The sequence below is a fragment of the Nostoc sp. DedVER02 genome, assembly GCF_034530675.2.
Classification (GTDB): Bacteria; Cyanobacteriota; Cyanobacteriia; order Cyanobacteriales; family Nostocaceae; genus Nostoc.
In genome coordinates, this window is the sequence record NZ_JAVRCP020000012.1 from 1 (window position 1) to 115,343 (window position 115,343).

Sequence of the window (115,343 nt, forward strand, 5' to 3'; positions counted from 1 at the left end):
AAACTTGACAGACTATTAACACAGACAAACAATAATTCGAGCAATTAATGTACCTTATAACTTCGGGAAGTGCTGTATTCAAATTGAAAATCAATGTTGTTCAAAGATAAATATAATTGAGACTGGTTTTTTAGTCTTTGGGTGACAGGGTTCTATTAACTTCACCAATCGGTAATTTCTCAGATGAAACTCAAGAATCCATGATTCGATTGTTCTGAAGTACCAGGGAGCAGGAGCAAACGCCTCCAATTGTATTCCTTGCCAGGAAGTTTCCCGCCACCCATCAGAGTATGGAGAGTCCCCACAAGCCATCAGAGGATGGAGTGTTTGAATGATTATTTTCCCCTTATCCTCTAACAAACTCTTACCTGCTTGAGCTATTTCTTCAACCTTGATCGCTTACTCTCATAATGGCAGGAGTTCTTTCCTAACAAACTCTTACCTGCTTGAGCTATTTCTTCAACAGCGTGTTCTCCCAGCAATGAAAAATTGCAGATGAAGCAGTCAAACTTGTTAATGCTGCCAAATTTTTGTGACGAAAGATCCGAGTATGAAGATACAACAAAGCGGACATCACCAAAGCACCGTGCTGATTCGACAAGCTCCGCAATGCCATCAACTCCCCATCCATCAAACCCGCGACAGAACAGTTCACGGCATAACCACCCTTCACCACACCCGATGTCTAAAAACGTTCGCGGTTCAAGTTGAACTACGGCTTCTACAATCGCTCTGTCTGTAACTAAAGCGCGGCTCTCAAGAAGTTGGTCACGAATTACACGAGTCCACAGTTTGGCGTTCACTGCCCATGAATGGAGAATTTGTTGTTCATTTTTTTCCATAGCTCAACTGATAAAATTATTTTCAACAAATATTTGTACAAACAAAGTTAATGACATCTGCAAGTCCCGACTGAATTTTTAAGTTAGTAAAAATAAAAGGTTTATCACCGCGCATTTTTTTAGCATCCCGTTCCATCACACTTAAATCTGCGCCTACATAAGGTGCTAAATCTGTTTTGTTAATCACCAACAAATCAGACTTGGTAATACCGGGGCCACCCTTGCGAGGAATTTTATCACCAGCCGCAACATCAATGACGTAAATTGTTAAATCCACCAATTCTGGACTAAAGGTAGCAGCTAAGTTATCACCGCCACTTTCTAAAAATACCAAATCCAAATCGATAAAACGTTCCTCTAACTGTTCAATTGCTGCCAAATTCATTGAAGCATCTTCGCGGATAGCAGTATGAGGACAACCGCCAGTCTCTACACCCAAAATGCGATCGCTAGCCAAAGCTTGAGAACGCACTAAAAATTGGGCATCCTCCTGAGTATAGATATCATTTGTCACCACCGCAATTTGATACTGTTCACGTAATCCCTTACACAAAGCATCCACCAAAGCCGTCTTCCCCGAACCCACCGGGCCAGCAACTCCTACTCTAAATGCATTCATTGTTATTTGTCCTTTGTCATTTGTCATTTGTCATTTGTCATTTACCTTTGGTACATAGTTATTAGTCCTTAGTTTTTGACCAATTCCCAATTCCCAATGCCAAATTCCCAATTCCCAATTCCCTAATTCCTAAACAACCTTGTATACTGCGTTTCATGCTGCATACTTGCCAGTGATAAACCCCAACTACAACAGGCAAGTTCATCATCCTCCAAGGCTAAAATTTCTAGGGATGCAGTGCTAAATAATGGTTGCAAATCTAGCAATAACTGCTGTCCTGCTGTTTGACCAAGGGGAATAAGTTTTACGCCAGCAGTAATCAAATTACTTGCCCAACTATGCAGATATGCAAGCAATGCAGCTTTGATGTTGATTTGCCAATGGGCAATGGCAATACCAAAAGCGATCGCATAATTGCAAGGATTACCGACAGCATTGGCAATAGGTATAATCTCCGGTTCTAATTTACCAAGTAATTGGATGAGCGATCGCCCCATCTGCCAACTAGAGGCGCGTAACTCTTCTGTTTCCCTAGCTGCGGATAACCACAGATTCCAACGGCATAGCGACTCGACATCATTCATTTTTGCCGATTGCTGCGATCGTACCATCACCGCCGCCTCTAACCGAATTGCCCCGTAGAGTAACTCTGCTTTTAACCAATCTTTGAGTTGTGTGTGGTTAGCGATCGTACCATTTTCTACCAGCATTTCTAAGCCTTCAGAATAACTATACGCTCCCACAGGCAAGGCGGGGCTAGCCAACTGCAAAATACTCAAAAGATGGCTATCAGTGAGCATGATGGTGTTGTCCATAAGCCCCTAATTCTGGCTGAAATGGTAAATTTTCTTCTTTAACTTCTAATCCTAGTTGTTCCAACATCGCTTGTAAAACCGAATCGGAGGAGAAGCGTAAATAAGTCGGGGTAATTTCTACAGGTACATGGCGATTTCCCAGATGGTATGCCGCCTTCAATAATAAAAGTGGTGTTTGGGCAAAAGCAGTTATTACTAGTTCTGGTTTGGCAGTAATTCTAATTAAACTGTTATGGGTTTCTTCTAGTAGAATATCGCCATCGTGTAAAACAGTTCCTCTGGGTAAATGTAAAAACACAATACCATCTTCCGTTTCAAAGCGATGACGGCTACGGGTACGTTCTTCTGCTGTTAGCGCCAGAGTAAAGATTACTGCTGCATCGCCATTAGGTGGTTTAAGCTGGGTAAATGTCAGCATACATTTCGTGTTAACTTCCGTTTTTCAGGTTCTTGCGTTGGTTTTATGCTAAAGCATTAAAACCACAGTTTTATAGAAAGGCTCAAAAACTTAAAACCCAGTCACAGCAATAAAACAGGAGTCAGAATACAGAATTCAGAATTCAGAATACTCTACCCATAAAGGGATAGAGTTTTAAGGCGAGAATATTTTAATTCTTTTCGCTTGACTTCGGGCGAAAGCGTGTAGTGGGGCGTTCGCGGTAGCGTCTTGTAGAGTTGCCAGGTTTTAACCTCTATTCGTTACCCACTCGTACAGAATTTATACCTGTAATTCTGAATCTTCTTATAAATATATAATTCATACTTGTTTTCTGACTCCTGACTCCTGAGTTCTGCTTTGATAAAATATCTGAAAATCTGGGAGTTGATTATGACTAATCCTACAGAACTACTGCGATCGCGCTACGGTGAAATCCCCTTCAATCCTGAACAATGGAATGATTCTCTAAGGGCACTATTATCTCACCGTTCCATCCGGTCTTATCTATCCGATCCTCTACCGCCAGGAACTCTGGAGTTGCTAATTGCAGCCGCCCAATCTGCGTCTACTTCCTCTAATTTACAAACCTGGAGTGTGGTAGCAGTTGAAAATCAAGAACGCAAAGACGAGTTATCTAAATTAGCGGGGAACCAAGCACATATTAAACAGGCTCCTTTATTCTTGGTTTGGTTAGCAGACTTAGCGCGTCTAAGTTACGTTGCTGAGAGTCGCAGCATATCTCATGATGCCCTAGAATACTTGGAAATGTTTGTGATGGCAACAATTGATGCAGCTTTGGCGGCACAAAACGCAACAGCCGCAGCCGAGTCGCTTGGTTTAGGAACAGTATATATCGGCGGAATCCGCAACCAACCGCAAGAGGTAGCAGAGATATTAAATTTACCTTCCTCTGTGTATGCTGTATTTGGGTTGTGTGTAGGCTATCCAAATCCAGAGGTAGAAGCAGCGATTAAGCCAAGGTTGCCACAATCAGCTGTGCTGCACCGCGAAACTTATAAATTGGCAGAACAAGAAGAAGCGATCGCTCACTACAACGACATCATCAAAGAATTCTATACTGAACAACAGATGAATGTCGCTGGTGATTGGTCAGAACACTCAGCCCAAAGGATCGCCACTGTTGAATCATTGAGAGGACGCGATCGCTTGCGGGAAGTTCTCAATCATCTTGGCTTCAAGTTACTGTAAACAACAAAAATCAAGCAACAGGACTTTTCAAACATTCTCTAAAGCTTGAGGAATTTTACCAAATTTTTCTCAAGTTTTACAACCCAAGTGCTTTTCGAGTTCCAGAACCAACAATTCCATCGGCGATTAAGTTTTCGCTTTTCTGAAATGCTGTTACAGCAACATCAGTAGCCGAACCAAATATACCGTCTATCTTAACGTTAAAACCCTTCTTGGAAAGTGCTTTTTGGAGAGCAAGTACGTCATCTCCTTGCATAAATGGTTGACTGAGAAATAGAAGTCTTGGCTGCCCTGAAACGGTATTAGGCTGTGATAAAGCAATCATTTCAGACTGGATAATTGGATATTTTGCATCCCAAGTGCTAGGTTCTCTCAAATTTAAACTATCATCAATATGAACCGGATCTTCAGGGTTGAAATCTCCACCCCATCGCAGAATAGGATCTTGACGGATACTTTTAATAAAATTCTGAATTACTTGTGGAAGGTTGTTTAAGTTTTTCTTATCCAAAGCTTCACTATTAAATAACCGTTGTCCTAACATAATATTCATATCGATACCATGACCTACCAAGTGATTCGACCGACTTGCAGGACGTACAATTGCTCCAAATACACTACCTCCCTGTATCCGAGTTGAACTTGTTACAAAAATTTGTATGCCGGCATCAGCAGCAAATTGATCAATTTTTTCCAAAGAGTCAAAAAAATCTACATCTGCTAAAATTGGTTTTCCGATAAATCGAGGTGATTTAAATGCTTCGAGTTTAGTTACCATAATTCCCTTGATTCGATGCTGCACTTATTAATCAGTAATTTAAGTAATTATTAGCGTCAGTTTTCTGAACTAACAATAATTTTGAGAACTCTATACCTATGGTGCAAGTCTTGGTAGAAAAAAAGCCATAATCCCTCATAACCATGACAATGACATCCACTATAAGCTGCCTTTTGGTATAGTCCAAAGCGCCAATTACAACTGCTGTCAGAAGTTGCGGGTAGACGCAATGCTATCAAATACTTAAAACAAGGGGACAGTTCGTATTTACAGATTTCTAAATAAATCTTAACAACTTATGAACACTCAAATTCTTTGTAGATACTCAGGTGGCACATGATCCACTAACCAAACACCATTAGCAGAACAATAAAAAATATAACCCGCCTGATGCATTGCCACAGTATTTACAGCAAAAACTACTGCTTTTCCATGCCTTGCACCAACAGTTTGCGCTGTTGCAATATCCTTTGATAAATGAACATGATGCCGTGACATTTTGCAAAGTCCTGTTTGCAGAATTGACTCTACAGATTTGTGTCCTGTACCGTGATAAAGCTCATTTGGAGGAGTAACAGGCTCTAATTGTAAATCGACTTTTACACTATGTCCTTGGTTAGCCCGAATCAGAGTACCTGTAGAATCAAAAGAAAAGCGTTGTTTATCGCTGGATTCAACTACCGCCTCTAACTCTTGACGGGTAATGGGAAACTTGTTTTTAGCACAAGCTGTAAGTAGTTCATCAACAGCAATCCAACCACCGGGAGCAAGTTTAATTCCAATTGCGTCCGGTGTGTGTCGCAGATATTTGCTGAGATATTTGCTGATTTTGACGAGGCGAGTATCACTCATAAGATTGTGGTTGGCAGAATATATACTACAAGTATATATTTACAATATTACATTAAGCTTTTTAGTAAATCGACAGAATTTGTCTTCCTATCATCGCTAATGCCACTCCAATCATCACAATTAGCGTCACCTTCCCACCAGGAACGAGTGATTGATTTATGCTATCTAAATTTTTTTGTTCTTGACGTTGCTTCCAACTCATTAACGCTGGAATAATTCCACCGAGAACTGAGATACTGAATGTTCCGGTGTAATCTAGGGCAGTAAAAAAGATGCTAGGATTGAGCGTTCCGAGAGTCATTGGAGGGAAAAGAACCAGGGAATATAAGGGGAGGCGACTAGAAAATTTACTTTGTGTAACGAAGAAAATATCTTTCAATAAATCCAGCAAACCGTAGACAAATCCAATGAATGATGTAGCGATCGCAAACTCTGAGAAAATGGATACTAGCACCCCTAACCATTCCCCTGCCCCACCTGCTCTTAAAATTTGTAGTGGATCGAGAACAGTCTTACTGTCAGATGCACCATGTACTATATCAGAACTGACGCTTCCTAAAATTACAGCATTCCACGCCAAAAACATAATTAGAGGAATCACAGAACCAATAAAGATAGACTGACGAATTTTGCGGGCATCCCCTTCGAGTTGGGTTACAACCACAGGCACAACGTTTTGGAAAAATAGTGCCACAGACATTACTGAAATAGCGCTACCAAGGGCACTCCAATTCTGAAATAACAGTAGGGTACTCTGAATGTGCCTACTCGCCAAAAACAATAATCCTAAGAAGGAAACGATGACAATTCCGACAAAGGCGCTGTTTAATTTTTCAATAAACTTTTCTCGCCCAAGATACATAATGCCACCAAATAAAAGCGTGAAAGTCGTTGTACCCACCCACGTAGGCAACATTTGCAAACCCCCAATTTTTGCCGCCGCAGAAGCTAAAATCTCTCCGCCTTGGGTGATGTATGCCACTAAAAGAGCATAGTGCATGAATAAATATGCACCGCCAGCCATTCGCGCTCCCAGTTTACCAAGGATTTTCTCAACAACTCCCAAAAAACCGATACTCGCACGCCCTTCTGTTCGCATCGTGTTTAAGGTAACATCTGCAACTAATAACCCGGAAACTAAAGCGTAGAGCCAAACAGCAATCAGTCCAGATGTGGATGGTACAATCCCAGATGGCATGGTGACGGCTGGTAGGGCAAGAATCCCCGCCCCAACAGTAGTTCCTGCAATCAATGCAGTACTTCCCAATACGCTACCCGGTTGATGATTGAGCTTTTTTCCATCAAATTCGAGATGAGAAAACAACCGAGTTACTTGCTCAGAATTGTTGAGAACAGTCTTTATGGAAACCATACCGAATATCCGTACCTAAACCAAGCAATATTAACATACGTAAACATTGTTCGCAAAAATCCTGATTTTATGTAGTGTTAGGATTTCAAGCGATCGCTTTCTAGGCTATTAACCTATGAGGGTAATCAAATGTTTTATACCAGTTGTAGCAACTGCATATATGTAGATATTCACAAATGCGATCGCGCTCTCTCCTCCAATACCATAGCCAATCAGCCCTCCTGACAGTGGCTATTGGATAAATAGCGATCGCTTTAGTGATAAACCTTGTACAAGATTTACTGTTTGAGCAATTTGTTAGAAAAGTCAGTGTAAAGGGAACACTTCAAACAAGGCCCTGTGCTGAACAACGATTGTCATATATTTTACAGATTATTGGGGTTTTCTTCTCAGCTAGTAGCCCAAAGCAACATGAAAATACTACCGTAGTATATCGATTTTGATACCTAAACCACTAGTTATAGTTACACAACAGCTAAATGCAAAAGTTGAACCTACCAAAATACTTACATTCTCTATGGAGTCAAATTTATAAACATAACCATGATTACTCAAAGCTTATCTACGCCATCTAAAAGCTTAAAACGCACTTATATAGGCATTTTTTCAAAATTTTTAATTTTATTAGGGACAAATGAAAACTCCTTTGACACAATAGGACAGAAACAGAGAGGTATCTAATATTCTCATCTCTCTGTATATATAATTAGGCAACTCAACTGGTATAAAAACAACCAAGTCAATTAGTCAAAACCCTATGAACACCGACAATCCTTTGCAAGCAAGTTTCCATACAGCTTTAGGCGCTGTTAGTGAATTTACTGCCCTACTTCAAGAACCCCAAAAGCTGACAAATTACTTTACTCAATTGCAACAGAAGCCAGATCGATTGTTCCAAGATTTAGCGGTAAAAGGCAAAAATATGGAACAAGACATGACTAGTTTTTTCAAAAATTACTTTTGCGGAAGTGGTAACACATTACCATATCCCAAATATATAGAAAGGGCAGATGGACAGGCGTTTAATCAACCCTACGAAATCAAAGGGACAAAAATGTACGGCTTTGTCGTTGAGGGTTCAATGGCGAAGTTACAAGAGGTGTGTGATAAATATCTCAACGATCCCAATAACGGAGAGATTGAATATCGTCCAGCGATGAACTATCTCGTCTTGACGTTCAACAAGATAGATTCTTTAAGTTCTATCTATCCTCCCGACTATGACAAAGGAACTGTGCATGAAGAAGAAGCCATTTTTTGGATGTTGACAGTGGTAGGTAAAAGAGTCGGGCCTTTATTCATAGCCGAACGCCTAGCTTGGTTTATGCCTTACGTGTACGTAAATAATTCTCCCATCCTAGTTTCTGGTAGAGAAGTCTACGGCTTCTTTAAAGAACTTGGCCTATTTCAGATCCCTGAATTAAATCAAGAACCGGATTTATTCACTGTAGACACCTTAGTATTTAAAGAATTTTCTCCTACAAGCCAATCTATAGATGCTCGCCTGCTGGAAGTTCAACGCATCAGTAGAGGAGAGAAACATCAAGCTATCAAAACATGGGACAATTTTGAAGAAGCAGTAAGAGCGATCGCTAGCTTATTATTTGATAATGACGAAATTCTAATTCCCGGCTTACAGTTACCCTTCAACCTCCTCGAATATCTCCTAGAAAGAATCGTTCCCCTTGTTACCCTCAAACAAATCCGCGACGTAGAAAATAGCAAAAAAGCTTGCTATCAAGCACTGATTGAATCCCCCATGCAACTACAAACCTTCTATGGCGGAAAACTCTTTGGCTTCAATGATTTTGGCGATCAATTTCAATTAAAAATCAATAAATTCGCTAGCCAACCAATCGTCCAAGATTTAGGACTAGACAAAGGTTATCCCGCAGGTAGTGAATCAGTAAATATCGCCGTAAAGCTTGGTTTCGTGCTGCATTTCGACTTCACTCTCAAAGACGGGAAAGCCGTTTGGCAAGCACCACAGAAAAATTAGTATTGGACGAATATATAATTCGCTACTACACAAGTTATCGTCCACTGACATGGGCTAATAAATCAAGGGTTTACTAACCTTCTAAGAAATCTAAAGTCTCGTGTAGTCGTGACTGATAGTTGCCCAGACTTTTCTAACACCCTCTGAGTTTTGAGTAAAAATTACTACCTTATTGACAAAGAAAAACAACCATGTCTAAAACCTTCAAGCCCAAAAAAATCGCTATCTTAGGCGGTGGAATGTCATCACTAACCACCGCTTATGAATTAACCAGTCAACCAGGATGGGATAGTCTCTACGACATTACTATTTATCAGACAGGTTGGCGCTTGGGTGGTAAATGTGCAACTGGACGCAACATCAAACCCGATGCACCTAATCGTGAACCAGACTATCGCATCGAAGAACATGGACTGCACATTTTTTTTGGATTCTACGAAAATGCCTTTCGTCTACTCAAGCAATGTTATGACGAATTAGGTGGTAACGGGCCTTTCAGCACTATAGAAGACGCATTCAAACCCCATAGTCTCATTGTCCTAGAAGAATACATTAATAAAAATTGGGTAACTCTGCCTTTTGATTTTCCTACCAATTCTCTAGTTCCTTGGAAAGGCGGCGGTATTTCTTCCCTTTGGGATCATATCTGCACAACCATTGAATTCGTCATTCAGACTTACACAGTAATTGATAATTATAGTCAGTCCAAGTTTACTAAAGGTTCTTCAGCATCTCTTGCCAAACAAATGGCATTAGGCAAAGAGGTAATGGAATATTTATCAGATAGTAGTCTCTTGCAGTTTCCTAGCCAGTTGATTCAGTTATTTCTTCAAAAACCGATGTTTTGGGGAGGATGGCTGAACAATATCAATCAATTCATTGGTACTATCCTTCAAAATCTAGACTTGACTTCTGAAAAAGTATTCTTAAATCTTGCTTACAACCTAGCTAAATCACTGCCCAAAAATCCCAAAACTCATAGACGCGAACATCACCAGTTGATTCTTAAGCTCATAGACCGATTTCAAGAAGAGTTGATTGGTCAGATAGAATCTAAAATCGGACAAAACCCTGAGATGTGTTGGCGTTTAACACTCATCGACTTAGCATTAGCAAACATCCGGGGTTTATTTTTAGACGAGATAATTGATTTTCGTTCCCTAGATAGTTTAGATGAGTATAACTACAAAGACTGGCTACGAAAACACGGAGCTAGGGAATCAAGCGTTAAATCAGCATTTATTCGCGTTTTATACGATTTAGTCTATGGTTTTCCAGAAGGTAATACCGATAAACCGCAACTAGCAGCCGGAACAGCTATTCGTGTCCTCACCACGATTTTGTTCAAATACAATGGCGCAATCATGTGGAAAATGCAATCAGGGATGGCGGAGGTAGTCGTCACTCCACTATATAAAGTGCTAAAGCGTCGCGGTGTAAAATTTAAGTTTTTTCATGTTATTAAGCAGTTGCACTTGGATAAAGATCAACAATCAATTGCTAGTATCACTTTGGCTCGTCAGGTAAATTTAAAAAACCCAAAGCAAGAATATCAACCACTCATCACAGTTAAAGACATTGATTGTTGGCCTAGTGAACCTCTTTACGATCAGATTGTCGATGAAGAAGCTCAAAAACTCCAAGACAAAGAAATTAACCTTGAGTCATATTGGACACCTTGGCAGAATGTAGACAAAATTACTCTCACCAAAGGCAATGATTTTGATATTGCCTTACTAGGAATTTCTATAGCTGCCTTACCCTCTATTTGCAGTGAATTGCTCCATGCTAAAAAAAATCCGGCTCACCAAAAATGGAGCGAGATGTTAACGCAAGTCAAGACAGTAACTACTCAAGGTGGACAAATATGGCTTAAGCCTACGTTATCGCAATTAGGATGGCAAAAATCTAGCCCCGTGCTTGGAGCTTACGTTGAACCGCTCGATGTCTATGCAGATATGAGCGAGTTAGTACAACGAGAAAATTGGCCTTCTGAACATTATCCTTACAATGCAGCTTATTTCACTGGTGTAATTGCAGATCCAGGGATTCCTCCTCACACAGCTTATGATTTTCCAGCTAAAGCCCAACAAAAAGTTGAGCAAGAAGCAATTAACTTCCTCAACAATCACGTCGGACACCTATGGCCTAATGCTACTCAGCCCAAAAATCCCCAAGGTTTGAATTGGGATTTACTAGTAGATTTTCAAAACCGTCAGGGCGTAGAACGCTTTAAAGCTCAATACTGGCGAGTTAACATTAACCCATCAGAACGGTATGTACTTTCTGTACCTGGAAGTAGCAAATATCGACTCAAAACTGATGAATCTGGGTTTGATAACCTTTATCTAACTGGCGACTGGATTAACAACGGTTATAATTCCGGTTGTGTGGAAGCCACAGTAATGTCTGCAATGCAAGCAACACGAGCTATTCTGAACCAATGCTTTCATATAAAATACACCAAAGAAATTATTGGTGAGTGGGATTCTTGGTTATAAGGGTACATTCAAATTAACAAGATGCATTTTGACAAAATCAACAAAAGTTAGCATTATTCAGGTCGTTAAAACCTATATTATTCGGTAGATAGATGCATTTTTAAAGTTTGTTCTATAACCGACTTTAAAAATGTATTTATTATTTTCTGAAAATAGAACCTTCATTTCAAAATTTTATTTAAATATTACAAATGGTTACATTATTAAATTACCAAATTATAGAGCTAATTGATGAAGGAATAAAAACTTCCGTTTATCGAGCCAAGAGAAATCAAGATGGTCAAATAGTAGTTATTAAACTTTTAAAAACAGAATATCCCGAGTTAAGAGATATAGCAGGCTGCAAACATGAATATGAGCTAATCAAAAATTTGGATATCCCAGGAGTTATTCAAGCTCACAGTCTAGAAACATACAACAATGGCTTTGCCATTATTTTAGAAAACTTTGATGGAACTTCTCTTTATAAAAGTATTCATACAGAAAACTTTGAATTAAAAAAATTTCTCAATATTGGGATTCAAATTACCCAAGCTTTAGGTGAATTACACAAAAATCATATTATTCATAAAGATATTAAACCACAAAATATTCTTGTTAATTTAACAAACTGTCAAATTAAAATCATTGATTTTTCTATCTCATCATTGCTTTTTCAAGAAAAACCCAAACTCAGTAATCCTGATTTGCTTGAAGGAACTCTAGCTTATATGTCTCCAGAGCAAACTGGAAGAATGAATCGCTCAGTTGATTACCGGACAGACTTTTACTCTTTGGGTATAACATTTTATGAAATGCTCACAGGTCAGTTACCGTTTTCAGCAACTGATCCAATGGAGTTAGTTCATTGTCATATTGCTAGACAACCCATAACAGTAGAACAGTTAAAGCCACAAATCCCTCAAGTGATTTCTACAATTGTTATGAAATTACTCAGCAAAACTGCTGAGGAAAGATATCAAAGTGCTTTTGGGATTAAAGCGGACTTAGAAACCTGTCTCAATCAGTTAGAGCAAACTAATTCCATAACCAACTTTTCTATTGGTCAGCAGGATCATTCTAGCCAACTGCAAATTCCCGAAAAGTTGTACGGACGAGAGGCAGAAATAGATATCTTAATGACTGCTTTTGAAAAAGTTAACCAAGGAAATAAAGAATTAATATTAGTTACAGGTTACTCAGGTATTGGTAAATCAGCATTAGTTAACGAAATTCATAAACCTGTTATCAAGAACAGAGGTTATTTTATTACTGGGAAGTTTGAGCAATTTCAACGTAATATTCCTTATGCTTGTCTGATTCAGGCATTTCAAGAGTTAATGCAGCAATTACTGACAGAAAGCGAAGCACAATTAGCCACTTGGAAAGAAAAACTTTTAGAGGCTTTAGTCCCAAATGCTCAAATTATTATTGATGTTATTCCTGAATTGGAACTGATCGTCAGTAAACAACCAGAAGTACCACAATTATCTTCAGCAGAAGCCCAAAATCGCTTTAACTTAGTTTTTCAAAAGTTTATCAATGTATTTGCTCAAAAAGAGCATCCATTAGTTATATTTTTAGATGATTTACAATGGGCAGATTTAGCTTCATTAAAATTAATTCAGTTATTGGCTACAGATACTGATATTCAATATTTATTGCTCATCGGAGCTTATCGAGATAATGAAGTTGATACCAGTCATCCTTTAATGTTAGCTTTGCGAGAAATTGAAAAAAATAGTAGTTCTATCAAGATTGTTCACTGTCAAAATCTAGAAATTACTCATATTTACCAATTAGTTAGCGACACCCTAAAATCTGGTTTAGATGATTCTAAAGAATTAGCAAAATTAATTTTTAATAAAACTGCTGGTAATCCGTTCTTTATTAATCAATTACTCAAGTTTATTCATCAAGAAAAACTGCTTTGGTTTAATTTTAGCATTTGCAAATGGCAATGTGAAATTCAACAAATTCAAATGCTAGAAATTACTGATAATGTTGTTGAATTAATGATAGGTAAAATTCAAAAGCTCAAAAATACTACACAAAATATTTTAAAAATAGCTGCATGTATTGGTAATCGCTTTAATTTAAATATACTTTCTTGTGTTAACAAAAAATCTCAACATGACACAGCTTTAGATATTTGGGAAGCATTACAAGCTGGGTTAATTATACCTTTAAGTGATAGTTACAAGCTACCACATCTATTAGATGATGTTGAAATTTTTGCAATTGATTATAAATTTCTGCACGATCGCGTGCAACAAGCGGCTTATGGATTGATACCTGATGAGGAAAAAAAAGAGATTCATCTAAATATTGGGAGACTGCTATTAAACAATATAGACCAAAGTTTATTAGAAGAGAGAATCTTCGATGTTGTTAACCAGTTAAATATCGGTATTGAACTAATTAATTTTCCAGAAGAAAAATATAGAATAGCTGAGTTAAATCTTATTTCCGGGTGTAAGGCTAAGGATTCTGCTGCTTACGAATCTGCTGTAAAGTTTCTGAGGCAAGGTCTAAGTTTGCTTGCAGATGATTGTTGGCAAACCCATTATGAATTAACTCTCAAACTTCATGTAGAAACTGTGGAGACAGAGTACTTAAATACAAATTTTGAGCAAGCAGAATCATTATTTGTTAGCGTTATAAGTAATAGTAAAACTATTCTTGATGCTGTGAAAGTATATGAGAAAAAAATTCAGTTCTATGTTGCTCAAAATCGAATGCGAGAAGCATTAGATTTAGATTTGTATGTGCTAGAGATGCTGGGAGTTTCTTTATCTCAAACTCCACCAGCAGAGTTAACAATTGAAGAATTAGTCAATCTGCCAGAAATGACTGATGCTCATAAGCTAGCTGCCATGAGAATACTAATGACAGCTATGCCTCCCGCTTATTTAGCCGATCCTGCACTTTTACCACTGATTGCTTTTACAATGGTTGATTTGTGCATGCAGTATGGTAATTCATCTTTTGCAGCTTATGCCTATGGTTTTTATGGGCTAATTTTATGTGGGCCTCTTAAGGATATTGAATCAGGATATCGATTTGGTAAATTATCTTTGCTGATTTTAGATAAATTCAACGCTAGAGAAATTAAATCTAAAGTGTATGCATTATTTAATATTTTTGTTAGACATTGGAAAGAACATATTAAAGCAACTATAGAACCTTTACAAGATGGTGTTCAAAGTGGTTTAGAGACAGGGGATATTGAGTATGTAGGTTACAATGGATTGTTAGTTTGTTGGCATCCTTTCTGGGCTGGAGAAAATTTAGAGATTATTGAACAAAGACTAGAACAATATATTAATTTAGCATCTAAGATTCAACAAGAACATTTTACTATTTGTTTGCTAATTTTGCAACAAATGGTAATTGAACTAGTTCAAGGTCAGGATAATGAATTTTACTTAGAAGGTGATAGTTTTAATGAATCAGTAATGCAGAGAATGGCAGGGAATATTACAGCTATTTTTTATGCTTATCTTGCCAAAAGTATTTTGAGTTATTTCTTTAAAAATTATAGTCAGTCTGTTGAAAATTCTCAATTAGCACAACAGTATGAAGTTGCAGTTAGCGGGACTGTTTATCTATCTCAATATAAGTTTTATTATTCTCTAGCATTGTTGAAATTATGTTTAAATACTTCTTCCCGAACAGATAGAAAGTCTGCGATGGAGATAGTAGAAGAAAATCAAAAACAATTAAAAGAATGGGCTGATTATGCACCCGTAAATAATCAGCATAAATATGACTTGGTAGAGGCAGAAAAAGCACGATTTTTAGGACAAGCCTTAGTAGCGATGGAATACTACGATCGCGCAATTCAAGGCGCTCATAATTCTGGATATATTCATGAAGAAGCACTTGCTTATGAATGTGCAGCAGAATTCTATCTTAGTCTAGGAAGAAATGAATTTGCTTCGCTATACATGACAAAGGCATATTATGGTTATCGTCGTTGGGGAGCAAGTGCTAAATTTAAGGATCTGGAATTAAAATACCCAAAATTAATTGTTAAAGTTTCTCCTTCTACTCACTCAGAAGTAGGCTTGACAAGTAATACTATTACTACTTCTACTGCTAACGAAAAGTCAAGTAAACTAGATTTTATTACAGTTATTAAAGCATCACAAACTTTATCAGAAGTAATTTTATTGGAAAATTTGCTAGAAAAGTTGATGACAATTGTAATTGAGAATGCTGGCGCTCAAACTGGTATCTTGCTCCTAGATAAAGGAGGAAAGTTATTTATTGAAGCTCAAGCAACTGTCGATCAGGATGATTTAACTGTTGGTCAATCAATACCATTTGAAAATACTGACAAATTGCCTTTGTCTGTAATTAATTATATTACAAGAACAAAGAAAGATGTGGTTTTATCTGATGCCAGTAACGAAGGAAATTTTACGATAGATCCGTATATTATTGAGCATAAAATCAAATCACTTATGTGTACTTCTATTGTTAATCAAGGTAAGTTAATTGGTTTACTTTACTTAGAAAATAATTTAACAGTAGGAGCATTTACTTCGGATAGGATACAATTATTAAAAATACTATTTTCACAAGCAGCGATTTCCTTAGAAAATGCCCGACTCTACGCCAACCTAGAAGATAAGATAGAGGAAAGAACTAGGGAATTAAATGAAAAAAATGCCCGATTAAAGCAAACACTGCGTGAATTAAAATTAACTCAAACCCAACTTATTCAAACAGAAAAAATGTCAAGTTTGGGGCAAATGATTGCTGGGATTGCTCATGAAATCAATAACCCTGTAAGTTTTATTCATGGTAACTTAGATCATATTGAGCGATACACACAGGATTTACTGAGCTTAATTAATTTTTATCAAAATCTATATCCAAATTTAACTCCAGAGATCGAAGATTTTTTAGAAAATATTGATGTTGATTTTATTAAAGAAGATATACCTAAAACTTTATCTTCTATGAAAATTGGTACGGAACGTATTCGAGAAATTGTGCTGACATTGCGTAATTTCTCTCGGTTAGATGAGGCCGACATGAAAGCTGTTAACATTCATGAAGGAATTGAGAGTACGTTACTAATTTTGCAAAGCCGTCTCCAAGTAAAACCACATAAGTTGCCAATTGAGATTATCAAAAATTACGGTGATTTGCCAAATGTAGAATGTTATGCCGGGCAATTAAATCAGGTATTTATGAATGTTCTTAATAATGCAATTGATGCTTTGGAAAGGTCAAATCAAGGAAAAACAACGGAGGGGATTAAGAGTAATTATAGTGCGATCGCTATTCGTACCCAAGTAGTCAATCCTGATTTAGTTGCCATTTCCATTAAGGACAATGGGGTAGGGATGAGTGATAGTGTTAGACAAAGAATATTTGATCCTTTTTTTACTACTAAACCTGTAGGACAAGGTACTGGTTTAGGATTATCGATCACTTATCAAATCGTAGTAGACAAACATCAGGGTACAATTGAGTGCATTTCTACACCTGGAGAGGGTACAGAGTTGATCATTCAAATTCCTTGTCGGCAAAAACGGGTAATCTAGCATAAAGTGTACCTACTTGGGCCAAATCTACATTTCCACCACTGATGATGACACCAATCTTTGATTCTGGTGCTGTCACCACGCCTTCGAGTAAGGCTGCTGCTGCTAGGGCTCCGGTGGGTTCAACGACAATTTTTAGACGTTCCCATAAGAAAAACATGGTGCGAAGAATCGCTTCTTCAGATACCGTCACCATATCATCGACATAATGCAGCACTAAGGGAAAAGTAATTTTACCAAGGCTAGGAGTCCGCGCACCATCGGCGATGGTATGAGGATTTTTGACAGTTTGTAGGGTTTTGGTGTGAAAGGATCTAGTAGCATCGTCGGCAAGTATTGGTTCTACGCCGATTACTTTACAATTGGGTAAAAGTGCTTTGGCTGCGATCGCACTTCCTGATAGTAATCCACCACCGCCACAACAAACTAACAATAAATCCAATTCACCAACTTCTTGGATCAGTTCTAAAGCAGTTGTCCCCTGTCCAGCGACTACATGAGGATGATCGTAAGGGGGAATCAGAGTGAGAGAACGATTATCTGCTAAACTTTGGGCTAATTCTTCCCGGTTTGTGTCTTGGCGATTGTATAAAATTATCTCTGCACCATAACCACGAGTAGCAGTTTGTTTGACAATGGGTGCATCATCAGGCATGACAATAGTGGTGGGAATATTCAGGAGTCTACCAGCTAGAGCGATCGCTTGGGCATGATTTCCCGATGAATATGTGATAACACCTGTTTGTTTTTGAGCTTGCGATAGTTGCGTTAAGGCGTTGTATGCGCCTCTAAATTTAAATGCCCCTGTGCGTTGAAAGTTTTCGCACTTAAAGAATACTTGGCTATTGGTGCGATCGTTAACCGTTCTAGAAGTTAGCACAGGGGTGCGGTGGGCAATTCCCAAAATTCGCTCTTGTGCTGCTTGCACATCAGTTATATCAACAGAATTATGTTGTGGCATTAATGACAATATGTAAGAATTCAGGAGTCAGAATTCAGGAGTCAGAATAGTTAAAGAATCAAGAGAATATTTGAGTATACATATACCAAGCATACTGGATTTTTGCTAAATTCTGACTCCTGGGTGCTGAATTCTGATAACGATAGTAAATATTTTTGCTCTTGTTTATATAGATACAGATTTTTATATTTGCGTCTCTTATGCTTAATTAAAGCATACTCGTTTCAGGTGGATAGCATCATTTATTGTCTGCATAAAAGTAGCTACAGCAAACATTATATATTGCTGTAGTTAAATTTATAAAACTTAAATTAATTAACTCACCTTCGCCATTTTTCTAGCATGAATAAAACATCTGAAAGTCGGCAAAAAAAAACTGCTCTAATTACAGGAGCGGCTAGTGGGATTGGCTATCAATTAACCCAGATTTTTGCTCGTCATGGTTACAATCTGGTGTTAGTGGATAAAAATGAACAAAAACTTACTGAAATTATAAGTGAATTTCCGCAAAAATTTGGGATTTTTGTGAAAATTTTGGTTAAGGATTTATCTATTCCAACATCCCCAAAAGAAATTTTTACCGAACTCCAGCAAGAATCTATCAAAATTGATGTGCTAGTTAATAATGCTGGCTTTGGTACTTATGGAGCATTTAGCGAAACAGACCTCAGTGTTGAACTGCAAATGCTTCAGGTAAATATGGTGACTTTGACTCATTTAACAAAGTTATTTCTCAAGGATATGATTGAGCAAGACTATGGAAAAATCTTAAATGTCGCCTCAGCAGCAGCTTTTCAACCAGGGCCTTTAATGGCAGTGTATTTTGCTACTAAAGCCTATGTATTATCATTTTCAGAAGCGATCGCTAATGAATTAGAGGGTACGGGTGTTAGCGTGACTGTTCTTTGTCCGGGGCCGACAGCATCGGAATTTCAACAAACTGCTGCAATGGAAGATTCAAAGATTGCTAGCGTTAACAGAATGATGGACACGGAAACCGTTGCTAATATTGGTTATCGGGGTTTAATGAAAAATAAAACTGTTGTTGTTCCTGGGATGAGAAATAAGTTATTGACCGAAAGTGTCAGATTTACACCCAGAAATCTAGTTACAAAGGTTGTGAGAAGTATGCACGAACTCAAAAAAAATAGGTAGTTCGATATCCTATACTATTTTCAACTAAATCGCGGGAGTTACTTTTCTCTGACAACGAAGTGGATAAGGGCATCTACCTAAAACCAGATGGATTAGCCTAAAGACGGAGAATTTTGAAAGTATTGCTATATATAGGATTACTATTTGATTTTTGAACGAAATTAGGTATTGTAGAGGAGCCAGTGCGTTGCGGAGGTTCCCTCCGTTGTAGCAACTGGCGTTGTGTTAGAACGGAGTTCGTAACGCACTATTATCACGGGTTTGATGCCGGACTCTTTGCGCTCACATCCTACGGATATTTTCTCCAAATCAAACCGGATTCCTATATTTGTTTCTTTTAACAAAATTATTAAAATTTCCAGTACTCTTTTTCAAGAACGGATTAACATGGGGTCATAAACTTGACATTCATGAACTCCATAATTGCCAACAATTAAGCTAGCCTGTTCAAGCTCGTTGTCTGTGCCGCTAACAATAAGTATGTAATTACCGAGATTAATTTGCTCGTTGTAAAAGCGTGCCCAATCATCTGGTATTCCTAGCCTCATAGCGTCAAAACGCTCACTTAAATTAATATCAGTGGAGCCAACCAATTGAGAAAAATCTTTGCAAATTAAGGAAATCTGATTTGCTGAAAAACCTGCGACATACATATTGTTAATTGCGGCTTCAGCATTATCTATATTATCAAAACAACTAATAGCATACTTACTCAGAATCCCATTTTTATTAGGAATGGTAGTAGTAGAATTTGTTGTGCCCAGATAATTTGTAGGTAATTGCTCACTACTTAGAGGCTCGTAAATACCAAACTCTTCAATACCCCAACGCTGTAGAATTGCTTCTACTTTAGCAATTTCAAAAGATGTACAATCCACAATTATGAAATAGTGTCCATGCTCTACTCGCTCGTTGTATGATCTAGCTTGTTCTTCTGATATTCCCCAACCAACTAGCGCACCAGCAAAAGTGCCAGTAGCAGCACCAATACTTGCACCAACAAGGGTTGTAACCAAAGCAGTTGCAGCTGCGCCAGCGAGCATTATTGGCCCAACTCCAGGGATTGCTAAAGTCCCAAGACCTACTAATAAACCGGTTAAGCCTCCAACAGCGCCCCCTGAAAGTCCTCCTACAGTTGCACCTTCGTCGGCTTTATCAGCAGTGCGTTCTTTAATTTCATCATCGGCAATCTGATGATTGCGGTCTGCATTTTGGACAATTACAGATACTTTTTCCATCGTCAAGCCAGAATCTCTCAACTCATGTAGCGCCTGCTCTGCATCTCGACGATGAGTAAATACACCTACAACACGTTGATTTTGACTTAAAAGCATTATTACTCCTCGATCGCAGGGGAAATTAGTTTTCTACAAATGTAGTTTTTAATTACTTGTAATTTTAAACACAACTTTATTTAACTCGAAACTATCCTAAGTAATAAAAATCATTACGGTTAAGGCAGGAGACGCGATGAATCGCCGAATAATTAGACGCGATGAATCGTCGAATAATTAGACGCGATGAATCGCCGTCTCTACAATAATTAGACACTATGAAAACCCGACTAACAGATTCTTTTGTTTAGAAAATCTGTTGATCGGGTTTAGCCATTCATAAAAAATCAGCTTAGATTACGCTTTGTCTACTTTGATAGTTTTGAGGTGAAGAGAATGCGGTTGTCATTAATGCTATTAAATGCAGGTGTAGGCCAGCGATCAACTACTTTGCCCAGAATTGACATTTCTTGAACTAAACGGTCAAATTTATCAGGGGTGAGAGATTGCGGCCCATCAGATAAAGCTTTTGCGGGATTGGGGTGAACTTCAATCATCAAGGAATCTGTACCAGCTGCGATCGCAGCCATTGCCATCGATGGCACATATTCTGACCTACCAGTACCATGACTAGGATCGATCATAATCGGTAAATGGGTCAGCGATCGCAATACCGGAAGCACTGATAAATCTAAAGTATTGCGGGCATATTTGCCATCAAAGGTTCTGATTCCTCGTTCACAAAGAATTACATTTGGGTTTCCAGATGCCAAAATGTATTCTGCTGCCATTAACCACTCGTCAATTGTGGCAGACATTCCCCGCTTCAGCAGCACGGGTTTATCTTGAGCGCCTACCTTTTTCAGCAGCGAGAAGTTGTGCATATTTCGCGCCCCGATTTGGATTATGTCAGCTGTTTTCGCCACTGCTGATAAATCCGCAGCATCCATCAGTTCTGTGACGATACCTAAACCAGTAGCTTCCCGCGCTGCTGCTAATAAATCTAAAGCGCTTTCACCATAACCTTGAAAAGCATAAGGTGAAGTGCGGGGTTTGTAAGCTCCACCACGGAGAAATTGCGCTCCTGCTGCTTTAACGCGCTTTGCCGTTTCGACAATCATCGCTTCATTTTCAACGGAACAAGGCCCAGCTACGATTACGATCGGGTGATGTTCGCCAAAATAAACATTACCGTTAGGTGTAGATACAACAACCTCGCTGGCTTCTCCATCTCTGAATTCTCGGCTTACCCGCTTAAAAGGTTGTTGCACTCGTAATACTTGCTCAATCCAAGGGCTAAATTCCTGAACCTGCAATTTATCGATGCTAGTAGTATCGCCAATTAGCCCCAGCACAACTTTATGAGTGCCAATGCTTTTTTCTACTGTGACTTTCCAAGTTTCATTCAGTTCTTGGCTGATGCGAGTAATTTCTTCAGCAGGTGTACCGTTCTTAAGTATGATAATCATCTGTTTTTCCTTGTGTATAGTTTGTGGACGTAAAGGCTAATCATTGCAGGTCGATGCATTGGCATTGCAGGTTAATGCATTGGCATTGCAGGTTGGTGTATTGGCATTGCAGGTCGATGCATTGGCATTGCAGGTCGATGCATTGGCATTGCAGGTCGATGCATTAACATTGCAGGTCGATGCATTGGCATTGCAGATCAACGCATTGGCATTGCAGGTCAACGCATTGGCATTGCAGGTTAATTGCATTGGCATTGCAGGTTAATGTATTGGCAGCTTTAGAAAATTTGTCTGTACATCGTAGCCTCGTAAAAGAGGAAGGCTGGGTAGAGGAGAGATTCGTCTAGCGCAAAAATTCAGCAAGTTGTTCTAGTTTTGTCCAAGCCGCGCCGCTTTGCAGAATTTCCTTCGCCAGGACAATACCTTTAACACAACCAACTAAAATATCCGTTTCTCCATGAATGGCTTCACCAACTTGGAGTGCTAGGGCTGTATTTAAAGCAACAACATCTTGCTGCGCTTGCGTGCCTTTACCTTGAAGAACTGCCTTCAAAATTTCGGCATTTTCTTGGACATCTCCACCGCACAATGCCGTTGTGGGTGCAAAACTTAAACCAAGTTCTTGAGGGTTCAGCGTTAGAGAACGCACCTTTTTATCTTGGAGTACAGCTAAGTCAGTCACATCTGCTAAACCAGCTTCATCTAAACGTTCGCGTCCATGAAGTGCGATCGCTTGTTGACATCCCAATTGTGATAAAGCTTGAACAATTTCCTCTAGTAAAAGCGGATCGTTCACACCAATAATTTGCCCTGTCGGTCGCATGGGATTTACTAGCGGGCCGAGTAAGTTAAAAACAGTCCGCACTTTCAAAGTTTTTCGCAAAGTTGCGATCGCTTTGAGTGCAGGATGCCAACCGGGAGCAAACAAAAAGGTGATTCCAACTTCACCCACTGCGGCTTGTACTTTTTCAGGAGTGGCGTTGAGATTTATCCCCAAAGCTTCCAGCACATCAGCTGAACCAGTCTTGCTAGATGCTGAACGATTGCCATGTTTGGCAACTTTTACCCCGGCGGCAGCAGCAACAAAGGCGACAGCCGTGGAGATATTAAAGGTGGAAGCACCATCTCCGCCAGTTCCGCAAGTGTCAATTAGGGGAGACGCGATTAATCGCGTCTCTACAGGAGGGGATTGGGATTGTAAGACGCTGGCCATGCCTACTAATTCTTCGGCTGATACGCCTTTGGCTTGAATTGCGGTTAAAATCGCTCCTGATAAAACATGAGGGATAGAATCTGTGAGCCAACCTTGCATCAAATCGGCAGCTTGGGAAACCGTCAACGATTGCCGATTTAGCAACTGCTGCAATAAAGCTGGCCAGTTGTAGAACTCAGAAGGGATGGCGATGTTTTCGGGTGGAGTTTGAGTTACAGCTATCATAATTGGGCATGGGGCATGGGGCATTGGGCATGGGACATAGGTCATTCACCAAGGACAAATGACAAATGACAAATAACAAATTAAGGAATCAAAACTTTTGCGACGGTTTGCACGTCTTTATCACCTCTGCCGGAACAATTGATGACAATGCGGGGACTGCCTTCTAACTCAGGGCAAAGGGTTTCGAGATATGCGATCGCATGAGCAGTTTCCAAAGCTGGGATAATTCCCTCTAGTTGCGAGAGTCTTTGAAATGCATCTAAGGCTTGTTTATCAGTCACACTGTAATATTCGGCGCGGCCAAGATCCTTTAAATAACTATGTTCTGGGCCAACACCGGGATAATCTAATCCGGCACTAATTGAATGAGCTTCGATAATTTGACCGTCATCATCTTGCAGTAAATAGCTCATTGCACCATGCAATACACCTATTTTCCCCTTTGTCAAGGTGGCTGCGTGTTTTTCTGTATTTACACCTTCACCCGCTGCTTCGATTCCAATTAGACGCATTGAAGGTTCATCGAGAAATTCATAGAACAAGCCGATGGCATTGGAACCTCCACCCACACAAGCCAGTAAAATATTTGGTAATCCTCCCCATTTTTCCTGCGATTGAGCGCGAGTTTCAATACCAATTACCGCGTGGAAGTCACGGACAATCATCGGGTAAGGATGAGGCCCGGCAACCGAACCAAGGATGTAATGGGTTGTTTCTACATTCGTCACCCAATCCCGAATTGCTTCGGAAGTTGCATCTTTGAGAGTTCCCGTACCTGCCTCTACTGGATGAACTTCTGCCCCCATTAATTTCATCCGAAACACGTTCAGGGCTTGGCGTTCCATATCGTGGACACCCATGTAAATCACACATCTCAAACCAAACCGCGCACATACAGTTGCAGTTGCAACCCCGTGTTGTCCTGCACCTGTCTCGGCAATAACCCGTTGCTTACCCATGCGTTTAGCGAGCAACACTTGAGCTAAAGCATTATTAATTTTGTGAGCGCCTGTATGATTTAAATCCTCACGCTTTAAATAAATTTGTGGCCCTGTGCCATCTGGTCGAGCGTAGTTTTTTGTCAAGCGTTCAGCAAAATATAGTGGGCTGGGTCGTCCGACATAATCACGCAGTAAGTTTTGCAGTTCTGCTTGGAAACTCGGCTCGTTGCGATATTTTTGAAACGCTGCTTCTAATTCACTTAATGCAGGCATTAAGGTTTCTGGAACGTACTTACCGCCAAATCTTCCGAATCTGCCCAAAGAATCTGGTTGAATAGTTGCAGTCTTGATGTCTTGGATGCTTACCATTGTTTAAAATCCTTTTATGTTCGAGTATTTTTGACTTTCGTTCTAATTTTTTGGGGAATTCCAGAAAAGAAATTATCCAATTCTGAACTTCACTACGACTTTCCCTCCCCCTGCTCCCTGCTCCCTGCCCTTTTCCTTTCCCAGGTTTCGTAGGTATAACCCAGTTCCTTGTGATTCAAAACGTCTATAGGGCGTACCAAATCTTTAGGGTTAAATTTTGGTAATAGGGATAGTAAATTTCCTAATGCCGTAGCTTTGGGGGTAGACATTCCGCCGTCCCAAGGCCACATTAGGTCTTTAAGATTGTGACCGTAAGGCTGACCATCGGCAGGATAAAAATCGCTACCTTTATGACCGTTTTCTTGCCATTGGGCCCAGAGGCGGTCTACGTTGGCATGATGCAACCAAAACACTGGATCGTAAGGGGAACTTGGTATATTGCTCATAGTTCCCAAACCTTTAAATGTTATGGGTGTTGTACTCACGTCTATCTGCGCCCCACCCACTAAACCATGAATGTAATTGTGAATGAATCCTCCGGGGGTGACATTACCCTGCTCATCTACAGAGATAAATCCTTCCAATGCAGGGCGAAATAGAGAATAGTCATTAAGACTCAGCGCACGCTCAACATCTTTTTTGGGCACTGGATAATCAGTAGCAGGAGGTACTTTCAGAAAGCGTACAAGTGATGTCCCTAATGATGTTCCGGTATCTGGGTCAAGATTTAATTCTGGATTCAGAATCCAGCCATAAGCAGCAGCAAAAGCCCCTGTTTGTACAGGCCCGCCTGTAAAATCTCCCTGATTTGGAATTTTGATGGTTTCTCCTTGACCGTTAGAACCAAGAAAGTCATCGTTAAAAACTACATCAAGTGATTTGGGGTCTGTCCAATCCCAGTATGGCAGAGTTACAGTTCGGTCTACTGCTTGCAAAGCTTGTTCAAATCTGCGGATATATTCTCGATGCCAAGGGAAAAATGCAGCATTTTCATGAGCAAGTTCTTGAACGGAACCATTGGAATGTCCTTGATGATTATGAATCAAGCGTGTTGCCCCAAGATGTATAGCAACGAATTGGTCGTAAATACTGACCTTGCTACCTGGGGGAATTATAGTTTTTAAGGTTTTGATAGCCTTGACGAAGGCTGTTTTCTCTGCTGGTGTCAGGTCAGTTACGTTCTTTCTTACAGCTAATTGAGCGTATTGCCCCCGAAGATTTTCATACCTATAGTCTTTGTCTTGTCTGTAGTCAATGCGATCGTGGGCGAAGACTGCAAGGGCACAGGTGGTAACTATAAGTAAGCTATAAATGAATATTTTGACAGATTTCAGCAGAAATTTCATGGTCTTAATGGAGCAGGGAGCAGGGCTTTGTTGGGTTTCACTCCGTTCAACCCAACCTACGAATCTTTCTTTGCGACCTTTGCGCCCTTTGCGGTTCGTTATTCTTTATCGAACCACAGAGGCAAGGCAGCGCGGTCTTGGGGGTTTCCCCATGAGCGACTGCCGCGCAGAGAACGCAGAGACAGGAAAGAGAGCTTTTTTACTTTGCGGAAACAACTTGTTGCAGGGATACTGGGGTAATTGCTGTTTTAAGTTCCTGACAAAGCTTTTCTACTGCTTGTAATCTTTCGGTTGGGCTACCTTCGGCTAACCGTTTGACAAAGGCACTACCAACAATCACGGCATCTGCTCCCCATTCCATTACTTGATGCGCTTGTTCTGGCCCGGAAATACCAAAACCAACGCCGATGGGTTTGTCGGTGACGCTTCGCAAATCTGTAATTAAATCTTTTACGCGGTCTTGGATTTGAGCGCGGATACCTGTAACGCCTGTAACACTTACCAGGTAGATAAAACCCTGAGATTGACGAGCGATCGCTAAAATCCTATCTTTAGAACTAGTAGGTGCTACAAGCAAAATTACCTCAATCTCAAAAGAGGCAGCAGTTTGGATTAATTCTTCTGCTTCTTCTAAGGGCAAGTCTGGCACTACCAAGCCTTGCACCCCAGCAGTGGCAATTTGCGCCAAAAATGTCTTAATACCCCGGTGCAAAATGGGATTGTAATAAGTAAATAGAATGATTGGCGCTTTCAAGGTAGGAGTTACACCTTCCAACATCTCTAATACTTGCTCTAATTTCGTGCCTTTTTGTAAAGCGCGAGTTGCGGCTGCTTGAATTACAGGCCCATCTGCGAGAGGATCGGAGTAGGGAATGCCCAACTCGATGAAGTCAGCGCCGTTGCGATCTAAGATACGTAAAGCTTGGGCAGTGGTTTCTAAGTTAGGATCGCCTGCTGTGATAAAGGGGATTAAAGCACACTGTTGGCGATCGCGTAAACTTTGAAAAGAATCAGAGATAGAAGTCATTTTGAAAAATAGTTAATGATTAGTTAATAATTTTGAAAGAATCAACATTTAGGAATTAGCGATGTTCACGCTATATTTTTTGTCATTGAGGCTTTTAGCTCCTTTAATGAGGCTTTTAGCTCCTTTAATGAGGCTTTTAGCTCCTTTAATGAGCCTTTTATCTCCGTTAATGAGGCTTTTATCTCCTTTAATGAGGCTTTTATCTCCTTTAATGAGCCTTTTATCTCCGTTAATGAGGCTTTTAGCTCCTTTAATGAGCCTTTTATCTCCTTTAATGAGTATCAAAGCTTCATTATTTAAGGTTGGAGATTCTAGTAATAGGTAATGGTTTACAGAAAGGCGCAAATTAACCATGAGCGATAAACCATAAACATTAATTTATACAACCTGTACAACAATCTTGCCGCGTACAGCCTCGCCGCCTTCTTCAAGCGTTTGATGTGCTTGGGCTAGCTGATGAAATCCAAAAGTCTTCTCAACAACGGGTTTGATTTGACCTCGTTCAATTAAGGTTCTTAGAGCATCAAGCTTGGGGCGGGTTTTATCTAAGTGGACAAAATGGATAGTAATATTTTTGAAGATAGCGATATTAAAGTCACCTGCAACTCCTGTGACAGTAACAGCGCGACCTTCAGCCTTTGTAACAACCAAACTTTTGGCTAAAATTTCACCGCCAACAGTAGTAAAGGTTACATCAACTCCTTTACCATTGGTTTCCTGCATAATAATGTTGATAAAGTCTTCTTTGCGGTAATCTATCGCTCTATCTGCACCTATGGACTTGACAAAATCGGCATCATAACCGCCGCAGGTTGTATAAACGTAAGCGCCTGCCGCTTTAGCTATTTGAATGGCGAATGTGCCGACACCACCAGCACCACCATGAATCAACACGGTTTCACCAACTTTGATATTTGCTCTAGTGATGAGTGCAGCCCAGGCTGTACCCCCTGCCACAGGTACGCTAGCAGCTTCTAAATGAGATACATTTGTGGGCTTTTTGGCAATAGTTGATTCATTTGCGACATGATACTCCGCATTAGCACCGCCGCCTTCATCATGTGCGATGGAATAATAAACTTCGTCACCTACCTGAAAATCTTTAACATTTTCGCCAACTGCCTCAACGACACCGGAAACGTCAAAGCCCAGAATTGCAGGTAGTTTAACCCTTGGGCCGAAAATTCCTTGGCGCATCCCGCAGTCTGCGGGGTTGACTGAGGTGGCATAAACCTTAACTAAAACTTCGTTGTTCTTTGGTGTCGGTTTATCAACTTCGGTTTCTGTAAAGACTTCTGGGTTTCCGAAGTTTGTCATTACCATCGCTTTCATACAATTGCCTCAAAGCAAAATAAATAGGGAAAGGGTTAATGGGGAAGGGAAAAGGGAAGAAGTATTTTTTTACCTTTAAATTTCCCCTTAACCCGTCTTCTGCATGAAGCCTGTTTTGGCAAAGATCCTTCCAGGGGTCTTAGAAAGCGATACGATTCAGTTAAGGTTTAACTCTTTATCAAAGTAATTTTTTTAACGAACCGCGAAGGCGCAAAGAACGCGAAGGAAGAGAAGAAAGAAATACTCGTATTGTTTTAGAGAGGATCGAGTGTTAGTAAAGTACGCACAGCTTGTTCTACATCGCTTTGTTTGACTAAAGACTCTCCGACTAAAACCGCACGCACACCAGCTTCAGCAACAAGAGATAAATCAGCAGGTGTATACAGTCCTGATTCACTGACGACGGTGATATCTAAGCTTTGCAAATATTGCTGGCGCTGTGCTAAAAGTTGCTGGGTTATTCCTAAATCAACCGTAAAATCTTCTAGGTTGCGATTGTTGATTCCTACTAAATGTAAGTCGTCAAGCTTAAGAACTCTATTTAATTCAGCCAAGGTATGGACTTCTACCAGTGCAGTCATGCCCAAATCATGAATTACTTGCAGAAAGTTTTGTAATTCTTGGTCTGATAAAATAGCGGCAATCAACAAAACTGCATCTGCACCTGCTGTCCGTGCTAGATAGATTTGATAGGGGTCGATGATAAATTCTTTGCAGAGTAGGGGTAATGCAATCTGCGATCGCACACGCCGCAGATTGTCAAAACTGCCCTGAAAGAACTTATGATCGGTGAGGACTGATAGACAAGCTGCACCGCCTCGTTCATAAGCTAGAGCGATCGCAATTGGATCAAAATCTGCCCGAATAATCCCACGGCTAGGTGATGCCTTTTTTACCTCGGCAATTAAGCTAGGTTGGCTAGGATTTTGTTGTAAAGCAGCTAAGAAATTTCGGACAGGTGGAGCCGTAATTAACTGCTGCTGCAAAGAAGCTAAAGGAAATTCCTCCTGCATCTGTGCAACTTCTTGCCTTTTATGCAACACAATCTCTTCAAGAATATGACGGGAAGCGGTGACTTGGTTAGTCATAATTTGTTAGTAGGGGAGCAGGGAGAATAACTAATGACCAATGACTAATGACCAATGACTAATGACTCTTTAGTTGTATATGCACGCACCACGTTTTTAATGATTTCCAGACCGACTTCCCCCGCTAGAGTCATGATTGATTCTGGATGAAATTGAACGGCGGCGATGGGAAGTGTCTGATGTTCAATAGCCATAATTACGTTGTCATCAGAAATCGCTGTCACCTTCAGTTCTTTGGGTAAATATTCGGGGAGAGCAAATAATGAGTGATATCTACCCACGGTAAAGGATTCTGGTAAATTCTTGAAGGTAACGGAATCGGAATCAGTAACGAAAATCCGTGAAGATTTCCCATGTTGAGGATAGTTGAGAACTCCCAATTGTCCATCAAAAGCTTCAACGATGCCTTGCAGCCCTAGACAAACTCCGAAAATGGGAATTTTGCGATGAAGGATAGCACCGACAGTTTGAGGAACCCGAAAATCACTTGGTCTACCAGGCCCGGGAGATAAAACAACTAAGTCTGGGCGTTCTGTATCGAATAATGATTCCGAGAAACCATGACGGAGTGTGGTGACGCTTGCACCAGTTTGGCGAATGTAATTAGCTAATGTATGAACAAAAGAATCTTCATAGTCTATTAGTAAGATGCGTTTGCCACCTTCTGCACAAGGTAGGATTTTAGTTGATTTTTTAGAACTGGATTCATCAATTTTCTGACTGCTTTGCTTAACACGGCGAATTGTTTCAAATAAAGCAGCCGCTTTGGTGATTGTTTCTTGTTCTTCTGCTTGGGGTATGGAGTCATAAAGAACAGTAGCACCGACTCGCACCTCAGCAATGCAATCTTTTAATCGGATTGTCCGCAGAATTAAGCCAGTATTTAAATTCCCATTGAAGTTTAAATAACCGACTGCGCCACCATACCAACGGCGGGCGCTACGTTCATGCTGTTCAATAAAATCTATTGCGGCTTTTTTAGGTGCGCCGGTGACTGTAACCGCCCAAGTGTGGGAAAGAAAGGCATCTAAGGCATCAAATTGCGATCGCAGTGTTCCTTCAACATGATCGACTGTATGAATCAGGTGGCTGTATAATTCAATTTGGCGACGACCAATGACTTGTACTGAACCAGGTTCGCAGATTCGGGATTTGTCATTGCGATCAACATCAGTACACATGGTCAACTCAGCTTCATCTTTGTGAGAGTTGAGTAACTGACGAATTTGCACCGCATCATCAAGAGCATCTAGTCCCCGGCTAATAGTGCCACTAATAGGACAAGTTTCTACCCGCTTCCCTTCAACTCGTACAAACATTTCTGGAGATGCGCCAATCAGATATTCTCCACCTAAATTAAAAATAAACCCATAAGGACTAGGATTTATATCCTTTAAAGTTTCAAATAATTTACTGGGTTCATCTTCATAGCCTTCAAAAAAGTTTTGGCTAGGAACAACTTCAAATAAATCGCCTCTGCGGAAATAATCGAGTGCAGACTCAACTTTTTTCCCATATTCGCCTACTTTATGGTCAGCAGTTTGATTTGGGAGAAGATGTTTTCCACGATAATCAACAGACTCACCTGTTCGAGGTAAATTCTTTGTACTACCGTGCGGTGTTTCAAAATCATATTGCAAGCGAAATGCGCTTTGTTGATAGTAATCAACAACTATCAATTCATCAGGCAGATAAAGCACCAAATCGCGCTGATCTGTAGGACGTTCTAGACGTTGGGTAATTGGTTCAAACTGAAAAACTAAGTCATAACCAAAAGCCCCATACAATCCTAAATGCTCATCTTCTTGGCTAGAAAAAGTGTGGAGAATTTCACGGACGACTGTAAATGCTGAAGGTTGCTTACTGCGTTCTTCTTCAGTAAATAATCTCTTACTAGTACTAGCTTTAATAAAACCGACAATACTATTATTGTCTAGAATAACTTTCTCAAGTTGAATTGAGTTGGATAAACACTCAAATAGTAATGGTAGAAGTACTTGACCGCGTTCATTCAACGCTATCAAATTGAAAGCATTTTCTTGTGTACTTAATTCCAATGGTGGATTGACAAATCCGATAGCCCATCTTTTATATCTGCCTGGATATTCGTAGCTGCTTCTTAGCAAGCCGCCACGTTGAGAATTTAAGTGAAACAGAATATCTTCGAGAGCGGTGTCCATCTTCACTTCGGTGATGGAGCGATAAACACTTACGCCACCAAGGGTTTTGTAAGAACGGGAATTAAAAATCATAGGTAATTCCTTTGTAAAATTTATTAGTCATTGATCAAAAGCTATTAATGGTTATTAGTAATTGTTTATAGAAAAATAACAAATTAAATATTTGATATCAATCTAAAGCAGCCTATTTAAATTTACGGATTATTTGTGAAAAAGGTAATTAAAAACTTTTTACTTCTTATTTAAGAGTACTAGAGATCAAGCAAATAATACATTGAATAATTTTTCGATTAAATGTCAATTTATTCGTTTTTTTTATACTAATTTTTTATTGCTTCTTTTGATAATGTACTTAAAACTATTTACCTCTCTCAAAAGTAGTAATTTATCTCAAGACTTAGTATTAAGTCTCTACTTTTAACGAACCGCAAAGGACACAAAGGAAGAAAAAGAATAAATGCTTAACTGAACTGTATTGATCTAGCCTTTCAATATGCCTCGTCAAATCTGTTGTTATTTCTCAGTGTTCTCTGTGCCTCTGCGGTTTAAAAGTTTATTGAACGACAAAGGCGCAGAGGGCACAGAGTAAAGATGAATATTATGAACCCTAATTTTTACCCACTTTGAAAGGGATAATTTTACGATCCTAAAATTCCCGCAACAGTGATATCGCTTGCCTATACAACAACAAATTCACCTCATGAACCTCAATGCCCTTCCCAATACTTTTTAGCAACATTAAAGTCAACTCTCCCCCCAAATGTTCGCGGAACTCAGTTAAACCCCGGAACAAACAATCAGGATGTTCTAGTTGTGATAAATTTTCAACCATTTCTGGCACATACAGCGTGAAACCCAACGCCGATAAAGTATTTAATATCCGTTGCCATTCTGAACAATCAAGCAATCCTGCTAAATAAGAATAAGTGCTATCCAAAGCGATACCGATCGCAACGGCTTCACCATGACGCAAGCGATAATTTGTCAAATGCTCCAATTTATGAGCCGCCCAATGTCCAAAATCCAGGGGGCGAGAGGAACCCATTTCAAAAGGATCGCCGCTATTAGCAATATGTTCTAAATGCAACTGGGCGCAACGATAGATAACTTGTTGCATAGCATCCATGTCTCGCCGCCCCAAGGCTTTGCTGTGAGAATGGATATAATCAAAAAACTTAGCATCCTTAATCAGCGCCACTTTCACGGCTTCTGCAATCCCGGAACGCCAATCGCGATCGTCTAGGCTTGTCAAGAACGCAGAGTCATTTATAACTGCATAAGGTGGCGCAAATGTGCCGAGAAAGTTCTTTTTACCAAAGGCATTGATGCCGTTTTTTACTCCAACCCCAGAATCATTTTGCGCTAACACCGTTGTCGGAACCCGAATCAGACGAATTCCCCGGTGAGCAGTTGCAGCAGCGTATCCTACCAAATCCAATACCGCCCCGCCCCCGATCGCTAACACATAAGAATGGCGACATAATCCGGCTGTTTCAATGAGTTGCTGGATTTGCTCTACTAAAGTGCGATCGTTTTTGGCAGCTTCTCCGCCCGAAATTATCATGGGTTCGGCTGCGATCGCTAGTACCTCTCCATAAAACTTGGTATACGCAACTAATTGCTTCACCAATTCCGGTTGATACTTTAATATTCCTGCATCTACCACCGCAACTACTTTCTTCGGCTTGGCCTCCTCATCTGCCGTTACCACTTGCGCTAGTGTGGGGTTTTTCAACTCAAATAAGTTTTGGGTAAAGTAAACCTCATAGTTAAAAGTAACCGAAACACGTTGATGAATTAATCTACTTTTTTGCTTGATGTCAACAATCATTTTCTTGCGGGTATATCTAAAAGTGCAGCACTATTCAAAGCTTCAAGGAAAACCTCTACCGAGCGAGAACCATTTACCTTGACTTGATTATTCATGATAAAAAACGGCACACTGTTGAAGCCATTTAACCGAGCAAATTCCGATTCAGTAACAACTGCATCAGCTACATCAGGATCGCTTAATTGCAACTTCAATTCGGTACTATCCATCTGGTATGCTGTACCGATTGCAACAATAACGTTAATATCTCCAATATTCAAACCCTCTTCAAAGTAAGCTCTATAAATTGCTTCTACGATATCATTTTTTACGTTTGCGGGTGTTAGTGCAATCAGTTGATGAGAAAGCTTAGTATTGACAGCCAAACGGATTTTTTCAAAATCTAGCTTAACTCCAGCCGCCTCACCTGCGCGTTGCGTATAATCAAACAGATATTGCAGATATTCCGCTTTAATCCCCTTTCTATCTTGCATAAAACTACGAAATTCGTACCCCTCAACAGGAACAGTATTATCCAGAAGAAAAGGATGCCATCGGATATTTACCTCTTGTTCTTGCCATTGTACCAATGCATCAAACAGATGCTTTTTCCCAATTCTGCACCAAGGACAAACAGTATCATGAAAGATATCTATCAGCATACTTTTCCTTATTCATCTATTTCTTAATGAAGCTGCCTTAAATTTTATTGCCTCTCTCTCTCTTTCTTCCTTCGTGCCCTTTGCGCCCTTCGCGGTTCGTTCCTCATAAAAAATTATTATTCAAATGCCAATATTCTGCGCTTTAAAATCTCTTTGGATACCAGTTGTATTTAAAGGCTGGAGAAAACTATTAATTTTACCTTCAAAAAAACTTTGAGTATTCTCAAATTCTTTAATTAATGCCTCCCTATCCTTCCTAGCCACCAGTCTAGCCAACCGACTGTAAGTATTAGCCAAAAAGCTAATAGCATTACATCTTTCTTCAGTAGCTAGCATAATATCAACACATAAATTAGGATTTTGAGAAAACAAACGTTTCACAATATCAATTTCTTGACGATAATTAGGAGTTGACATTGTTAAACTTTGTTCTATCTCAACTCTTGCTTGTGCTAAGAAAACACCAAGACTAAATCTACAGAAATGCTGCGTAGCTTGAATAACCACCATCATTTGATCGTGTTCTTCAGGCGTGCAAACAATTAACTCACCGCCTTTACTTTTGAGAAAATCTAATAACCATTGAAATGAATCATCGTTTCGACCGGGACACACTACCACCTTTTGTCCTAAAAACGATTTGATATTTGGCCCAAACATGGGATGTAAACCCATAACAGGGCCACAATGGTGTTCGAGCATTGCTTGAGTAGGCTGCGTTTTAATACTTGTGATATCACACAAAGCTGTAGTCGGGGTGAGATATTTTGCTGCCCGCTTGATAACATCAACCGTATATTCAATAGGAACGCTTACTAATACTAATTCTGCCTGACTTAACAATTGCTCTGCATATTCCCAATCATCATGTTCGAGAACGCTAACATTGTGACCTACTATTGAAAGCTGCTCTTTAAATAATCTTCCCATCCTGCCGTGTCCACCGATGATGGTAACTTGTCGGGGAATGACATGATTTGTGGCAGATTTAGGGATACTGGCATGACAACTCTTAACTACACCCGCCCAAACAGACTCAGGAATACCAGCTTGAGCGAGTAGGGGAGCGACATCAGCCAATTGTTCATCTAAAGAAGGCTGTTCTGATGCTGCTAATAATGATATGCGATCGCTAAGTAAGGCGATCAAGCTCTGGTCAGTTTTTTTAAGCTGATCTGAATAAGAGGATTTCAGAGGCATTTTTCGCGTCCCCAATTTTCAAATATCAACAAGTGATTCTTTAGAACTTATTTCTGGTAAGATATCCAAGTTTGTTGCTTTTTTAGCGATCGCATCAGCAAATAACTCTTCATATCGGTCTAGCGCTTGCTCAAAGGAATAGTTTTCTACCGCAAACTTTCTTCCCTTACGTCCTAATTGCGCTGCTAATTCCGGTTGATGATATAAATTCAGCACCGCCGCAGCCAAAGCATCTGCTGACTCAGGCTCAACGATAACACCACCGCCACTTTTTCTGATAGCTCTTGCAGCAGTTCCGGCGGCCGGAACTGAACCCACAATTGGGCGACCACTAGCTAACAACAGTGGTATTTTAGAAGGCATATTGAAGGAAATCACATTCCGCTTTTGCACAATCAGCCCCACATCTGCGGCTGCTAACATTTGTGGTAGTTTTTCTCGCACTTCCAACGGTAAAAGCAAAACGTTATCTGCACCACAAGCAAGACAATGCTTTTGCAACCTTTCCAGGGCTTTGGATTCACCAGCTACGACAAAGACAATTTCTTTTAGATGACGTAAACGGGCTGCTGCTTCTATTACTGTCTCCAAACCTTGTGTGAGAGCAATATTACCTGAATAAAGTACTACAAATTTACCATCAAGTTGATGGGTAGCTCTCCAAGAGTTATTTTCTTTCGGTAAAGGACGGATAAAATTTAGATTTACCCAATTGGGAATGCAGGCTATTTTATTAGCAGGTACACCTTTATTTTTTAAATTATCTACAAAGCCATCGGCTATTACGCTAATAGTATGTGCAGTTCGATAAGCAAATTTTTCTAAAGCTTCCAGAGCTTGAATCATCAACTTATTCTTAATTAGTCCAACACGCACACCAGCTTCCGGGAGGATATCTTGCACGTTTAGCACTAATGGGCAGTTGTATAGCCAACTTATCAAAGTTGCAGGTAAACAAACTAATAACGGCGGTACTGTTAAAAGAATTACATCAGGTCGTTTACCCTTGAGTGCTTGTGGCAAACTTGTAAACACAAAACTCAACTCTAGCAATAACCGATCTATAAGGTTAGGTTTAGACTTAATCCGCAGGTAACTACGCTGAATTTTGACACCATTTTTTTGTTCAGTAACATATAACTTACCTTGATAACCGTCATAAATTTGACGCTGAGGATAATTAGGCATACCTGTGATTACCCGCACTTGATGCCCACGCTTCACCAGCCCTTCTGCTAGTTCAGTCATCAAAGGTGCAATACCAATTGGTTCTGGATGATAGTTGTATGAATAAATCAGAATGTGCATGAGTTGTTAATTTCCTGGAAGCACCTTGATTTTTAATTCGTAATTCGTAGTAGAGCCTCCGGCACGCTACGCGAACGTAATTCGTAATTACAAGTAGGGTGTGTTACCGCGAAGCATTACCTAATTTAGTTCAAAAATCAAATATGATTCCTATATTAGTAGTCTGTCAAGCTAGTAATGAAAAGTTTGTAGTAAGCACTTTAGTGCTTAGAAAATAAGGACTGAAGTCCTTACTACGAACTCTGAATTGATTTATGGAAAAGGTAAAAAATATAAGCCAAGATACGAAGTACGAGGCTTATAGCGTCCAAGTTTTCAAACCCCTAAATTTATTTATGGGGATTGTAATTTTGAATTTTGAATTTTGAATTTTGAATTCGAACGAAGCGAGTGACCACGTTTTTGCAATGTCATGGTAGCAGCCCCAAGTCCAAGCAATGCTAAACCCAATGCTGAACTAGGTTCAGGTACTTTAGTTGTGCCTTCTACGTTTATCACTTGGACGCGACCTTGGAAGAAATCGCCCACATAAAGCTTGCCATCTTTATAGCTTGTGCCACCCGTCCAGTTAAATCTGCCGGGAGTAAGGTCGAGGGGGTCGCCAAAAGGAGGGCCAGTTAATGCTGGAGGCGCTACAGGATTACCTGATGCATCGCGTGCATTTTCACCGTAGGAAGTCAAGAAGTTACCGTTTTTATCAAATACTTGAACACGGCTGTTGATAGAATCAGCTACATAAACATTATCTTGTTCGTCCAGTTCGATGCCAATTGGCTGAAGAAGTTGTCCAGGTTCGCTACCTGCTGAACCAAATGAGTACAGAGGATTACCATTTGGATCGAGTACTTGAACGCGGTTGTTATACTGGTCAGCTACAAAGATATTTCCACTAACTGGGGAAATTCTTATACCTGCTACACCTTGGAATTGCCCAAGTGCAGTACCAACATTGCCACCAATGACACCAATTTGCTGTCCGTCTGATGTGAATTTAAGGATTCTTTCGCCATTAAAATCACCGATGTACACGTTGCCAGTTTTGTCAAAGGTTACACCAGATGGCCCAAAGAACAATCTACCTTCTATCAGACCAGTAAATTGTCCATTTGCAAAGGATCTAATAAAGTTACCCTGAGAATCGTATTGATTTATGCGGTTGTTGTAGACATCACCTGCATACAAATCCCCTGTTACTGGATTAAAGTCTACAGTTGTTGGCTCGTCAAACTGCCCAGGCCCTGTGCCGCCGGAGCCAATTGCTCCAATATACTCACCGCTTGGACTAAATTTTTCAATTTTGTTACCGACGTTGTAGTTAGGAGTACCATCCGGGTTAACACCGCGTCCGTTAGCTACGAGAGTATTTCCTTGGCTATCTACTGCTATACCTTGGGGAACAAATAGCTGACCAGGGCCGAAGCCAGGACTGCCGATACTTCTATCGTAAGTTAATGTTACAGCCTTGGCTTGGGCTACTGTTGCCAACACGGTGAATCCCGTACTAAGAATAGCAAGTGACAAATTTTTGACTAATCCCATAAGTTTTAAGTCCTGGTTCTATGAGGTATACTCGTTCCTAGACTAATTTCGTTCCCAGTCCCAGTTAGGGAACTCTAAAATTTGGGCTGCTGCCTCTTGTTTGAAATGCAACTTTCTCTATGAGGCAGCAGCCTATTCTGTAAGCTTTACCAGGAATTAGACAGTCTCTGCGTTCACTAATTCTTTGCTGCGTTTGCGCTTCACCATTGAAGTTGCACCTAAAGCACCAGCAATTATCAGACCGATTGCAGAGGTGGGTTCGGGGACTTTGGCTACTCTCGGATCGATCTTGATAACTTGTCCTGTGCCTGCTAATCTGGCTCGGTTAGCGATATACAAATTACCATCAGGGCCATAAGTGATACCAGAAGCAGCTTCTAGTCCATCACCACTCCAAATAGTTTCACGAGTTCCATCGGTGGCTATTTTGATCAAAGAACCACTAATATCACCAGTGATAATACCGCCCTGTTGAATTTCTTTCCATTCGGAACTATTGATGTGTTGCAAGGCGTATAAGTTGCCGTCGGGGTCATAAGCTACGCCAGTCAGCTGTGTAAAGCCATCTTCGATAACTTTTGATTGCAAGGTATTGGGATCGACACTAAAGATCCGCGCTTCTCCTTCTGGATAAGGAAAATAAGTGTATTCGCTAACTGTTAAACTGCCATCTGGAGCGATCGCAATTCCAGTCGGTACTGATTGCTGTGTTATGGGAAGCGCAGATGGATCTACATCCGGCCCAAGATCGGGATATTCGAGTTTACTTTTATCTATCGTTTTCTGAGGGAATGCAGCTACATTTTTAATCCCACTGCCATCGAGTCCCACAGAATATATACTGTTTCCGCCCCCATCAACTACGTAAGCAGTATTGCCTTCAATGGCAAAAGAATAGGGGTTAGAAATTATATCAGTACCATCAGGATTATAAGCAGTTTCATAACTTCCAAAATCTGCAAGAGTTGTCAACCCACCAGTATTTAAGTCTACCTTGTATAATTTACCAAGGTCAGGCGATTTCAAAACGGTATCACGATTAGTTGGATCGCCTGCAAGACCTGTCAAAAGATAAGCGTTACCTGAAGAATCAAATTTGATATCCGCAGGGCCGGCTGCTTGTTCCCCAGAAGGTGATAGTGCTAAAGAAGTTAGATCGGAAATTATACTTGTTTTTGTACCGTCCTGAGCAATTTTGATCAGGGAGCCATTCTGACCAGCGCATAGAGGAATATACCCTGCGCTAGGTGATGCAATACATCTTCCGTCTTGTCCATCACCGCCAGAACCACTTTCTGTAACATAAATATTACCGCCAGAATCAAAGCTGATTCCCCGTGGATTACTAAGACCATCGGCAACTACTGTTAAGCTTGCAGCTTCGGCTGCTTTAGGTGCAGATACCGCAGCAATACAAACAGTCAATAGTGTAAGAGTAAATGATTTGAGTTTCATACCTTTGGAGATTGAGAATTAAGTAAGTGGTAAACTTTATGGTTTTGAAGACAACGAATCTCAGCCTTAGAGAAACGCACAATAGGTTTGAAACTCTTTACTTGAGATTTATGGGAGGTGTGGCAATACGGTTCGGATAAGCATTTTTAACTTTCCTTGTGGTCTGGGTAAAGGGTAAGGGGTAAAGGTGAAAAGATGTATTCAAAACCTTTTCCCTTTCCCCTTTACCCTTTAACCGAACCGTATTAGGAGGTGTGGGGCTTCTCTTCTTGTGTAACCAACCAACGCCCAAGGCTGCGATCGCTAATACGCCGAAAGTAGAACTAGGTTCAGGTATAGATTTGGTATTCTCAATTCTGATAACTTGTCCAAGTCCGGGGCGATCGCCTCGGTTGGTGACGTATATTGCACCATCGGAACCAATAGTCAGGGCGCTAGGTGACTCTAATCCATCGCCACTCAAGAGAGTTGTGCGAGTGCCATCAGCAGCTATTTTGATCACAGAACCATCAAAATTACCCTTCCAGGCTGACTGATTGGCGTACTGCAAAGCATATAAGTTGCCCTCAGCATCAAATTCCAAGTCTGTAAGTTGGGTAAAACCATCGGCGAAAACTGTTGATGTCCCATCAGCGCCGACTCGATAGATTTTTGCCCCACCTTCGGGGAAGGGAAAACCAGTAAATTGGCTGACGTAATAAGCGCCATCAGGGCCTTTTGCCACACTTGAGGGTACTGCTTGGGTTGCAAACTGCGACGATCGCACCTGTTCACCTTGAGATGGCACTTGCGCCGGTTCATTGGATGGAGTACCAGAGGATGGAAAGATGGGATTAGCTAATATGTCTTCAGGGAATGTAGCGATCGCTTGTAAATCACTGCCATTAGCATTAAAGCTGAGTAAATCATTTGCACCTGCATCTGATGCAACTAACTTATTGCCATCTATTACAAAACCCAAGGGATTGCTACCGACATCACTACCATCGGGATTGTTGGCGAGTTCATAGTTAGCTAAATCGGCAACACTCGTCCAGGAGTTGGTATTAAAATCGGGAGCGATGATTTTACCAAGATCAGTGTCACCTAAATTGCGATCGCGAAATGTTGGATTAGCCCCATACCCAATCAGAACATAAGGTTTACCTGTAGCATCAAATTTGATATCACGAGGGCCTGCGGCTCCAGTGCCATCTGGCAGTGCTAAGGAAGGAAGTCCTGTAAGTATACGTTCGGTTTTACCATTCTCTATTTTGGTAACTGCCCCACTTGTGCCATAACATAAAGAATCGCCTTGACCACTTGCTGGTGGAACACAAGCCCCACTTCCCCCTATTCCCGCCTCTGTAACATAGAGACTACCATCAGGGCTAAAACTCAGTCCGCCGGCATTATATAGACCGTCGGCGATTACTGAAAATGATGCAGCTGAGGCAGCTTTCATTCCAGAAAAAGCGGCAACACAAAAAGTAAGGATAGTAATAGTAAGTGGCTTCAGTTTCATATTTTGTTCTTTGTCATTTGTCATTGGTCATTTGTTATTTGACCAATGACCAATGACTAATGACTAATGGCTAGATCCTCTTGAACTTTTGGCAGATAACTCATGCCTCGGTCGAATGATTTGAGATTGCCGGCTTTGGCTTCGAGTAAACGTTTGATGTTCATGCTTTCTGCACCAAAATCTTCAAGTTGAAGCTTGCCGTGACCTACAGTTCCATCTGTTTTCCAGAATGTGATTCGATGCAAAATAAAACCGGAAGCTTCGGGGTCAGCGAAAGCATAAGCGGTTGGGATAAGTAACGCTACAGAACGCTGATAATATTCGTACTCTGGATAAAAGTGTTCTTGTTCAAGTAAGTAGTATTTACTCAAACTATGAACTCGTACAGACACTTTTACCTTTTGGTCATATTCATCTTTGAATTCACCTGATTCAGAAGTAATATCACCATTTGGACGGAGTAAATGTGCCCACTCATCAACATTCCGTAAGTCTTTTAAGTATTCAATACCGATTTCAATTGGGGCATCAACATAAATTGTATCAGTATCGATAAAATAGCGACCTTTAGCTGCTGAGGTCAGACCGGCTTTGCGTTCTAAATTACCTTTGAGAGAACGACATTCAGAAGTGTGGACTGTATGAATCCCCTGCATAATCATCTGAGTCTGTCGTTTGGGATCGACAAAACTCAGCCAATGGAAGTACACACCTTTTTCATCTGTTCCCGGCTCGATGTAATCAGTGGGAAATAATAAAACAGGGTAAACTTGAAAATATTTTTGATACTCTAATCCGCAGTGCCACTCAATGCCGTAGAAAAGCGGATTTTCTAGTTTTTTAACGTGATAATAGAGATTTTTGTGATAACCAGATGCAGTTCCGAGCCAAGTATCTTCGTCAATTTGCTCTTTCATCCGGCTATAAAGTGTCCATTCATCCAAGTTCTTTAAACTACAAAGATAGTTAAAGGCGCTCTCTGGTGAAGTCGCAATGTAAGCTGATGTTGCAAAAGTATTTTTTTCCACTTCCCACTCCTGAAGATAATAAAAATTAAGCTGCGATCGCTTTAGATTTGCTGCGCTTAATATTGTTGATGCGGTCTTCTGCTAACCGTTTAGCAGCATCGTTGGTAGTAACTCCCTGCTCTTTCGCAATTTCAAAAATTGCTAATAGAGTGTCATAAATGTTATGCACTTGCTTGAAAGCTTTTTCTTCGTCATAACCAATCATTTCGTTGTAAACGTTGATTAGCCCTCCAGCATTAATTACATAATCAGGGCTGTAGAGAATCCCTTTTTTGGTAAGCATTTGACCATGTAATTGCTCATTCTCCAATTGATTATTAGCTGCACCGGCAATAATCTTAGCTTGCAGGAAAGGAATTGTATGACTGTTAAGAATTCCTCCTAAAGCGCAAGGAGAAAAAATATCTACATCAAGAGAGTAAATTTCGCTTGGTTCTACAATAGTTGCACCAAAAAGCCGTTTTGCTTCTTCTGCTTTTGCTGGATCTACGTCGCTCACAAAAAGCTTGACATCATGCTCATGTAAGTGACGACAAAGATTTTTACCAACATTTCCCAAGCCTTGAACTGCAACTTTCATGCCATCAAGTCTTTTGCTCTGCCAACGAGACTCTACAGCAGCTTTGATTCCTAGAAAAACCCCTAATGATGTTATCGGAGCAGGCCCACCAGATTTTTCTGAGACTCCAACAACATGTTTAGTTTCTTGACTGATTGTTCTGACGTTATCAGGGGTAATATTGACATCTTGCCCGGTAATAAAACGTCCGTTGAGGCTGTTAACAAAACGTCCGTAAGCTCTCAAAAGTTCATCTGTTTTATTTTCAGGATTAGCGATAATAACTGCTTTGCCGCCACCAGCCGGAATGTTTGCACAGGCAGCTTTATATGTCATCCCCCTACTAAGACGAAGCGCATCTTTTAAAGCAGCTTCTTCGTTGACATAAGGCATCAGTCTTGTAGCTCCCATCGCTGGGCCCAAGGTTGTGTCATGGATAGCAATAATTGCTTTAATTTCGGGATTTTTACCATGACAAAATAGAACTTGTTCATGGCCCATTTCTCTAACAGTTTCAAATAGCAGCATCTTGACCTCAAAGTAATAAGAATTACGAAATGTAAAGATATAGACACAAAGGCAGTCTCGAATATTAAGATAGGATGAAGCAAGAATAAAGTAAGGTTCAAAAACCAAAAGTTTGGAGTTCCAGTTTTGTAAGATTTTTGTTGGCTGGAAAAGAGTTTTTATTGCTTTTAAACTTGTACTTTATCCTTATCCTTTGGTGAGCAAACTAAGACTGCGGATGTACCAATCAGACATATCTTAAAAAGTCTGTTTGATTGAGAGTTTTAGTGTCTATAGCAATGGAATGAGATTGCCAGCTTTTAAAATCAAACCATTGGAAATGAAATTTGCTTGACGGCATTTTTCGCCGGACTTGATTTAACTCCTTGTGCCGCTAAACTCTTATTACGTCCACCAGAAGGTGCTGGGCGATCGGCATCAATGACGACATCAATCAGAAAAGGAACAGATGATGCGATCGCTTGTTCTAATGCCGCCTCAATATCCGACTCTCTAACAACCACAAGCGCTTCTGCTCCCATCCCCCGCGCAATCATGGCGAAGTTTGTCGGTGGAAGCGTTGCATCTGCGCCTTTTAATCCCAAGATTTTCATCCCTTGATGGCACATGTTGTAACGCGCATCGTTAAGGACAATCCAAATCGCCGGAATTTTGTATTTCACGGCTGTGCTGATTTCGTTATTCATCAGCATTGCTCCATCGCCGACAATGCCTACAGCCTTAGTATTGCTTGCCAGCGCTGCACCCAATATTCCGGTAACGGCGTGACCCATTGCGCCGACTCCGGTGCTGACTCGGTAACGATTGGTTTCGGTAAATTGGAGTAGATGGGTTGACCAAGTAAATGAGTTACCACACTCCGCCATTACTATCGCATCACTACCTTCAACAATTATCTTTTGAATTGCTGCCATTAATACTTCTGGCCGCACTGGATAATCTACCTCTGGTGCAGGTTCAATTGCTTTGCGTTCTGGACGAGGTAGCGACAAAGTTGTGGAATGAGGAGCATCTGGTAATTGCTCCAATAACTCTTCCACAAAAGCTTTGATATCAGACCGAACCCCGAATGTTTCAACCTGTGGATAGGCTACACCTGGCACTTCTGGGTCAATATCTACATGAATAAAGCCTCCTTTGGGAACTAGTGCCGAACTCCAGAAGGAAGTCGGTTCACCAAGGCGGGTTCCTAACACGAGTGTGTGTAGTGGAGGTTGTTCTTCCATATAAGTTAAGACGGAAGCATGACCACCTAAACCTGTGACACCCACAAATTGAGGATGATCTTCAGGGAAAATACCTTTAGCACGAGGTGAACAGATGACGGCTGCTCCAGTTTTTTCAGCGAGTTCGAGAATTTCTTCTGCTGCATCACGCGCACCGAAACCAACCCAGATGGCAAAGGGGCCAGATGATAATAACTCTACAGATTTAGCGATCGCTTCTTTGCAAGGAGTCATCGGAAATGGCGAAACATCTAGTTGGGGTAAGGCTACATCCTCAACTAAACTTGTCTGCACAGCCGTGGGAATGCTCAAATGAGCGACAAATCCGCCTGGTTGCGCCAAAGCCATCGCCAGTTTGCGGAAAATCTGCGGTAGTTGAGCCGCCGATTCGATGGTGATTGCATAGTTGAATAGCGCTCCTGGGGTAAAAATTCCCCCACTGGGCAATGTATAAGTGCTGGTTTCTTGAATTGCCCAGCGTCCACGCTGCGGTGCTGAAGTGCAAGCCGATAGCAAAATCACCTTTGCACCTTCACCACGAGCCGCAAATAATCCGGTCAGTGCGTTGGTGATCCCCGGCCCGGCTGTAGTAAAAACTACAGTGGGGCGATTATTGGCAAAGTATGCCTCTGTTGCTGCAAAGGCTGCTCCGGCTTCATGGCGGAAGTTCAACACCTCTATGCTGCTATTGGATAGCGCCCCCCAAAGGCTGGCCATTGCGCCACCAGCAACACCAAAAGCGTAGTTTACTCCCAAATTTTCCAACATCTGAGCGATCGCATCGGCAACTGAAAGCGTTGGAGGTGTTTGGTCATTTAAAAAAGGCTGAATTCCCCCGTTCTTCTCCGATTCATCAACCTGATGAGAAGTCTCTACATATCTGTTTGCTGGAAGTTCTTTGTATGGCTCTGTGGTGATGAGAGGAGAGTTTGAACCAGTATAGTTTTGACTCATTGGTTTCACGCAATTACATAAAGTTACACAAAGGCTTTTTAGTTTACAATCACAGCGCTAGCAATATTTAATACGAACAACTCTGTTGTTTATCACAGGTATAACCGAGTTTGCTCGATAGTAGAAACGGTTGATTGCTACTGATTGATGGTTGTGAGCGCACTACCAAAAAATTTTTGCAAAGCATACAGCAAGTAAGGCTGTGCTTCTAGAAACCAGAATAGAGGAGATGATAACTCTTGTGCAATCAAAAATCCTTTGATAGAGGTGTCAAATTTTTCGCTTTAACTGTGATAATTACAGTGCTAAGTCGGTTGGTGGGGAAAAACTTAATCATTTAAAAGTATGCAAAGGAGCAACTAATGCTTAACTCAAACGCTTCTCATAAATTTTACAAAACTTTATATAGTTAAGTTTAATAACGCTGACCTACTTATTTAACTTCTTAAAGAGGTTCTTAATTGGTGATATTTACTATGAGATAAGGATATCTGCAATGAAAAATATTTTGATAAAAGTGTCAATTCTTTCGCTTTTATGATAATTTCGATATTTTCAACTTTGTCATTTTGAAAAATTGAAATCTTGCAATCGCACTCAATACAGATGACCAAATTTACAATAGAAAATCTTTTGAGAAAAATGTCAATTCTTTTGCTTTTTTCCTAAACGGTTCCCCAATGAGTGATTGGCTGACTTCTTTACCAACTCTTGAACTCGCCTTGTAGCATAAGCCAAACTACAACAGTTTAGTGGTCTTTATATTGCCACTAAAAACTTATTGAGTCAATTATTTGTAACGATAAAGACATATTTACTTAAATTTTTATATATCCTTTGAGAGATGACTCAGTGGGGAGTAAGTCAATTTCTAAGAAAAACGATTATAGATTAGGGATTGATATATTTTACACAAACCCTTATATAAATAAATTTCTCCTAAAAGTACAGCAATGGTGTATCCTTACCAACATATTTGTAGCATTATGTCTAGTCAAAAATCTTTGACTGGGAATGACTGATGTAAGACTGCACCTTAAGATTTGCGATCGCATTCCAATAATGAGTATTTTCAGACAGAGGCTAAAAGCTAGGCTATATACAGGTTTGGGCTGAATTTTACAGCTAGACTCAATGTTCCTTAGCAACTCATCTGCTTGATAAACAATATGAAGACTAAGAAAATTTTGGTACAAGCCCCGCTCATGGTGGGCAGATTTCTTCGTTAATACCCTCGATAAAATCCATTTTTCATGTTGCATGATTTATCAACACTTACGTAGCCTTTACGGGAAAATCCTACTTGATGAAAAAATAAAAACAATAATATACGCGAAATGATACGTATTTTTTTCGCAAAATTGCCCTTCTGACGACGAATAAAGTACGATTATGACAATTTAAGTATAAATACATACTTTACATAACAGTACTTTTGTGATACATATGTATTTCTTACGGCGGATGACTAAGCATATTCTTCTATAGTTAAATCCCTGAAAGAGTAAGTTAAGATAAATTAAGAAAATGAATTAACGAAGACAGATTTGCACATCTAAACCAATCCAAGCCCAGTAGAATCATTTATGTTGATAATCAGACGGCTCTACACGAGTAGTTCGCCAAGGACTTTGGCGAGGGGAAGGATAAGGGACAAAAATTTTTCTCCTTTAACCTTTTGCCAGTTAAAAGAAACCTAACAACTTAAAGTTGGTGAACCATTCCTTCACTCTGGTGCAGGGATAACATCTTAATAAAAACAAAAGACGAAGACAGAATCCAGTTGTTGAAGGTAGGCAAATTTCCAACAAGCGTGCTATTGAAATTTAAATATCTTTTCTGCTTATAGACTGAGAGTTTTGAACTTTTGTCTGATAAGGTTTATCGACTAATCTGAATCTGATTTGTCTATTTTTTGCAACCATAAAAAACTGTTTAAGTCAATAATAAATTTCCCATTAAATATTTATTTAGATTTTTTAGGAAATTTTGGTTAGATTATTCGCTTTTTATTGGTATGATAAGTTTTGTTAAATTCGGTAGTAAGATTTTTTTAATCTACTAACTAATTGCATTATTTAACTGCCTAACAATGCACCAAATATTTTAGCCAGTTATGATTAGCAACTTATTGATGGCTATAGTGCTGATTAATTACCAGGAGCAAGTAGGGATATGAATTCTGGCGATTATAGATTAGCTAGATCAAAGACTCAATGGCCACTACAGGCAGAAGTAGAAATGAAGTTTGCTCACTTCTTAATAAATCAAGCTACAGATGCTGCTTTTTGTTTAGGAGAAAATGCACAGCTTCTCTACGTTAATGATGCCACTTGCCGCATGACTGAGTATTCCCGTGAGGAATTACTTACTATGAGGTTGCATGATATAGATATAGATTTTTCTCTACATAATTGGTCAAAGATTAACTCCCAAGGTTCTCTTACCTTTAAATCTCGCTACCGGACAAAAGGAGGTCGGATCTTTCTAGTAGAAATATCTATTAACTATGTCAAACAACAAGATATAGAATTTGGCTGTGCTTTTGCGCGGGAAATCAGTGATGAAATAGTAGAATTGAGCGTGCAAAAGTGGACTGATGAGTTAAAGGATGCCAAAGACAATTTACAACAAGAATTTTCTCAACTCAAATTAAAGGAAGTAGAACTAAAAACATCTCTTTCTTTACTTCGTTCTACTCTCGAATCTACTGCTATTGGGATTGTGGCAGTTAATTCTGAAGGGGATATTCTGAGCTTGAATCAGAGATTTGTAGATATGTGGCAGATCCCAGAGTCTCTAATATTATCTAAAAAATGTCCTCGATGCAAAGCCTTTTTTGAGAGCCAACTTAAAGATCCGCAAGCCTTTAGTCGGTTGATTTGGGAAGTGTCTAGCCAATCGGATTTTGAGAGTTATGATATTTTAGAATTGAATGATGGGAGAGTTTTTGCACACTACTCTAAGCCTCAATGGTTGGAGGGTAAAATTATTGGAAGAGTGTGGAGTATTTGGGACATTACTGAGTCGAAACAGACTGAAGAAGCATTGCGGCTAAATGCAGTTAGATTTCGGACTTTAGCAGAAAGGACAGATACTAGCACTTTTTTGATTCAAGGCACACGGCTTTGCTATATAAATCCAGCAGTAGAACAACTAACGGGCTACACAAAAGAGGAACTCTTGACAGGTTTTGATGTTCGTCGGCTGATTAAGAGCAAAAAACGTAGACAGATACGTAAGCAGGAAGAAGCAGCTAAGTTTGAATATCAGGAGATGAGTATTCTGACAAAAAGCGGCACGGAACGTTGGCTAGCTTGTGCGGTTGTAATGCTGGATGGAGTGCTAGATTTTGGTGGAAAACCAGTAGAAATGATTGCAGGCATTGATATTACAGATTACAAATATGCAGAATTAGGTCTTAACCAAGCTTTAGAACAAGCAAAACAACTTAGCGAACTGAGAGCGCGTTTTCTTTCTATGGTTTGCCATCAATTCCGAACTCCACTAAATATTGTTTCATTTTCTAATAGTTTATTAAAGGAAGAAGTAGATCAACATACGCAGAAGAAAATCCAACCACTACTAGATCACATTCAAAAAGCTACCGAACAACTCAGTCAGATGTTGGATGACATTTTGTTCTTCTCTAAGGCAGAATCAGCAAAAATAAACTATGAACCAAAACCACTGGAGTTAGTTGATTTTTGTCATGACTTAGTTGCACAAATGCAGATGAGTATTAGGCAAATTCCCATTAATTTTGTAAGTAAACAAAATTCAGTAATAGCCTCTATAGATAAAAAACTGTTAGAGCCGATCTTGAAAAATTTACTTGATAATGCAATCAAATATTCTCGCTCTGGTATGACAGTTGATTTAGAACTTTATTGTGAAAATGAGCAAGTAATTTTCCAGATTAAAGATAGGGGGATCGGTATTTCAACACAAGATCAACAGCGAATATTTGAGCCATTTTACCGTGGTAGCAATATCGATCATATACCTGGTACTGGACTAGGATTGTCAATTCTTAAAACCCTTGTAGACTTACATCACGGTGAAGTTTCTGTAGAAAGTCATATTGGTGTTGGCAGTACATTTACTGTTATGTTGCCATTAACCAAATCAGAATTTACTAGTTCCGAGTTATGAATGTTCAATTTAAGATAGTTTGAATTAACGACTTAACAATCATAACTCTCGGAACGAAGTAATTAAGCTCATGCCTATCTATATACTCATAAATTAGTAGTAGAACACGGCATAATCCGACTAAACCAGACTGAAGATAGGCAGACTCCCGCCACAGCGTAATAGTAAACAGCTTCTGCAAAAAGTTATGGTAATAAAAAATGGTGTACGAATCCTCAAATAAAATTCTCGTCATTGAAGATGATAATGTTACCCGCGATCTTTATTTAAAAGGTCTTAAGGCTAAAGGCTTTGATACAATCGGTGCTGACAACGGTCTTGCTGGTATCCAACAAGCACAAGAGTATATACCTGACTTAGTGATTTGCGATATTACGATGCCTGATATGGACGGTTATAGTGTTTTAAATACGCTACGACAAAATCCTTTGACAGCAATTATTCCCTTTATTTTTCTAACTGGCAGTAGTAGCAAAGCAGATGTTCGCAAAGCTATGGAATTGGGAGCAGATGATTATCTTACCAAACCCTCTACACTAGACGAATTGCTCAGAGCGATCGCTACTCGTTTGCAAAAGCAAGCAACTATGCAAAACTGGTGTACGATGAAATCTGAGAAAGCTTCAAAATCAGTATTTGCAGATGATAGTACAGTTGCGATCGCACCTGGAGAAATCTCTGATGAAGAAGCCACAATATCTTCTAAGTCAATTTTTCCCTCCGTCCCCCAATTAAAAGAAGTTTTCGACTTTATCGAAGCCCATTATCATCAAGGAATTACTTTATGTGATGTGGCTGTTGCTGTTGGTTACTCACCTGCTTACTTAACTAATCGAGTCGCAAGACAGACGGGAGAAACTGTAAACTGCTGGATTGTCAAACGCCGGATGGCAGGCGCTCGTTTTTTACTTCAAAATAATAATCAGACAGTCGAAAAGATAGCAAAAGCATTGGGCTATCAAGATGTGTCTCATTTTTCCCGCCAGTTTCGCCAACATCACGGTTTACCTCCCCAGGCTTGGCGCAAACAGCATCAGAATGTATCACAAAAACAGGTGAAACTCTGGTGACAGTAAAAATACAGCAATCTTTATTTAGATTACAACTGAGAATTGGGAATTGGGAATTGGGAATTGGGAATTGGGCATGAAGAAGAGACAAGGGAGACTTGGGAGAGACTTATTCAATAATTTCCCCTTGTCCCCTTGTCCCCCCTGCCCCCTACCCTCTGCCTGCTTCAAATAAATAGTTGCGTAAACTCATACATTAAATCCACTCTACCCTTACGCAACATGGCTGGATCTAATCTTTCAGTAGTGTTACAAGTCATCAGGACAACTAAGTGTTGCTGCATCTGAATGCCAGACTCATCAATGACACTCTGATACAAAGTGCCATCCAGCAAACTGAGAATATGTTCGGTTTTATTGTTGTATTGCGCCACCTCGGAAGCGCGATTTTGCGCGAGATTATCAGCTTCGTTAATAACGATACAAATCCGCTCTATGTAAGTTGGTGGGACAAAATTAGTGATCGCATCATGATCTAAAATAAAAATTACATACCCTAAAGGTACAAGAATTTCCTTTGCTACAGCCTGTGTCCAGACTGTTTTACCAGTACCCGGTTTTCCATGTACAACAACCGCTAACTGGTTTTGATTCAAAATCGCTTGCTGCACAGAATCAGTAAAGTTTTGGATATCTGCCGGAAATGTGCGAATAGGAAATTGGCTGTGAACTTTACCTACACGACTTTGATATCCACTTAACATCACTGCTAAGTCGTAAGTCGCCTTGTTAATCAATGGTGCAAGATTTCTCGCCATTAAACTATATTGTCGTCGCCCGCGATCGTAGGGATCAATTTGCAACCAAACGTCATGCTTCCCCCAGTAAGCATAAACAGTATTAATAACATCTAAGCGTTCCCAGCTAATAAATTTCTCTGTAGGAAAATAAAAATCTCTTTCTGAATAATATTGAGTAATAATGTCAGGATTACCCAACACACCTAAAACTCGCAGTACAGTAATTTCTTGCAGTCGGTTAAGAACATAATCAATAGGAATGCTACTACGGCTAACAAATTGGACGATAGGCGTTTCTGTACTTAAAACATCTTTGTAGCGATGATCTGGTGATTGAGGATCTGGTGTGATGTAATTCCAAAATTTTTCCACTTCGTAGCGGGTATTATCAGATACAATATTTAATAAATTAGCCCACCAAGTATAATTATTTCGTCCCAAAACCTCAGCAACATTACTCACTAAATTCAAACTTTTTTGACTTAATTCGCGCGAGTCACTATGCAAAAGTTGCCACAAAAACCCCCAATCTAACTCTCGGTTAAAGGGTCGCCAACCGCTAGCAAGCAAGCTTTGGCGAGTATTATTTGTAGGTGTGCCTTCATTGCTTCTAAAATAGTCAAAATCCATACTTGTTTATTTATGCAGCTTTAATAAAGTTATTTGGTATTAAATATTAAAGTTTTAAAATTTTTGCTCGTAATTTCAGCTACTTAGATGCAAATGGTAATTTTATTTTCACAGTGCTGTACTGGCTAGGAAGTTTTTTTAATCTAACTCATTACTCATGTAATATACTATATTACAACAAAACTACCTTAGTCAACTTTTTTGACAAAACAATTAGCTATTGATGTCTCTTTCCCACTTATCCGTCTCTAGATAAAGACTATGGAACTTCTAGTTAAAAAACATTCCATTGTAGGTAGCATAGCTGTGCTACCTACAAAAATGTAGGCTGTACCCTGATAGCAGGGTGAAGTTCCGATTATTACCACTGAAGAAAGCAGCTATACAGTATTGGTGAGGGCGTTAACCTTACCGATTGCAAGTTTGTGTAGCATCAACTTAGATATAGGAATCCGGTTTGATTTCTGAAAATATACGTAGGATGTGAGCGCAAAGAGTACGGCATCAAATCCTTGATAATAGTGCGTTACGAACTCCGTTCTAACACACTCTACAATACCTGATTTCGTTCAAAAATCAAATAGTAATCCTATAGAAATGCAGAATTTAATCAAGTTGAATATTTGCCATTAATTTCTATATAACCCTCCGAAAGATCGCAACCCCATACAGTTGCAGAAGCTTTGCCAATATTGAGGCTAACATGAATATCTACTTTATCTTTAGACATAATTTGCCGCAATTGTTCCAGATTTTCATTAGTTAAAGTATTAGGATAAACTTTCACATTATCAAAACTAATAACAACCGTTTCTTGATTTATCTGCTGTTCATTTTCACATTTTCCTATAGCCATAGCAACTCGTCCCCAATTGGGATCTGCTCCATAGATGGCAGTTTTTACTAATGGTGAATTGACAATTGCTTTAGCTACTTTTTTCGCTTGTGCATAGTTAATCGCTGAATCTACAGTTACCTCAATAATTTTGGTAGCACCTTCGGCATCTTTGGCAATTTTCAGCACCAGTTCTTGTGCAACTTCTTGCAATGCATTGGCAAAATCTGCTTCTGAAACTTCACCAGCTAAACCATTAGCTAAAATCACGGCGGAGTCACTAGTAGAAGTGTCAGTGTCTACACTCAAACAGTTAAAAGTTTTATCTATTGTAGACCGAAAAATTGAACGAAGGCTATTTGCAGAAATGGCAGCATCAGTAAAAAAGAAAGTTAGGAGAGTAGCCATATTAGGCTCAATCATGCCAACACCTTTGGCAATTCCTACCAGCTTGGCATTACCTATTTGTCGTGTAGCTAGTTTCGATACTGTATCGGTAGTCATAATACCACGGGCTGCGGCATTAAAATCAGCAGGAATCAATTTTTTCCCTAATCCTAATAAACCTGCTCGGATTTTTTCAATGGGGTAACGTCTGCCAATTACGCCTGTAGAAGCGATCGCAATATTATGTGCAGCAATTCCAGTTTCAGTTGCAACTAATTGTAGAACCTCCTGGGCATCAGCGATACCGATAGCACCATTAGCAACATTTGCATTCTTAGATATAACGACAATTCCTTGTAGTTGTGAATCTTTTAAATTCTCGCGGCTAATAGTAACACTTGGCCCGGCGAAAAGACTTTGAGTAAAGACTCCATCAGCAACACAAGGAACTGATGATTTAATAAATACAAAATCATCAGTCGTATCGCGTATTCCTAAATTAGTAATAAAAGCACTAAAACCTTGGGGTGTCGAAGATATAGTTAATGACATTTTTCTAGATTTAATAATTTCCTCTAATTATCTCATACCAGTAACAAAGTTTTTTACAACATTACTTAGGAAGAAGAATTAAATAACATACAATTTATGTCCCTGGTTTTCCTCACCCTCAATCCCTCTTTTTATAAAGGAGAGGGAAGCTAGAGACAGGATGAAGCTTTCTATTTATAAAGGAGAGGGAAGCTAGAGACAGGATGAAGCTTTCTATTTTATTTAATCAATGTTTCTTATTAGAGGTGTATAGATGTACGCTTCTAATAAGTGATGTGTAGGATAAAGACAAATTAAATGTTCATATCAGTTAAGGTAAGGGTGAATGTTGTCCATCCATTACCGCTTTCTACTTGAATGCTTCCTTGGAGTTGTTCGACTAATTTCTGTACTATGGGTAAACCTAATCCAGAACCACCTTGATTCCAGATATCTGCATTGGGGATGCGATAAAATTTTTCAAATATTCGTGATAACTCTGTTACTGGAATTTCTGCCGAGTTACTAATAGTAATCACAGTTTTTGCAGGTGTTTCCAAGGAGTTGTAACTGACACTTAGGAGAATTTCACCACCCGCAGATGTGTATTTACAGGCATTATTGAGCAATTCTACTAAGATTCGTTCTAAGCTAATGCCATCTGATAACAATGGTGGGAGATTTGAAGGGAGATTCAACTGTAGAGTTTGCTGATGTTGTTGAACACGGATTTGAAATGGCTCAATCATCCAGGCTAACCACTGTTGTAAGAGCAATGCATCAGGGGTAATAACTGGATAGGATAACGTTTCTAAGCGTTGTAGATCTAGTAGGTCGTTAATTAATCCTAACTCGCGATCGCACTCTGTTTCCATCAGCTGTAGATAACGTTGAGCTTCCTCAGTACTCGTAGATAATTGTATCATTTGAATCATTAATTTCATATTACTCAGAGGCGATCGCAATTCGTGGGAAACTAAATTCAAAAAATCATTTTTGAGTTGATTTATTTCTTCCCATTTCACTACAAGTTGCTCTTGCTCAATTTGCCTTTGACGCGCTTCAATGGCTCGTTTGCGCTCAGTAATATCTCGAAAAACCAACACAGCACCCGTAATATTATCTCGATCGTCTTTAATTGGTGCAGCGCTGTCATCAATTGGTATTTCTCCACCCTCTTTAGTAATCAGAATAGTTTCTGCTGGAAGACTGACGATAATACCATCTTCAAGAACTTTGATAATCGGGCTTTCAATAGAGTTATGAGTTTCGGCATTAACAATATTGAATATTTCTGATGAATTTCTGCCATAAGCTTCTTCCTGTTTCCATCCAGTCAGATTTTCAGCAACCGGGTTCATAAAAGTTACTAATTCTTGCAGATCGCTAGCAATTACACCATCACCTATACTTTTTAAAAGTGCATCCAGCCATTTTTTATTTACCTTCAATTGCCTTTCTAAACCATGTTTATTTAGAGTTATTTCAATATTTGTATGTAATTCTTTTTCTTTAAAAGGTTTCAGTAGGTAGCCAAATGGCTCAGTTATCTTGGCTCTTTCTAATGTTTTATCGTCTGCATAAGCAGTCAAATAAATTACTGGGATATCCAAATACTTATGGATTTCTTCGGCAGCTTCTATCCCATCCATCAGCCCTTTCAGCTTAATATCCATTAGCACTAAATCTGGAGATATTTCTACTGCTTTATCAATTGCTTCTTGTCCTGAAGAAGCAATTACAGGCACTGTATAACCAAATTTAATCAGTCGATTTTGTAAATCTTTAGCAACAATAGCTTCATCTTCCACCACTAATATTTTTGCAGATGTCATATTTAAGTTTTTTATACTAATGTAAATGTCACTCGACACTCCACTCCTGTATCACCTTGGATATTAATATTTCCTGAAATTTGGTTAATTAAAGCATCTACTAACTGCCAGCCCAAAGAAGCGAGTTTTTTGAAATTAAAATTGGGTGGTAAACCAATTCCATTATCACTAACTATAAGTGTAACTTCATGGTCTTGGTTTTGGTTAATTTCGATATAAATCGTACCATCTTTACCCGATGGAAATGCATATTTTAATGAGTTGGATACAAGCTCATGAATAATTAAGCTACAAGGGATTGCTGTATCTAAACCGAGAAACACTTGATTGTCTATATTTACGAGCAGAGCGATCGCATCTTCATTGACTTCATAAGCAGTAAATAAACTTGTTACCAAATCTTGAATATATTCACCAAAATTGATTTTTGCTAAGTCTTGAGACTGATACAATTTTTCGTGGACTAGAGCCATTGATGCAATTCGTTGCTGACTTTGTTTGAATATTATTAAGTCGTGTTCGTCTTTGATATAAGCAGATTGCAAACTTAGCAGACTGGAAATAACCTGTAAATTATTTTTGACACGATGATAAATTTCTTTTAATAAGACCTCTTTTTCTAAAAGTGATGCTTGTATTTGCTCTTCCCACAGCTTGCGATCGCGTAGAGCAGCTTGTCGTTCGCTAATATCTTCGACTACAGAAATAAAATATCTTGGCTCCCCACTAAGTTCGCGTATCAAAGACACGGTAAGATTAACCCAAACTATGGAAGTATCTTTGTGGAAATAGCGCTTTTCCATCGAGTAATTTTGAATATTATCTGCTAAAATTTGGTCAAAATATTTCAAGTCAGCATTAATATCATCTGGATGAGTAATATCTTGGAAAGTTAGAAACTGTAATTCTTCAGGTGTATAACCGAGAATATCGCAAAGCCTCTGATTAACTAATAACCACCTTCCATCTATTGCTACATGAGCGATACCAACAGCAGCTTGATGGAATGTAGCACGGAATCGTTGTTCGCTTTCCCGCAATGCTTTTTCTATTCGCTGGCGCTCAGTAATTTCTGCCTGTAGTGATTGATTAATTGTTGTTAACTCTACTGTTCGTTGCTCAACTATATTTTCTAGTTTATTAAGTAAATTACTAAGTGCCTCCTCTGCTTGCTTGCGCTCAGTAATATCTGTATATGAGCCTGCCATTCGCACTACATTACCATCTTCATCCCACAGTGCTTGACCTCGATCTAAAATCCATTTGTAAGTGCCGTCTTTGCATAAAACCCGATGCTCAGTAATGTAAAACGGTGTTTTTTGAGCAAAATGATCTTCAACTGCTTGCCTTACCCAGTCCAGATCGTTTGGATGTATTCGTGTCACCCTTTCATTTAAATTGTTAGAAATTTCGTGGTCTTCATAACCGAGCATTTCCTTCCACCGGGCCGAGAAGAAAACTTCATTGGTTTTAACATTCCAGTCCCAAATTCCATCATTATTGCCGCGCAAGGCTAATTGCCAGCGTTGTTTACTTTCTCTCAGTACCTCTTCTGTCCGTATACGTTCAGCAATTTCTGTTGCTAGTTGAGAGTTTGCAGCCTCTAGTTGGGCAGGACTTGGTAGAGCCAATGCTTGGGGTATTAATGGCAAAAGTTCTATAGCTGTCAATACAGAGACAAAAGCGGTGATAGCTTTGAGTAACCCTGATAGCCAATAGGTAGGATACCAAAGCGTCCATACATCCATTAAATGGGTAGTGCCACAAGCAACAATGAATGTGCCAAACATCAAAAATATCCAACCGAAAGGCATATCTTGCCGTTTACGGACAAAATAAACTAGCATCACTGGAATTGAATAATAAGCAAGTCCAGTTAACACATCTGACACCAGATGCAACCACACCAATCCTGGTTTCCAGAGATAGCAATGTCCGTGGGGAATAAACTGGCTAGTGGAGAAAAAATTATATAAAAAATCTGTCATAAGCTAGAAGTGCTATCAAAAGTGACGACACTCCTAAGATTTTAGCTAAATAGTGGTGATTTACCGAACTAACTATATTTTCCTTCTATTGCTTTCCTCGAAGAATAATCTAGAATGCTTGTAAAATACGGCTTTGAGCAAAAATCTCAATTTTAGCTATGCCATTAGAAAATAAAAGTTCCAATTATTACTCTATGTATAGTTGAAAAATTGTTTCTTATTTTTCTTTTTCTTATTTTTTTAAAGTGATTTAAGAGAGATATCATTATGAGCATAATATGAAGATGATTACAGTCAAAACTATTCCTAATTCAGTATTGCTTCAGTCCATCTAAATATGTTCAGGACTTACGCAAACAATCGCCCAAACCTTAATTCCCGAACCCGAAGGGAGGTTCCCGACGCTTGACGACTCACTTACCGCCGCTCTCTGTTGTAGCAACTGGCGTTGTGTTAGAACGGAGTTTGTAACGCACTATTGTCAAGGGTTTGATGCCGTACTCTTTGCGCTCACATCCTACGGATATTCTCTCCAAATTAAACCGAATTCCTATAGCAATAAAAATATTCCTTAAGTATGGAGTAAGACACACCTGGAGTATGAAGTTATAAGTTATTAGGTGAAATATTCTTGTAGAGTGTTGTTCAATATAGTCCAAAATTATTAGTGATATATCAAAACTTTTAGATAAATCGTTATATTCCTTACAATTGGTATGAAGATTTATGGTCAAAGATTTGGTTTTTTGTCTACAAGAAGCAACACTATACCTTTTATTCAAAAAATCCCGAACCCCGAAATATCCTTGTGAATGTTTTGTGAATCCTCCTTGTGGATGTGCCAATCCAGGGCGAAATATCCAGTGTGAAGATTGTGCTTATCTTGAGTCCTGTTTATCTAGCTGTAAACTACAAAATGTCTCACTATCTTCACGTTCATAGGCTAACTTTAATAATGCAAAAATAATTCCTACGACATAAAAGCTTTTACTCCTATGGTAGAAGTTTAATAAAAAGCTACCTGTTATCTTAACAGAGGAATCACAAACTAATTCATAAAGAGTAATTAAAAACGAAGACGCAAGAATGTTAGTTGCTTTTCGTTAATAAGCGGTGTTGGTCGTAAGTGAAAAACCATATACTAAGTAATTACTGATTATGAATTAGTTTGAATATGACAAATATTTATATTTTATGGGAGCTTAAAATGCTTTCATTTTTTCTAACCTAAACAAGGTGAAAGACTCTTAAATCTGTTTGTCTGGCTTACGAAAAGTTACCTAAGTTAGCGCTGGATTGACGAGAAAATATCAGTTTTGAACATCGATCAATCACACAAATCTAAAACATAAAAGGAACCATTACCATGAAGCCTTTTCATTTATCTAAAGCTGTTTTGGCTACTGTCTTTGCCATGAGTTTCGCTTCTGTATCCTTACCTCCTTCTGTTTTTGCCCAAAGTGGAGGCTCAGGCAGCGGGGGTTCTAGTGGTGGCAGTAGCTCAGGCACTGGCACAACAGGTACTAGCTCAGGGACTGGAACCACAGGTACTGGCTCAAGTTCTGGTTTAGGTTCTGGAACAACAGGCACTGGCTCAGGTTCTGGGTTAGGTTCTGGAACAACAGGTACTGGCTCAGGTTCTGGGTTAGGTTCTGGAACCACAGGCACTGGCTCAGGTTCTGGGTTAGGTTCTGGAACCACAGGCACTGGCTCAAGTTCTGGAACAACAGGTTCTGGCTTAGGTTCTGGAAGCACAGGCACTGGCTCAAGTTCTGGAACAACAGGTACTGGAACAACAGGTACTGGCTCAGATTCTGGCTTAGGTACTGGAACAACAGGCACTGGTTCAGGTTCTGGAGCAACAGGTTCTGGAAGCACAGGCACTGGCTCAAGTTCTGGAACAACAGGTACTGGCTCAGATTCTGGCTTAGGTACTGGAACAACAGGCACTGGTTCAGGTTCTGGAGCAACAGGTTCTGGAGCAACAGGTTCTGGAGCAACAGGTTCTGGAGCAACAGGAACTGGCTCAGGTTCTGGAACTACGGGCACTGGCTCAGGTACTGATGCCACAGGAACTGGCTCAGGTTCTGGCACAAGCACCGATTCTACAGGCACTGGTACAACAGGTAGTGATTCTACAGGTACTAACAGGAATGCAGGTGTTACAACTTCCCAAAGTAATAGCGATCGCGGTTTCGATTGGGGTTGGCTAGGTTTACTTGGTCTAGCTGGTTTAGCAGGTTTGGCTCGTAATCGTGATAAAGTCAAGGCATATAACGATCCTAATGAAGTAACAGGTACTCGTTCTAGATAGTATTCACCACACTGTAGGAATCGTACAGCAGTTATTCTTGTCAACTTCAAATTAGACTAATAGGGGCACAATATATTGATATTGCGCCCCTATAATTACATCCCAGTTACCTGCCCACCAATAAAGATTACATTTGCCAAAACTTGGATTTTTGTTAGCGCCCGCACAAGACGTTGAGCTTGATGTTTATAAAGTGGGATTGGCAACACCCCAGGCAAATTATTCATCCATTGCCTAGCAGTAGCTAAACTACATCCCGTAATCAAGACGATTTCTTCAGCGCCATACATAACAGCATTTGTAGTCAAAGCTTTTTCAATCTGCACGCTCCATTGGCGAGGCAACATTTCACCCCATTCGATTCGCTGCAAACTAGTGCTTGTAGCTAAAACAATTAAGCGATCGCCAGCATAAAGTTTAACATCATACCAAGGCATCAAGGAATAATTGTCTCGCCGATATTTATGGTAGAGAATCGGCACAACACTGTAGCCAGATGCGATTTCAGATAGAAGTAACCCATTGAGAGTATCGCCTTCTTCTATCTTGTATTCCGTCACCATCACTATTTGCTCGCTCAAGTGAAACAAGCTCAAAACATTTTCCCCAAAGGCAGCACAAGCAAAAACTTCTGCCGATAAAGCCGCGCCACACAAAACTTGAGCATAGGGAAACAGAGGAGCGATATTATCACTAAAATGGCGATCTTGAGAGCGGATAATCAAGCTTGTGGCGGGGTTCATTGCATGAGCCATCAAACCAATTTCCAGATTTTCCATATTATCGTCCCCAAGTAAGACGATGCTTTTAGCACGGGAGAGATTCACCTTAGCGAGTGCTTCGCTAGTATTGCCAATAATCAAGGGCATATCTGGTAAAGTATCTTGGTCAAGAGTGGTAGTATGAATTCCCACTAACGGCTGATTCAGTTCTTGCAAAAGAGCAGCAACTTTCTGTCCCAAGCGATTTAAGCCAATAATCACTACATGGTTGCGTTGGGGTATAGGAGGACGGGAATTGAAAAACTGGAATCTGGAAGTGACAAGAGCATCAGTCACCAGTGCATATAATACTCCCACGAAAGCTTGACCTGTTAACGTGAGTCCCAGGCTAAAGAACCGCAACCACCAAGGGATATGGTCTGAAGGTTCAGATTGCGATCTAAATTCAACACCACCAAATAAATCTCCGTATCCTCCCAAGAGCAACACTGCTGTTGCATAGAAAGCTTCTTGCAGGGTGATGTCAGGATAATACAAGCGGTAAAGAATTATTCCAACGAACCACAGGATGATTACAGTAATCCCATAAATTGTTGCAATTCGCCGGATTTGATTTTGGCTTTGGTAGTAAGATTGCCAAAATTGTACTATTTTCTGTTTAAGATTCTTCGCTTTGATGCCTTGAAAAAACTCTTGCCACTGCCAATGGCGGTAAGATTTATTTGTATGTTGCTCAGACAAAGCTAATTCGTATGCAACATCAATATAAACAAGCGTGTCTCCTACCTGCACTTCTGCTTCTGGGTTCCATTCAAATAACTCTTTGAGTGGATCGGATGAAACTGTTATGTGGCTCAAGATGCGGCGAGTTGTGAGATTGAGTCTATGTACTGGTTTGCCCTTGCACCAGCTATCGTTCGCCTGTACTTGGTGCTTGATTACTTGCAATAGTTGCCCTTCTAAGGTAAAATACCCAATGGCTTCAGATCCGAGAGATGCTAAAGCAAAAGCATGAGCAGAGAGATGGGTAGGCTCAAAGGCAACAAAATTACCTAAGTTTTCGGACAAAAGTTTGTTGAAATTTTGTTTGTCAGAACGTACAATCAGCCGAACATGCGGATTAAGTCGCCGTGCTGCAAAGGCAGCTTCTATATTTATCCGCTCATTTCTTGTGACTAAAAGTATTGAGCGACATTCCCCGATACCTGCTTGCTCTAAAATAGTTGGTTGGCGGCAGTCTCCTACGATTAACTTTTCTAGTAAACTTGGTACTTCTGGGACTTCCCAATGTTCGGGTTGTACATCGTCAATGGCGTTGACTTTAACATCGTATTCCTTTAGGACTGCAACACAATGTTGCCCTAAACTTTGGAGTCCGCATACTAAGAAAAGGTCTTGGGGTTTTTTGGAGGTGCTGCTGGGAGGGGAATGCACTTTCTGTTGATAGCAGCAGTCAATACTGCTAACAGTACGTGTTTGGTAGGATTATATCTTATCTTCACTTAAGCGCTACAATTCCTCCCTAATCGGTCTTCACGACAAGCTAGTAATGAAAAGTTTGTAGTAAGCACTTTAGTGCTTGGAAACTAAGGACTTAAGTCCTTACTACGAACTCGCTTATCCATCAATATAAACTTCACAGACCACTAGCGGAATTGACATCCAAAAATAAGGTAGCTTGGGATTGTTGACGGAGAATAGAAGCTGGGCAATCTGTACTTATAGCTCCTTGCAACATTTTTTTTACCACATTCGCTTTACGTTTTTCTGGAGCGAGACAGATAATTTTTTTAGCTGAACAAATTGCTGAGATAGTGACAGTAAAAGCATATTGTGGAACAGTTTCTAGATTCGGAAAGTGACCTGTGTTTACTTGTTGCTGACGGTTCACTGTATCCAGTTTCACTAGTTTCACACTGTAAGGATCTTGAAAATTTGCTACTGATGGATCGTTAAAAGCTAAATGTCCATTTTCGCCAACACCAAGACAGCATAAGTCTATTGGTTGTGCTTGCAATAGTTTGGTGTAGCGATCGCACTCGTTTACTGGTTGCAGTGTATCACCTTCTATATAGTGAAATACTTTAGGAGCAACCCGCTTCTCTACACGTTCTCGCATATAGCGCCGGAAACTCGCAGAATGATCGGCACTAATTCCCAAATATTCATCTAGATGGAACAGAATAATCCGCGACCAATCTACACCACCCAATGCAATCAAAGCATCGAGAAATTTGAGTTGGGAGTTACCTGTTGCTAACAATACAGCAGCTGTATCTTGTTGTTTGAGAACTTGCTGTAAATGCTTTTGCGCGATTTCGGCAACATCTTCGGCCATTTCTGCTTCAGAGTTATAAATCTGCACCAGTAAATCATCAACGCGAAAAGAGTTTGTAGCGGTTAGCATTTGCTTACATAGAAGGTTATTAATAATTCACAAGGGGCTGACATCACAGTGTAAGTATTCCCCTCTATTGACATAGAACAATCACTCAGCACGAAAACAATGTAAACTATGTAAATTAAGTTAACAATTATTTACATTTTACCCAAAAATCATGCTGGCTGCAATTCTTTTTGACCTCGACGGCACTATTGTCAATACTGACCCCATACACTACCGAGCTTGGCAGGAAATGCTGTCAAATTACAGCGTTGAAATGAACGAAACATTTTATAAATCCCGAATTAGCGGGCGGCTAAATCCAGAAATTGTTAAGGATATTTTGCCACAATTATCAACCGCAGAAGGGCAGAAATTTGCAGACGAAAAAGAGGCGCTCTTCCGCAAACTCGCCTCGAATCTTAAACCTATGAGTGGATTTTCTGAGTTACTAGCATGGACAGAAACACATCAGTTAAAACGCGCATTAGTTACTAATGCGCCTAGATTAAATGCAGAGTTTATGCTAGAGGTATTGGGAATAAAAGAAACTTTCCATACAGTTGTTGTGGCGGAGGATTGTATAGCAGGTAAACCCGATCCTGCACCCTACCTAGTCGCCCTGAATAAATTGGCGATTTCAGCAGAGGAAGCGATCGCATTAGAAGACTCTCCCTCTGGTATTCGGGCGGCGGTGAGCGCAGATATCCGCACTATTGGCATCGCTTCTACCCACGATCCGCAAGTTTTGCAGTCAGTCGGCGCATTTATGGCAATTCCAGATTTTACTGATTTGCAGTTGTGGACATTGCTTAACTCGCTCATTGAGCCAGATTTAAGTGCGATCGCTTCTAACCTATAGGCACAAAATCTGAGAATGTAGAGACGCAAATTTTTGCATCTCTACTTATTTTTCCGCCAAAATCGCGTAAATTTCCCGTTTAACTTGCTCTAAAAGCTCACGCACCCGATTTATTCGCTCCACATTGCCACTACGAGCAACCTGCACCACAACAGCAGCTAATTCTGTTGCAGCATTCCGCAACTCAATAAACTCTTGGGGCTTACCTTTGACAAAACTTTTGACGGTATCCCAAGGAGAATCTGAAGTCTCTTGTTGGGAACGTTCTGCTAATAATTGTCTACCCTCATCGGTAATCGTGTAAATCCGCTTGCCGCCTTCTTGTGCGCTCTTGAGATAACCCCCTTCCTCCAGCAATTGGAGTGTGGGATATACAGAGCCAGGACTGAGGCGGCGGAAACCACCATAACGAGTTTCCATCTCTTTAATCAGGTCGTAACCATGACTAGGATGCTCGGATAACAATTCCAGCAGGATGAACTTGATGTCACCCCGACGAGTGCGATGTTCATCTCCCCAACTACGACCAAACATTTCATTACCAAAGTGTTTGTCATGATGCTTACCATGATGCTTATCATATCTAAACCAAGACCTGACAAGCAATGAATCCTCTTCGCTAACTCCTGCCCATGCAGGTGTTCCAAACCGTGAACGAAAGTGTCTAAACATAAATCAATCTCAAATCAACTTTCTCTACTATACGATATATCGTGATATATTCCGATATATCGAAATAGAATTTTGATGAAGATTTTTGAAGTAAGTAATTGTGCCAATGCAAGGCAGAAGACTCGCTCCTATCAATACAGTTCAGATAAGACCAAAACACTTGTAGAGACGGCGATTTATCGCGTCTCTTAGGCTGTGCGTAAACGTTCAATATCCCTCATCGGCGGCGCACCGAACATCCGGGAATATTCGCGGCTGAACTGTGATTGACTTTCATAACCCACTTGATAGGCAGCATTAGCCGCATCGGAGTTTTCGGCAAGCATCAGACGACGTGCTTCCAAAAGTCTTAATTGCTTTTGATATTGAAGCGGACTCATTGATGTTACTAATTTGAAATGGTGATGGAAAGATGAAGGAGACATCCTTGCTTGTCCAGCTAGCTCTTCAACCCGCATCGGCTTTGTCAAATCAGCCTTGATGAGTTTTATCACCTCGGCGATGCGCTGCATATTGCTGCCAGATGTCGCAATCTGGCGGACAGCTTCGCCCTGTTCACCCATTAAAAGGCGATAATAGATTTCGCGGATAATCAGTGGTGCAAGAATCGGAATATGCTGTGGCGTATCCAAAAGTCGTGTCAGTCTGAGAGCGCAATCGAGCAATGGTGCATCAGTGTTGCTGACGAATAAGCCCCTAACAGAGTTTTCTTTTCTACTCGTGCCTGGCCTGGTTTGGGCAATAATATCACAGAGTTGAACTGGGTCTAAATTCAGCCTGAATCCTAAATATGGCTTGTCTGGCGTGGCCTCTACAACAAATGCACTTAGCGGCAAATGAACCGAGACAACAAGATATTGAGCCGTGCCATAACAATAGGTTTCCTCACCCAACAATGCTTCTTTTTTGCCCTGAACAACTATGGCGAAAATAGGTTCATAAACACCGCATATTGACGTGGAAGCGGAAGATTCCCGCATAAATTCCAGATGATTTATATCTGTTTTATGAACACCGTTCCCCTTGTCGTTGGTGTAACGGGTTAGTAATGCCGCCAGTTCTTTACACTTATTAACAGCTGCACCGTGCTTTAGTATTTCAATCGTCATGCTGGCTTCTTGACTGATTTAATCATTCTGATTCGCTAATTATAGAAAATATCGATCCTTTCATAAAAGATGTTTTTGGAGAATTAGGCAATAATCTGCGATCTTTGTGTATTTAAAAATCGGTTTTTAATCCATATTATGAACACATGCCAAAGAAACAGTCAAAGGATAAGGCAATTATCAAAATTGTCTGGTAACAGGATTGGGCAGAGGACTGGGCAAAAATACTGCTTTGACTCTTGCCAAAAAAGGTTTGGTGAATAAAAAGGAAAATAATCATGTCAAACGTAGAAAACAAAGTTATTGTCATTACTGGGGCTAGTAGCGGAATCGGTGAAGCCACCGCTAAACTGCTGGCCAAAAACGGTGCAAACGTCGTTTTAGGGGCACGACGCACAGAAAAGCTAGAAAAGATTGTTGAAGATATCCACAATGAAGGCGGCACAGCAGAATTCAAAGCCGTAGATGTCGCCAATCGTGAGGAGATGAAAGCGTTCATTCACTTCGCTAAAGAGAAATTTGGTCGTGTCGATGTCATCTTTAACAATGCAGGTGTGATGCCCCTATCGCCGATGAATGCCCTGAAAGTTGAGGAGTGGGACAACATGATTAACGTGAACATCCACGGCGTGTTGAATGGTATAGCTGCTGGTCTACCGATTATGGAAGCACAAGGTGGCGGACAATTTATCAATACTGCGTCCATCGGCGCACATGTGGTCGTGCCTACTGGTGCGGTGTACTGTGCGACAAAATATGCTGTTTGGGCGATATCCGAAGGATTGCGTCAGGAATCAAAAAATATCCGCGTCACAACAATATCCCCCGGTGTGGTTGAGACTGAACTCGGCTCTGATATCACGGAGGAGTCTGCAAAAGGCGCTTTGAAAGAATTCCGCAAAATCGCACTGACTCCTGATGCGATCGCTAGAGCCGTATTATATGCTGTATCCCAACCGGATGATGTTGATGTCAATGAAATCATTGTCCGCCCTACAGCAAGTGCATTTTAAATTTGGCGGCAGATGATAACAAAATAAATCGGGGTTGCTAATAAAAGCTCTAAAATAGCCTCTGGTTGATATAACTAAACCAGAGGCTGATTTCAATTTCTTATTAATTATCGGAAATTACGAGGATTTAAGCGAACAGAGTTAGGTTGAGACTGACGACCAATTGCCACTCCATTGCGGAGTTTATTCGCAGTACCACCATCTTTGCGATCGAGGAAAGGTTTGAGATTAATGCCACCTCTATATGAACTTACTCGATTATTGCCACTGCCTAGAAGTGTGCGTCCTAAATTATATAATTCGCTTCCCCCACTACTGCGATCGCCATAAGTGTTAACAGCGATAGTTTGCTGCCCATTATCAGCAGTAGTCAAATTTTGAAAAATGCTATTGCGGATTACAACGGGATCTTTACCACGCGGTACTGTCAGCACAATTCTACAGCTTGGGTTAGCTTCGGTTGTGACGCAGACAACATTTTCGTTATTTTCTACAGATGTTTGGAGTTCTTGTAAGCCATCTGGACGATAAAGTTCTAAACGACTGGCAATTGCCGCACAACGCTTTTGTGCATCCCAACCACCGCCCAAAGTCGCAGGTGCAGCCCAAGGAAAAAATTGTCCTGGTTGACTTTGTGGTTGATACATAACAGTATACTGACCGTTGTAAGTCTGGCAGCTAAATCGAGTTGTACCGTCAGATGAGGGTGAAGTTGGTATACCTGTTGATGTGTCGATTGGTACTGATGACCCACCTGATGGCACTGTTGGTACTACTACACCACCATCATCGCCAGTAGAATTATATTGCGCCATTGCTACGGAATTACCCAGGCACAAAGATAAGCCAAGACTGCCCAAAGATATCAAGCGTAACAGTTTTGATGACATGAATCATTCTCCAGTAGAAATAAGTAGGGAATTGATAGTTTAAGTGACGAATAATTCGATTTTTTGATTCATCAAAAACGTTATTTTTTTCTTTAATTTTTTTTCTCTGGGAGTAGTTTTTTAGATATACTTGAATTTCTGCATAATAGCTCACTCTTTCATAATTCGTTTCATACTGAAATGTACTTAGAAAAAAGGGTGTTTTTTATTACTTTTATAAAGAACTAGCAAAATCCAGATAAAGCGATCGCACTTAGCACGTAATTTTTGCTTAAACTAAGTAACTCAGCTATCTGGCAAATTATTTGGATCGATACCTTGAGATTGTAAATATGCAATTAGCCGTTCTTTTTGCTGACGTTCTTGTTCGGCGCGTTGGCTTTCTTGTTCTGCGCGTTGACGTTCTTGTTCCGCGCGTTGACGTTCCTGTGCAATTTGTTCTACTGCCCAAGGTAACAAATTACCTGCTTTATCCCACCAGCGCAACCAGTAACCCGTTCTGGATTCTTTTGTTCCTTGCCAAGTTCCTAAGAATAAGCCCATTGAATCAATCCAATGACGACCATTTTCGTCAGGTTGTTGCAATTCGTAGCGCCTGTTTTCGAGTTGGTAAAATTCTAACAAACCGCCATTAGGGTCAAAAATCACGTAAATTGGGACTTGAAGAATCTGCTCGTAAAAAAACCATTTTCCTGGTGGATAGATTCGCTTAAAAGAATACTCTGTACCGTCAGTATCAGATAGAAATTCCATCACTACCGCCGGAATCTCACCCTCTAAATTAGGTGTGTAGCTTTTGCGTTCTGCTAAAACTTCATTTACTGCTGGAACATAAACCCAGTCAGGTGCTTTCGCTACAAATTGATCGTTTATCGTGGCACAAAGTCCAAAATTTGAGGCGATTAACATCTGGGGTTGGATGAAACCACTTATCTCAAGGCTTTCGCGCAAAGCACCAGCCAATAGTGGCTGACCTGTATTTTCCACTGGTTCATCCTCTAACTGAAAATCTGCGGGCAATGCTTCCCAAGATATTATCAGTTCTGTTGAAGATTTAGCTTCACCGAGTTGGGTTGCCATATAACACCCCATTTTATTAATTTGTCTTTATTTTATGTGCGATCGCAGCTATTTTACAATCTCGCCCTTGATCGCACAGGGGTAAAACACAAAAAACCCCGGCGAAACTAACCGAGGTTTGAGAGAGAAGTGAGAATGACAATGAGATACAGCGATACGGCAATGGAAAAATCTTAGCTAACGCTAAAACCAACCAAAACTAAAGTTGTCACAATTAAAGTTGCAAAAAGACCTTGTAAAACGTATTTACGTTGTTCCCAAATTGCTGGGTACTCGGCGTAGTATACCTTGGGTTCAGCCGCGTAGTTATTGAGGATACCGTCTTCGTTTACAGTGGTGTACATATTTTTTTCTCTTCTTTTGTTTACTTATGTAACTAAATTTAACAAGTTTGTTACAAAGTGTCAATAGGACTTGACAAAAAAATCTGATAAGTTTATTAAAAATTACTTATTAAAAGATGGGGGATTTTAGGTAAGGCAGTTCCAGGCAATGAAAGCGGGATGTCTCTTAACCCATTGCTGCGCGCCTCTTAACCTGAATGCCATAAAAAACCCCCAACTTATTTGGGGGTGTAAATTAAGCAAGATACTTCTCAGGCTGATATTGAAGTTGTTAGCCTGCCTTCAACTCGCTCGGATTTGTCTTTACAGCTATTTCAGGTAAATAGACAGATGGTAGGGGCACAGCAATGCTGTGCCCCTACAACAAATGTGGTTTAAATACATGAAAACTGCTGTAAGCAACCATAATTTTGCCTCTTTGGAGGATAAAAACCTAATTCTTCATCACCGCATCCAAAAGGACATTGGCATCAAAACGGACTACATCAGTGCAAGGTAGCCCGGTTTCTGCTGTTACTTGAGCGATGCTTTCATCAGCCGCAGATTCATCTAAATGTGCAGTGTTAAGTGCTATACCCACTACAGAAACACTTCCAAAAGCACCACCAGCACTAGCAACGCTTTCATAAAGTCGAATTACCTCTGGTAAAGGTGGAATTACGACATGGGGATGATTGCGGATATGAACTTGTCCCGCGCGATGGACTAATACCAGTTGAGTTGGTTGAGAACCACGAATCAGGGGCAGGGTTGCCGTTGAACCAGGGTGTAGCAGCGAACCTTGTCCTTCAATGTGCAGGATGTCGTAGTTTTTGCCATAGCGCATGACTATCTGTTCCACAGCACCAGCAGCAAAGTCTACCCGCACGGCATCTAAAGCCACGCCATCGCCTTCTAACATCACTCCAGTTTGACCTGTGGCGAGAAATTTAGAACGCCAACCCCGCAATTTTGATGCCCAATGTAACTCTAAGCTAGTTGACATTTTACCGATCGCCATATCAGTACCCACCGTCAACACCCGCCGACAAGGGAGGGTGCGTGCCATTCCACTAGCAACACTTATATTAGGCGGCTCTTTGCGGATATCCCAAATTAATTGCCCTGGTTGCAGCAGTGCATTTAACTCCGGTATGCTTGCCATTGCTGTATGTAAACCGTTTACCAAAGACATCCCAGCTTTTAGAGCATCTTTGATTTCCATCCAATAATCATCTGGGATAGCACCACCACTAGGAGCAATGCCTATTACTAAGACTTCTGGCTTGTACTCTAGGGCTGCGGCTACCGATGCCACAATCGGGACATCACGCTTGATACCTGTTAATTCTGTCAGAGATTTGCCAGCACATTCGCGATCGATTACGGCTACAATTGGTGCTTCGCTATAACGTAAAATTGCAAGCCCGGTTTTGCCGTGGGTTCCAGCAGTTCCTTCATGTAATAAGATAGCTATTCGTTGATTAAGTGGTAGACGCACTGTGTTGTACCCCCAAACCTGGTAAATCGTTTGGCAAAACTCTCCCTTCCTTTAGCAATGCACCCGTAAAGGGGTCATCAATTAAGTTGAGGTGACTGTCTAAATCTAGATAATCAGCTAGTGGCGCTAGCTGTAATGCTGCTGTATTGGCTAGCGAACTGTCAGAATAGCAACCGAACATTACTTGCAAGCGATATGCTCGTGCTGTATGTACCATTCGCATCGCCTCTGTTATTCCGCCTGATTTCATCAGTTTGATATTAATACCATCCACGTAGTTTGCCAAATCGGGGATATCAGAACTTGTAAAACAACTCTCATCGACAAAAATGGGTAGGGGAGAATGTTCTTTGAGTTTAGCTAAACTTTTTTCTTGACCCCGTGGTAATGGCTGTTCTACATATTTTATACCTAGATTACTCAGCCAATTGCACATTGCGATCGCATCTTCTAAACTCCAACCCCCATTGGCATCAACAAATAACTCAGTTTCCGGTGCTTCATCTTGCACTGCCAATAGCATTTTTTGATCTGCATCTATACCATCTGGACTACCTAACTTCACCTTAAAAAGGCGGACATCGGTAAATTGTAACCAGTCTCGCGCTCTAGCTTTAGCACCTTCAGGCGAATTAATCCCAATTGTTACTGAGGTTGGTACTATTTGATTGCGATCGAGTCCCCAAATTTGCCACAAAGGTAATCCTACACGCTTACCCAACCAGTCGTGCATTGCCATATCCAAGGCCGCTCTAGCAGCAGAAGGAACCTGATTTTGTATTAAAACTTGCTCAATTTCTTGTCGCTGTAAGGGGCTAAATGCTTGTAACAGTGGTGCAATTTGGTCGAGAGAATCTTTGATTGTATCAGTTGATTGTCGATGATTACCTACACCGAATGGCGATGCTTCTCCCCAGCCTTCAATACCATCATCTGAAATCCTCACCCATACATTCGTTGTCTGTGCCGTTGTACCTCTACTAATGGTTAACGGAAATCTTTTATTTACTGTAAATAAATTTACATTTATTTGCATACTTTTGTATATTATGATATAGCAAAAGCCAGTGTAAGTTCAAAGTTTAGATTATCGGATGTATCTGTTATACTTTTTTACATTTCATTGTTTAGTTACTAAACTTTTCATACATAATTAATTTTGATTTTATTTTATGACCGACTTAAAAAAATGGAAAACTTTAAAATCTAAAATGGTTTTGGATAACCCCTGGTGTCAGGTCAGGCAAGATGAAATAGAATTGCCCAATGGTAAAATTATAGATGATTATTTTGTGAGTATTAAGCCTGATGTTGCGATGGTTTTACCGATCACTGCTAATAGAGAAATTATTTTTGTCCGGCAATATAGACATGCAGTAGGTGAATTTTTCTTAGAACTTCCCGCAGGGAATTTTGACCCCACAAAAGAGAGTGCAGAAGTAGCAGCAATTAGAGAACTCGCAGAAGAGACTGGTTATATACCCCAAGAATTTAGAAAAATCGGAACTTTATACGATAAACCGAGTAAAGATACCAATCAAATACATTTATTTTTAGCAGAAAAGGTAAGTAAAACTGGAGAGCAAAAACTAGATATTACTGAAGAGATTGAAATTGTATTTATTCCTGTAGAAGCAGTTTTAGAAAAAATTATTCAAGGTGAAATTTCTGTGGCCGGAACTATAGCGGCTCTTTTTCTAGGTTTAAATCTTCTAACTTTATAATTATTTAACAGTTAATTACTATGTTTATATTTACAGTAACTGCTGATACTTTCCTTAAAGTTCGTCCCGGTGAGTTAGCGGAACTCGCTGAAGATGAAAAGCTTCTCATTCAAGTCAAAAGTGTTCTTAAAGTAATTTCTTATATTGAGGAGGGAGAATATTACAGAATTACCTTGCAAGACTCTATGAAGGGTAAAGATATATGGTTTATTCGTAAGAAGTATGTTCAGATATCTGCTTTACGAAGTTTATATAAATCCCCGCCAAACCCCCAAATGGAAAAAACGAGGGAGATAGCAAAAGCGCCACGATGCGACACTTCCGACATTAAAAATCCATTCGAATTAGAAGCAGCACAAATTTTAAACTTAAGAGGTGGTGGCAGGATCGAGATTGAAGAAGAAGTTATTAAGCAACTTAAAGCGCAGCTACAAAAAACCCCAACTATTCAAGAAGGATCTTCACAGCCTGTCGATATAAGCAAAGATTTAGTTGATTGTAGTGTTTTCAGTCCTGCTTCTGTAACTCCAAATGATATGTTTCTTGTCCAAGTTTTTGTTCATCTTCCTGAAGAAGTTGAATCTGTCAAACAGTATGCTCAACAATTTGATCCTGAAGCTAAACAATTAGGTGTGAGAAGTTTAGGAATACCCATTAAACGAGGAAGTGAACTTACTTTTAACTTGTCAATTCCAAAACTAGAAGTAGACGATCCGATTCAACAGTTGACTTGGAATGGTAGAGCAGATTCTATTCAATTTGGTGTAACAGTTCCTGGTGATATCACTCAGAAAACAGTCATTGCAACTGTTACTGTCAGCCAAAATACAATTCCCCTCGGTCATCTAAAATTCAAACTATCGATTATTCCTTCTACATCTTCTACATCCAAAGACCCTCAACTAGTAGGAGAGGTTGCTCGATACTATAGAAAAGCATTCGTCTCTTATTCTTCTAAAGATCGGATAGAAGTTCTTAAAAGGGTTCAAGGACTGGCTGTAACTGGAATTGCAGTTTTTCAAGATGTTCTTAGTTTAGAACCTGGCGATCGCTGGGAGCAAGAACTTTATCGCAATATTGATGAATGCGATCTCTTTCTACTATTTTGGTCTACTGCTGCTAAAGAGTCGCCGTGGGTGCTTAAAGAGGTGTTGTATGCCCTTGAGCGGCAAGGATCTGATAGATTACGTTCCCCCGAAATTATTCCTGTAATCATTGAAGGGCCACCGCTTGTCCCTCCACCACCTGAATTACAGGATCTTCATTTTAATGACAAACTTCTTTACTTTATGGCAACATCTAAATAGTTAACTTAAGCCTTTTCTGAGCGCAATTTATCTTGCTGCTGCTATTCTCTGGCTTAATTGATGACACGCCCTAGTACTTAGACAAAATACCTCTCAAACTCTTATTCCTCTGTGTTCTCTTTGTCTCTGTAGTTCGATTTTCCGTTACCTGTGCATAAGTCCTAACCACAATAAAACAGATTTCACCTAAAAAACAAGATTTTTAGGTGAAATTATCCTAATTTCTAAATACCCAAAGCAACTCTAGTTTCTGGGCCAACTACACCATCTACAAGTAGACCTTTACTTGCTTGAAATCTTCTGACTTGGTTGACAGTTTCTTGACCGTAAATTCCATCAACTCTGAGATTACCTAAAGCTGTCTGAACGTCTCGTACTAGTTGACCTCTAGAACCAGGGGTGAGAATGACTGAACCTCCAACCCCACCGGGTCTAGTTGTAGGAGTGTTGTTAGGTTTATCAGCAACCCATCGAGCAAAAACATATCTGCCGTTAGAAAGTCTAGCAAAACCGTTTTCATACCTTTCAATTGCGGGAAGTGTTGCACCATTTGATATACAGTCTACATAAGAATAGTTAGTGCTTGGGCCTGTACGGATACGTAAACAACTACCATTAGTCTTTACATAAGCGGCTGAACTTATTTGAATTTGGGCAGCAGCAATAAGTAATACACCCACACCAGCTAATGCCAACCAAGCTGAAGACTTAAGAAGTTTTTGCCAATTGAATTTAGTGTTGCTGATTTCAAATACCTGGTTTTTAGTAATAACTATGTCAGAAGATTTAAGATTTTTTTCACCCTTTAATAGAGATTTAGATGAATTATGTTTGGTTTTTCCAGATTCCTCTTCTTGAGCAATAAACATGTGAGAATAAGCAAGATATTCCATAATGCACCTCTTTATTTTAAAAAATGAGTATTTACAGAGAATAACTCAGTGATTCTCTGTGTTTATCCCTAGTATATTTTATATCATTACCCTTTTAAAAGGTTTTGACTGGCAGCAAAATTAAGAAAAAATGAAATTAACGTGAGTCTGATAAACCTTAAACTTAATCAAAAAGAACTTTTAACAGAGAAAACTAGACCACCCAATACGGTTCGGTTAAAGGGGAAAGGGAAAAGGGGAAAGGTTTTGAATACACCCTTTACCCCTTACCCTTTCCCCAGACCACAAGGAAAATGAAAAATGCTTATCCGAACCGTATTGCTAGACCACCCATAACGGGCAAGACTTCAAATATTTAACTTATTACCTCAAAAAATTCCTGAGAAAATGCGATGTCTACCAAGACATCGCATTTTCAAAATAAATAAGATTTAGTTAAAGCTTTGTATAGACTGACTTTTTGTGTATCCAAAGATATCAAGCGTATTGTTCGAGTCCGACTAAACCAGCAACCATAGAAGCTAACTCATCTAAGTCTATCGGCTTGCATCGGTATATATCATAACCTGCTAACAATGCCCGATTACGATCTTCGTCGAAAGCAGATGCGGTCATAGCAATGGCTGGAATCTTTCTTCCTCGCTTTGCTTCCAGTTTTCTAACCTTCATGAGCAGTGAGCAACCATTTTCATCTGGTAAATAAATGTCACTAATCAAGATGTCTGGTTTAAAAAATGACATTATTTCTAGAGCATCACTTGCCGAACCTGCTGTGATAATCTCTGCTCCGTCTAATTCAAACAGAAAGGTAAGTAACGTTCTTGTATCAGGATCGTCATCTACAACGAGCAATCGCAGACCTTTAAAAGACATCGATTGATTAGACATTATTCTCACCACGCTATAGTTCAAACACTTCTACTAGTAATTCCATCAAAAGACACATACTTGTAAAGGCAATTTGATGCCTTATTTACTAAATTTTAATGGAACTAATTAGCAAATGTCTGTCCGGTTTCGGACATAGGAACTTATAATTGATGGTTTATTAGCGAATTAGCGATCGCACCTTAGCTGATTCCCCAGTAACCGAGAAAATTCATTTTGGATAACCCGATAACACTCGCAGGAAGTGGCTTCCAAATCCTCTCGGTTCAGGATGTTAATTTGACCACGCTGATAGCTAATCATTCCGGCTCGGCTGAGGGCGCTAGCTGCTACTGTAACGCCGGAGCGACGTACACCCAACATTTGGGCGATAAATTCTTGCGTAAGCAGAAATTCTTCTGATTCCAAACGGTCAGAGACTGTGAGAAGCCAACGAGCTAGCCGTTCCTCTAGGCTATGAAGACGGTTGCAAGCACAGCTTTGTGTAAGTTCGGTATATACGGCTCGGACATAGCGCAGTAGCAACTTTTGAATAGCTCCGCCCTGATTGAACTCGGTTCTCAGAACATCTGCATCCATCTGCATTCCAGTGCCCGCAATTTGGACAAACGCTTTTGTGGTTGTTGTGTTGCCTCCTAAAATTACTGGGATACCCACCATGCCCTCATTACTCACTATCCCAACTTCCACCGTCGATCCATCTTTCATACAAGTGACTATAGAAATCACTGCATTTTGAGGAAAATAGACCTGTTTGATGGGTTCTCCTGGTTCGTAAATAACTTGGCGCGTGGGAAGCGAAACTAACTTGAGGTGCGGAACAAGGCGCTCATAATCACTAGTTGGCAAAGCCGCGAGTAACTTATTTACTTGCGGCTTAAGAATCTTTTCGCTCACTGAACATTAACTGAGAAATTTGCTCACACTACTTTAAATCAAGTTACTTTTGCGGGTCTGTCCGGTTTCGCACACATAACTCAAAAAAATTTTTTTGCTCGGTTACTGGGCTTCATGCCCAGTAACCGAGCAAATTCCTTTTGGATAACTTGATAACACTCACAAGAAGTTGCTTCCAAATCCTCTCGGTTCAGAATCCTAATATGACCACGTTGGTAGCTAATCATCCCGGCGCGGCTGAGGGTGCTAGCCGCTACTGTCACACCAGAACGACGTACACCAAGCATCTGGGCGATAAATTCTTGCGTAAGTGGAAAGTCTTCTAATCCCAGACGGTCAGAGACTGTGAGAAGCCAACGAGCCAGCCGTTCATCCAGTGTATGGAGACGGTTACAGGCAGCACCTTGCGCCAGTTCCGAGTATACAGCTTGTACGTAGCGCAGCAGCACGCTTTGAATAGCTCCGCCCCGATTGAACTCGGCTCTGAATACATCTGCATCGATTTGCATGGCAGTGCCCGAAATCTGCACAAAGGCTGTTGTGGTTGTGATGTTGTCTCCTAAAATTACCGGGATACCCACCATACCTTCATTGCTTACTATCCCAACTTCCGCTGTTGAGCCATCTTCCATAGTGGTGACTATAGAAACCACTGCCTTATCAGGAAAATAGACCTGTGTGATAGGTTCGCCTGCTTGATAAAGGATTTGTTGAAGTACGAGCGGAACTAGCTTTAAATGGGGGACAAGACGTTCATAATCACTGGCTGGCAAAGCTGCGAGGAGCTTATTTGGTGGTTTCTGAAAAAGGCTTTTATCTAATGGCATTAAAAGTCACTCTCCTTAAGGTAGGTGACTTTAGAAAAGCTAACTCAGGGCACAAGGAAAGAACTTCAGAATTTGATCCTAATGTCGAAAGATGTATTCTCTAAAGAAAGACGTGGATAATCTAGAAAGCTTAAATGAAAACACTTGTTTGAGTCTATACAGTTTGCTACATCGAAGCTTAACAAAAACTATTTTTGCCTTTGATTGGGTTGATTGGCTAATAAACGAACAAATTCATTTTCTATAACGTGATAGCATTCGCAAGAAGTTTTTTTTAAAGCCTCTCGATTTAGAATGTTAATCTGACCACGGTGGTAGGTGATTATTCCGGCTTCGCTCAGGATATTAGCTGCTTCGGTGACACCAGCGCGACGTACACCGAGCATCTGTGAGATAAATTCTTGCGTGAGCAGGAATTCGTCTGATTCCAGACGGTCAGAAACTGTTAGCAGCCACCGAGCTAACCGCGCCTCTAACCTATGAAGACGATTGCAAGCAGATCCTTGTGCTATTTGAGTATATACAGCTTGTACGTAGCGCAACAGCACGCTTTGAATAGCTCCGCCCCGATTAAATTCACTTCTGAATATATTTGCATCTATCTGCATAGCACTGTCTGAAATCTGCACAAATGCTGTTGTGGTTGTGGTGTTGTCTCCTAAAATTATGGGCATACCCACCATGCCTTCATTGCTCACTAAACCAACTTCCACAGTCGAGCCATCTTCCATAGTATTGATGATAGAAACCACTGCTTTATTAGGAAAATAGACCTGTGTGATAGGTTCGCCTGGTTCATAAAGGATTTTCCGAAGTGGGAGCGAAACCAGCTTCAGATGGGGAATAAGACGCTCATAATCGGTGGCTGGTAAAGCTGCGAGTAGCCTATTTGCTGGCTGCTCAAAGTTATTTTTGTTTAATAACATTAGGATTCTCCTAAATGTAGCCATTTATAGAAAAGGCAACTATCGGCATGAGGAGAAAAATCAATAATCTGAATCCTAACGCCAAAAGATGTATTTTCTAAAAAAGTTCTAATCAAATATTGATATTTTTCTAAACATATACAGTAGAACATAAATCAATTAGTCGTTTGTAGTAGCAAAAACACCAGATTTTGAGCAACCCACTTGCTAGCGGTTTCTAAAAAATAAGGGCTTTAGCTATTGTTTGCCTGAGTTCTGAAACTATTAGTATGCTAGTTTATAACTCCAACTTTAATACATCAAAAGTATCATAATCATCTCAGCAAAGGTTATAACTTTTAAGTAGAAAGTTTAACTTTTTTTGTTATTTAAATTACATTAATATGTATATTAACATCGGTAGAAGCGATCGCAGCAAAAAATCCTTAGCCTAAGTTTTTGCCATTGCTACCAGGCGTTGTAAACTCTTTCAGAGAGATTGGGTATATTTAACTACCGTAGAGACAAACTATTTAAGACTCAATAGCTAAATATTAACATTTATTAAAACTTAATTCTAGAAGAATCTAAGGATTTCCTGATATACTACTGTAAGTCAGTTGATTTATCGTAGTATGTATCTAGGCTAAAACAGTCTATTTCATAAAAACTCAATAAAAGCAAGTATTTTCCCATTCAATTTTAGATTTTTATTACTTACAACTACCTTACTTATATGGCTCATTTATGAAAAAATAAACAATTGTATCTATAATGTACTGTTTAACTATCGATTTTTAGCATTTTATCTAAAAAGATTAATTTGCTGAGAGATTCATATTGGTTTACTGCAAATTAGTTGGTGTTTGAAGCTAAGTTAATTAAAAACTATAACGTGCTTGACAAGATGCAAAACTTTCAACAAAAATATCACTGTTAAATCAACCGAATAACAACGCAAAAACATGAAGTATAACCAACTTGGCAAGAGTGACTTAAAAGTTTCTGAAATTTGTCTGGGCACTATGACTTATGGACAACAAAATACCATTGAAGAAGCCCACGAGCAGCTAGATTATTCTATTGCCCAAGGAGTCAACTTTATTGATGCGGCAGAGATGTACCCAGTTCCAACAAGTGCAGAAACTTATGGATTAACTGAAACTTACATTGGGGAATGGTTAAAACATCAACAAAGAGATCAACTTATTATAGCTACTAAAATTGCTGGCCCTGGTCGAGGCTTTAAATGGTTGCGTGGAGGAGCAAAAGCAATTGACCGTGATAATATCAAACAGGCTGTAGATGATAGTTTAAAAAGATTACAGACAGACTATATCGATTTGTATCAAATCCACTGGCCCGATCGCTACGTGCCACGGTTTGGGCAAACAGTATTCGATCCAACTCAGGTAGGAAACACCGTTCCGATTACTGAACAGTTAGCTGTTTTTGCTGATGTAATTAAAGCAGGAAAAATTCGCTATATCGGTTTGAGTAATGAGACACCTTGGGGAGTTACCCAATTTAGTAATGCTGCAAAACAGTTAGGATTGCCCAAAGTTGTCTCGATTCAAAATGCTTATAACTTACTGAATCGAGTATTTGATGGAGCCTTAGCAGAAGCAGTTTATTACGAAGAAATTGGATTACTAGCTTATAGTCCTTTGGCATTTGGTTTATTGACTGGTAAATATTTAAATGGCAGACCAGAAAAAGCAAGGTTCAGTTTATTTGAAAATTTTGGTCAACGCTACTTAAAACCAAAAGTCAGTCAAGCAGTAGCGGCTTACATAGATATTGCCAAGCGCTATCAAATAAGTCCAGCGCATTTGGCTTTGGCATTCGTGCGGAGTCGTTGGTTTGTGCCTAGCACAATTATTGGTGCTACGACGCTGGAACAACTTAAAGAGAATTTAGAAAGTGTGGATGTAGTTCTCAGCAAAGACATTTTGGAAGAGTTGGATATAGTTCATGCTCAGTCTCCAAACCCAGCACCATGAACAATTAAAAATTAAAAATTAAAAATTAGAAATTCAAACATTTTAGACGGTTCACCTTGTTACCAGGCTCCAGCCTGGTAATGCTTCCCTAGAGGCTCTGGCTCTCATTATTAGATTAAAAACGAGATATCTAGTAGGTAGAATATGACTTTTACAGCAACATTAATTGACCAGAATACTATTCGTCGTCGGGGCACTGGTTTAAAGGCTTACAATCCTGAAAAAGCATTTAAAGGGTACACACTTTTCACGCCCCTGACAGGTAAAGGTGAAGTCTACCTTCTGAATTTAGAAGGAGAAGTTGTACACCAGTGGAATTTGCCATATCCACCAGGGTTATATGGTTATCTCTTACCTAATAGCAACCTTTTTTATAACGGTAAAACTCCACCAGAAGAACCACTACGTTTTGCTTTGTGGGCTGCATTTAAAAGTGGTGTTGTTTTAGAGGCAGATCCCAAAGGAAATATTATTTGGGAATATAAGCATCCAGATCATCATCACGATGGACGCAGATTAGCCAATGGCAACACAATTTTACTCGCCATTGAAAAGATACCCCAGTCGTTAGTTCCTCGCATCAAAGGCGGCGTACCCGGTACAGAACCAGATGGGAATATCTATGCTGATGTGCTTTATGAAGTGACTCCAGGCGGGGAAATTGTTTGGACTTGGCACGCTTACGAACACCTCGATCCAGATAAATTTACCATTACATCCCAGGATCATCGACACGAATGGACTCATGGGAATACTGTGGGTGAACTCGCTGATGGCAACATTATAGTGAGCTTTCGTAATATCTCTACAGTAGCGATCATCGATCGCAAAACCGGAGAAATCATTTGGACGTTGGGTGATGACGTACTAGCACAGCAGCACTTCCCCAACGAACTAGCTAACGGTAATATTCTCATTTTCGACAATGGCGCACATCGTCGTAATATCGCTCTCAATTTCTCCCGTGTGATTGAGGTAAACCGTCAAACAAAAGAGATTGTTTGGGAATACACTGACAACCCGCCTCAAAATTTCTTTAGTGCATACATATCAGGAGCGCAACGTTTAGCCAATGGCAATACCTTGATTACAGAAGGTGCTTACGGCCGGATATTCGAGGTGACAGTTGCAGGAGAGATTGTTTGGGAATACATTAATCCCTACTTTGCATCTCGGAATATTCCAGGTGAGAAATCGCCCGTAACTCGTGGGGAGCAAAATACAGTCTTCCGCGCCTTTCGTTATGCACCGGAAGAAGTGCCCTGGCTTTAGGAGAAGGTATGGGGGCAGGGGGCAGGGAGCAGGGAGCAGGGAGCAGGGGGCAGGGGAGCAGGGGGAGAAACAATAACTAATTAATTCCCAATTCCCAATTCCCAATTCCCAATTTCCTAACTTTACCTAATAGTCAAATTTAAAAGTTTGGTTAGTGTCAAGAATTTTTTTTTATACTACACCCGCTTCAAAAAGGTTTCGTGACACTAACAATTTAAGATTTGGGATTTTGGATGAAAATTCAATTCCCAATGCCGATTAACAAGTCCTATTTACCAAGGAACTTAAACATGGCCCAAATCAAAGTATATAGTGCAGTTGTTTGTCCTTATGCTCACCGTACCCGGTTGGTACTCCAAGAGAAGGGCATCGACTTCGATTTGATTGAAATTGATTTGCAGAATAAACCTGAAGGTTTTACCAAAGTTTCTCCTTATGGTAAAGTACCTGCGATCGCTCATGGCGATAACCGAGTTTGGGAATCAGCAGTAATTAACGAGTATCTTGATGAGGTATTTCCCAATCCACCACTGTTACCCAGCAATCCTGCTGCTAGAGCGCAGGCTCGTATCTGGATCGATTTTGCTAATACTAGGTTCGTCCCCGCTTTTTCTACCCTGCTGCGGAGTTCAGATCCTCAAAAACAAGAAGAAGCTAAACAGGAACTATCCAAACACCTGGAATTCATTGAAAACGAAGGTTTGGCAAAGCTATCTGGGGAAGGCCCTTACTGGTTTGGCGAATCTATCAGTTTGGTGGATTTTACCTATTTCCCTTGGTTTGAGCGCTGGGCTGCATTGAAGCAATATCGTGGTTTTGGGATACCAGAGCAATTTACCCGTGTACGCCAATGGAAACATGCTTTAAAAGAGCGTGAATCTGTGAAAGCGATCGCTCACTCAAAGGAATTCTACATCGAGCGATATGCTAAATTTGCTGCGCCTACTCTCGCTGCCGTTTAAATCGTAATTCATAACTATGTTTCAAGTGAAGTTTAAATTTTCACTTGAAACATAGAATTAAACTCTCAATACGGTTCGGTTAATGTTTTTTGATGGAAATTCTAGATCGTAAAAACACGAGAAATCATCACAAAGAGAAGACGCGATAAATCGCCGTCTCTACAAAAGACTGATTATTGTAGAGACGGCGATTCATCGCGTCTCTTGCCTTAACCGAACAGTATTGATTAAACTCTTTAAAATTACGAATTACGAATTACTAATTACGACTTTCCCAAAGTGAGCCGCACTTTTGAGATAATGATAAGCTTCTTGTGCCTCAGCAAAAGGAAAAACCCGATCGATAATTGGTTTTATTTGATGTTGTTGCATCGCCTGATTCATCGCCTCAAACATTTCCCGACTGCCAACATAAATGCCCTGAACTGTTAAACTCTTAAAAAGTATTGGCATCGGGTCAATTTCACTTCCTCTACCTGATAGTACGCCAATCAAACTAATCCGTCCCCCAATGCGGACTGCTTGTAATGATTTTGGCAGAGTTCCTGCACCGCCTACTTCAATTACATGATCTACACCTGTGCGATTTGTCAATTGGTAAACTTGCTTTTCCCAATCTGGTGTTGTTTTGTAGTTGATTATATCATCAGCACCAAGCTGTTTTGCTCGTGCCAATTTCTCGTCACTGCTAGAAGTAATAATCACTCTAGCACCATGTATCTTGGCAAACTGGAGAGCAAAAATTGAAACTCCGCCAGTACCGAGTAATAAAACATTATCACCTGCACCAATATTACCTTTTGTCACCAATCCGTGCCAAACTGTGACTGCTGCACAGGGTAAAGTCGCCCCTTCAATATAGGATAAATAATCAGGTAATATTACCAAACCATCTTGGTGTAATACGACATACTCAGCCAGCATTCCATCGATACCGCCTCCGCGATCGGATTTCATCTTCTCTTTATTTAAAGAGCCATAAATCCAGTCTTGGAAGAAAATACCAGCAACGCGATCGCCTATTTTCACCCGTATAACACCTTCCCCTATCGCCACAACTTCCCCCGCACCGTCAGATAGGGGAATTAAGGGATATTTCTGTCCAGCGCCGTAAGCACCCTCAGCAACGAGCAAATCGCGGTAATTTAGGGATGTTGCTTTAACTTGAATGAGAACTTGTCCCGCAGTTGGTTTTGGTTCAGCGCGATCAACTAATGCGATCGCATCAATCCCAGCGTTACTTTGAATTTCGTAAGCTTTCATTGTCTTAAATAGAGCGACGTAATTAAGGCTTAGAACCCCGACTTCTTAGAGAAGTCGGGGTTCTCATCGTTCAGAGTTCATATAAAAAAGCAGTGGTTAAATATTATGTGAAACCACTGCTGTTTATTCTAATAGATAAATAACGCTCTTCATAATTTGATGTAATCATAATTCGTAATGACGCTATCTACGCGGGCTTACTTTCTCATCTAGCCAACATAATTACGAATTACGAATTACGAATTACGAATTATTTCTTATGAGCTTGGTTGCTGATCGGGAAACATACATTTATCAGAATCACAACCACTAGGGCCAGCTTCGGACATTTCGCCTAAATCGTAACGGCTTAAGACTGCACAGAAATCATCTGTCTTCCGCCGTACTTTCACTTCTTGATTCAAGCGATCGTAGGTTGGTTTATCTATTGGTTCAAATGGCAAACGTGGGAATGATTGCAAGTCATCAAAACGAGCTAGAAGGGCTGCTGAAATATACCCGCGATCGCTCTGAATAGTTTCATAGATTTTTTGTCCCAAAGGTTCGATTTCATCAGAACGAAGTTCCAAAGTAGCTGAGGTGTTATGAGTCACATACCAGCGTTGAACCTGGAGGACAAAATCAAATTGGGCTAAAACTGAAAACTTAGAAACATCAATTTCATCAGCCCCTGGTAAATCTGCCCAAGATACAGAAACCGGAATTTCTACTAACCACTCACTCACCCGTGGATCAAAAGGATCGTTGAGCAAATTACCCTGTTCATCTTTATCTGATTGAGAGGGAATGACATTGTAACCGTAGTCAATACAAGCTAAGGCTACTGGGTCATTTTTGCCGAAAGTGATGCGGCGAATAAATCTTTGAGCTTTGGGGGGATGCCAGCCTGAGCTAGCATTAGTTAACAAAGCTTTAGTACCACTGGGTTGGACGGTGGTACAGCGATTTGGACGTTTGAGATTGTGGCGATCGCAATAATCCCAAACCACGCGATGTACAATATCTTTCCAAGAACTGAGATATTTTTCTTCCTCACGCTTGAAAGCTAATCCTTGTGGAGTTGCAGGTCTTCCTGCTTCCCACCAGCGCAGCCAATCAACACCAAAAGCATGGACAAAGAAATCAAATAAACCCGTAAAAGAAACTCCCACAATCGGATCTAATTCACGGCTGTATTGATAGCGTGGTTCCAGGAATTTGTGATTTAAAAGTGCTGCTACAGATAACGCCCCAGCAGTGAAAGCTTCTTCTTGTTCTTTGTAGTTACGTGGATCGATTTGATTAAGGTGAACCTCAGACAAATTGCAGTGGAAATTAGTACCAATGATTTCCTTTCTTTGTTACCCTAGAGGCTTTTTATCCCCTAGTTCTACTGCTTGATTATTTGCAGTAGCTCCGCGTACCTTTTGCAGATGTGACTTTAGATAATAAAAGTGTTTTTCACATCCACCCCCGCACTCTTGGAAAGATTATATTCTAGACACAAATTTCTGATGTCATCTAGTTTCACTCTCTACGCTGTACGGTGTCAAAGACTTTTTAATTTCTTTGATTACCACGGGATTAGCATCTCAGCTTTCCCCGTTTTTGCGAGGTTTTTAACGTGAGGCAAAATCACTTACCACACGGATTTAGCCCATAGCGAGCTAAACGATGTTCTAACTCATTAGCATCAAGATTTGAATAGCGTTCTTCTAACCACTCTTTTGCTGTTCCTTGTTCATAAGCTTGTAAAAACTCAACTTTCAAAGCTTGTGTTGGCAGCAAATCAATATTTGATCGCGCCACGGCTTCACCAGCCCATTGAATCGCTCCCTCGCCACTATAATATTGTTTGCGGACAGCATTCAGACATTCTTCTAAGGTTGGTTTGCGATGAAAAACTCTGGTATGGTTTGCCATCCTCAGTGCATCACGCTCTGGATCAATTCGCCAGTTGCCATTTTCATCTTGCTGCCATAAGTTATCTTTGGCAGTGGCTCCTTGTTGATCGTCAGCAATAAACTGACGCATCCCCGCACTTCTACGTATATTGCCTGCAACAATTGTTACAGCAGCCTGATCTATTAATAGACAGCATTCAACTGAATTTAATTGTCGTCCTAAAGCTTTATTGAGAATAGATGCACATCCTTGATACAGTACAGGCAATTTTACAGGATTAGCAACTCCTCCAAAGCCGTTGAGAGTTTCTCCCGCTTTTCTAACATCGCTGATATCAACTAATACTTCAATTTCTGCTGAGAATTGTTCGTCAGTGGAAAGTTCTAATAGGGTTTGATATGATTCAACCCAACCTTCACGGCTATCTCCCACGTGAATAGTGACGTTATTGCCTTCTATATGAGTTTGAGTATATTCACGTCGCTGTTGCACAGGAGTACTGCCAATTTCACCTTTTACAGTGACATTCAGTTGATTACGAATGGGGGGCAACTGGTTAATAAATTGTGGTTCTAGAACGGCTCCAGTACCACAGCCCATCATTGCCAAATCCATCATTAATCCGAAGGCACTCCAGTCTTGGAGATTGGTAGAGGTGCAATTATAAGCGCCGGAAAAGTTCTTGGGTTTGGTTATCCAGTCAGTGCCACCAACCCATAACCAGCGTCCACTGGGCATAGCTTTCAAGCTGCGCTGCATCTTATCGAGTATGGCAGCTTCTTCTTGAGTGAGCTTTCCTAACTCGACTAAACCAAGGAGAGTGCGATCGCATACCTCATCCCATGTTTCCCTTAGTCCTGCCTTTGTGCGGCGGCTATAGGTTCTAAAAAATACGGGATTTGCAGCCGGTGCAGTTTCGGGAAACTTTGCACTCTGGCGTTTTTTTTCTAGCTCTCGAACCATATATTAAGTGTCTTGCGTTCTGGTTGCGTGCGGACAGATTATGACTATACGCCAAGTAGTTTTAGTATTAAAGATTGTCAAATTGTCCACTTTACGCTAGCTATAGGGAGTACTATTTGCAACATAAATTTATGATGTATAATGTCACTCACCCTTGGGTAGGATCTCAATATTGAGTTTTAATTAGCACAGATTAAGTTATAAGTAATTCTGATTTCTGAATTCTTCAAGTAATTGGTTTTAAAATGATCGATATTCGTTGTGAAACTCTGCCCGACTACACAGTAATAGCTGAGGTGAATACATTAGCTTTTGGGCAGGAAAATGAGGCTAAACTTGTAGAGAAAATTCGCTGTTCTGATCGCTACATTCCAGAACTTTCTCTGGTTGCAGAGGTTGAAAATGCTGTAGTTGGTCATATTTTATTCAGCTACATTGATTTAGTGGGTCAAGAAACACTACAGGTACTTGGTCTAGCACCTTTAGCAGTTCATCCACAATTTCAAAGACAGGGTATTGGCAGCAAACTTGTACAAGCAGGGTTGGAAATAGCAGATGTAAAGAAAGAAGCTGTAGTTATTGTACTTGGTCATCCCCACTTCTATAATCGCTTTGGCTTTCAGGCTTCTGTTAATTATGAAATCACTTCTCCTTTTCCAGTACCAGAGGATGTATTCATGGTTAAAGTACTGCAAAGCTATGAAAAAAAGTATCAAGGAAAGGTTGTTTATCCGGCTGCTTTTGAGGAAGTATAGTATTTTTTACGCAAATTATGACCCTAATAATGAGGTGATTTTAGAATGGAAAAGATAGAACGATATCGTACACATATCAAACATTTATTAACTGAATACGCTAAAGATAGTCCATCGGATAATGAAGTGGAAACAGAACTAGTTTTTGACACAGAACGGGATCATTATCAGGTTGTTTATACAGGTTGGAAAAATCGCCATCCAATGTATGGGTGCGTGTTACATCTCGATATTAAAAACAACAAAATTTGGATACAGCATGATGGAACTGAGATTGGCATTGCTAATGAATTAGTTAATTTAGGAATTCCAAAAGAAGATATTGTTTTAGCATTTCATGAACCATTGGTAAGACAATATACAGGGTTTGCAGTTGGTTAGTTCTGGTATACTTAATATTATCTGTAATTATGCCTTAGCCAAAAATATAACTTTTATAACATCCTAATTAGAAACGATTTCAGTATTATAAAATGATGCCCCCTCTAGTTAACGTAAAATTAAAACTCCTAGCAAATAGCTGAATTATACAGCGATTAACTAGGAGTTTTTACTATTGGGATGGCAAAAGTCTAAATTGAATAAGACACTGGGAAGGATTTCGCATCCTTTGGTTTCACATAGACACGCTGTTTCGGTTCTAACTCTAAATCATTAAAGCGATCGCGTGTTAAATGCGCCATCACCACTTGCCCATCATCAAAAGTTAATTCTACCTGAATTTCCCAACCCAAATGTATCAATCGGCTTACTGTGGCAGCCGTAGTAGCACCGTTGGCAACCTTTTCTAAAATCACATCTTGCGGACGCAAAAACACTTGTGGGTGTGGTGCATCAAACCCGCTACTTTGAAAAATCTTCGAGGTGCTGGGTAACACATTTACTGGGCCAATGAAGCTCATTACAAACGCGGTGGCAGGATTATCGTAAATTTCTGCTGGTGTCCCCACCTGTTCCACGCGCCCTTTATTCATCACCACAACCTCATCGGAAACTTCCATTGCTTCCTCTTGGTCGTGGGTGACGAAAACCGTGGTAACATGAACCTCATCATGGAGGCGGCGTAACCATGCCCGTAAATCTTTGCGGACTTTAGCATCGAGTGCGCCAAAGGGTTCATCTAGCAATAAAACTTCCGGTTCTACTGCCAAAGCCCTTGCTAAAGCTACCCGTTGTCTTTGACCACCAGAAAGTTGTGATGGATAGCGATCGCCTAATCCACTCAATTGCACCAACTCTAGTAACTGTTCTACCTTTCCCTTAATCTTCTTTGGCTGTGCCTTCCGAATTTCTAAACCAAAAGCAATATTCTGTCTGACAGTCAAATGCTTAAATAAGGCATAATGCTGAAATACAAAGCCAATATTGCGCTGCTGTACGCTTTGGTATGTAGCGTCTTTACCAGTAAGCAGGATTTTGCCGCTATCTGGCATTTCTAAACCTGAAATTAACCGTAATAGCGTAGATTTACCCGATCCCGATGGCCCGAGTAACGCAACCAGCGAACCACTCTTAATTTCCAGGCTAACCTCATCAACTGCCTTGAAACTCCCGAATTGTTTGGAGACGTTCTCAACTACTATGCCCACTGCTGCTATACCTCTGCAACTAAATCTACAGATCCTTGGTAGGATTACTGTGTCTTACATATACCATACATAGTTATTTATAGATGAACAAGATTTAGCTACCGCAACTGCCGCAGTCGAGGCAGCTACAATCAACACCACTACAATCTAGAGAACCACAATCCATGCCACTACAATCGGGGGAACCACAATCGGGGGAACCACAATCAGGAATTATGCTAACCATCTCGGCACAATTGCAGCCCAAATCAGTACAATCAAAACATTCAGTATTATTGCTGGTAATAAATGAGGGGTTTTGACCAACTTTACCAGATGCTTTTTGTCGTTGCTGCGTTTCTGCCTCCTCTGGAGATTCTTCTGAATTCTCGATTTGCATAGATATATAGCGGCAAGCAACTGCACGTTTACGCAAAATATGGTTAGCTTCCTTGCAAGCTTGAAATCGTTCACGAGAATGGACAAATGCTACTTTCAAACCTTCTTGAGCAATTACCCGCTTAAAGTACGCAGAGCAAGATTCGCCGCCATATAGTATTCTGTGGGCACAAGCAAAACCTTTGTGTGGGGAAATATGCTTTTGATATCCGCTAATTGCGGCGGCACTAATTTGTCTAGTAAGAGAATCAAATAAGGAAATCTGCATATTTTGGGACTGGGGACTGGGGACTGGGGATTGGCGGCTGGGGATTGGGGATTGGGGACTAGGTAATATTCTTCCCAATTTCCAATTCCCAATCCCCACTTCGTATCGAAACATTAAGGAATATTGCATTTGTGCAGAAACCTGACGGTAAACCGCCAAATCACCAGAAAGACCGTGATAGTATGCTCTCGGTAAATGTGAAGATTTGGGAGAAAGACCTTTGACACTACGGGTTGCTGTTATTGGGTCAGGCCCTGCTGGTTCATCTGCCGCAGAAACACTGGCAGCCTCTGGGATTGAAACCTACCTGTTTGAGCGAAAGCTGGATAATGCAAAGCCTTGTGGGGGTGCAATTCCCCTCTGTATGGTGAGTGAATTTGACTTACCACCAGAGATTATCGATCGCCGAGTACGGAAGATGAAAATGATTTCGCCTTCTAATCGGGAGGTTGATATCAATCTGATAAATGAAGATGAATATATAGGAATGTGCCGCCGGGAAGTGCTAGATGGCTTTTTGCGCGATCGCGCGGCCAAACTAGGTGCAAATTTAATTAATGCCACTGTTCATAAACTTGATATACCAGGAAACAATACCGATCCCTATACCATTCATTACGTTGACCATGCAGAAGGCATATCACAGGGTATTGCTAAAACTCTGAAGGTGGATTTAATCATTGGGGCGGATGGGGCTAATTCTCGCGTTGCTAAAGAAATGGACGCTGGGGATTACAATTATGCGATCGCTTTCCAAGAGCGAATTCGCTTACCCGAAGACAAAATGGCCTACTACAACGACCTCGCCGAAATGTATGTCGGTGATGACGTTTCGACCGATTTCTACGCTTGGGTTTTCCCCAAATATGACCACGTAGCTGTCGGTACTGGCACGATGCAAATCAATAAGGCCAGCATCAAACAGTTACAAGCTGGTATCCGCGCCCGTGCTTCCGAAAAATTAGCAGGCGGTAAAATCATCAAAGTTGAAGCCCACCCCATTCCCGAACATCCCCGTCCCCGTCGTGTCGTTGGTCGCATCGCTTTGGTAGGAGATGCTGCCGGTTATGTTACCAAATCCTCTGGTGAAGGTATTTATTTTGCCGCTAAATCTGGGCGGATGTGTGCCGAAACCATTGTAGAAGCATCTAATAGTGGTAGCCGGATTCCTACAGAAGGCGACCTTAAGGTTTACCTGAAGCGTTGGGATAAGAGATACGGACTCACTTACAAGGTGCTGGACATTCTGCAAACTGTATTCTATCGCTCCGACGCTACCCGCGAGGCGTTTGTGGAAATGTGTGATGACCTCGATGTACAACGGCTAACATTCGATAGCTATTTGTATAAGACGGTTGTCCCAGCTAATCCCATCACCCAATTGAAGATTACTGCCAAAACTATTGGTAGTCTAATTCGGGGTAATGCCCTTGCACCTTAATTGAGGGCAAAAGACTGGGAATTCTAACAAATAAATTACTCAATTTTGTGGGGTGGACATCCTGCACGCTAATTAATTTAGGCGGGCAAGATGCCCACCCCATAATATATGTTTTTATCATTGGATAGTAAATAGACCCATGTTGTGGGGGCAATTCATGTAGACGAATTCGCGTAGAGCCTCTCGTAGAGAAGCGGCTACTCTACGAGTTCTCCAACGGAGTACCCACAGAGTATTGCCTCATTTGTGGTTGGCAGGAATACTTATTCACCTCGAAGGTATAGATTAGGTATGCTGTATTCTTAACTTCAGCGATAAATTGCTTTTTGAATAAATGCTTAATTTTATTTCCTATTTGTTTTTGGCTCAAGCATCGCCTTCTCCTGCACCTACACCACAGGAAATCTTTATTCCCCAACAAACAAGACCTTTAACAGGACATCTCGACGAAGTACCAGTATTTAACAGTAATAACCCAGAAGTAGTTCAGAGTGAAGGAATTCTGCTGTCTACATTTCCTCCTCAAGGCAAAAAAGTGCCTAGCGCCCACCTGAACTTTCCATTTCAGGGACGGTTTGATTTATTTTCTCACCACATTGCTAGAGCGATTGAGACTCCAAATGATTTGCGGACTCTTTATTTGGGGGTGATTGTTTATAATCCCAGCGATCGCCCTGCAACTGTCAATATATTGCAAGCAGCTAGTTATCTTAGTCAACCTGATGCTCCTTTTATCAAACTTCCCGCCATGCAATCAAATAATTCGGGAAATATTTTTGCAGGGCCAGGCGATCGCGTTATGAATGATATGCTACGAGTCAGACGACAGTCAGGATGGCCAGCCCAGTTGCTAATTCCACCAAAACAAAGCCGGATGTTAATGAATCATCCCATTCCAGTGCGTTCTTTGACCCCGCCATTGAATGGACGTTCTACTTTGTTACGTTTGTATAGCGATCGTCCAGTTTATCTGGCGAACCTAGCGATGTTTGCCAAACCCAATACCGATGGTAGTGAACGAGCGCCCACTTTAGAAGAATGGGAGAATTTGTTAGAAAATGGTGATTTTGCAGGGCCCCGTGAACCTGCTCCCAGTCCTCCCAATCACCTTGAAGGAGCAGCAGAAATTTACGGACGGGTAGCGGGGGTAGCTGTTGGTTCTCGTTGGCAAGTACAAGTTACCGACTCGAATAGTTCATACCTGACAATTCCCGAATCAGGACAAGCTTTTTCCTACGGTTTAAGTACCCTTCTGGCAGGCAAAATGGGTACTGGACAAAACCAAACTGCTAAATTAGTGGCGCGTTATCCTGGTACTGCTTACGAAGCTCACGGCAACTACGGCATTGAATACAACATCTCTCTACCATTAATCAACAATACGGATAAGCCGCAAACTATAAAGGTGCTTTTCCAAACGCCTATCAAAGAAGATGAATTAAGTAAACCAGGGCTTCGCTTTTTTTCACCACCTCAAGCATCTGTGTTTTTCCGAGGCACAGTTCGTATTCGCTACAATGACGATAATGGTTTACCCAGAACCCAATACTGGCATTTAGTTCAACAACGGGGACAGATGGGAGAACCGCTTGCTCAATTAAAAATATCCGCTGGACAGCAGCGACTTGTACAAGTGGATTTTCTCTACCCACCTGATGCTACGCCCCCTCAAATGCTGACAATTCAAACTGTAGACCAAACTTAACGAGACAACCTGCGTCTTTGTTGCATCGACCTACATCTTTGTTGCATCGACCTACATCTTTGTTGCATCGACCTACATCTTTGTTGCATCGACCTGCATCTTTGTTGCATTGACTTGCGTCTTTGTTATATCGACCTGCATCTTTGTTGCATTGACTTGCGTCTTTGTTATATCGACCTGCATCTTTGTTGCATTGACTCGCAAAAATTAAGCTATCCTCAATACTTGTTGGTTAAGGGGAAAAGGGGAAGGGGAAATGGGAAATAAAAAATCTTTAACCTTTACCCTTTAACCTTTTCCCCGTCTCTACAACGATTTTGGTATTATGCAAAATCATTTTCATACATGGAATCAGCAACGCCCGTTTCTAAGTTGCCTAAAATACAGGTTTTTGGTTTAGTGGAATTTCTGATAAAACAGATGTTGAACTGAATCTGCTGGGGCAAAATAGAAAACATGACAATTGAATCCAATTCCTCTAATCTACCAACCCCAGAACCAATCCCCGAAAACGATTTGCAACCAGATGACTTTGACGGTAGTTCAACTGAGAAAAACCTAACCTCAGATGTACTAGCGGCGATTGGGTCTTTGCAATCTCCGCAACATACAATTGCTTTACAACAAGCCCGTTCTGATTTCAAGCAACCTACTACCAAGCAATTCACAGTTAAGCCAAGGGCATTGCTAATTACTTTAATAGCGATCGCCATCACCTTCATTGGAATTATCCTTAATAACTGGATCGTCGGCATTATCGGAACGCTGATGAGTTTGCTGTTATCCCTAGCGATATTATTGCCTTGGTTACAAATAGTTTTAGATGAGTGGTTTTCACCCCAAGAACGCACCTTGTTTGTGGCCTTTTTGGGATTAATAGTAGCCATCATCGGCTTGATCCGGTTCACAGGTGTGAGCGATCGCTTACTTGCTTTAGGACGCAAAATTAACTGGGATATTGCTGGTAGCCTAGCAGAATGGTTTGGCGCTTTGGGACAAATTCTCATCGCTATCATTGCCGTTTATGTAGCTTGGCGGCAATATGTCATTTCCAAAGACTTGACAATTCAGCAGAACCTCCTCACAGTTCAGCAAAATATTATCACCCAGCAACAGACGATTGATTCCTATTTTCAAGGCGTTTCAGATTTGGTATTAGATGAAGAAGGGCTATTAGAAGATTGGCCTCAAGAAAGAGCGATCGCTGAAGGACGCACGGCGGCGATTTTAAGTAGTGTCGATGGTAGTGGAAAAGCGAAAATTCTCCGTTTTCTCTCGCGTTCTAAGTTATTGTCGCCCTTAAAACGCGATCGCTTATTAGGTCGAGCCATTCTCGATGGGACTGGCGGATATGCAGAAGACCGCCTCGAAGGTTTGCGTGTCATCGATTTGGGCGTAATGCTAGCCGCAGCAGACCTTTCTGGCACTGATTTACGTTGGACTGACCTCAGCGAAGCTAATCTTGTCCGCGCTAACCTAGCCGATTGCGATCTAGTGAAAGCCAACCTCTCCCGCACAATTCTATACGGTGCTAATCTCAATGGTGCTGACATCAACGGGATTCGTCTATTCTACGGTGTAGTAGATAAAGCATCACCCCGCAGTCGCACTGAACCACCAGATTATGAAACCGGCGAACAAACTGGCGCTGTGGTGGAAAATGCCGATTTCAGCAATGTGCAACGAATGTCTGAGTCTGTGCGTTGCTACTGTTGCGCTTGGGGTGGTGAAAAAACTAGAGCTACTATTCCTGGTGGTTGTGAAGGTATTCCTAATAAATTGGGAAGATAGTTATAAAACAATACAGTTCAGATAAGACCAAAACACTTGTAGAGACGGCGATTTATCGCGTCTCAAAAACTCAAAAACTGAACCGTATTGAGTTATAAAAAATTAGTTAGCCGCATTAAAAATTTGCTGTGCAGTTAAATTTAATTGTGGAAAGGTAGGTGATGAAATCGCGGTGTTATCTTAAAACGCTGTCATTTGATATTCATCATCAACTAATTCGCATACAAAACTAGTAGCTTGTTTAGGATTGCCGATAAACTTTCTTGCGCCCAATGCAGCATAATCAACAATCCAATATTCAGGAATTCCCATTTCTTCATAATCTCTAAGCTTATTGTAGTAATCATCTCGCCAATTGGTTGAAACAACTTCTATAACTATTGGAACTGATGCTGCTTGGCTTACTGTTGACTGTTTTTGAAAAAGCGGTTCATTGTCAAGATTATCAAGATTTAGCAGCAACACATCAGGCGAATAAGCGGATTCGGCAGAAGGAGTTTGGATTAATGCAGTTTTGGGTATAGTGTAGGGAAGATTCAGGCGATCAAACTCGACAGTTAGCTTATGGGCTATAAATCCTACAACTTTCTCATGCGAACCACTTGGGGGTGGCATTTCAATAATTACTCCTTTGTGCAATTCATAGCGTTTACCGTCATTGGGATACCATTCGATAAATTCATTGAAGCTGAGTAATTTAGGCAACGCTTGAGTCATAATCTACCCCCATATATGTTTTAATTTCTCATATAATAAATATTGATTTTTAGTTGATAAAAGAGACCATAAAGATTTGTCCTTCCAGGTTCAGAACTAGAGCAGGTATTGCCGCTCTTGATTATTCTAACTTCCTTTGATCGGGCAGTTGACTAATACACTTCAAAATCTGGAGTACACTATACAACTCATTACCACGGTTACGGACATCAAAAATGTCTGAAGTGGCATAGCGAGGAGGATCGCCTTTGACCAGTTTAATGAACATAAAACTGCCACCAGAAGTAATCATGCCAAATACTACATCTTGTGACTGAGGAGCAGCCAGCATATATGCCAAAATTTGATCGAGTCCTGCTTCTACAGAATAAGCAACCTGTTTTGACTCAATGACTGTTACCCATAATTTTTGATTTAAAAGTAAGAAGTCAATTCGTCCTTTGATAATAATTTGGTTGTCTTGTGTTTCAATCTCGATAGACTTCTCTAATTTGACATAAAAAGGAGGTAGATAAAACTTGCCAATGAATAGTAGTGGCGATAAAACAGTCGTATTAACTGTATTTTCTAATAAAGGCGGATGGTTTCGTAAATTTAAGTAACCTGCCTTTATTTGATCCAATAGTTGCTTTTCTAAGTTTGTCAGTTCAGGTAGGTCATCTTGCCACTCTCGAAAGAATTCTTCCGAATCAACTAACTCTAATCCATAGAGCAATATTAGCTGCTCAAGTGTGACGTTTTCCGCAGCAATTTGAGTCATTATGTTAATCAAGTAAAAGAAAAACCGTAAGGATTCAGCACCCAGGAGTCAGGAGCCAGAATTTATCAGGAATCTAGAATGATTGGTATATTTAGTCATCAAATGTTCTCCTGATTCTTTAACTATTCTGAATTCTGAATTCTGACTCCTGAATTCTTACGAAAAACCTATCAGTCGTTTAGTAATTCTCGCCTTCAGGTAGGGTAAGAATTTCAACGCCATCTTCAGTTACAACTAAGGTATGCTCGCATTGAGCGGATAGTTTGCGATCGCGCGTTACCGCAGTCCACTTATCGCTGAGAACTTCAACTTCGTAAGTCCCCTCATTAATCATTGGTTCAATAGTAAAAACCATCCCTGGTCTGAGGCGCTTACCCTTACCGCGAGTGCCATAATGGGGAACATCCGGCGCAGTGTGGAATATGTTACTGATCCCGTGTCCAACGAAATCTCGCACTACAGAAAAGCCTTGTCCTTCAGCATACTCTTGAATAGCTGCACCAATGTCTCCAATGCGGGCCCCAGGTTTAACTTCAGCAATCCCCAGGCGCAAACACTCTTCTGTCACTTCTACCAGCTTCCTCGTTTTTGGAGAAGGAGTACCAACAAAGAATGTCTTCGATGTATCGCCGTGATAACCTTCAACAATGGGCGTTACATCAATATTAATAATGTCACCATCTCTGAGAATCTGCTTGGCGTTAGGAATGCCATGACAAATTACCTCATTTACACTAGTGCAAATCGATTTGGGATAACCCTTATAGCCAAGAGGGGCGCTTTTTGCTCCGTGCGCTTGCGTCCAGCGTTCGGCTTCATCATTTAGTTCCAGAGTGCTAACCCCTGGCTTTACAAATGGTTCAAGATGCTGGAGAAGTTTAGCAGCTAAACGCCCAGCTTGACGCATTTTCTCTATTTCTCGTTGGGATAAAATAACAATTAGTTCGGTTTTCATTAACTTTTATCTAGACAAATTTACATAAACATAGTGAACCCTGTCTGTGCAGCCCTTTGTGCAGCATCAGCAACCTTTAAGGTATACAAACTCTCCTCTGGGGTAACGTACAAAGGAGTGCCATCAAAAAGATGGTTTAATACCATATTCGTGTCTTTAGCGAACAAACCCCGACGAGGGCCAACCTCTATAGGTGTTGTTTCCCCTGGCTGAATGAAAATTCCTGTGTCGCCATCAAAAACTAAACCACCTTTTTCGCCGTGAACTTCAAACTTGCGTTCTGATTGCCAAATACTCTCGCCTTTGCCGTAAACTACTTGGGCTAAAAGTCCACTGTTAAAACAGAGTTCGCTAGTACAAAAACAGGTCTGGTAATATTCCGGTTCTATTTCCCAATATCGCTGGTGACAGTTAACAGTAAATACTGTACCAAATAAATCGATGAGGCGATGTAGGCGAGATAGCGCTCCAATTAAGGGAAAACCGAACAACTCGTGGTTATAAGTCCATTTACGGGGTGCAGGATTTTGGGGATTGATGGTGCTGTAGCGAGCATAAAACACTTCACCAATTTTGTCTAAGTTTTTCTTCAAGGCTTGATGCAAACCACCTAAAAGTTCCAAGTGTTCGACGTGCAGGAGCTTTTGCTGTGCTTTGGCTAGGGCGATTAACTCCTCAGCTTCGACTATATCCAATGAAAGGGGATACTCTATAATTACGTGTTTGCCGTTGCTAAGTGCTGCATGAGCGATCGCACCATGATCTCGATTAACAGTGCAAATCACCACCAGGTCTACATCTTCCCGATCTACTAGCTCTTGCCAAGAACTCAACGCTTTAATCTGGTATTCTCTGACAAAGGCTGCTGTTTTTTCTGCGGTATGACCAACAACTGCGATTAATTGCGATCGCTCATCATGGAGCAATGCCTCAGCCCGAAACTTTGCCGCATACCCAGTACCTACCAAACCTACACGCACTCTTGCTTTTTCCAAAGATGCTCCTGAATTATACATAATCCTGCTATATAAAAACTTGGAACAAACCCATTATGTTACCTGCTTATAAATCAATACGCTTGGGTTAAGGACTACTGGTAAAAATTTTGGGTTTTTGAGACGCGATAAATCGCCGTCTCTACAAGTGTTTTGGTCTTATCTGAACTGTATTGGCTTATAAATAGGTTTTTGTTAGCCTTGTTATTGCAGGAAATTTTTTGATTTCAAACAACCTCTCAAGTTTATCGATTATCTTGACAAAAATCTTACTTTATGAGTCAAAGCTTTGTTGCAAATTAAATTTTAGATAATATCAAATTTAATCATGTTTCCTTTGTTAAGAGATAGCTTTTTATTATTACAGCCTGAATAAAGCCGGAAATACATAAATAAAACTTATCAGGATTAAGTAACTAAATTTCATTACTAATCGGGTTCGATTTCCAGTTACATAGTTTAATTTTTCTCGTAGTATCAGAATTGAAGCAAATATAAACTAGCGGCTAATTCCACAGAACAGCCGCGACCTTTGCCTTAAGATAACTTATACTGCCGTTCATAAAAGAGAGGATTTTTCAATGGCTACTTATCAAGTTAGACTTATCAACGAAGCCGAAGGACTGGACAAAACACTTGAGGTTGAAGACGATACCTATATTCTAGACGCTGCTGAAGAAGCTGGTATTGACCTTCCCTACTCTTGCCGCGCTGGTGCTTGCTCGACTTGTGCAGGTAAACTCGTATCAGGTACTGTCGATCAAGGCGATCAATCATTCTTAGATGACGATCAAATAGAAGCTGGATATGTGCTTACCTGTGTTGCTTACCCAACTTCTAATCTCACAATCGAAACTCACAAAGAAGAAGAACTCTATTAAGGGACTTCCAGTTAAAAAAATATCCCATTGTAGGGGCGCAAGGGCTTGCGCCCCTACAAGTATGCAAATAATTTGGGATAATTTATTTTCTGCAAGTCCCTATGCTGGATTACTTGCGGAAAACACCAAAATGAGAAAGTAAAAGCAGCTTTTGAGTAAGTAAACACAGCTTTTACTTGCGGAAAACACCAAAATCAGAAAGCAAAAGCAGCTTTTGAATAAGTAAACACAGCTTTTGCTTGCGAAAAACACTGAAATCTGAAAGTAAAAGCAGCTTTTGAATAAGTAAACACAACTTTTGCTTGCGAAAAACACTGAAATCTGAAAGTAAAAGCAGCTTTTGAATAAGTAAAAGCTGTTTTTGCTTATTAAATTCGACTTTAGGGACTCCCAAATAAAAAAATACTCAGCTACTTCTTGTGTGGTGGGCATCTAGGGACTGTTTTCAAACTTGAAGATACCCCCTTAAAATCAGCACCAGAGGGACACCTCCGGTTTTCTGCACATGGATGGTGGAGGTTTGTTGCGAAGTAGTGGGTTATTATCTTTTCTCGCATCGAGACTTGCAAAGTATAATATTTAAGCACTTCAGACTTTTAAAAATATTTGTAACAGACTTATTTTCTACAAATAAAAAATTTCCCCCATATCTTTGTAGAAGATGCAGGGGGAGTATTAACAATTCAAAATTGTTTTAGATGGCGATTTAAACGCTTTATGCAAACAGCCCACTTTAAAACTATTCAGAAGCTTTGTTATTAGCTCTATTAGCACGCGCCTCAGCCGAAGCCATCACTTCATCCATATTCTCTAACACTTCACCAGGAAAGTTTTCCAAAACTCTGGTAGAAAGAGCAACCCGCCCTTTCCCTTCATCCAAATCAATTATTACAGCTTTAATTGGCTGACCAACTTGAAATACTTTTTCTAGAGAATCAATGAATTTTTGGCTTACCTGTTTGATATGAAGCAAAGCCCCCATACCATTTAAATCGACAAACACACCAAAAGGTTTGATGCCAGTAACTTTACCTTCTACCAGTTGACCTAGTTCTAATAAGCTGAAGTTGCTAGAACGAGTTGCTAAACGTTGCGAAAGGATGAGTTTGTTGGTGTTTTTATTAATTTCCAAAAAGCCCACAGTCAGATTTTGACCTTTGAGTGCATCTAAATTATCACGCTCTGCCAAGTGCGATCGCGGAATAAACCCCCGCAAAGAGAGAATATCTACGGTGACACCACCTTTATTTACACCCATAACCTTTACTTGCACAGTCTGGGCATTCTCCTGCATTTCGGCCAATCGTTCCCAGATGTGCTGGATTTCCAGCTGCTTGCGAGAAAGGGTGACTTGACCTTCTGCATCCTGATCTCGGATAATCAAAAATTGCATTTCTTCTTGCAATGGCAGCACTTCCGATAAATCGGTAACTGCTCTCAAAGAAGCCTCATCGCGCGGCAGAAAAGCTGACGACTTGCCACCAATATCAACATAAGCTCCATCATGGTCAAGTTGGAACACTTTGCCATGTACAACCTGTCCCTTTTGAAACTGGTAGTCGTGTTTTTCTAATGCTTTGGCAAAATCGTCCATTGTAAATGACGAATTGGCTGCTTGAGAAAGTTTCGATTCGGAATTCATGACTTTTGAAGATTAATTTTTATTTGAGATGATGTCATTGAAGTTTAGATTGCCATTTGTCATTTGTCAGTTGTCCTTTACAAATGACCAATGACCAATGACGAACTTGGTTGCACAGTTTTTAGTTCAGTTGACCAAAAAGTTGTTTTACCTGCTCCCAAGCATCGGCTGCCGCTTTAGGATTATAACTGGCACGACGGTCACAGAAAAATCCGTGATCAGATCCATCGTAACGAAACACACGATGAGGAATTCTATATTTTTCTAACTCTGTTTCAATCTCATCTACTTGTTCGGGTGGGATGCTAGCATCTTCTTTGCCAAAGAAGGCATAAAGAGTACCTGGAATTTCTCTAGTACGGGTGACAGTGGGTGTGCCACCTCCTGGTGTACGAGTAGTAATTCCAGCACCGTAGAAGGAAGCTGTAGCTTTAATATCTGGTAAAGTGGCTGCAAGATATGCGACATGACCACCAAAGCAGAAGCCAATACAGCCAAAGCTATCCTTTTTCACTTGGGGCAGATTTTTGAGGTAGTCAATTGCTGATTGAATATCGCTTAATAACTCAGAGGCTTGAGTTTGCGCGGCATAATCTCTGCCGATTTTAATATCTTCGGGCGTGTATCCGGTTTCAAAGCCAGGAGCAGTGCGTTGAAAAAGTGCAGGTGCGATCGCTACATACCCAAGTTTGGCAATCCGTTCTGTAACATCCCGAATGTGAACGTTGACACCAAAAATCTCTTGTAATACTACGACTCCTGGGTAAAATCCAGGTTCTTTGGGTTCTGCTAAATAAGCAGACACTTGAATATTATCTTGCAAAAGATTAACCGTTGTGGTAATTATTGCTTGCTCTGTCATAATAATTTTTACCAGTGTTATGTGATTAACGGTGTGTTTGTTTGATATAACTATGCCAGTATGTCCAAGTTATTTTCAATAAAGTTATCAATTACCATAGTGAGCGCAGTCAAAATTTTTACCCAAAAAATTTTATATTTAAATCAAATATTTGATATGTAGCAAATACAGCTGGTCAAAAAAGGAGTGCTGGGTATAAAAGCAACACTTAATACTCAAAACTCGAAACTCAGCATTTAGTATTCAGGAGGTTTGGTGATGATTCAATTCCGTATTCAGCCAGACAGCGAAATTCCCGCATCAACCCAGCTGTTTAATCAAATCCGCTTTGCGATCGCTTCTCGGCAATATCCCCCAGCGTACAAATTGCCAAGCACACGAGCGCTGGCAATGCAAACGGGATTACACCGTAATACCATTAGCAAAGTTTACCGTCAACTAGAAGAAGACGGATTTGTTGAAAGTATGGCTGGTTCGGGTATTTATGTTCGTGCCCAAGGTCATGAGGGCGGTAGTAGGCTGCAATCACCAATTCTCAAACAAAATCCTGATGCTTATCAAGTTGTGCAGAAAGCACTAGACGATCTGCTCTCTCAAGGATGTTCCCTCAATCAAGCCAGAGAGCTATTCTTAGCGGAAATTGACTGGCGCTTGCGTTGTAGTGCGCGGGTACTGGTTGCAGTTCCATCTTATGACATGGGTGCTGGTGAATTGATGGTTTATGAATTAGAGCGATCGCTAAAAATACCAGTTCAATTGGTCGCAATGGAAGAATTAACAGCAGTCTTAGATAAAACTACCTCTGCGACAGTAGTTACAAGTCGGTATTTTATCAGTAATGTGGAAGCGATCGCAGCCCCGAAAGCTGCACGGGTAATTCCTCTGGATATTTACGATTACAGCAAAGAACTCAGCCTCTTGAAAACCCTCCCAAAAGAAAATTGTGTAGGCATAGTTAGCCTCAGTTCTGGCATTGCACGAGCCGCAGAAGTCATCCTCCACGGTCTGCGAGGAGATGAACTACTTGTGATGACTTCGCAACCAAAAGATGCCTATAAACTTCAAGCAATGGTTAAACGCGCTGAAGTAATAATAAGCGATCAAGCCAGTTTTGCGGCAGTGCAAGCAGCCGTGCAAGCATCTGATGAAGATATTATTCGTCCACCAAAGCTAATTAAGGTTGAAAATTATATCGGCATTAACTCAATTAACTTGCTAAAAAGAGAACTGGGTTTGAGTTAATTACGACTTAGGCAAAATATCTCTCAAACTCTCATTTCTCTGTGCCCTCTGTGCCTCTGTGGTTCGTTATTCTAAAACTAGTTAGTGCAGAACACCTTTGAGAACAACTAATACAGCAGGGATAACGTAATGCAAATTGTAATTGTAGGCGCAGGCCCAACAGGTGCAACCCTTGCCCTCCTCCTTGCACAACGCGGTATTTCTGTAACGTTAATTGAAGCAGCAAAAGACTTTCATCGTGTTTTTCGCGGTGAAGGATTAATGCCCAGTGGATTAGATGCACTAGACCAAATGGGTTTATCAGCATTGTTACAGCAGATTCCCCATCGACAACTCGACGCATGGGAATTCATCCTGGGAGAAAAACAATTGTTTCGAGTCGAGGAGCCAATGGGCGCAACCCGTCCCTGTACGCTGGTTTCACAACCACCGCTACTCAAAGCACTGATTTCGGAAGCTCAAACCAAGGATGGGTTTGAATTTATCCAGGGTGTTCCCGTCAAGGATTTACGGTGGAGCAACGAACGTGTCGCAGGCGTAGTACTAAACGATGGCAGAGAACTTACTGCTGACCTAGTAATTGGGGCAGATGGTCGGAATTCTCAGGTGCGACAACGCATAGGATTGGAATTAGTCCGCCAGCCCAAAAATATTGATATTCTCTGGTTTAAACTTGCCGCCAGTCCTGAGTTTGCAACCGATAATGTGTTTCGTACTATTGTAAATGGCGATCGCGTATTTACCATTTTTCATGGAGCAGAATCAGGAAAACTGCATCTAGCTTGGGTGATGTCCGCAACCGAAAACACTGACTTTAAGCAAGGAAACTGGGCAGAGACTTTTGCCTCACTATCACCCTCATGGCTAGCAGAGCATTTCCGTAATTATGCAGACACCATCGAATCCCCCATTCGGCTTTCTGTTGTAGTTGGTTATTGTCCCCAATGGCACGCACCAGGAGTATTACTTCTCGGTGACGCTGCACACCCAATGTCTCCTGTCCGCGCTCAAGGAATTAATTTAGCATTCCGTGATGTTATTGTTGCTGCTAATCATCTTGTGCCGTTGTTGCACAAAGAAGCTGAACACCAGGATATTGATATGGCACTATCGCACATCCAAGCAGAACGTCAGCCAGAAATTATCCGCGCCCAGCAACTCCAGTTAGAGGAAGCTAAACAAGGCGAACTACTGCGAAAAAATGCCATGCTGCGATCGCTGTTGATTCAACTTGCTCCCTTACTCGGTAAAATAATTAAAAAGTCTTGGTTAAGGCGACAATATAAAATGCGTCAAGGTATCACACAGGTTCATTTAACTGTCTAAAAAACCGCCAGAAGTTATCTAACTTGTGGCTGTGGGGTATTAATTTGCAAAAACTCTTGCACTAATTTCATATAAGTTGGAGTATCTTCCAACATTGGGAAGTGGGCTGTGTTGGCAATCATCACAAATTCCACTTTGTCGTTTAGTGCGGCTGCTTTACGCCCCATCTCGGCTGGAATAATTTTGTCATACTCCCCGGCAACGAGTAGAGTCGGCACTGTCAGCTTGGCAAACTCAAGCGGCATCACTTCAGATTGAGCCTTACTAACGGAGGTAAAAATTGTCCCTAAAGCTGCATCGTAATCTGCTTCGAGAAAATCTTCTAAAAAAGCTTGACGCTCAGAATGTGGTATTGAGCTATATAAAAATCTGGCCATAAACATCCGGTCAACAAATGGAATTTTGCTTAACCACTTGGGACGGAATTTCACCACATAGCCACCGAATTTATGAAAAGCACTAAAAGATTTTTCGTCGTACTCAAAAATGCCGCTACAGGTTAGAATTCCTCGTTCGACTCGTTGCGGGTAGCGGTTAAAAAATAAGGTGGCAACAGACGCGCCCATTGAATGAGCATTAATATAGACGCGCTGAAGATGCAGCCCATCTAACAAAGCTGCCAAATCATCAGCGTATTCTTCTAATTCATAAGTCAACTCTCTGATTGCCTCTGATTCTTGTTGTGGAGACTCAGATTCGGCAACAGCTTCACTTGCTTGCGCGATGGTTGGCTTACCACGAGAACGACCAAATCCCCGCAAGTCGTAAAGTAAACAATCAAATTGTTCTGATAAAGCATTAGCGGTATTTTGCCAATACCTGGCCGAACCAGCCCAACCATGCATAAAAACCATCACTGGTTTTACCAAACCAGATGGTTTTTTCACCCATTCGTAGTAATGGTCAACGCCACGAACTTTAATATAAGGCATTAATCATTTGTCCTTTGTCAGTTGTCATTAGTCATTTGTCCTTGGTACATAGTTATTATTCCTTAGTTCTTGACAAATAACCAATGACTAATGACCAATGACTAATGACTATTAAGCTGATTCTGGTTTCGGTAGTGAAGATGGATGTATTATCAGTTCAGCAGTCGATCGCTTCTCAACCATCTCGCGTGTTACTGTACAGCGTGTCACATCCTTGCGGGATGGTAACTCGTACATTACATCGAGCATAAGTTCTTCGATAATGCCCCGCAACGCTCTAGCACCAGTTTTACGGCGGTAGGCTTCTTGAGCGATCGCTCGTAAAGCTTCTGGTTTAAAATCTAACTGGACATTATCCATCTTCAGCAGTTTTTGGTACTGCTTGACTAAGGCACTGCGTGGTTGGGTGAGAATTGCCATCAACGCTTCTTCATCTAGCGGATCTACTACTGCTACCATTGGCACGCGCCCAATAAATTCAGGAATCATACCAAATTTTACTAGATCGTCCGGCGCTAAATGGCGGAGAGTATCTGCTGCCCGTTTTTCCTTCGTTTGCCCTTCTCCAGGTTGTACAAAGCCTATTGCTTTTTTGCCAACTCTCTGATCCACAACCTTTTCTAAGCCTACGAAAGCACCACCACAGACGAACAAAATATTGCTTGTATCAATCTGTATACAGTCTTGATAAGGATGCTTGCGTCCACCTTGGGGTGGTACATTGGCGATCGTGCCCTCTAACATTTTCAGCAAGGCTTGCTGCACGCCTTCGCCAGAAACATCGCGGGTAATTGACGGGTTCTCACTCTTACGAGCAATTTTGTCAATTTCATCAATGTAGATAATTCCTCGTTGCGCTTCTTCTATATCCAAATCTGCCACTTGCAACAGTCGCAGTAAGATATTTTCTACATCTTCGCCCACATACCCTGCTTCCGTCAGCGTTGTAGCATCAGCAACGGCAAAGGGGACATCTAAAATTTTCGCTAGGGTTTGGGCTAAAAGAGTTTTGCCGCAACCAGTTGGGCCAATTAACAAAATGTTAGACTTTTGCAGTTCTACTGCATCATCCGCTCCACCTTTGCCACTACCTTTAGACTGAATAACCGCCAACCGTTTGTAGTGATTGTAAACGGCTACCGACAGCACCTTCTTGGCTTCGTCTTGACCAATAACGTGTTCGTCTAGATACTTTTTAATCTCTCTTGGCTTGGGTATTTGATTAAACGAAATACTAGAAGATTGAGTACGCCGTTTTTGAGGTGGTTCTGCTCTTGGTGCAGGTTGTGCTGCCGCACCATTGGTATCGAGTAACTCTTCATCTAGTATTTCATTACACAAGTCAACGCATTCATCGCAGATGTAGACTCCCGGCCCTGCGATTAATTTACGCACCTGCTCTTGAGACTTGCCGCAAAACGAACATTTTAAATGGGAGTCGTACTTAGACATACCAGCCTCTTATTTCAGAATGGTGACGTTCTCCCCTGCTACGGGAAGATTTTGCCTGGAAATGACCTGATCGATCAAACCGTAGTTTTTTGCCTCTTCTGCCGACATAAAAAAGTCACGCTCAGTATCTGCTTCAATTCTTTCTAAGGGTTGACCAGTATGATGAGCCATTAACTGATTCAACTTAGCCTTAACGTAAAGAATTTCTCTAGCTTGAATTTCAATGTCAATAGCTTGACCTTGAGCGCCACCAAGCGGTTGGTGAATCATAATCCGGGAGTCGGGCAGAGACATTCGCTTCCCGGCAGCCCCTGCTGTCAACAAAAATGCCCCCATGCTCGCGGCTAATCCAAAACAGATTGTAACAACATCAGGGCGAATTTGCTGTATTGTATCATAGATTGCCATCCCTGCGTAGACCGAGCCGCCAGGAGAATTAACATACAGTTGGATGTCTTTTTCTGAGTCTTCGGCATCTAGGAATAACAACTGAGCCACAATTGAGTTGGCTACAGTATCGTCTATTGGCGTTCCCAAAAAGATAATCCGCTCTCGCAGCAGGCGGGAGTAGATGTCGAAAGCCCTTTCTCCCATACCAGATTGTTCTACCACCATCGGCACGATGTTGCTAGGGCTGTTGTTTAACTGGGAGTTAATGTTTATCCGACTTTGGTTGCTGATGGGGTAGTTTCCCGACTGCGATACAAGCATACAAGCTTTCTTTGACGATAATTTAGGACAGATGTTTCAGCAGCTTATGCTGCCTTTTCGAAGAATGGGATTTTTATAGGTACGTGTTAACCATTATGCCTCATATAATTTCCTCTCGTGTAACACAGTATCAAGCTCAGTCCATAACGTGTGTCACAATTTGCCAAAAATGCATTAATTCTTTAAATTATTTGAAATTTATGTCCCTGGGAATTGGGAATTGGGAATGGGGTAATTATCAGTAGTTCTTCTTCTCCTGCTCCCGCTGCTTCCCCACTTCCTGATCTTCTTTAACTTACCCATTTCACCAGTACTTTAATTCAGGACTGGTGAACTTATGGCTGTGGGATTTTTGATTATCCTTCTGTGACTTCTGTAGAAGGTTCGCTGTTTTCTTCCTCTGTCTGAGGTACATCAGCATTAGCATCTGATTCTAGGGCTTCCGTTTCCTCTGCGGGATTCAAGGAGCCTTCGGGTACAAGCTCAACTGAGGAGTGTTCTAAAAGCCAATTAAGGGTTTTTTCGGTTAATAGTTCGTTTTCCACGATTGAGCGCAGTCTATCTTCATCAACATCTTGCTCCTCTGAGTACTGTTCTAAAAGTTCTTTAACTCTGGCTGCGATTTCTTCTGGTGTTACCTGGATAGATTCGCGTTTACCAACTTCCCGCAACGATAAAGAACGTTTGATGCGTTCAATGGCTTCAGTACGCGATCGCTCTCGTAATTGAGGGATAATATCTTGAGTAAACAATTTCCTCACATCCAATCCCTGCTGAGATAGCCGCATTGCTGTTTGGGTTAGCATTGCGTCCACTTCTTGCTCAACCAAAGTTGCTGGTAAATCCACTTCTACGTGCTTCAGCAGTTCTGTTAACAACGCTTCCTGCTTATTTGCTTTTGTTTTGTCATCCGCCTCTTTTTGATATCGCTCTACCAAAGAAGCGCGTAACTCCTCTAAGGTTTCAAAATCGCTGATTTCCTGGGCGAAATCGTCATTTATTTCTGGTAATTCCTTTTCCTTCAGTTCTTTGAGCGTTACTGTGAAAGTTGCCGCTTTTCCAGCTAAATCTTCATTAGCATAAGGATCTGGGAACTGCGCTGCAATTTCTTTGGTTTCTTCAGGATTCATCCCTACTATTCCAGCAATAAAGCCTGGAATAAACTTATCTTCCTGCAACTCAACTTGAAAATCAGTCGCTTCGGCTCCAGGAATCGCTTCTAGTTCAGCCGTTTCGTCTTCACCTTCCCCTCTGGCGAATGAACCTTTAAAATCAACTACGGCAACATCGCCGATTTGGGCTGCACGTCCCTCCACAGGAATCAATGTCGCCAATTCTTGACGTTCCTTGTCGAGGGTACTGTCCACTCGTTCTGGATCGTACTTGACTTCTTCTGCCTTAGCTTGCAAATCAGTGTACTGCACTAGATTTACTTCAGGTTCTACATCAACCGCGGCCGAAATTGTCAGAGGTTTTCCAGGTTCATAATTATTAATCAAATCCTCAAAGGAGGAGCGTAATTGCGGCTGACCTATTGCCGGGATAGCTTCTTGTTTAACTGCTTGCTCAATGCCATCTTGAATTAGTTCTTCCAGCGCTGCTGCCTTGATACGAGTCGTACCCAGCCGTTGTAGCAATATCGGCCGAGGTACCTTGCCTTTACGAAACCCAGGAATATTGGCAGTACTCGCTAAGTTTTTAATAACCTGTTCGTAAGTTTGCTTGGTAATTTCCGGCGTAATCTCTATTTCCAGCCCGATTTGGCTGGCGGGAAGTTTTTCCTGGGTAACTTTCATGCTTCGTCTCTAGTTTTCTGGTATTTTAATCTCCGAGTACACACAAGACGCAATAAAATTGTTCGCGTTTATGGCTTGATGTCTCTTGGGAAGGATGGGAGGTTGTCAAAAGAGGCAGAGTAGCAGGGGGCAGGGGAGAGACGGAAACGGAGCTTGTACTCGCGGCTTGCGTCCAAGGGTACTGGAAGGACAGGGCTTCATAGCCATGTTCCGCAATGCTTGTCGCACAGGAGAAGGGCTTGCTCCCCCTGCTCCCTGCTCCCTTTCCCTCTGCCTCTTCGGTAACAAGGCTTCATGACATCCAAGGATGGTGTGTCCTGGCACAGAGATCCAGTTTACTGCCAATGACCAAGGACTTGACAATTTACCGTCATAACAATTATTGACACTTCCAGGGCTAGGAGCTTCTGGGGTTTCTTGCCTAATATTTGTAATAAGTACTGAATCATTACCGATTGGAAAGAGTTTAATGCCTATTTCCCAGCCCGTAATCTTCAATCAGTCTGAATTTAACACTGGAAACTCAAGAATTATTTATTCGGTAGGCTTACACCGTGATATCCTGGTTTTCAGTCAGTAGTTAATACTTCAAAGTTATAGCATTGAGTGTAGCTATACTTGTGCTGCCGGAGCAAATATGCTACCCAACCTTATATCTAAATATCTAAATTTGATGGTTTGCTGATTTTATACCATTTGCATCATAGTACATTTATTATCCTGACAACCGAATTTACAGCAAAGACGTTTATTGACTTTACAGGTCAAATGCCTAAGTGCAGATATATCTATTCTATTTTTCTGCTAGATGGCAGTTTGTTGTACAATCTTATAATATAGTCTAGATAAATGAAAAAATTAAATGGCAACTGTTGTAAAATGCAACATCAGTTAACTGATTTTAAATAACCAAGCAAATAAATTTATTATTAGATATATAAAAATAGACTAAATTAGAGAAAAATCCTATTCAAAATTTATTTCAAGACTGCGATCGCTATTTAAATATAAACAAATTGTCCATTGTTCCCAAAAATTGCAGATAAGTCTATTCAAGGAGGAAGCAAGTTTGTCAAAATCCTATCGGTTAGCCATTTTAGGAGCAACTGGTGCAGTTGGCACAGAGTTGCTGGAATTATTAGAAAATCGTAATTTTCCGATTGCTGACTTGAAGTTATTGGCCTCAGAGCGGAGTGTCGGGCGATCGCTGCGGTTTAAAGGTGAAAATATACCAATAGAGGCAGTGAGCGATCGCGCCTTTGAAAATGTCGATATAGTACTAGCTAGTGCAGGTGGTTCCACATCTAAAACTTGGGCAGCAGTTGCCACAGAAAAAGGTGCAGTGGTAATTGACAACTCCAGTGCCTTTCGGATGAACCCGGAAGTGCCCTTAGTAGTGCCAGAAGTGAATCCACACGCAGCAGCTAATCACCAAGGTATTATTGCCAACCCCAACTGCACAACAATTTTGATGAGTGTGGCAGTGTGGCCATTGCATAAAGTTAAACCAGTGCAACGCATTGTAGCTTCAACCTATCAATCTGCTAGTGGTGCTGGTGCTAGAGCGATGGCAGAAGTCAAAACCCAAACAAGCGCTATACTACAAGGACAGCCGCCAGTTGCTGAGATACTGCCTTATCCTCTGGCATTTAATTTATTCCCGCATAACTCGCCATTAAATGATTTGGGTTATTGTGAGGAAGAAATGAAGATGGTCAACGAAACCCGAAAAATATTTGGCACGCAGCAAATTAGAATTACTGCAACCTGTATACGGGTTCCCGTACTCCGCGCCCATTCAGAAGCCATTAATTTAGAATTTGAGACTCCCTTTAGTGCAGAGGAAGCCAGAGAAATTTTAAATTCCTCCCCTGGAGTAAAATTGGTGGAAGATTGGGAAACTAATCATTTTCCGATGCCAATTGAAGCAACTGGTAGAGATGAAGTTTTAGTCGGAAGAATTCGTCAAGATATTTCTCATCCCTGTGGGTTGGAATTATGGTTGTGCGGCGACCAAATCCGCAAAGGCGCAGCATTGAATGCAATACAAATCGCCGAGTTACTGGTAGAGAAAAATCTACTCAAACCATTAGCTATTAGTCATTAAGTCATTGGTCATTAGTAAATGACAAAGAACAAATGATAAATGACACTTGAAAGCAATTTGCAAGTAGGTTATCACAATAGGAAACCACCAAGATACAAAAACATGGGTAATCAGGAGTGAAAACAGGGTGGGAGATTTTGGCAATGTTTTAACCGCTATGATTACGCCGTTTAAAACAGACGGTAGTGTAGATTATGCTGTAGCGGCAGAACTGGCAGCGCATCTAGCTAATAATGGTACAGATACATTGGTGGTGTGCGGTACAACAGGAGAATCCCCTACCCTGAGTTGGGATGAGGAATACCAGTTGTTTGTCGAAGTATTGCAGTCCGTGGCAGGCAAAGCCAAGGTGATTGCAGGTTGTGGTTCAAATTCCACTAAAGAAGCGATCGCAGCCACTCAAAAAGCGTCTAAAATAGGAGTACATGGTTCCTTACAAGTTGTTCCTTATTACAATAAACCGCCACAAGCGGGATTAGAAGCCCACTTTAAAGCGATAGCACAAGCCTGTCCCGACTTACCATTGTTGTTATACAATGTCCCAGGTCGTACCGGACAAAACCTTCAGCCAGAAACAGTTGCCCGGTTAGCTAAGGTTAGTAATATTGTCGGGATTAAAGAATCCACTGGTAGCATAGATCAGGCAAGCGAAATTCGTCGCTTGACACCAAAAGAATTCTACATCTATTCTGGTGATGATTACATGACTTTGCCCTTGTTAGCGATCGGGGCAAAGGGTGTGGTAAGTGTGGCTTCTCATCTGGTAGGAAACCAACTACAGCAGATGATCCAAGCTTTTAATGCGGGGAAAATTGAGGTAGCAAGCGACATTCATCTCCAACTCTTCCCGTTGTTTAAAGCTTTATTTCTCACTTCAAATCCCATTCCAGTGAAAAAAGCACTGAAACTTCAGGGTTGGGAAGTTGGTTCAACTCGTCCGCCGCTTTGTGAAGCTGATTTAGAAGTAAGTCAAAAGTTAGAAGCTGTTCTAAAAGAACTTAATTTAATCTAGTCACCATCTGGTTAAACGTTGGTAATCTGCTGCTTTTTAAAGATACATATAAACAATGCTCATAATTGTTCATAAGTTGCAATTTAAAAACCTGTGTTAAGACTGATAGATATACTATGAATTCTTCAGTTTACAGTCGATTTTATTGAATAAAAAATTGAAAATCTCAATTAAAACTTGATTGCTTTCAGACTGGCTTAAGAAGCAGATGATGTTGTCTTAAAAACAAGTTCGTTAACTATCAAATTGATTAACTACAAGTAACAATCTAAGGAGAAAATGGCTAATAACGAAGCTAATAATTCCGCCTTGAAAATTATTCCTTTGGGCGGTTTGCATGAAATTGGGAAAAATACCTGTCTTTTTGAGTATGACGATGAAATTATCCTCTTAGATGCAGGATTAGCTTTTCCTACAGAGGCGATGCATGGAGTAAATATTGTTTTGCCAGATACGACTTATCTGCGCGAAAATCGCCACAAAATTAAAGGGATGATCGTTACTCACGGTCATGAAGACCATATCGGCGGCATTGCTTTCCATCTCAAGCAATTTGATATCCCTGTAATTTATGGGCCCAGGCTAGCTATGGCAATGCTAGAGGGTAAATTGGAAGAAGCAGGAGTCCGCGATCGCACAGAAATCAGAACAGTTCTACCACGTGATGTAGTCCGAATTGGCAAAAACTTTTTAGTTGAATATATTCGCAACACCCACTCCATTGCTGATAGTTTCACTGTTGCCATTCATACTCCCCTTGGTGTAGTCATTCACACAGGGGATTTTAAAATTGACCATACCCCAGTAGATGGTGAAAAGTTTGATTTGCAACGGTTAGCAGAACACGGTGAAAAAGGCGTTCTTTGCCTACTAAGTGATTCTACCAACGCTGAAGTGCCAGGGTTTACACCCTCTGAACGTTCAGTTTATCCCAATCTTGAGAGAGTATTTAGTCAAGCTACAGGGCGGTTATTCGTCACCACCTTTGCTTCTAGCGTGCATCGCATCAATATGATTCTGGATATCGCCAAGAAGCAAAACCGTGTAGTGACCATTGTGGGGCGTTCCATGCTCAACTTGATTGCTCATGCCCGCAATTTAGGTTATATCAAGTGTGAAGATAATCTGCTACAACCATTGCACGCGGTTCGTAATCTACCTGATGAAAAAGTACTAATTTTAACTACAGGTTCTCAGGGTGAATCGATGGCAGCAATGACCCGGATTGCCAACAAAGAACACCCTCACATTAAAATCCGCGAAGGAGATACGGTAGTATTCTCTGCTAACCCAATTCCTGGAAATACGATCGCAGTAGTCAACACCATTGATAAATTAATGATTCAAGGTGCAAAAGTGGTCTATGGCCGGGATAAAGGGATTCATGTTTCCGGTCACGGCTGTCAGGAAGAACAAAAACTGATGATTGCCTTAACTCGACCCAAGTTCTTTGTGCCATTTCACGGCGAACATCGGATGCTAGTGAAGCACGCAGAAACGGCTCAGAGTATGGGCATTCCGGCAGAAAATATGATCATTATTCAGAATGGCGATATTGTCGAACTGACTGAAGATGCCATTCGCGTCGGTGGTAAAGTGCCATCTGGTATCGAATTGGTGGATACTACTAGTTCGGGTATGGTCAGTGCCAAAGTGCTGCAAGAACGCCAACGCATGGCTTCAGAAGGCATTATCACGATCGCAGCCGCCATTGATTGGAATGGTAAACTGTTGGCAAAACCAGAAACTCACCTCCGGGGTGTAGTTACAAGTGTAGAGCGATCGCTGCTACAAACCTGGGTAAAACAACGCATTGAAGAAATCCTCACTGTGCGCTGGACAGAATTTGCTCCTGAGCAAGGTGAAGCAGCAGATATAGACTGGGGTGGATTGCAAGGAACTTTAGAACGAGAATTGCAACGTTCCATCCGTCGGGAATTGCAATGTCAGCCATCTGTGACTTTGTTGATGCAAATCCCTGATGAGCCACCTGTGAAAGTTGCCGATGGCAGAAGACGACGCACTCGGACTGCTGCTCAGGTAGCATCATAGAGAATTTAAGGTAAAATCGTAGGCACAAGCGCACAGACGTAGAGTTTTTCAACGTCTTTGCGCTTTCGCGTGAGATATAGTCTTTTATTATGGGTATAGAAATCACAGTAAATAGTATTTGCCTATAGTTCTTAGAAGCGATCGCTATGACTAAAACACCAATAAAAATTAGTACTCTTGAAGAATACATCAATTTTGATGATGGCACAGACAAGCAATATGAACTTAAGGATGGGGTAGTTGTAGAAATGCCTCCCGGTACTGGCAAACATGAGGCAATTATCACCTTACTATTAGTTCGCTTCTTTTTAGAAATTCAAAAAATGGGACTGCCTTTACAACCGCGTCCTAACGGTACAGAGGTGCTGACTAATAAACAACCCAGGCGACCTGATATTTGTGTGATTACTAACGAACAGGCAAAAAGTATTGAGAGTACTTCGGCTATCCTCAAAACTGCTCCACCCCTATTAGTTGAGGTGGTAAGTCCTGAATCTGTTGATCGGGACTATAACCAAAAAACCTCTGAGTATGCAGCTATTGGTGTGGTCGAGTATTGGATTGTTGACCCTTTAAAAAATCAGGTGACAGTGTGTTTGCTAGACAATGGTAGTTACAAACAAACTGTGTTTACTGGAAACCAGCAGATTATTTCTCAAACATTCGTAGAACTAACCCTGACAGCCCAACAGGTACTTTCAGCTTAGGGTTGTTGCTACACATCCTCAATGAACCCAGAGGTATGCTAGAACCAAAGTACACACTGTTAAAGGCGCTCCAAACCTTAGATGTTCCCAAAAAGTTAGCTTGTAGCCTAAATCCGCAGCAGCTTCTACAACTATCAAGTTGGCGACTGAACCAAACAAAGTTAGATTCCCTGCCAAAGTTGATCCGGCTGCCAACAATAGCCAATACTTACTGTCACCTGGAGGAACCAGGGGATGCAACAGAAGTACAGCCGGAACATTAGAAATTAAGTTAGATAAAACAACGGTTACACCCAAAAAACTCGCAGCAGAGTTAACCGCATGGGTAAATGGCTGGAGTAAATTCAATTTTTGTGTGACTCGCGTCAGAATAAACAATCCAGAAAACATTACCAGCAGGTTCCAATCCACCTTTTGTAAAATGCGTTGGGGTTTAACCCGCCGAGTGATTAGCAACAAGCTAGCAGCAACTAAAGCAGACTCTCCTAACGGTAAACCGACAGTAAATGCAATTAGTAACCCAATTGTGATAACTAATGTTTTATTAAATAAGGGTTTATAAATACGTTGGTTCCCAACTGTTACCTGTTGGCAAGGTTTGACTGAGCGCACATCTGGGTAAAGTAGCCACAGTAATATTACCTGAATTACCAAGCCGACAAGGGCAACTGGGGCCAATACACGCAAAAAATTTAGATAGGAGATGCCTGAAAAGGAGCCAATCAGGATATTTTGGGGATTACCGCTTAAAGTTGCTACCGAACCTATATTAGTTGCACCTGCGATCGCTAGTAAATAAGGAATCGGGTTTAAACCCAAAGCTAGAGTCAGGCTCAAGGTTAAGGGTGTGAAAATCAACGCTATAGTGTCATTGAGAAAAAAGGCGGAGAGAATACCACTGCCAAAAGTTAAAGCAATCAGCAAACCTAAAGGACTGCGAGTGATACTCAATATCGCTGAGATTGATCGCCTAAAAAACCCTGCATAAGATAGGTTGGCATTAACTACCATCATGCTCAAGAGAAACACGATGGTATTGGCATCAATAGCCTGCCATGCTTCCTGTAAATTCAAAACACTTAAAGCAATTAACAAGGCAGAGCCGACCAGAGCGATGGTG

The 115,343-nt window shown here is 40.7% G+C and carries 87 protein-coding genes and 3 pseudogenes (1 of these 90 running past the window's edge); 28 read left to right on the forward strand and 62 right to left on the reverse strand.

Annotated elements, in window-relative coordinates:
• Nucleotides 1-377: 377 nt before the first annotated feature.
• The 4 genes from RMZ41_RS13945 to ureE form a co-directional block, all read right to left on the reverse strand.
• Nucleotides 378-803, reverse strand: coding sequence for a class I SAM-dependent methyltransferase (locus tag RMZ41_RS13945; RefSeq protein WP_322642845.1), 426 nt, complete (start codon nucleotides 801-803; stop codon nucleotides 378-380).
• A gap of 61 nt (nucleotides 804-864) precedes the next feature.
• Nucleotides 865-1,461, reverse strand: a complete 597-nt coding sequence (gene ureG / locus RMZ41_RS13950) for an urease accessory protein UreG (protein ID WP_322642979.1) — start codon at nucleotides 1,459-1,461, stop codon at nucleotides 865-867.
• A gap of 122 nt (nucleotides 1,462-1,583) precedes the next feature.
• Nucleotides 1,584-2,276, reverse strand: a complete 693-nt coding sequence (locus RMZ41_RS13955; protein ID WP_322642846.1) for an urease accessory protein UreF — start codon at nucleotides 2,274-2,276, stop codon at nucleotides 1,584-1,586.
• The gene (ureE, locus tag RMZ41_RS13960; protein ID WP_322642847.1) at nucleotides 2,251-2,694 is read right to left on the reverse strand and encodes an urease accessory protein UreE; all 444 of its coding nucleotides are present in this window, start codon (nucleotides 2,692-2,694) and stop codon (nucleotides 2,251-2,253) included. Before ureE ends, RMZ41_RS13955 begins: the two co-directional genes overlap by 26 nt.
• A 411-nt stretch (nucleotides 2,695-3,105) precedes the next feature.
• Between ureE and RMZ41_RS13965 the strand changes: the two genes are divergently transcribed.
• Nucleotides 3,106-3,924, forward strand: coding sequence for an NADPH-dependent oxidoreductase (locus RMZ41_RS13965; RefSeq protein WP_322642848.1), 819 nt, complete (start codon nucleotides 3,106-3,108; stop codon nucleotides 3,922-3,924).
• Between the two features lie 76 nt (nucleotides 3,925-4,000).
• On the opposite strand, the gene RMZ41_RS13970 is transcribed toward RMZ41_RS13965, so the two are convergent.
• The 3 genes from RMZ41_RS13970 to RMZ41_RS13980 form a co-directional block, all read right to left on the reverse strand.
• A complete protein-coding gene (locus RMZ41_RS13970) occupies nucleotides 4,001-4,702 on the reverse strand; it encodes a peptidoglycan-binding domain-containing protein (protein ID WP_322642849.1) in 702 nt (233 codons plus the stop codon).
• 306 nt (nucleotides 4,703-5,008) lie between these two features.
• The gene (locus tag RMZ41_RS13975; RefSeq protein ID WP_322642850.1) at nucleotides 5,009-5,554 is read right to left on the reverse strand and encodes an RNA 2'-phosphotransferase; all 546 of its coding nucleotides are present in this window, start codon (nucleotides 5,552-5,554) and stop codon (nucleotides 5,009-5,011) included.
• 61 nt (nucleotides 5,555-5,615) lie between these two features.
• Complete coding sequence (locus RMZ41_RS13980; RefSeq protein WP_322642851.1) at nucleotides 5,616-6,926, reverse strand: amino acid permease; 1,311 nt, start codon at nucleotides 6,924-6,926, stop codon at nucleotides 5,616-5,618.
• A 757-nt stretch (nucleotides 6,927-7,683) separates the two neighbouring features.
• On the opposite strand from RMZ41_RS13980, the gene RMZ41_RS13985 reads away from it, so the two are divergent.
• The 3 genes from RMZ41_RS13985 (at nucleotide 7,684) to RMZ41_RS13995 (ending at nucleotide 16,966) form a co-directional block, all read left to right on the forward strand.
• Nucleotides 7,684-8,925, forward strand: coding sequence for a hypothetical protein (locus tag RMZ41_RS13985; protein WP_322642852.1), 1,242 nt, complete (start codon nucleotides 7,684-7,686; stop codon nucleotides 8,923-8,925).
• Nucleotides 8,926-9,116: 191 nt separating this feature from the next.
• Nucleotides 9,117-11,426 (forward strand): NAD(P)-binding protein, encoded by a 2,310-nt coding sequence (locus RMZ41_RS13990; protein ID WP_322642853.1) that lies wholly within the window; start codon nucleotides 9,117-9,119, stop codon nucleotides 11,424-11,426.
• 191 nt (nucleotides 11,427-11,617) lie between these two features.
• Nucleotides 11,618-16,966 carry an AAA family ATPase gene (locus RMZ41_RS13995; protein ID WP_322642854.1) on the forward strand — a complete coding sequence of 1,783 codons (5,349 nt, stop codon included), beginning with the start codon at nucleotides 11,618-11,620 and terminating at the stop codon, nucleotides 16,964-16,966.
• On the opposite strand, the gene RMZ41_RS14000 is transcribed toward RMZ41_RS13995, so the two are convergent.
• Nucleotides 16,929-17,927 (reverse strand): threo-3-hydroxy-L-aspartate ammonia-lyase, encoded by a 999-nt coding sequence (locus RMZ41_RS14000; RefSeq protein WP_322642855.1) that lies wholly within the window; start codon nucleotides 17,925-17,927, stop codon nucleotides 16,929-16,931. The genes RMZ41_RS13995 and RMZ41_RS14000 overlap by 38 nt on opposite strands.
• 342 nt (nucleotides 17,928-18,269) lie before the next feature.
• Between RMZ41_RS14000 and RMZ41_RS14005 the strand changes: the two genes are divergently transcribed.
• Nucleotides 18,270-19,082, forward strand: coding sequence for an SDR family oxidoreductase (locus tag RMZ41_RS14005; RefSeq protein WP_322642856.1), 813 nt, complete (start codon nucleotides 18,270-18,272; stop codon nucleotides 19,080-19,082).
• A gap of 371 nt (nucleotides 19,083-19,453) precedes the next feature.
• Here the strand turns inward: RMZ41_RS14005 and RMZ41_RS14010 are convergent, their stop codons facing one another.
• Complete coding sequence (locus RMZ41_RS14010; RefSeq protein ID WP_322642857.1) at nucleotides 19,454-20,416, reverse strand: general stress protein; 963 nt, start codon at nucleotides 20,414-20,416, stop codon at nucleotides 19,454-19,456.
• A 308-nt stretch (nucleotides 20,417-20,724) separates the two neighbouring features.
• A complete protein-coding gene (gene aroF / locus RMZ41_RS14015; RefSeq protein ID WP_322642858.1) occupies nucleotides 20,725-21,825 on the reverse strand; it encodes a 3-deoxy-7-phosphoheptulonate synthase in 1,101 nt (366 codons plus the stop codon).
• A gap of 43 nt (nucleotides 21,826-21,868) precedes the next feature.
• Between aroF and RMZ41_RS14020 the strand changes: the two genes are divergently transcribed.
• Complete coding sequence (locus tag RMZ41_RS14020) at nucleotides 21,869-22,090, forward strand: hypothetical protein (protein ID WP_322642859.1); 222 nt, start codon at nucleotides 21,869-21,871, stop codon at nucleotides 22,088-22,090.
• A gap of 78 nt (nucleotides 22,091-22,168) precedes the next feature.
• Here the strand turns inward: RMZ41_RS14020 and trpD are convergent, their stop codons facing one another.
• From trpD to scyA, 18 genes are all read right to left on the reverse strand, one after another.
• The gene (gene trpD, locus RMZ41_RS14025; RefSeq protein WP_322642860.1) at nucleotides 22,169-23,263 is read right to left on the reverse strand and encodes an anthranilate phosphoribosyltransferase; all 1,095 of its coding nucleotides are present in this window, start codon (nucleotides 23,261-23,263) and stop codon (nucleotides 22,169-22,171) included.
• Between the two features lie 80 nt (nucleotides 23,264-23,343).
• On the reverse strand, nucleotides 23,344-24,573 hold the full coding sequence (trpB, locus tag RMZ41_RS14030) for a tryptophan synthase subunit beta (protein WP_322642861.1): 1,230 nt from the start codon (nucleotides 24,571-24,573) through the stop codon (nucleotides 23,344-23,346).
• A gap of 92 nt (nucleotides 24,574-24,665) precedes the next feature.
• Nucleotides 24,666-25,919, reverse strand: a complete 1,254-nt coding sequence (locus RMZ41_RS14035) for a tyrosinase family protein (protein WP_322642862.1) — start codon at nucleotides 25,917-25,919, stop codon at nucleotides 24,666-24,668.
• A gap of 199 nt (nucleotides 25,920-26,118) precedes the next feature.
• On the reverse strand, nucleotides 26,119-26,946 hold the full coding sequence (gene trpA, locus RMZ41_RS14040; protein ID WP_322642863.1) for a tryptophan synthase subunit alpha: 828 nt from the start codon (nucleotides 26,944-26,946) through the stop codon (nucleotides 26,119-26,121).
• Nucleotides 26,947-26,994: 48 nt separating this feature from the next.
• Nucleotides 26,995-27,300: a hypothetical protein gene (locus RMZ41_RS14045; protein ID WP_322734375.1), complete on the reverse strand. Its 306-nt coding sequence runs from the start codon at nucleotides 27,298-27,300 to the stop codon at nucleotides 26,995-26,997.
• Nucleotides 27,301-27,324: 24 nt separating this feature from the next.
• Nucleotides 27,325-28,263 (reverse strand): zinc-dependent alcohol dehydrogenase family protein, encoded by a 939-nt coding sequence (locus RMZ41_RS14050; RefSeq protein ID WP_322642864.1) that lies wholly within the window; start codon nucleotides 28,261-28,263, stop codon nucleotides 27,325-27,327.
• A 269-nt stretch (nucleotides 28,264-28,532) separates the two neighbouring features.
• Entirely contained in the window at nucleotides 28,533-29,366 is an 834-nt protein-coding gene (gene trpC / locus RMZ41_RS14055; protein WP_322642865.1) for an indole-3-glycerol phosphate synthase TrpC, read from the reverse strand.
• Between the two features lie 44 nt (nucleotides 29,367-29,410).
• The gene (locus RMZ41_RS14060; RefSeq protein ID WP_322642866.1) at nucleotides 29,411-31,618 is read right to left on the reverse strand and encodes an anthranilate synthase; all 2,208 of its coding nucleotides are present in this window, start codon (nucleotides 31,616-31,618) and stop codon (nucleotides 29,411-29,413) included.
• A 574-nt stretch (nucleotides 31,619-32,192) separates the two neighbouring features.
• Nucleotides 32,193-33,377: a 3-dehydroquinate synthase gene (locus RMZ41_RS14065; protein ID WP_322642867.1), complete on the reverse strand. Its 1,185-nt coding sequence runs from the start codon at nucleotides 33,375-33,377 to the stop codon at nucleotides 32,193-32,195.
• Nucleotides 33,374-34,018: a DsbA family oxidoreductase gene (locus tag RMZ41_RS14070; RefSeq protein WP_322642868.1), complete on the reverse strand. Its 645-nt coding sequence runs from the start codon at nucleotides 34,016-34,018 to the stop codon at nucleotides 33,374-33,376. The genes RMZ41_RS14065 and RMZ41_RS14070 overlap by 4 nt, the downstream gene beginning before the upstream one ends.
• 120 nt (nucleotides 34,019-34,138) lie before the next feature.
• Entirely contained in the window at nucleotides 34,139-35,218 is a 1,080-nt protein-coding gene (tyrA, locus tag RMZ41_RS14075; RefSeq protein ID WP_322642869.1) for a bifunctional chorismate mutase/prephenate dehydrogenase, read from the reverse strand.
• 18 nt (nucleotides 35,219-35,236) lie between these two features.
• Nucleotides 35,237-36,526, reverse strand: coding sequence for a glycosyltransferase family 4 protein (locus RMZ41_RS14080; RefSeq protein ID WP_322642870.1), 1,290 nt, complete (start codon nucleotides 36,524-36,526; stop codon nucleotides 35,237-35,239).
• Nucleotides 36,527-36,859: 333 nt separating this feature from the next.
• Nucleotides 36,860-38,065, reverse strand: coding sequence for a scytonemin biosynthesis PEP-CTERM protein ScyF (scyF, locus tag RMZ41_RS14085; protein ID WP_322642871.1), 1,206 nt, complete (start codon nucleotides 38,063-38,065; stop codon nucleotides 36,860-36,862).
• Nucleotides 38,066-38,221: 156 nt separating this feature from the next.
• A complete protein-coding gene (locus RMZ41_RS14090; RefSeq protein WP_322642872.1) occupies nucleotides 38,222-39,520 on the reverse strand; it encodes a ScyD/ScyE family protein in 1,299 nt (432 codons plus the stop codon).
• A gap of 97 nt (nucleotides 39,521-39,617) precedes the next feature.
• Nucleotides 39,618-41,048, reverse strand: coding sequence for a ScyD/ScyE family protein (locus RMZ41_RS14095; protein ID WP_322642873.1), 1,431 nt, complete (start codon nucleotides 41,046-41,048; stop codon nucleotides 39,618-39,620).
• 32 nt (nucleotides 41,049-41,080) lie between these two features.
• On the reverse strand, nucleotides 41,081-42,052 hold the full coding sequence (gene scyC / locus RMZ41_RS14100; protein ID WP_322642874.1) for a scytonemin biosynthesis cyclase/decarboxylase ScyC: 972 nt from the start codon (nucleotides 42,050-42,052) through the stop codon (nucleotides 41,081-41,083).
• A gap of 25 nt (nucleotides 42,053-42,077) precedes the next feature.
• Entirely contained in the window at nucleotides 42,078-43,139 is a 1,062-nt protein-coding gene (gene scyB / locus RMZ41_RS14105; RefSeq protein WP_322642875.1) for a tryptophan dehydrogenase ScyB, read from the reverse strand.
• 305 nt (nucleotides 43,140-43,444) lie between these two features.
• Nucleotides 43,445-45,319 carry a scytonemin biosynthesis protein ScyA gene (gene scyA / locus RMZ41_RS14110; protein WP_322642876.1) on the reverse strand — a complete coding sequence of 625 codons (1,875 nt, stop codon included), beginning with the start codon at nucleotides 45,317-45,319 and terminating at the stop codon, nucleotides 43,445-43,447.
• Nucleotides 45,320-47,494: 2,175 nt separating this feature from the next.
• Between scyA and RMZ41_RS14115 the strand changes: the two genes are divergently transcribed.
• Both RMZ41_RS14115 and RMZ41_RS14120 read left to right on the forward strand, forming a co-directional pair.
• Complete coding sequence (locus RMZ41_RS14115) at nucleotides 47,495-49,474, forward strand: scytonemin biosynthesis sensor histidine kinase (RefSeq protein WP_322642877.1); 1,980 nt, start codon at nucleotides 47,495-47,497, stop codon at nucleotides 49,472-49,474.
• 200 nt (nucleotides 49,475-49,674) lie between these two features.
• Nucleotides 49,675-50,544: a response regulator gene (locus RMZ41_RS14120; protein ID WP_322642878.1), complete on the forward strand. Its 870-nt coding sequence runs from the start codon at nucleotides 49,675-49,677 to the stop codon at nucleotides 50,542-50,544.
• Nucleotides 50,545-50,711: 167 nt separating this feature from the next.
• Here the strand turns inward: RMZ41_RS14120 and RMZ41_RS14125 are convergent, their stop codons facing one another.
• The 4 genes from RMZ41_RS14125 to RMZ41_RS14140 form a co-directional block, all read right to left on the reverse strand.
• Complete coding sequence (locus RMZ41_RS14125) at nucleotides 50,712-51,914, reverse strand: AAA family ATPase (protein ID WP_322642879.1); 1,203 nt, start codon at nucleotides 51,912-51,914, stop codon at nucleotides 50,712-50,714.
• Between the two features lie 610 nt (nucleotides 51,915-52,524).
• The gene (gene argJ / locus RMZ41_RS14130; protein ID WP_322642880.1) at nucleotides 52,525-53,688 is read right to left on the reverse strand and encodes a bifunctional glutamate N-acetyltransferase/amino-acid acetyltransferase ArgJ; all 1,164 of its coding nucleotides are present in this window, start codon (nucleotides 53,686-53,688) and stop codon (nucleotides 52,525-52,527) included.
• 293 nt (nucleotides 53,689-53,981) lie between these two features.
• Nucleotides 53,982-55,502 carry a response regulator gene (locus RMZ41_RS14135; protein WP_322642881.1) on the reverse strand — a complete coding sequence of 507 codons (1,521 nt, stop codon included), beginning with the start codon at nucleotides 55,500-55,502 and terminating at the stop codon, nucleotides 53,982-53,984.
• A gap of 11 nt (nucleotides 55,503-55,513) precedes the next feature.
• Nucleotides 55,514-57,490 carry a PAS domain S-box protein gene (locus tag RMZ41_RS14140; RefSeq protein ID WP_322642882.1) on the reverse strand — a complete coding sequence of 659 codons (1,977 nt, stop codon included), beginning with the start codon at nucleotides 57,488-57,490 and terminating at the stop codon, nucleotides 55,514-55,516.
• A gap of 1,366 nt (nucleotides 57,491-58,856) precedes the next feature.
• On the opposite strand from RMZ41_RS14140, the gene RMZ41_RS14145 reads away from it, so the two are divergent.
• Nucleotides 58,857-59,804 (forward strand): WGxxGxxG family protein, encoded by a 948-nt coding sequence (locus RMZ41_RS14145; RefSeq protein ID WP_409875317.1) that lies wholly within the window; start codon nucleotides 58,857-58,859, stop codon nucleotides 59,802-59,804.
• A 95-nt stretch (nucleotides 59,805-59,899) separates the two neighbouring features.
• On the opposite strand, the gene RMZ41_RS14150 is transcribed toward RMZ41_RS14145, so the two are convergent.
• Both RMZ41_RS14150 and RMZ41_RS14155 read right to left on the reverse strand, forming a co-directional pair.
• On the reverse strand, nucleotides 59,900-61,960 hold the full coding sequence (locus RMZ41_RS14150) for a potassium channel family protein (RefSeq protein ID WP_322642883.1): 2,061 nt from the start codon (nucleotides 61,958-61,960) through the stop codon (nucleotides 59,900-59,902).
• Between the two features lie 202 nt (nucleotides 61,961-62,162).
• The gene (locus RMZ41_RS14155; protein ID WP_322642884.1) at nucleotides 62,163-62,933 is read right to left on the reverse strand and encodes a glucosamine-6-phosphate deaminase; all 771 of its coding nucleotides are present in this window, start codon (nucleotides 62,931-62,933) and stop codon (nucleotides 62,163-62,165) included.
• A 151-nt stretch (nucleotides 62,934-63,084) separates the two neighbouring features.
• On the opposite strand from RMZ41_RS14155, the gene RMZ41_RS14160 reads away from it, so the two are divergent.
• Entirely contained in the window at nucleotides 63,085-63,771 is a 687-nt protein-coding gene (locus RMZ41_RS14160) for an HAD-IA family hydrolase (RefSeq protein WP_322642885.1), read from the forward strand.
• A gap of 45 nt (nucleotides 63,772-63,816) precedes the next feature.
• Here the strand turns inward: RMZ41_RS14160 and RMZ41_RS14165 are convergent, their stop codons facing one another.
• Nucleotides 63,817-64,443, reverse strand: coding sequence for a PadR family transcriptional regulator (locus RMZ41_RS14165; RefSeq protein WP_322642886.1), 627 nt, complete (start codon nucleotides 64,441-64,443; stop codon nucleotides 63,817-63,819).
• Nucleotides 64,444-64,631: 188 nt separating this feature from the next.
• Nucleotides 64,632-65,552, reverse strand: coding sequence for an AraC family transcriptional regulator (locus RMZ41_RS14170; RefSeq protein ID WP_322642887.1), 921 nt, complete (start codon nucleotides 65,550-65,552; stop codon nucleotides 64,632-64,634).
• A gap of 278 nt (nucleotides 65,553-65,830) precedes the next feature.
• On the opposite strand from RMZ41_RS14170, the gene RMZ41_RS14175 reads away from it, so the two are divergent.
• Nucleotides 65,831-66,565: an SDR family oxidoreductase gene (locus tag RMZ41_RS14175; RefSeq protein WP_322642888.1), complete on the forward strand. Its 735-nt coding sequence runs from the start codon at nucleotides 65,831-65,833 to the stop codon at nucleotides 66,563-66,565.
• A 107-nt stretch (nucleotides 66,566-66,672) separates the two neighbouring features.
• On the opposite strand, the gene RMZ41_RS14180 is transcribed toward RMZ41_RS14175, so the two are convergent.
• The 5 genes from RMZ41_RS14180 to RMZ41_RS14200 all read right to left on the reverse strand — a co-directional run bounded on the left by RMZ41_RS14180 (nucleotide 66,673) and on the right by RMZ41_RS14200 (nucleotide 71,395).
• Complete coding sequence (locus tag RMZ41_RS14180; RefSeq protein WP_322642889.1) at nucleotides 66,673-67,455, reverse strand: COP23 domain-containing protein; 783 nt, start codon at nucleotides 67,453-67,455, stop codon at nucleotides 66,673-66,675.
• Nucleotides 67,456-67,740: 285 nt separating this feature from the next.
• Complete coding sequence (locus RMZ41_RS14185; RefSeq protein WP_322642890.1) at nucleotides 67,741-68,535, reverse strand: Uma2 family endonuclease; 795 nt, start codon at nucleotides 68,533-68,535, stop codon at nucleotides 67,741-67,743.
• Nucleotides 68,536-68,708: 173 nt separating this feature from the next.
• Nucleotides 68,709-68,879, reverse strand: a complete 171-nt coding sequence (gene psb34, locus RMZ41_RS14190) for a photosystem II assembly protein Psb34 (protein WP_143855409.1) — start codon at nucleotides 68,877-68,879, stop codon at nucleotides 68,709-68,711.
• Between the two features lie 433 nt (nucleotides 68,880-69,312).
• On the reverse strand, nucleotides 69,313-70,359 hold the full coding sequence (locus RMZ41_RS14195) for a DUF1611 domain-containing protein (protein WP_322642891.1): 1,047 nt from the start codon (nucleotides 70,357-70,359) through the stop codon (nucleotides 69,313-69,315).
• Nucleotides 70,343-71,395 carry a dipeptide epimerase gene (locus RMZ41_RS14200; protein WP_322642892.1) on the reverse strand — a complete coding sequence of 351 codons (1,053 nt, stop codon included), beginning with the start codon at nucleotides 71,393-71,395 and terminating at the stop codon, nucleotides 70,343-70,345. Before RMZ41_RS14200 ends, RMZ41_RS14195 begins: the two co-directional genes overlap by 17 nt.
• Nucleotides 71,396-71,531: 136 nt before the next feature.
• Between RMZ41_RS14200 and RMZ41_RS14205 the strand changes: the two genes are divergently transcribed.
• Together RMZ41_RS14205 and RMZ41_RS14210 are read left to right on the forward strand one after the other, a co-directional pair.
• On the forward strand, nucleotides 71,532-72,083 hold the full coding sequence (locus tag RMZ41_RS14205) for an NUDIX hydrolase (RefSeq protein WP_322642893.1): 552 nt from the start codon (nucleotides 71,532-71,534) through the stop codon (nucleotides 72,081-72,083).
• Between the two features lie 20 nt (nucleotides 72,084-72,103).
• Nucleotides 72,104-73,390 (forward strand): toll/interleukin-1 receptor domain-containing protein, encoded by a 1,287-nt coding sequence (locus tag RMZ41_RS14210; protein ID WP_322642894.1) that lies wholly within the window; start codon nucleotides 72,104-72,106, stop codon nucleotides 73,388-73,390.
• Nucleotides 73,391-73,614: 224 nt separating this feature from the next.
• Here RMZ41_RS14210 and RMZ41_RS14215 read toward each other — a convergent pair whose 3' ends face one another.
• The 5 genes from RMZ41_RS14215 to RMZ41_RS14235 form a co-directional block, all read right to left on the reverse strand.
• A complete protein-coding gene (locus RMZ41_RS14215) occupies nucleotides 73,615-74,283 on the reverse strand; it encodes a peptidoglycan-binding protein (RefSeq protein ID WP_322642895.1) in 669 nt (222 codons plus the stop codon).
• A 477-nt stretch (nucleotides 74,284-74,760) separates the two neighbouring features.
• The gene (locus tag RMZ41_RS14220) at nucleotides 74,761-75,183 is read right to left on the reverse strand and encodes a response regulator (protein WP_322734376.1); all 423 of its coding nucleotides are present in this window, start codon (nucleotides 75,181-75,183) and stop codon (nucleotides 74,761-74,763) included.
• A 156-nt stretch (nucleotides 75,184-75,339) separates the two neighbouring features.
• The gene (locus tag RMZ41_RS14225) at nucleotides 75,340-76,068 is read right to left on the reverse strand and encodes a Crp/Fnr family transcriptional regulator (RefSeq protein WP_322642896.1); all 729 of its coding nucleotides are present in this window, start codon (nucleotides 76,066-76,068) and stop codon (nucleotides 75,340-75,342) included.
• Nucleotides 76,069-76,148: 80 nt separating this feature from the next.
• Nucleotides 76,149-76,895, reverse strand: coding sequence for a Crp/Fnr family transcriptional regulator (locus tag RMZ41_RS14230; protein WP_322642897.1), 747 nt, complete (start codon nucleotides 76,893-76,895; stop codon nucleotides 76,149-76,151).
• Nucleotides 76,896-77,083: 188 nt separating this feature from the next.
• The gene (locus RMZ41_RS14235) at nucleotides 77,084-77,821 is read right to left on the reverse strand and encodes a Crp/Fnr family transcriptional regulator (RefSeq protein ID WP_322642898.1); all 738 of its coding nucleotides are present in this window, start codon (nucleotides 77,819-77,821) and stop codon (nucleotides 77,084-77,086) included.
• Nucleotides 77,822-78,765: 944 nt separating this feature from the next.
• Here RMZ41_RS14235 and RMZ41_RS14240 point away from each other — a divergent pair.
• From RMZ41_RS14240 to RMZ41_RS14250, 3 genes are all read left to right on the forward strand, one after another.
• Nucleotides 78,766-79,803 (forward strand): NADP(H)-dependent aldo-keto reductase, encoded by a 1,038-nt coding sequence (locus RMZ41_RS14240; RefSeq protein ID WP_322642899.1) that lies wholly within the window; start codon nucleotides 78,766-78,768, stop codon nucleotides 79,801-79,803.
• A 144-nt stretch (nucleotides 79,804-79,947) separates the two neighbouring features.
• A complete protein-coding gene (locus RMZ41_RS14245) occupies nucleotides 79,948-81,075 on the forward strand; it encodes an aryl-sulfate sulfotransferase (RefSeq protein ID WP_322642900.1) in 1,128 nt (375 codons plus the stop codon).
• A gap of 290 nt (nucleotides 81,076-81,365) precedes the next feature.
• Nucleotides 81,366-82,037 carry a glutathione S-transferase family protein gene (locus tag RMZ41_RS14250; protein WP_322642901.1) on the forward strand — a complete coding sequence of 224 codons (672 nt, stop codon included), beginning with the start codon at nucleotides 81,366-81,368 and terminating at the stop codon, nucleotides 82,035-82,037.
• Between the two features lie 249 nt (nucleotides 82,038-82,286).
• On the opposite strand, the gene RMZ41_RS14255 is transcribed toward RMZ41_RS14250, so the two are convergent.
• From RMZ41_RS14255 to nrdJ (RMZ41_RS14265), 3 genes and pseudogenes are all read right to left on the reverse strand, one after another.
• A complete protein-coding gene (locus tag RMZ41_RS14255) occupies nucleotides 82,287-83,300 on the reverse strand; it encodes an NAD(P)-dependent alcohol dehydrogenase (RefSeq protein WP_322642902.1) in 1,014 nt (337 codons plus the stop codon).
• Nucleotides 83,301-83,557: 257 nt separating this feature from the next.
• A pseudogene (gene nrdJ / locus RMZ41_RS14260) lies at nucleotides 83,558-84,631 on the reverse strand (ribonucleoside-triphosphate reductase, adenosylcobalamin-dependent); the annotation flags it as partial.
• A 286-nt stretch (nucleotides 84,632-84,917) separates the two neighbouring features.
• Nucleotides 84,918-86,147: pseudogene (gene nrdJ, locus RMZ41_RS14265) on the reverse strand (ribonucleoside-triphosphate reductase, adenosylcobalamin-dependent); the annotation flags it as partial.
• 245 nt (nucleotides 86,148-86,392) lie between these two features.
• Between nrdJ (RMZ41_RS14265) and RMZ41_RS14270 the strand changes: the two are divergent.
• Nucleotides 86,393-86,902: an N-acetyltransferase gene (locus RMZ41_RS14270; RefSeq protein ID WP_322642903.1), complete on the forward strand. Its 510-nt coding sequence runs from the start codon at nucleotides 86,393-86,395 to the stop codon at nucleotides 86,900-86,902.
• 45 nt (nucleotides 86,903-86,947) lie between these two features.
• On the forward strand, nucleotides 86,948-87,283 hold the full coding sequence (locus RMZ41_RS14275) for a XisI protein (protein ID WP_322642904.1): 336 nt from the start codon (nucleotides 86,948-86,950) through the stop codon (nucleotides 87,281-87,283).
• Nucleotides 87,284-87,474: 191 nt separating this feature from the next.
• On the opposite strand, the gene RMZ41_RS14280 is transcribed toward RMZ41_RS14275, so the two are convergent.
• Nucleotides 87,475-88,491, reverse strand: a complete 1,017-nt coding sequence (locus tag RMZ41_RS14280) for a sulfate/molybdate ABC transporter ATP-binding protein (RefSeq protein ID WP_322642905.1) — start codon at nucleotides 88,489-88,491, stop codon at nucleotides 87,475-87,477.
• A gap of 94 nt (nucleotides 88,492-88,585) precedes the next feature.
• Nucleotides 88,586-89,251: a membrane protein insertion efficiency factor YidD gene (gene yidD, locus RMZ41_RS14285; RefSeq protein WP_409875326.1), complete on the reverse strand. Its 666-nt coding sequence runs from the start codon at nucleotides 89,249-89,251 to the stop codon at nucleotides 88,586-88,588.
• A gap of 106 nt (nucleotides 89,252-89,357) precedes the next feature.
• On the opposite strand from yidD, the gene chlP reads away from it, so the two are divergent.
• From chlP to RMZ41_RS14300, 3 genes are all read left to right on the forward strand, one after another.
• Entirely contained in the window at nucleotides 89,358-90,578 is a 1,221-nt protein-coding gene (gene chlP / locus RMZ41_RS14290) for a geranylgeranyl reductase (protein WP_322642906.1), read from the forward strand.
• Between the two features lie 334 nt (nucleotides 90,579-90,912).
• A complete protein-coding gene (locus RMZ41_RS14295) occupies nucleotides 90,913-92,283 on the forward strand; it encodes a DUF3370 domain-containing protein (protein ID WP_322642907.1) in 1,371 nt (456 codons plus the stop codon).
• A gap of 456 nt (nucleotides 92,284-92,739) precedes the next feature.
• Entirely contained in the window at nucleotides 92,740-94,074 is a 1,335-nt protein-coding gene (locus tag RMZ41_RS14300; RefSeq protein ID WP_322642908.1) for a pentapeptide repeat-containing protein, read from the forward strand.
• A gap of 102 nt (nucleotides 94,075-94,176) precedes the next feature.
• On the opposite strand, the pseudogene RMZ41_RS14305 reads toward RMZ41_RS14300, so the two are convergent.
• From RMZ41_RS14305 to RMZ41_RS14320, 4 genes and pseudogenes are all read right to left on the reverse strand, one after another.
• Nucleotides 94,177-94,791 (reverse strand): annotated as a pseudogene (locus RMZ41_RS14305) (Uma2 family endonuclease).
• A 121-nt stretch (nucleotides 94,792-94,912) separates the two neighbouring features.
• Entirely contained in the window at nucleotides 94,913-95,551 is a 639-nt protein-coding gene (locus tag RMZ41_RS14310; protein ID WP_322642909.1) for a restriction endonuclease subunit R, read from the reverse strand.
• A 178-nt stretch (nucleotides 95,552-95,729) separates the two neighbouring features.
• A complete protein-coding gene (gene map, locus RMZ41_RS14315) occupies nucleotides 95,730-96,506 on the reverse strand; it encodes a type I methionyl aminopeptidase (RefSeq protein ID WP_322642910.1) in 777 nt (258 codons plus the stop codon).
• A gap of 20 nt (nucleotides 96,507-96,526) precedes the next feature.
• Nucleotides 96,527-97,522, reverse strand: coding sequence for a Gfo/Idh/MocA family oxidoreductase (locus tag RMZ41_RS14320; RefSeq protein WP_322642911.1), 996 nt, complete (start codon nucleotides 97,520-97,522; stop codon nucleotides 96,527-96,529).
• Nucleotides 97,523-98,082: 560 nt separating this feature from the next.
• Here RMZ41_RS14320 and RMZ41_RS14325 point away from each other — a divergent pair.
• Entirely contained in the window at nucleotides 98,083-98,382 is a 300-nt protein-coding gene (locus tag RMZ41_RS14325; protein ID WP_322642912.1) for a ferredoxin, read from the forward strand.
• Between the two features lie 739 nt (nucleotides 98,383-99,121).
• Here the strand turns inward: RMZ41_RS14325 and RMZ41_RS14330 are convergent.
• Both RMZ41_RS14330 and RMZ41_RS14335 read right to left on the reverse strand, forming a co-directional pair.
• Nucleotides 99,122-100,024 carry a S1 RNA-binding domain-containing protein gene (locus RMZ41_RS14330; protein ID WP_322642913.1) on the reverse strand — a complete coding sequence of 301 codons (903 nt, stop codon included), beginning with the start codon at nucleotides 100,022-100,024 and terminating at the stop codon, nucleotides 99,122-99,124.
• Nucleotides 100,025-100,145: 121 nt separating this feature from the next.
• A complete protein-coding gene (locus RMZ41_RS14335) occupies nucleotides 100,146-100,886 on the reverse strand; it encodes a dienelactone hydrolase family protein (protein ID WP_322642914.1) in 741 nt (246 codons plus the stop codon).
• 258 nt (nucleotides 100,887-101,144) lie between these two features.
• Here RMZ41_RS14335 and RMZ41_RS14340 point away from each other — a divergent pair, with 258 nt between their 5' ends.
• Together RMZ41_RS14340 and RMZ41_RS14345 are read left to right on the forward strand one after the other, a co-directional pair.
• Nucleotides 101,145-102,128, forward strand: a complete 984-nt coding sequence (locus RMZ41_RS14340; RefSeq protein ID WP_322642915.1) for a GntR family transcriptional regulator — start codon at nucleotides 101,145-101,147, stop codon at nucleotides 102,126-102,128.
• 129 nt (nucleotides 102,129-102,257) lie between these two features.
• Nucleotides 102,258-103,454 carry an FAD-dependent oxidoreductase gene (locus RMZ41_RS14345; RefSeq protein ID WP_322642916.1) on the forward strand — a complete coding sequence of 399 codons (1,197 nt, stop codon included), beginning with the start codon at nucleotides 102,258-102,260 and terminating at the stop codon, nucleotides 103,452-103,454.
• 14 nt (nucleotides 103,455-103,468) lie between these two features.
• Here RMZ41_RS14345 and RMZ41_RS14350 read toward each other — a convergent pair whose 3' ends face one another.
• The 4 genes from RMZ41_RS14350 to tig all read right to left on the reverse strand — a co-directional run bounded on the left by RMZ41_RS14350 (nucleotide 103,469) and on the right by tig (nucleotide 108,345).
• On the reverse strand, nucleotides 103,469-104,386 hold the full coding sequence (locus RMZ41_RS14350; RefSeq protein ID WP_322642917.1) for an alpha/beta hydrolase: 918 nt from the start codon (nucleotides 104,384-104,386) through the stop codon (nucleotides 103,469-103,471).
• 111 nt (nucleotides 104,387-104,497) lie between these two features.
• Nucleotides 104,498-105,838 carry an ATP-dependent protease ATP-binding subunit ClpX gene (clpX, locus tag RMZ41_RS14355; protein ID WP_322642918.1) on the reverse strand — a complete coding sequence of 447 codons (1,341 nt, stop codon included), beginning with the start codon at nucleotides 105,836-105,838 and terminating at the stop codon, nucleotides 104,498-104,500.
• 9 nt (nucleotides 105,839-105,847) lie between these two features.
• Complete coding sequence (clpP, locus tag RMZ41_RS14360; protein ID WP_322642919.1) at nucleotides 105,848-106,549, reverse strand: ATP-dependent Clp endopeptidase proteolytic subunit ClpP; 702 nt, start codon at nucleotides 106,547-106,549, stop codon at nucleotides 105,848-105,850.
• Nucleotides 106,550-106,905: 356 nt separating this feature from the next.
• Nucleotides 106,906-108,345 carry a trigger factor gene (gene tig, locus RMZ41_RS14365; RefSeq protein ID WP_322642920.1) on the reverse strand — a complete coding sequence of 480 codons (1,440 nt, stop codon included), beginning with the start codon at nucleotides 108,343-108,345 and terminating at the stop codon, nucleotides 106,906-106,908.
• A gap of 1,069 nt (nucleotides 108,346-109,414) precedes the next feature.
• Between tig and RMZ41_RS14370 the strand changes: the two genes are divergently transcribed.
• From RMZ41_RS14370 to RMZ41_RS14385, 4 genes are all read left to right on the forward strand, one after another.
• The gene (locus tag RMZ41_RS14370) at nucleotides 109,415-110,452 is read left to right on the forward strand and encodes an aspartate-semialdehyde dehydrogenase (RefSeq protein WP_322642921.1); all 1,038 of its coding nucleotides are present in this window, start codon (nucleotides 109,415-109,417) and stop codon (nucleotides 110,450-110,452) included.
• 127 nt (nucleotides 110,453-110,579) lie between these two features.
• On the forward strand, nucleotides 110,580-111,464 hold the full coding sequence (dapA, locus tag RMZ41_RS14375; protein WP_322642922.1) for a 4-hydroxy-tetrahydrodipicolinate synthase: 885 nt from the start codon (nucleotides 110,580-110,582) through the stop codon (nucleotides 111,462-111,464).
• Nucleotides 111,465-111,743: 279 nt separating this feature from the next.
• Complete coding sequence (locus RMZ41_RS14380) at nucleotides 111,744-113,516, forward strand: ribonuclease J (RefSeq protein ID WP_322642923.1); 1,773 nt, start codon at nucleotides 111,744-111,746, stop codon at nucleotides 113,514-113,516.
• Nucleotides 113,517-113,662: 146 nt separating this feature from the next.
• The gene (locus tag RMZ41_RS14385) at nucleotides 113,663-114,223 is read left to right on the forward strand and encodes a Uma2 family endonuclease (RefSeq protein WP_322642924.1); all 561 of its coding nucleotides are present in this window, start codon (nucleotides 113,663-113,665) and stop codon (nucleotides 114,221-114,223) included.
• An 18-nt stretch (nucleotides 114,224-114,241) separates the two neighbouring features.
• On the opposite strand, the gene RMZ41_RS14390 is transcribed toward RMZ41_RS14385, so the two are convergent.
• On the reverse strand, nucleotides 114,242-115,343 hold the 3' portion of the coding sequence (locus RMZ41_RS14390; protein WP_322642925.1) for an anion transporter. It continues 95 nt past the right edge of the window; 1,102 of the gene's 1,197 nt are visible here — the last part of the coding sequence; its start codon lies beyond the right edge, outside the window — the gene reads right to left on this strand; it ends in the stop codon at nucleotides 114,242-114,244.

What these genes read in the sequence shown, in the direction of transcription:
- RMZ41_RS14215 (WP_322642895.1), bottom strand. Translation starts at nt 74,283, where the DNA reads ATGGAATATCTTGCTTATTCTCACATGTTTATTGCTCAAGAAGAGGAA.
- RMZ41_RS14070 (WP_322642868.1), bottom strand. Translation starts at nt 34,018, where the DNA reads ATGCTGATAGATATCTTTCATGATACTGTTTGTCCTTGGTGCAGAATT.
- RMZ41_RS14245 (WP_322642900.1), top strand. Translation starts at nt 79,948, where the DNA reads ATGACTTTTACAGCAACATTAATTGACCAGAATACTATTCGTCGTCGG.
- RMZ41_RS14095 (WP_322642873.1), bottom strand. Translation starts at nt 41,048, where the DNA reads ATGACAAATGACAAAGAACAAAATATGAAACTGAAGCCACTTACTATT.
- RMZ41_RS14340 (WP_322642915.1), top strand. Translation starts at nt 101,145, where the DNA reads ATGATTCAATTCCGTATTCAGCCAGACAGCGAAATTCCCGCATCAACC.
- RMZ41_RS14000 (WP_322642855.1), bottom strand. Translation starts at nt 17,927, where the DNA reads ATGCCACAACATAATTCTGTTGATATAACTGATGTGCAAGCAGCACAA.
- RMZ41_RS13985 (WP_322642852.1), top strand. Translation starts at nt 7,684, where the DNA reads ATGAACACCGACAATCCTTTGCAAGCAAGTTTCCATACAGCTTTAGGC.
- RMZ41_RS14310 (WP_322642909.1), bottom strand. Translation starts at nt 95,551, where the DNA reads ATGACTCAAATTGCTGCGGAAAACGTCACACTTGAGCAGCTAATATTG.
- RMZ41_RS14380 (WP_322642923.1), top strand. Translation starts at nt 111,744, where the DNA reads ATGGCTAATAACGAAGCTAATAATTCCGCCTTGAAAATTATTCCTTTG.
- psb34 (WP_143855409.1), bottom strand. Translation starts at nt 68,879, where the DNA reads ATGTACACCACTGTAAACGAAGACGGTATCCTCAATAACTACGCGGCT.
- RMZ41_RS14295 (WP_322642907.1), top strand. Translation starts at nt 90,913, where the DNA reads ATGCTTAATTTTATTTCCTATTTGTTTTTGGCTCAAGCATCGCCTTCT.
- RMZ41_RS14325 (WP_322642912.1), top strand. Translation starts at nt 98,083, where the DNA reads ATGGCTACTTATCAAGTTAGACTTATCAACGAAGCCGAAGGACTGGAC.
- RMZ41_RS14185 (WP_322642890.1), bottom strand. Translation starts at nt 68,535, where the DNA reads ATGGCAACCCAACTCGGTGAAGCTAAATCTTCAACAGAACTGATAATA.
- RMZ41_RS14045 (WP_322734375.1), bottom strand. Translation starts at nt 27,300, where the DNA reads ATGGTTAATTTGCGCCTTTCTGTAAACCATTACCTATTACTAGAATCT.
- RMZ41_RS14235 (WP_322642898.1), bottom strand. Translation starts at nt 77,821, where the DNA reads ATGTTATTAAACAAAAATAACTTTGAGCAGCCAGCAAATAGGCTACTC.
- RMZ41_RS14175 (WP_322642888.1), top strand. Translation starts at nt 65,831, where the DNA reads ATGTCAAACGTAGAAAACAAAGTTATTGTCATTACTGGGGCTAGTAGC.
- tyrA (WP_322642869.1), bottom strand. Translation starts at nt 35,218, where the DNA reads ATGCCTCTGAAATCCTCTTATTCAGATCAGCTTAAAAAAACTGACCAG.
- RMZ41_RS14300 (WP_322642908.1), top strand. Translation starts at nt 92,740, where the DNA reads ATGACAATTGAATCCAATTCCTCTAATCTACCAACCCCAGAACCAATC.
- clpP (WP_322642919.1), bottom strand. Translation starts at nt 106,549, where the DNA reads ATGCTTGTATCGCAGTCGGGAAACTACCCCATCAGCAACCAAAGTCGG.
- RMZ41_RS14385 (WP_322642924.1), top strand. Translation starts at nt 113,663, where the DNA reads ATGACTAAAACACCAATAAAAATTAGTACTCTTGAAGAATACATCAAT.
- RMZ41_RS14125 (WP_322642879.1), bottom strand. Translation starts at nt 51,914, where the DNA reads ATGGATTTTGACTATTTTAGAAGCAATGAAGGCACACCTACAAATAAT.
- RMZ41_RS14065 (WP_322642867.1), bottom strand. Translation starts at nt 33,377, where the DNA reads ATGATTGTTGACATCAAGCAAAAAAGTAGATTAATTCATCAACGTGTT.
- aroF (WP_322642858.1), bottom strand. Translation starts at nt 21,825, where the DNA reads ATGATTATCATACTTAAGAACGGTACACCTGCTGAAGAAATTACTCGC.
- clpX (WP_322642918.1), bottom strand. Translation starts at nt 105,838, where the DNA reads ATGTCTAAGTACGACTCCCATTTAAAATGTTCGTTTTGCGGCAAGTCT.
- ureG (WP_322642979.1), bottom strand. Translation starts at nt 1,461, where the DNA reads ATGAATGCATTTAGAGTAGGAGTTGCTGGCCCGGTGGGTTCGGGGAAG.
- RMZ41_RS14155 (WP_322642884.1), bottom strand. Translation starts at nt 62,933, where the DNA reads ATGCTAACCGCTACAAACTCTTTTCGCGTTGATGATTTACTGGTGCAG.
- scyB (WP_322642875.1), bottom strand. Translation starts at nt 43,139, where the DNA reads ATGCTGCTATTTGAAACTGTTAGAGAAATGGGCCATGAACAAGTTCTA.
- RMZ41_RS14080 (WP_322642870.1), bottom strand. Translation starts at nt 36,526, where the DNA reads ATGCACATTCTGATTTATTCATACAACTATCATCCAGAACCAATTGGT.
- RMZ41_RS14210 (WP_322642894.1), top strand. Translation starts at nt 72,104, where the DNA reads ATGTTTATATTTACAGTAACTGCTGATACTTTCCTTAAAGTTCGTCCC.
- RMZ41_RS14205 (WP_322642893.1), top strand. Translation starts at nt 71,532, where the DNA reads ATGACCGACTTAAAAAAATGGAAAACTTTAAAATCTAAAATGGTTTTG.
- RMZ41_RS14250 (WP_322642901.1), top strand. Translation starts at nt 81,366, where the DNA reads ATGGCCCAAATCAAAGTATATAGTGCAGTTGTTTGTCCTTATGCTCAC.
- RMZ41_RS14060 (WP_322642866.1), bottom strand. Translation starts at nt 31,618, where the DNA reads ATGATTTTTAATTCCCGTTCTTACAAAACCCTTGGTGGCGTAAGTGTT.
- RMZ41_RS14180 (WP_322642889.1), bottom strand. Translation starts at nt 67,455, where the DNA reads ATGTCATCAAAACTGTTACGCTTGATATCTTTGGGCAGTCTTGGCTTA.
- RMZ41_RS14165 (WP_322642886.1), bottom strand. Translation starts at nt 64,443, where the DNA reads ATGTTTAGACACTTTCGTTCACGGTTTGGAACACCTGCATGGGCAGGA.
- RMZ41_RS14035 (WP_322642862.1), bottom strand. Translation starts at nt 25,919, where the DNA reads ATGAAATTTCTGCTGAAATCTGTCAAAATATTCATTTATAGCTTACTT.
- RMZ41_RS13995 (WP_322642854.1), top strand. Translation starts at nt 11,618, where the DNA reads ATGGTTACATTATTAAATTACCAAATTATAGAGCTAATTGATGAAGGA.
- trpC (WP_322642865.1), bottom strand. Translation starts at nt 29,366, where the DNA reads ATGACTAACCAAGTCACCGCTTCCCGTCATATTCTTGAAGAGATTGTG.
- RMZ41_RS14170 (WP_322642887.1), bottom strand. Translation starts at nt 65,552, where the DNA reads ATGACGATTGAAATACTAAAGCACGGTGCAGCTGTTAATAAGTGTAAA.
- ureE (WP_322642847.1), bottom strand. Translation starts at nt 2,694, where the DNA reads ATGCTGACATTTACCCAGCTTAAACCACCTAATGGCGATGCAGCAGTA.
- RMZ41_RS13955 (WP_322642846.1), bottom strand. Translation starts at nt 2,276, where the DNA reads ATGGACAACACCATCATGCTCACTGATAGCCATCTTTTGAGTATTTTG.
- trpD (WP_322642860.1), bottom strand. Translation starts at nt 23,263, where the DNA reads ATGATAGCTGTAACTCAAACTCCACCCGAAAACATCGCCATCCCTTCT.
- argJ (WP_322642880.1), bottom strand. Translation starts at nt 53,688, where the DNA reads ATGTCATTAACTATATCTTCGACACCCCAAGGTTTTAGTGCTTTTATT.
- RMZ41_RS13965 (WP_322642848.1), top strand. Translation starts at nt 3,106, where the DNA reads ATGACTAATCCTACAGAACTACTGCGATCGCGCTACGGTGAAATCCCC.
- RMZ41_RS14230 (WP_322642897.1), bottom strand. Translation starts at nt 76,895, where the DNA reads ATGCCATTAGATAAAAGCCTTTTTCAGAAACCACCAAATAAGCTCCTC.
- RMZ41_RS14200 (WP_322642892.1), bottom strand. Translation starts at nt 71,395, where the DNA reads ATGCAAATAAATGTAAATTTATTTACAGTAAATAAAAGATTTCCGTTA.
- trpA (WP_322642863.1), bottom strand. Translation starts at nt 26,946, where the DNA reads ATGACTTCTATCTCTGATTCTTTTCAAAGTTTACGCGATCGCCAACAG.
- RMZ41_RS14115 (WP_322642877.1), top strand. Translation starts at nt 47,495, where the DNA reads ATGAATTCTGGCGATTATAGATTAGCTAGATCAAAGACTCAATGGCCA.
- RMZ41_RS14335 (WP_322642914.1), bottom strand. Translation starts at nt 100,886, where the DNA reads ATGACAGAGCAAGCAATAATTACCACAACGGTTAATCTTTTGCAAGAT.
- RMZ41_RS14010 (WP_322642857.1), bottom strand. Translation starts at nt 20,416, where the DNA reads ATGCTTTTAAGTCAAAATCAACGTGTTGTAGGTGTATTTACTCATCGT.
- scyF (WP_322642871.1), bottom strand. Translation starts at nt 38,065, where the DNA reads ATGGGATTAGTCAAAAATTTGTCACTTGCTATTCTTAGTACGGGATTC.
- RMZ41_RS13975 (WP_322642850.1), bottom strand. Translation starts at nt 5,554, where the DNA reads ATGAGTGATACTCGCCTCGTCAAAATCAGCAAATATCTCAGCAAATAT.
- RMZ41_RS13980 (WP_322642851.1), bottom strand. Translation starts at nt 6,926, where the DNA reads ATGGTTTCCATAAAGACTGTTCTCAACAATTCTGAGCAAGTAACTCGG.
- trpB (WP_322642861.1), bottom strand. Translation starts at nt 24,573, where the DNA reads ATGGTAAGCATCCAAGACATCAAGACTGCAACTATTCAACCAGATTCT.
- yidD (WP_409875326.1), bottom strand. Translation starts at nt 89,251, where the DNA reads ATGTTTCGATACGAAGTGGGGATTGGGAATTGGAAATTGGGAAGAATA.
- RMZ41_RS14145 (WP_409875317.1), top strand. Translation starts at nt 58,857, where the DNA reads ATGAAGCCTTTTCATTTATCTAAAGCTGTTTTGGCTACTGTCTTTGCC.
- RMZ41_RS14270 (WP_322642903.1), top strand. Translation starts at nt 86,393, where the DNA reads ATGATCGATATTCGTTGTGAAACTCTGCCCGACTACACAGTAATAGCT.
- scyA (WP_322642876.1), bottom strand. Translation starts at nt 45,319, where the DNA reads ATGAGTCAAAACTATACTGGTTCAAACTCTCCTCTCATCACCACAGAG.
- RMZ41_RS14345 (WP_322642916.1), top strand. Translation starts at nt 102,258, where the DNA reads ATGCAAATTGTAATTGTAGGCGCAGGCCCAACAGGTGCAACCCTTGCC.
- RMZ41_RS13970 (WP_322642849.1), bottom strand. Translation starts at nt 4,702, where the DNA reads ATGGTAACTAAACTCGAAGCATTTAAATCACCTCGATTTATCGGAAAA.
- RMZ41_RS14330 (WP_322642913.1), bottom strand. Translation starts at nt 100,024, where the DNA reads ATGAATTCCGAATCGAAACTTTCTCAAGCAGCCAATTCGTCATTTACA.
- RMZ41_RS14135 (WP_322642881.1), bottom strand. Translation starts at nt 55,502, where the DNA reads ATGACATCTGCAAAAATATTAGTGGTGGAAGATGAAGCTATTGTTGCT.
- RMZ41_RS14160 (WP_322642885.1), top strand. Translation starts at nt 63,085, where the DNA reads ATGCTGGCTGCAATTCTTTTTGACCTCGACGGCACTATTGTCAATACT.
- RMZ41_RS14090 (WP_322642872.1), bottom strand. Translation starts at nt 39,520, where the DNA reads ATGAAACTCAAATCATTTACTCTTACACTATTGACTGTTTGTATTGCT.
- RMZ41_RS14140 (WP_322642882.1), bottom strand. Translation starts at nt 57,490, where the DNA reads ATGACAGATTTTTTATATAATTTTTTCTCCACTAGCCAGTTTATTCCC.
- RMZ41_RS14320 (WP_322642911.1), bottom strand. Translation starts at nt 97,522, where the DNA reads ATGTATAATTCAGGAGCATCTTTGGAAAAAGCAAGAGTGCGTGTAGGT.
- RMZ41_RS14240 (WP_322642899.1), top strand. Translation starts at nt 78,766, where the DNA reads ATGAAGTATAACCAACTTGGCAAGAGTGACTTAAAAGTTTCTGAAATT.
- RMZ41_RS13990 (WP_322642853.1), top strand. Translation starts at nt 9,117, where the DNA reads ATGTCTAAAACCTTCAAGCCCAAAAAAATCGCTATCTTAGGCGGTGGA.
- tig (WP_322642920.1), bottom strand. Translation starts at nt 108,345, where the DNA reads ATGAAAGTTACCCAGGAAAAACTTCCCGCCAGCCAAATCGGGCTGGAA.
- RMZ41_RS14255 (WP_322642902.1), bottom strand. Translation starts at nt 83,300, where the DNA reads ATGAAAGCTTACGAAATTCAAAGTAACGCTGGGATTGATGCGATCGCA.
- RMZ41_RS14005 (WP_322642856.1), top strand. Translation starts at nt 18,270, where the DNA reads ATGAATAAAACATCTGAAAGTCGGCAAAAAAAAACTGCTCTAATTACA.
- map (WP_322642910.1), bottom strand. Translation starts at nt 96,506, where the DNA reads ATGAAAACCGAACTAATTGTTATTTTATCCCAACGAGAAATAGAGAAA.
- RMZ41_RS14050 (WP_322642864.1), bottom strand. Translation starts at nt 28,263, where the DNA reads ATGACAAACTTCGGAAACCCAGAAGTCTTTACAGAAACCGAAGTTGAT.
- RMZ41_RS14350 (WP_322642917.1), bottom strand. Translation starts at nt 104,386, where the DNA reads ATGCCTTATATTAAAGTTCGTGGCGTTGACCATTACTACGAATGGGTG.
- RMZ41_RS14120 (WP_322642878.1), top strand. Translation starts at nt 49,675, where the DNA reads ATGGTGTACGAATCCTCAAATAAAATTCTCGTCATTGAAGATGATAAT.
- RMZ41_RS14275 (WP_322642904.1), top strand. Translation starts at nt 86,948, where the DNA reads ATGGAAAAGATAGAACGATATCGTACACATATCAAACATTTATTAACT.